This is a genomic window from Streptomyces sp. NPDC037083, assembly GCF_055606485.1.
Map to the genome: position 1 here is coordinate 149783 of NZ_JBVJSQ010000004.1, position 115343 is coordinate 265125.

Genomic DNA, 115343 nt, shown 5'->3' on the forward strand with positions numbered 1-115343 from the left:
GACCGGCAACGGAAACCGACGACGGAAGACCGACGACGGAAACCGACGACGGAAGACCGGCAACGGAAACCGACGACGGAAGACCGACGACGGAAACCGACGACGGAAGACCGGCAACGGAAACCGACGACGGAAGACCGACGACGGAAGACCGGCAACGGGAAGGGGGCGCGACCGTCGTGGTCGCGCCCCCTTCCCGTCATTCCCGCCTGGCCGTCAGCCGAACTGCTGCTCCAGGTCCTTGAGCTTGCGCTCCAGGGAGTCGAGGCGCGGCAGCGCCATGGTGTCGTCCTCCGCGGTGAGGTCGACGGTCATCGAGTCGGAGCCGTGGCGAACGGGCTGCAGGGAGGGCCGTGAGCGTACGGGCAGCTGCTCAGCCGAGTTCGCTATGGCAGGCTCCGCGGAGACCCGTTCGGCGGTGGCCCGCTCCAGGGCTGCCTGGGCCTCCACCTGGCGGCCGCCGCCGCGGCCGGGGAAACGGCCGTGGCCCCGGCTGATCGCCTTCAACTGCGCCCGCTCGACCCGCTGCTGCTCGCGACGGCGCAGCTTGGTCTCCTCCTTGCGGGCCTTGTCCTCCCGGACCTCCTCGACGGCCTCGTCCAGGCTGCGCACGCCCTCGAGAAGCATCAGCGACCAGGCCCTGTAGGTCTCGCGGGGGGCGCGGACCCAACGCACGACGCGGATCTGCGGCAGCGGACGGGGCACGAGACCCTGCTCGCGCAGCGCCGCCCGGCGGGTCTGCTTCAGCGCCCGGTCGAAGAGCACCGCCGCCGACAGCGACATGCCGGCGAAGAAGTGGGGGGCGCCGGCGTGGCCCAGGCCCCTGGGCGCGTGCACCCAGTTGAACCAGGCGGCGGCGCCGGCGAAGGTCCACACGAGTATCCGCGAGCCGAGCGCCGCGTCTCCGTGGCTGGCCTCGCGCACCGCGAGGACGGAGCAGAACATCGCCGCGCCGTCCAGGCCGAACGGCACCAGGTACTCCCAGCCGCCGGAGAGGCCGAGGTTCTGCTCGCCGAAGCCGACCAGGCCGTGGAAGGAGAGCGCGGCGGCGACGGCCGCACAGCAGAACAGAAGGAGGTAGGAAGCGGTTCCGTATATGGCTTCCTTGCGCCTGCGGCGCTCCTCGGTGCGCTCCCACGAGTCGTCCGCGCTCGCGCTTGCCCCGGAGGTGCGCTTGCCGCGCGCGAGTACCGCCACCGCCGCCAGCATGCCCAGGAGCAGTACGGCGCCCGGAAGCAGCCAGTTCAGCGATATGTCGGTCAGTCTCATCTGGGGTCCCTTGCATTGGGATAGGGCGTAACGCCCGCCATAGTGGCCCAATCCCGCCGTCCCTCAGGGGGTTTCGGGGCAAGAGGCCGCCAAGGAGGTGCAAGGGGATGCCCAGGGCGACGTTCTGCTCGAACTGCCGCTTGAGGGGCGGGAGTTGAGTTCGAATAAGACTACCCGTAAGGGTGGTTCCACGGAAAGTTCCCGTGGCGAGTGAGGAAGTTGTGAATTGCCTGTAACCGCGGGGGAGTCTCGTCCGGGTGATCTTACGGGACGTCCGACGCGGCCCCGCCCCCGGGGGTGCCTGAGGGGTGCTCAGGGATGTGACTGAGGGTGCGTCAGGGCAGACCTGAGGTCACATCAGGTCGCAGTCTTCGCCGCGAGGTTGAGCGGGGTCAGCCGGCTGCGGCGACGGTGAGCCTGGTGACGCGGTCCGCGTCGCAGGTGCGCGGGCAGGTGGCGCAGGTGTCCTCCGGGCGCACCGTGTAGAACATGCAGCAGCTCGCCCGGTCGCGGGTGGGCAGGGCCTCGCCGTCCGGGCCGGTCAGCTCGCGGAAGGCCGCCGAGCCGACGTAGGGCCGCGTGGCCCCCGGAAGCAGCAGCTCCAGTTCCCGTCGCGCCCGCTCCTGCTCGTCGCCGCCGAGCAGATGTGCGACGTACCAGAGCCCCTCCACGACCTCGTCGGTCACCATGCCCCACAGGGCCCGGCCGCGCCGGCGGGCGCGCGGCCCGAAACCGGCGAGCACGGGCTCGTGGTGCTCGGCTATCGCCGCCCGCACCTCCGCCCGCAGCGCCTCCTCGTCCGGGACCACCCGCGCGCCCGGCGCGAGCGCCGCCGGATCGCCCGGCAGACAGGCGAACGAGGAGGGCGGGCGGACGGCCATCAGCATGCCGTCGCCGGTGCGCTCGTACGAGACGTGCGTCACGGGGAGGCGGGGCACCCGGCGCTGCAGGAACCACGGAACGGTGATCAGCAGACAGGCGGGCCAGGCGTAGCGGTGCAGTCCGAAGCTCGCTATCACGTCCGGGCGGGCCTTCTGGCCGTAGTCGCGGACGACCTGTGCGTCGTCCCAGGCCAGGAAGGCCTCCAGGGCGGCGCCGCCCTCCGCGAGCTCGGCCGCCGTGACCCATCCGCCGCCCTGGGGAAACGGTTCCGCGTACCCCAGCTCCCTGACGGTCAGGCTGGGCAGGACTCGCGCCAGACGGGCGTAGGCCTCCGCCGTGACCGACGAATCCGAGACCGACGAACACGAGACTGACGGACTCGTGACCGACGGACTTGTGGCCGACGGGGCTGTGGGCATGCCGGGACCGCCGTTTCGGAGGCGCTTAAAGGTAAGCCTTACCTTACCCGTTGTTGTCGGGGGTTGTCCGCTTCATGTTCATGGGAGAGTCCCCATTACCCCCACGGCGGTCGGTGCGCCTAAGGTGCTTGACGGACGAGTAACAACCAGCAGTAATGACCCCAAGTACCGACAAGGCCGGAGGAGGCCCCCCGTGGAGCAGAGTGCGCAGGGCTCCACCGGCACGGGGAGCCCGGCCGCGCCCGGGGTCGAAGGCCGCGTCCGGGTGCCCGCGCAGTCGCGTTCCGGGTCCGCCGGGTACGGCGAGGCCGTTGCCCGCGACCGGTGCGGCCCGGCGGGAGCCGCGCGCGGTGAGCACACGCACAGCGAGACGCCTTCGCCCGCACTCGGCTTCGCCGGGCCGGGGACGGTGTCCCCGCCTTCCCGGCCGTTGGTACAGCGCGCCTCGGTGCGCGGCCAGATCCTCGACGCCCTGCGCACCGCCCTCGTCAAGGGGGAACTGCTCCCGGGCGAGGTGTACTCAGCCCCGGTCCTCGGTGAACGTTTCGGCGTCTCGGCGACGCCCGTCCGGGAGGCGATGCAGCAGCTCGCGATGGAGGGCGCCGTCGAGGTCGTCCCCAACCGCGGATTCCGGGTGGTCGTGCGGGGCACGCGCGAGCTGGCGGAGCTGGCCGAGGTCCGTGCGCTGCTCGAGGTGCCCGTGATGCTGCGGCTCGCCCGTACCGTGCCCGGCGAGCGGTGGACGGAGCTGAGGCCCCTCGCCGAGGCCGGCGTCCGAGCGGCGGCCTCCGGTTGCCGGGCCACCTACGCGGAGGCGGACCGGGTCTTCCACCGGGCGATGCTCGCCCTCTCCGGCAACGAGCAGCTGGTCGCGATAGCCGACGACCTGCACCGGCGGTCGCAGTGGCCGCTGGTCGGCGGGCCGGAACGGCGTGGCCGGGCGGACCTGGTCGCCGACGCCGCGGAGCACATGTCCCTGCTGGAGGCGCTGACGGCGGGGGAGCTGGACGTGGTGCAGACACTGGTGCGGGAGCACTTCGCCGGCGCGGGCGGCTGACGCCCCCCGCCCGCCGGGCGAACTGCGGGACCCCGAAGCGACGGGACCGGGACCTTCCGGGGCCCTCGGACCTCCGGCGACTTCCGGGGCCACCTGGGGCTTTCCGGGCCCTCGGACCTCCGGCGACCTCCCGGGACTCCGGGGCCACCTGGGCTTTCCGGGGCCCCCGGACCTCCGGCGACTTCCGGGGCCACCTGGGGCTTTCCGGGCCCTCGGACCTCCGGCGACCTCCCGGGACTCCGGGGCCACCTGGGCTTTCCGGGACCCCCGGACCCCCGGGACCTCCGGGGCCACCTGGCTTTCCGGGACCCCGGACCTCCAGCGACGACCCGGACCTCCGCGACCACCCGCGCCCCCGCGACCACCTGGGACCCCCGTGACTTCCCCGGACCTCCCGCGACCTCCCGCGACCACCGGGGACTACCGGGCCCCGGGATCCCCGGGCCCCTGGGACCGCCGTGCCCCGGGACCCCCGGCACCACCCGGTCCTCCCAGAACCTCCCCCCGGTCACACCCCGGACGGGCTCGGGGTTGGCGGTGGTGCCAGCTGTCGGGCCAGCCAGGTCGGTACGCCGCCCAGGAGTCGGAACAGCCGCCGCGCCTCCTCCCGCAGCCGGGAGGCCTCCGGCTCGACCTCCGCGTCCGCCAGCGAGGCGAGTGCCGGAGCCGTGCCCACCAGATAGCCCAACTCCTCCCGGATGCGCAGCGATTCGGCGAAGCCGTGCCGGGCCTCGGCCACCTCGCCGTCACGCAGGGCCAGTCCGGCGAGATGGCGCCAGGTGAAGGACAGCAGCAGCGCGTCGGAGTGCGCGGCGGCCGCCGTGTGGGCGCGCAGGTACGCGGCCCTCGCCGCCTGGGGGGAGCGCGAGATGTTCTCCGCGAGCAGGCCCCGGCGGAAGTCCAGCAGCGCCCGGCCGGCCGCGTCCGGCGGGATCAGCGCCGCCGCCCGTCCCAGCGCGGCCCGCGCCTCGTCCGCCCGGTCCCGCACCCCGTGCAGCGTGGCCGCGTAGGCGAGTTGCCCTCGTTCACAGGCGGCCGCGCCGCGCTCCTCGTCGTCGTGGGCCAGCGCCTCCGCCAGGCGCAAGGTGTCCTCGGCGTCCTGCCAGCCCTGCTCGGTGTACAGGCACCGCTCCACCATGAGAGCGGCCCGCTGGATCGCGCCCGCGGCCGTGTCGGGAGGGATCAGGGCCGCCGCGTCCGCCCAGCAGGCCCGCGAGCGCAGCCGCCATACCGCGGTCTGGAGGGGATCGTCACCTGAGGTCGTTCCGGTACCAGACATGGCGGAATGCGCCACGTTGCCCTCCCCGAGCGCGCCGTCGAGCTTTGAGTGGTGGGCGCATCTCAGCACGGATCGCGGCACCGGGCCAAGGGGGCGGGTGAAGGATTTCACAAAGTCGTGGGACTCCGCGCCCCCCGCGATCCGCGCAAACCGTGGGCCACGGGCGGCAGCCGCTGCCGGCTTGTCGTCAGCTCATGCGCAGGGCCAGGAAGAAGTCCAGCTTGTCCTCCAGCCGGGACAGGTCACGGCTCGTCAACTGCTCGATCCGCCCGACCCGGTAGCGCAGTGTGTTGACGTGCAGGTGCAGGCGGGAGGCGCACCGGGTCCACGAACCGTCGCAGTCGAGGAACGCCTCCAGCGTCGGGATCAGCTCGGCGCGGTGGCGTCGGTCGTAGTCGCGCAGGGGGTCCAGGAGACGGGCCGTGAACGCCCTGCGCACGTCGTCGGGGACGAACGGCAGGAGCAGGACGTGCGACGCCAGCTCCTGGTGACCCGCGGCGCAGACCCGGCCCGGCCGGGCGGCGGCCACCCGCCGCGCGTGCCGTGCCTCCTCCAGCGCCCCGCGCAGCCCCTCCGCCGAGTGCACGGCGGCGCTGACGCCCAGCGTGAGCCGGCCGTCGCCGTCGAGACCGGCCGACAGCGGCTCCCTGACGGCCGCCAGGAGCGCGTCGGCGAGCACGCCCGTCTCGGAGCCGTCGTGCTCGACGGACACCGCCGGCAGCGGGACCAGGGCGATGGCCTCGTCGCCCGTGTGGGCGACGGCGATGCGGTCGGAGGGCTCGGGGCCGGTGGCGAGCGGGTCGACCAGGATCTCCTCCAGCAGCGACTGGGCGACCGGGCCGGCCTCCGGGCCGCCGTCCTCCCACTCGACCCGGGCCACGACCACCTGCCAGTGCGGGGCGGCCCCCAGACCGGGCAGCAGCACCGGAGCGGCGACCCGCAGGCGGGCCGCGATCTCCGCCGGGGCCGCACCCGTCTGGACCAGCTCCAGCACCTCCTGCGCGAGCCGACGGCGCACCGTGCGCGCCGCGTCCCGGCGGTCCCGCTCGACCGCGATGAGCTGGGTGACGCCCTCCAGCAGGTCGAGGCGCTCCTCCGCCCAGTCCCCGGCGTCCGCCTCGACGGCCAGCAGCCAGTCCGACAGGACGCCCTCGCGCACGTCCCGCGCGCCCGGCGCGGCCTGTGCGACCTGGGCGGCCCGTGCGCTCTGCGGCGAGCGCCCTCCCCCGGCCACCGCCGGCCGGGGCCCCCAACTGCTGATCGGGAACAGCGAGAACGTCGTCTGGCCCACGAGCACTCGGTGCGGTCCGCGCCGCCCGGTGCGGACCGCCGCCAAATGCTCGGCCGCGAGCTTCGCGCAGACGTCGGGCGCCAGGCCCGCACCCGCCGTCTTCGGGCCCGCGATGAGCCGGCCGGTGGGCGACAGCACCCAGGCGCGCAGGTCCAGGTCGGTGCCGAGCAGGTCCAGGACCACGTCCGGACCGCCGCCCGCCGGGCCCGAGGTCATCATCCGGCGGTGCCGGTCGACCACGGCCGCGAGGTCCCCGGCGCGCTCGCCGGAGACCTGGCGCACGACGTGCTCGGTGATCGTCGCGAAGGCCACCGACTCGTGCACGGCGAACAGCGGGAGCCGGTGCCTGGCGCAGGCCACGACCAGGTCCTCCGGGACGTCGCCCAGCTCCGCCTCGCCGGCCGCGAGCGCGGCCACGCCCGCCTGCGCCAGGATCCGTACGAACGGCTCGGTGTCCGCCGCGTCCCGCCGCCAGGCCAGGCCGGTCAGCACCAGCTCGCCCCCGGAGAGGTAGCGGCTGGGGTCGCGCAGGTCGGTGGTCATGACACCGCGCACGGTGCGGTCCAGTTCGTCCTCGCCGCCGAGGAGCCTGAGGCCCAGCGCATCGGTGTCCAGAAGTGCGCGCAGCCGCATCTCGTCGCCGCCGTTCTCTGTCTCGAAATCTACGATGAATCGTGAGGGATGTGGGAAAGGGGTCGCCGCCGGTCCCGCCCCGAGGCCCGGGCCGCTCCGGCGAACGTCAGGAACCGCATTCTTCGGTTGCCAGGCTGTTTCCCACGTTTCCACGGGAAAACGAGCAGGTTACCGATGGCCTTCGTTCATACGAATCTACAAGATGCCCGAGCCGACCAGCCAACTCCTTCATGGGTTCGGTGACTGACCCGGTCGGAGCAAGGCGCTGTGTACTGGCCTCACTCCGCGTGAACAGGACATGAACGAGCCGGGCCCGCCGCACCCGATTCTGGCTCGATAGAGACGACTCACGAGACTCACGAGACGAAGAAGAGAGCCGGTCATGGACTTCCTTCGCCCCGCCAGCTGGGAGGAGGCGCTCGCCGCGAAGGCCGAGCACCCCACCGCTGTGCCGATTGCGGGTGGCACCGACGTGATGGTCGAGATCAACTTCGACCACCGCAGGCCCGAGTACCTGCTCGACCTCAACCGCGTCGGTGACCTCTACGAGTGGGAGGTCGGCGAGGACAGCGTGCGGCTCGGCGCCTCCGTCCCGTACTCCAGCATCATGGAGAACCTGCGCGCCGAGCTGCCGGGCCTCGCGCTCGCCTCGCACACCGTGGCCTCCCCGCAGATCCGCAACCGCGGCGGCGTCGGCGGCAACCTCGGCACCGCCTCCCCGGCCGGCGACGCCCACCCCGCCCTGCTGGCCGCCGGCGCCGAGGTCGAGGCCGAGTCGGTGCGCGGGTCGCGCCGCATCCCGATCGACGCCTTCTACACCGGCGTGAAGCGCAACGCGCTCGCCCCCGACGAGCTGATCCGCGCCGTCCACGTCAAGAAGGCCGACGGCCCGCAGCAGTACTCCAAGGTGGGCACCCGCAACGCCATGGTCATCGCCGTCTGCGCGTTCGGCCTCGCCCTGCACCCCGCCACCCGGACGGTGCGCACCGGCATCGGCTCCGCCGCCCCCACCCCCGTCCGGGCGAAGACTGCCGAGGACTTCCTCAACGCGGCGCTCGAGGAAGACGGTTTCTGGGACAACGGGAAAATCATCACCCCCTCGGTCGCCCAACAGTTCGCCGACCTGTGCGCCGCCGCGTGCAACCCGATCGACGACGTGCGGGGCACCGCGAGCTACCGCCGCCGCGCGGTCGGCGTCATGGCCCGCCGGACGCTCACCTGGACCTGGGAGTCGTACCGCGGCGCCCGCCGCGCCTCGAAGGGAGCCGCGTGATGCGCGTCAACTTCACCGTGAACGGACGTCCGCAGGAAGCCGACGACGTCTGGGAGGGCGAGAGCCTGCTGTACGTGCTGCGCGAGCGGCTCGGGCTGCCGGGCTCCAAGAACGCCTGCGAGCAGGGCGAGTGCGGCTCGTGCACGGTCCGCCTGGACGGCGTACCGGTGTGCGCGTGCCTGGTCGCCGCCGGCCAGGTCGAGGGCCGTGACGTCGTCACCGTCGAAGGCCTCGCGGACTTCGCCAGGCAGCGTGCCGAGCACGGCGGTCGTGGAACCGGTTCCTGCGGCACCCCGGGCGCGTCGGACGCCTCCCTCGGCGAGGCCGAAGGGCGGCCGTCCGGGGGCGCCGACTCCCACACCGGCGAGGGAACCGAACTCGCCCCGATCCAGCAGGCCTTCATCGACGCCGGCGCCGTCCAGTGCGGTTTCTGCACGCCGGGGCTGCTGGTCGCCGCCGACGAGATGCTGGAACGCAACCCGAACCCCACCGACGCGGACATCCGCGAGGCGCTCTCGGGCAATCTGTGCCGCTGCACCGGCTACGAGAAGATCATGGACGCGGTCCGCCTGGCGGCCGCCCGACAGGGAGAGGCGGTCTGACGATGCCTTCCCCCACTCACGGCTTCGGCTTCGCCCGAGCGGACGGCGCCCCCGGCAGCGCCCCCCTCGGGACCCCCACCAAGGTCACCCAGGGCGCCCCGGCCAGGGGCGGCGTCGGCGAGTCCACGCTCCGCCCCGACGGCACCCTCAAGGTCACCGGCGAGTTCGCGTACTCGTCGGACCTGTGGCACGAGGACATGCTCTGGGGCCAGATCCTGCGCTCCACGGTGGCACACGCCGAGATCGTCTCCATCGACACCTCCGAGGCCCTCGCCACACCCGGTGTGTACGCCGTCATGACGTACGACGACCTGCCGACCGACGTCAGGAACTACGGCCTGGAGATCCAGGACACCCCCGTCCTGGCCCACGGCAAGGTACGCCACCACGGCGAGCCGGTCGCGATCGTCGCCGCCGACCACCCGGAGACCGCCCGCCGCGCCGCCGCCAAGATCAAGGTCGAGTACCGCGAACTGCCGGTCATCACGGACGAGGCCTCCGCGACCGCGCCCGACGCGGTCCTGGTCCACGAGGGCCGCGACGACCACCACGTCGGCCACGTCCCGCATCCGAACATCGTCCACCGCCAGCCCATCGTCCGCGGCGACGCGGCCGCCGCGGCCGAACGCGCTGACGTCGTCGTCAAGGGCGAGTACACCTTCGGCATGCAGGACCAGGCCTTCCTCGGCCCGGAGTCCGGACTCGCCGTCCCGGACGAGGACGGCGGCGTCCACCTCTACATCGCCACCCAGTGGCTCCACTCCGACCTGCGCCAGATCGCCCCGGTGCTCGGCCTGCCCGAGAGCAAGGTGCGCATGACGCTGGCCGGGGTCGGCGGCGCGTTCGGCGGCCGCGAGGACCTGTCGATGCAGATCCACGCCTGTCTGCTGGCCCTGCGCACCGGAAAACCCGTCAAGATCGTCTACAACCGTTTCGAGTCCTTCTTCGGCCATGTGCACCGGCATCCGGCCAAGCTGTACTACGAGCACGGCGCCACCCGGGACGGCAAGCTGACCCACGTCAAGTGCCGCATCGTGCTCGACGGCGGCGCGTACGCCTCCGCGTCCCCCGCGGTCGTCGGCAACGCCTCCTCGCTCGGCATCGGCCCCTACGTGGTCGACGACGTCGAGATCGAGGCCATCGCCCTCTACACCAACAACCCGCCCTGCGGCGCGATGCGCGGCTTCGGCGCGGTCCAGGCGTGCTTCGCCTACGAGGCGCAGATGGACAAGGTGGCCGGGGAACTCGGCCTGGACCCGGTGGAGTTCCGCCGGCTCAACGCGATGGAGCAGGGATCCCTCCTGCCGACCGGACAGAGGGTCGACTCCCCGGCGCCGGTCGCCGAACTCCTGCGCCGGGTCAAGGCGATGCCGCTGCCGCCGGAGCGCCAGTGGGAGAGCAGCGAGGGCGCGGACGTACGCCAGCTGCCCGGCGGTCTGTCCAACACGACGCACGGCGAGGGCGTCGTGCGCGGAATCGGCTACGCGGTCGGCATCAAGAACGTCGGCTTCTCCGAGGGCTTCGACGACTACTCGACCGCCAAGGTCCGCATGGAGGTCATCGCCGGCGAGCCCGTCGCGACCGTCCACACGGCCATGGCGGAGGTCGGGCAGGGCGGTGTCACCGTCCACGCGCAGATCGCCCGCACCGAGCTCGGCGTCGCGCAGGTCACCATCCACCCGGCCGACACCCAGGTGGGCAGCGCCGGCTCCACCTCGGCCTCCCGGCAGACGTACGTCACCGGCGGCGCCGTGAAGAACTCCTGCGAGCTCGTCCGGGAGAAGGTCCTGGAGATCGGGCGCCGCAGGTTCGGCTCCTACCACCCCGCCTGGGCCACCGCCGAACTCCTCCTGGAGGGCGGCAAGGTCGTCACCGACGGCGGCGAGGTCCTCGCCGACCTGGTCGACGTGCTCGGGGACGAGGCCGTGGAGGTCGAGGCGGAGTGGCGGCACCGGCCGACCGAGCCGTTCGACCTGCGCACCGGGCAGGGCAACGGTCACGTCCAGTACTCCTTCGCCGCGCACCGTGCCGTCGTCGAGGTCGACACCGAGCTCGGCCTGGTGAAGGTCGTCGAGCTGGCCTGCGCGCAGGACGTCGGAAAGGCGCTGAACCCGCTTTCCGTGATCGGCCAGATCCAGGGCGGCACGACCCAGGGGCTGGGCGTGGCGGTCATGGAGGAGATCATCGTCGACCCGAAGACGGCGAAGGTCAGGAACCCCTCCTTCACGGACTACCTGATCCCCACGATTCTCGACACGCCGACCATCCCCGTCGACGTGCTCGAACTCGCCGACGACCACGCCCCCTACGGGCTCCGTGGCGTCGGCGAGGCACCCACCCTGTCGTCGACTCCGGCCGTCCTCGCGGCGATCCGGAACGCGACCGGGCTGGAGCTCAACCGCACCCCGGTACGTCCGGAGCACCTCACCGGAACGTGACCCCACGGGGTCGAAGCAGCTGTCCCAGGGGGCTCCGGCCCCCGCACCCCCTTGTTCGTCTCGGGCCGTCCCCCGGGTCGTCCATTCCCAAATCCCGCAACCGGCCGCAGCGGCCACGCGGGTGTCCCTATGAACCTTGGGAGATGGCCCATGACCCAGCAGTCACTGGAGCCGGGTACCACAGCCGAGGACGCGGGCGAAGGCGCCCGCGTCCCGGCCGGACGGTCCTGGCTCGACCGGTACTTCCACATATCCGGGCGGGGATCCACCGTCGCCCGTGAAGTGCGCGGCGGCGTCACCACCTTCATGGCGATGGCGTACATCCTGCTGCTCAACCCCCTGATCCTGTCCGGCAAGGACGCGGCCGGGGGCACCCTCGGGCAGCAGGCGCTGATCACCGCGACCGCTTTCGCAGCCGCTTTCACCACGTTGCTGATGGGCTTCTTCGGCAAGGCGCCGCTCGCGCTGGCCGCCGGGCTGTCCGTCTCGGGCGTCCTGTCCTCCCAGGTCGCCCCGCAGATGACCTGGCCCCAGGCGATGGGCATGTGCGTGATGTACGGCGTCGTCATCATGCTGTTGGTCGTCACCGGGCTGCGCGAGATGATCATGAACGCCATCCCGCTCGCGCTCAAGCACGGCATCACCATGGGCATCGGACTGTTCATCGCGCTCATCGGTTTCTACAAGTCCGGCTTCGTGCACCAGGGCAAGGCGACCCCGGTCACCCTCGGCCCGGCGGGCGAACTCGCCGGCTGGCCCGTGCTGTTGTTCGCCGGCACCCTGCTGCTGATCTTCATGCTGCAGGCCCGGAACATCCCCGGCGCCATCCTCATCGGCATCGTCGGCGGCACGGTCGTCGCCGCGATCCTCAACGCCACCGGGGTCGTCGATCCCGCGCAGTGGGCGGGCGGCGCCCCCGAACTGCACGGCAGCGCCGTCTCGATGCCCGACTTCTCGCTCTTCGGGGACGTGGAGTTCGGCGGCTGGGGCGAGGTCGGCGCGACGACCGTCGGGATGATCGTCTTCACTCTCGTCCTGGCCGGGTTCTTCGACGCGATGGCCACCATCATCGGCGTCGGCACCGAGGCGGGGCTCGCCGACGACAAGGGCCGGATGCCGGGCCTGTCCAAGGCGCTGTTCATCGATGGCGCCGGCGGAGCGATCGGGGGTGTGGCGGGCGGCTCCGGCCAGACCGTGTTCATCGAGTCGGCCACGGGGGTCGGCGAGGGCGCGCGCACCGGCCTCGCCTCGGTCGTCACCGGAGCCTTCTTCGCGGCCTGTCTGTTCTTCACCCCGCTCACCGCCGTCGTCCCCCAGGAGGTCGCGTCCGCGGCCCTGGTCGTGATCGGCGCGATGATGCTGATGAACGCCCGCCACGTCGACTGGGCCGACCGGGCGACCGCCGTGCCGGTGTTCCTGACCGTCGTCCTGATGCCGTTCACGTACACCATCACCACCGGCGTGGCCGCGGGCGTCATCTCCCATGTCGCGATCAAGGCCGCGCAGGGCAGGGCACGCGAGATCGGCGCCTTCACGTGGGTCCTGACGGCGATCTTCCTCGTCTACTTCTGCCTCAACCCCATCGAGAGCCGGCTGGGCGTGCACTAGGGCCTTTCGCCGCCCCGCTCGACGGGCACCCGTCCCTCCACCCCGCCGCAGTCAAAGGAGACCGAGACATGCTGGACATCGCCGACGAGCTGAACCGGTGGGCCGAGCAGGGCCGTGACTTCGCCGTCGCCACCGTGGTGGCCGTCGGCGGCAGCGCGCCCCGCCGGCCCGGCGCCGCCCTCGCGGTGGACGCCGACGGCACGGCGATCGGCTCGGTCTCCGGCGGCTGCGTGGAGGGCGCGGTCTACGAGTTGTGCCGACAGGCGCTGGAGGACGGGCAGCCGGTCCTCGAACGCTTCGGCTACAGCGACGACGACGCCTTCGCCGTGGGCCTCACCTGCGGCGGGGTCATCGACGTCCTCGTCACCCCGGTCCGGGCCGGAGACCCGGACCGCCCGGTGATCGCGGCCGCCCTGAGCGCCGCCGCGTCCGGCGCGACCGCCGCGCTGGCACGCATCGTGAGCGGCCCGGCGGGCCTGGTCGGCCGCGCGCTGCTGGTGCGCGCCGACGGCTGTGGCGAGGACGGTGTCGAAGAGGGCGGTTCTCACGCCGGCGGCCCCGGCCGGGGCGGCTTCGGCGCCCACCCCGAGCTGGACCGGACGGTCGCGGCGGAGACCCGGGCGTTTCTCGACGCGGGTCGCACCGGCACGTTGGAGATCGGGGAGCAGGGCTCCCGTTGTGGGGCCCCGATCACCGTCCTCGTGGAGTCCTCCGTCCCACCGCCGCGGATGATCGTGTTCGGCGCGATCGACTTCGCGTCGGCGCTGGTGCGGGTCGGCAAGTTCCTGAACTACCACGTGACGGTGTGCGACGCGCGCCCCGTCTTCGCCACCGCGGCCCGTTTCCCCGACGCCGACGAGATCGTCGTCGAATGGCCGCACCGGTATCTGGAGCGCACGGAAGTGGACGCACGGACCGTCCTGTGCGTCCTCACGCACGACGCGAAGTTCGACGTTCCCCTGCTGCGACGGGCGTTGCGTCTGCCGGTCGCCTACGTCGGCGCGATGGGCTCGCGCCGCACCCACCTCGACCGCCATGCCCGTCTGCGCGAAGTGGGCGTCACCGAGCTGGAGTTGGCGCGACTGCGGTCACCGATCGGCCTCGACCTGGGCGCCCGCACACCCGAGGAGACGGCGCTGTCGATCGCCGCGGAGATCGTCGCCGACCGGCGCGGCGGCAGCGGGGTGTCGCTCACCGGCGCGCACACGCCGATCCACCACGACGTGACGTCGCCGCCGGCGGGCCGGATCGGCTCGGTCGCCTGAACGGCCCGCCGCGCACGGCGAACCGGTCGCGAGGCAGGGCGGGCGCGCCCGGTCACGGGGTGCGCAGGAGACGGTTGACCGCGCGTCCGAACATCGAGCGCGACGTCGCTCCGAGAAGCGGGTCGAAGAGGGAGGGCAGAAGCCGCACGCGCAGCTCTTCGCGCCAGATCACCCGGGTCCGCCCGCCGGGCCCGGGCAGGACCTCGATCTCGGCCCAGCCCAGGACGACCCGGCCGCGTTTCTCCAGCCGGCAGCGTCCCGGCTCGTCGTGGTCCGGCGGCGTCCACTCGGTCACCTCCATCCGGTCGTCGAAGGCCAGTGGACCGAAGCCCGACCGGGCCACGAAGACGGTGCCCTCGTGGGTCGGCGGGGGAGTGAGCACGGCGACGCGGGTGAGCGGCACCACGTCGCCGTGCCGGGACCACTGCGTCAGACGACGCCAGGCCTCGTCCATGGAGAGCGGCACCGTGCGTTCGAGTTGGAAGACGACCACGTGGTGATCGTAGAGATCCGGAGCGTGCCGAGGGGCGATTGCCCTCGACTCGCGGGCGCCGCCCCCTCCTGGGCGCCGCGGGGCCGGCGGCGCGCACCCGGCGGTGAGTGCTCAGCGGTAGACCCGCCCCGGCACCGCCGTCCCGGGCGCCAGCAGTTGGGGAACCGTCACGAAGACGAATCCGCGTTCCTTCAGTGCGTCGATGACGCCGGGCACGGCCGGCACGGTCCCGTCGTAGATGTCGTGCAGCAGGATGATGCCGTCGCGGTCGGCCTGTGCGAGGACCCGGCGCCGGATCAGCGCGGAGTCGGTCGTCGTGTAGTCCTTGGCGGTCACCGTCCACAGCACCTCGGCGAGGCCCAGTTCGCGCGAGATCTCGTGCACGGCCTCGTTCGTGCGGCCCTGGGGCGGGCGCATCAGGGTGGGGCGCCGGCCGGTGAGGCGCTCTATCTCGTCGTTGGGGCGCCGGAGTTCCTCGCGTATCTCCTCCGGGGCGATCCGCGTGAGGATCTTGTGGTCCCAGGTGTGGCTGGCCACCTCGTGTCCCTCGGCGGCCATCCGTCTGACGAGGTCCGGGTACTTCTCGATGTGCCCCCTGCCCAGCAGGAAGAAGGTCGCCGGAACCTGTTTCTCCTTCAGGATGTCCAGCAGCCGGGCGGAGTTCTCGCTGGGGCCCGCGTCGAAGGTGAGGGCGATGCACTTCGCCCGCCGGCAGTCGACGGCGCCGAAGCGGGAGTCCTGGGCGGTGGCCCCGGGACGGGCGCGGGCGGAGCTGGGAGGCGTGGTGTCGGCGCCGCCGCAGCCGGTCAGCGTGACCGCCAGACAGGCGGCCGCCGCCGAGACGGCGACGGCACGCAACCAGGCCCCCGTGTTCTTCATCTTCCTGGTCGGACTAGGCATGCCGAGACTATACATAGCGAGTATACACTTCATGCATAGTCTCGGTGTCATGCCGTCGGTGCGCCGAGCGGGCGGCCGTCACCTCGGCGAGGGCCTCACTGGGCGTAGAACGTCGCGTCCCCCCTGTCCGTCGCCGTGCTCGGCGTCTGCACGTACAGCAGGTAGTTGTAGTGGCGGACGTACCGGCCCGCGTTGTTGTACGACTCGTACGAGATCCCCGCGGGGTCGGCGAGCCCGGCCCGTCGGTGGAAGCTGGCGTCGGCCGCGAACGCCGAGGTGCCGTCGTTCTTCTCCAGCCACACCTCGGAGTTCTTCTGGCGCAGGTAGTAGCCCGGGAAGTCGGCCGCCTCCAGCGAGACCGTGCCGGCCCCCGCGAGACCGCTCACCACGCGGAACTGCGAGTCGGCGAGCGGGCTGACGTTCGCCTCGATGCGGGCGCGGTACTCCCAGTGCCGGATGAACCGGTTCGCGAAGTTGTAGGAGGAGAAGCGCTGCGGGGTCACTCCATCGGCCACCGGGATGCCGAAGTCGGGTGTGCCGTCGGCCTTCCAGTACACCTTCTGCACGCGGGTGCGGCGGTTGGGGTCGTTCAGCGGGTCGCCGGTGATGTCCTTGTAGCTGCGGTCGTGGTAGACGAGGATGTCGGACCTGCCGTCCTCGGACACCGTGAACGAGTTGTGCCCCGGGCCGTACTGCGAGGTCGAGCTGTTCGTTCTGAAGACGGGCTGCGACCCCTTCGTCCAGGACGCCGGGTCGGTCAGGTCGGCGCCGGCGGACGCGGTCAGCATGCCCAGGCAGTAGTTGGCGTCGGTCGCGCTCGCCGAGTAGGTCATGAAGACCTTGCCGCCGTGCTGGATCACCGCCGGCCCCTCGTTGACCTTGTAGCCCACGGTCTCCCACGACAGTGTCGGCTGCGAGATCTCCGCCGGAGTCCCGGAGATCGTCCAGGGGTTGGCCAGCTTCGCGATGAACAGGCTCGTGTTGTTGTTCTCCGACGGGTTGCGCTGCGCCCAGGCCAGGTAGCGGACGCCGCCCACGACGAACGTCGTGGAGTCGAGGGAGAAGCTCTCCCAGGTGGTCTTGATCTGGCCCTTCTCGGTCCAGGCGGTGGTGAGCGGGTTGGCGCCGGCGCCTTCGAGGACGTACATCCGGATCGCCCACACGTCACTGGTGGACCCGGCCGCGAAGTACACGTACCACTTGCCGCCGATGAAGTGGATCTCCGGCGCCCAGATGTGGGCGCCCATGACCCCGCTGCCGTGCTTGGTCCAGATGGTGACCTCCTGGGCCGTCGACAGGCCCTGGATGGTCGTCGCCCGGCGCAGCACGATGCGGTCGTACTCGGGGACCGTGGCGGTGAAGTAGTAGTAACCGTCGGTGTGCTTGTAGATGTGCGGGTCGGCGCGCTTCTCGGCGATCGGGTTGGTGTACGTCACCGCGGGGGAGTCGGGCACGGCGGCGTGGGCTGGGGCGCCCACGCCGGTGAGGACGGCCGCGACGGCGACGAGGCCGGCCAGGAGCAGCCGAACGGCGTTGCGTCTCAAGGGAGTTCTCCAGACGGAGGGGAAGGGGTCTCAGGCGGCGGGCACGAGGCGCCACTGCTGGCAGGTGTTGTTCAGCCAGGTCCACTGCCGGACGTCGGCGCCGTTCGCGGTGGAGCAGTTCGCGACGTCGGCGACCTTTCCGCTGTTCTCGCCCACGAGCCGGACGTAGTCGCCGCTCGCGGTGAAGACCGGTCGGAAGCGCTGGCACTTGTTGTTCAGCCACGACCACTGGCGCAGGTCGGCGCCGTCCGCGGTGGAGCAGTCGGCGGTGTCCAGCACCCCGCCGGTGGCCACGTTCACCAGCCGGCTGGTGTCGTCGCCCTGGTCCTCGATCCGCCACTTCTGGTTGGCCCCGCCGTTGCAGGTCCACTGCAGGACGTTCGCGCCGTTGGCGGAGGAACCGCCCTCGACGTCGAGGCACTTGCCGCTGTTGCGGTTGACGAGGGTGTACGACGTCGGGGTCGTCGCCGTCTCACCGGACGGCCCGGGGAGCGTCGTGTCGAGCGCGACGGGGGTGCCGAAGTTCGGCGTTCCGTCGGCGTTCCAGGTGAACTTCTGGGCGCGGGTCGTGCGGCCGTTGCCGCAGCCGCCGCTCGCGGAGGAGTTGGCGTGGTAGACGATCCAGTTCTCGGTGCCGTCGGGCGAGGTGAAGAAACCGTTGTGGCCGGGGCCGTAGACGCCGTTCGCACCGCTGCGCTGGAACACGGGCGTCTGTTTCTTCGTCCAGGACGCCGGACTGAGCGGGTCGGATCCGGTCAGCTCCAGCAGCCCGAGCTTGTAGTCCGCCGTCTGGCAGTAACTCGCGGAGAAGGTGAGGAAGGTGCGTCCGCCGTGGTAGAGCGGTTCGGGGCCCTCGTTGACGGGCGCGCCCGACGTCTCCCAGCTCAGCGTGGGGCTGGAGATGACGGTGAACGTGGTGCCGGACAGCGTGTAGGGGTTGCTCATCGGGGCGATGACCAGGCTCTGCCTGCTGCCGTTCACCGAACCGCTGCCGACGAGGAACAGTTTTCCGTCGGCCTGCAGCACGCTCGCGTCGATCAGCCAACCGCCGGGCGTGAGGTTGGAGCCGGTGAGCGACCCCTTGTAGGTGTACGGGCCCAGCGGATCGGTGCCGGCGCTCTCCAGGACGTGGGTGCGCTGGGAGTCGCAGCAGGCGACGCCGCCCTGGCCGGCCGAGTAGTACAGGTACCAGTGACCGTTGAACTGGTGGATCTCCGGCGCCCAGATGTTGGTGTTGCGGGTGGGCGTGGTGTCGGACCAGACCTGCACGGTGGGCGCGGTGGCGAGGCCCGCCAGCGTGGGCGACTTGCGCATGCCGAGGACGCCGGTGAACGTCGTCGTGATCAGGTAGTAGTTGCCGTCGTGGTACTCCAGCCAGGGGTCGGCGCCCTTGGCCGACTTCAATGGGTTGGTGTACGGGCGGCCGTCGGCCGCGGACACCGGCTGGGTCGCCGCGACCAGGGCGACGAGGAGCGCCAACGCGCAGAGGATCAGCGATCTGCTGCGGTGGTACATCCGAGGCATACGGGACCGTCCCTTGTCCGTGAAGTAGCCTGCGCGAATGTTCGTCATTTCGAACGTAGTTCGTAACTTCGGCCAGAAGATAGGGGGTGCGCATGTCCTCGTCAATGGTTTCGACCCGCGTGCATCGGCGCCGGGGAATCAGCCGTCGGCGGGGCCGGCGGCCTCGCGGTGGGCCTCGCGGGGGAGACGAGCCAGGGCGCCCCGCCCGGCCCTGGTGGACCGAGCTGGACGCCCTGGTGGTGTCTGTGCAGTTGTTCCGGACTCCCGGGCGGGAGATCAGACCAGGTCGAACCGGTCGAGGTTGGAGACCTTGACCCAGGCCGCGACGAAGTCGTTCACGAACTTCTCCTTCGCGTCGTCGCTCGCGTAGACCTCCGCGAGCGCGCGGAGCTCGGAGTTCGAGCCGAAGACCAGGTCGGCACGGGTGCCGGTCCACTTCACCTCGCCCGTGGCGGCGTCGCGGCCCTCGAACGTGGTCTGGTCCGAGGACGTCGACGACCAGGTGGTGCCCAGGTCCAGGAGGTTGACGAAGAAGTCGTTCGTCAGCTTGCCCGGGGCGTCGGTGAGGACGCCGTGCGAGGACTGGGCGTGGTTGGCGCCCAGCACGCGCAGACCGCCGACGAGGACCGTCATCTCGGGCGCGCTCAGGGTCAGCAGGTTCGCCTTGTCCAGCAGGAGGAACTCGGCCGGGAGGCGGTTGCCCTTGCCGACGTAGTTGCGGAACCCGTCGGCGGTCGGCTCGAGCGCGGCGAACGACTCGACGTCCGTCTGCTCCTGCGAGGCGTCCACCCGGCCCGGCGTGAAGGGGACCTCCACGTCGTGCCCGGCGTCCTTGGCGGCCTTCTCGACGGCGGCGGCGCCGCCGAGGACGATCAGGTCGGCCAGCGAGACCTTCTTCGCGCCGGAGTTGAACTCCGCCTGGACGCCCTCCAGGACGCGCAGCACCTGCGCCAGCTCGTCCGGGTTGTTGACCTCCCAGCCGCGCTGGGGCTCCAGGCGGATGCGGGCGCCGTTGGCGCCGCCGCGCTTGTCGCTGCCGCGGAAGGAGGACGCCGACGCCCATGCCGTGGACACCAGCTGGGAGACGGTCAGCCCCGAGTCGAGGAGCTTGGCCTTGAGGGCGGCGATGTCCTCGGCGCCGATGGCCTCGCCCTCGGCCTGCGGCAGCGGGTCCTGCCACAGCAGGGTCTCCGACGGGACCTCCGGGCCGAGGTAGAGGGACTTCGGGCCCAGGTCACGGTGGGTCAGCTTGTACCAGGCGCGGGCGAACGCGTCTGCGAACTGGTCGGGGTTCTCGTGGAAACGGCGCGAGATCTGCTCGTAGACCGGGTCGAAGCGCAGCGCCAGGTCGGTCGTCAGCATCGTCGGGGCGTGACGCTTGGACGGGTCGTGTGCGTCGGGGACGGTGCCCGCGCCCGCGCCGTCCTTGGCGACCCACTGCTTGGCGCCGGCCGGGCTCTCCGTCAGCTCCCACTCGAAGCCGAAGAGGTTGTCGAAGAAGCCGTTGCTCCACTGCGTCGGCGTGGAGGTCCAGGTGACCTCCAGACCGCTGGTGATGGCGTCGCCGCCCTTGCCGGTGCCGAAGCTGCTCTTCCAGCCGAGGCCCTGCTCGGCCAGCGAGGCGGCCTCGGGGTCGTCGCCGACGTGGTCCGCCGGGCCCGCGCCGTGGGTCTTGCCGAAGGTGTGACCGCCCGCGATCAGGGCGACCGTCTCCTCGTCGTTCATCGCCATCCGGCGGAACGTCTCACGGATGTCGCGCGCCGAGGCCAGCGGGTCGGGGTTGCCGTTCGGGCCCTCGGGGTTGACGTAGATGAGGCCCATCTGGACGGCGCCGAGCGGGTTCTCCAGCTCGCGGTCGCCGCTGTAGCGCTGGTCGTCGAGCCAGGTGGTCTCGGGACCCCAGTAGACGTCCTCCTCCGCCTCCCAGACGTCCTCGCGGCCGCCGGCGAAGCCGAAGGTGTCGAAGCCCATCTGCTCCAGCGCGACGTTGCCGGTGAGGATCATGAGGTCGGCCCAGGAGATGGACTGGCCGTACTTCTTCTTGACCGGCCACAGCAGACGGCGGGCCTTGTCCAGGTTGGCGTTGTCCGGCCAGCTGTTGAGCGGGGCGAACCGCTGCTGACCGGCGCCGGCGCCGCCGCGGCCGTCGCTGATGCGGTAGGTGCCCGCGCTGTGCCAGGCCATGCGGATCATCAGCGGGCCGTAGTTGCCGAAGTCGGCGGGCCACCAGTCCTGCGAGGTGGTGAGCACCTCGGCGATGTCCGCCTTCACGGCGGCCAGGTCGAGCGCCTTGAACGCCTCGGCGTAGTCGAAGTCCTCACCGAGCGGGTTCGCCACGGCCGGGTTCTTCGCGAGGATCTTCAGGTTGAGCCGCTCCGGCCACCACTGGCGGTTTCCGCCGCCCTGGGTCGGGTGCAGGGCGCGGTCGTGCGCGACCGGGCAGCCACCTGCCTCCGCCGCCTTCGGTTCGGTCACGATCGCGTCATGGTTCTCGGTCATGGGGGAATCCTTCTGGACTGGTCGGATCACATGCTCACGAACCGCAGGTCGGGTGGTCGCTGCGGGTGCTCAGGTACTGCGGGCGGAGGAACAGGCGGGGCACAGGCCCCAGTAGATGACCTCGGCCTCGTCTATCGAGAAGCCCCGGTCGTCGACGGCGGTCAGGCAGGGGGCGTGGCCGACCGCGCAGTCGACGTCGGCGACGACGCCGCACGTCCGGCACACGAGGTGGTGGTGGTTGTCCCCTACGCGCCCCTCGAACCGGGCCGGGCTGCCCGGCGGCTCGATGCGGCGCACCAGCCCCGCCGTGGTCAGGGCGTGCAGGGCCTCGTACACGGCCTGCAGGGAGATGTGGCCCACGCGGTCGCGGACGCCGGAGGCGATCGCCTCGACGCCGAGGTGGTCGCCCTCCCGGACGGTCTCGAGCAGCGCGACACGGGCGGCCGTCACCCGCAGGCCGACACCGCGCAGCTCCTCGGCGGTGGTCGGTGTGCGGGGTGATGTCATGCGCCCGAACCTACGGCATAAACACGAACGATTCAAGAAAACGAACGGTGCAAGTCTGGAGAACGGCGTGTGTCGCGATGTGCGTGGGCGCCCCGCCGGGCGGGCGCCCCCCGGGCGTTTCAGAGGAACGAGGACAGCCCGTCGAGCAGCCGGTCGACGTCCTCGGCGTCGTTGTAGGGCGCGAGCCCCACCCGCAGCGCGGGGTCCTCCAGCTTCAGCGCGGCGAAGACCTCGTAGGCGTAGAAGGAGCCCGCCGGGGCCACCACCCCCCGGGCGGCCAGATGCGCCTGCGCCTCCCGGGCGTCCCGGCCCTCCAGGGCCATCAGGACGGTCGGGGTGCGGTCCGGCGCCTTCGAGTGGACGGTGACGGCGGCGCCCAGCGCGCGCAGCCCCGCCTCCATCCGGGCGCGCAGCACGTTCTCGTGCTCGTGCAGGGAGTACAGCGACCGCCGCAGCCGCTCCCTGCGCGACGCGCCCGGCTCCGGAGCGTCCCGCGCGCCGTCCCCCTCGCCCCCCGTGTCCATGGTGGCCAGGAAGTCCACGGCGGCGGTGGCGCCCGCCAGGATCTCGTACGGCAGGGTCCCGAACTCGAAGCGCTCGGGCACTGCGTTCGAGGACGGCAGCAGCTTGTCCGGCCTGAGGCGTTCGAGCACGTCGGGCGATCCGGCGAGCACACCGCAGTGCGGTCCGAGGAACTTGTACGGCGAGCAGACGAACAGGTCGGCCCCGAGCGCGGGCACGTCCACGAGGTGGTGTGCGGCGTAGTGCACCCCGTCGACGAACACCAGGGCACCGGCCTCGTGGGCCCGGTCGGCGATCCGCCGCACGGGCGGCCTGGTGCCCAGCACGTTCGAGGCCGCCGTCACCGCGACCAGCCGCGTCCGCGGCGACAGCGCCCGCTCGTAGGAGGCGAGGTCGAGTTCCGTCGTCGCGTCGTCGACGTCGATCCAGCGGACGGCGGCCCCGGTCCGTTCGGCCGCCTGGACCCACGGCCGCACGTTGGCGTCGTGGTCCAGCCGGCTGAGGACGATCTCGTCGCCCGCGCGCCACTCCTTGGCCAGGTGGCGCGAGAAGTCGTAGGTGAGCTGCGTGGCGCTGCGCCCGTGCACCACGCCGCTCGCCGCCACCCCCAGCAGGTCCGCGTAGGCGGCGCGGAACTCGGCGACGGCCCGCTCGGCGTTGCGTTCCGACGCGCTGACCGGTCCGCGGTTGGACAGCGGGCCGGTCATCGTCCGGGCGACGGCCTCGGCGACCGGGACGGGGGTCTGCGTCCCGCCCGGTCCGTCGAAGAAGGCGAGGCCGTGGGCGAGGGAGGGGAAGTGGGCCCGCAGGGCGGCGACGTCGATGGCCATGGCTCCGACTCTGGCACCCCTCGTCCGGGCCCACCAGCGGATCACGGCGACCTGGCGTGAAGCGTTCGCCCCTTGATCGTCAGAGCCTCGACGTGCGAGTGGGCGGGCGTGCCCCTCGGCGTCCGTGACGGCCGTGGCGTCCGTGGTGTCGGCGAACCCGCCCCGCTCGGCCGTCGCTGAGAACGGTGCACGGCCGCGCCGCACCCGTGGCGCGGCGCGCATCCACGACGTGGATGCCCCGGATACGGGATTCGGATCGCGCGGGGGATGGCGACGGGCGCCCCGCCCGCCCCATAGTCGTCGCTACCCGCACGCCGCCGTGTCCGGATCCTCCGGCGGCGTACGGCCTCCCGGCCCGCCTCGCGCCGCGGTCGGCGCCCGTGCGGCGTGCCCGCTCACCCGTGCCGTCCCCTGAACCGTCCCTCTCGTCATCCCCGAGCCGTCCCTCACGCCGTCACCTGGAGTCGCCATGCCCGGTTCCGTGCCCCCGCCTTCTGCTGTCACGGTCGACGACACCGTCCCCCCGCCCGTCGCCGACGCGGGCCCGGCCCATCTGCTGCGGGTGACCCTGCTGATGGCGGGCAGCTGCCTGCCCATCCTGGGGGCGGTGCTGATCGCCCCGGTGCTGCCGAAGATGCAGGACCACTTCGAGTCGAGCACGGGCGCCGAGGCGCTGGTCCCTCTCGCACTGACCGTGCCGGCGCTGGCGCTGGCGCTGCTGGCCCCGTTCGCCGGGGTGATCGTGGACCGGCTGGGCCGTAAACGCCTGCTGGTCGTGGCGACCGTCCTGTACGCCGCGTTCGGCACGGCGCCGCTCTGGCTCGACTCGCTCGGCGCGATCATCGCCAGCCGCGCCCTGGTCGGTGTCGCCGAGGCCGCCATCATGACCTGCTGCACCACGCTGATCGGCGACTACTACACAGGTCGTCGCCGGGTGAAGTACCTCGCCCTGCAGACCATGTGCGCCTCCGCGTCCGCCACCGTCTTCTTCGTGGTCGGCGGTGCGGCCGGGGCGGCCGGCTGGCGTGTGCCCTTCTGGGTCTACACGGTGAGCCTGGTGCTCGCCCCGCTGATGGCCGTCGTCCTGCCGAACCCGCTGCCGAGGCCCGCGGCGCGCACGGCGTCCGCCGAGGTCCGGGCTCAGGCCCAGCCGCGGGGCGAGGCGCAGGCCCGTGGGTCGTTCCCGTGGCGGCAGATGGCCGGCATCTGCGCGCTCACCTTCTTCGGGGCGATGGTCTTCTACACCGTCCCCGTGGAGATGGCGTACCTGCTGGACGACCTCGGCGTGACGAACTCCGGTGTGATCGGCCTGGCCACCGCGGCCGCGAGCGCCGCCACCGTCGGCGGCGCGGTCGCCTTCGCCCGGCTCAAGCGCTCCCCGGACCCGATGCTGCCCGCCGTCCTCGCGCTCTGCGCGGTCGGTTTCGCGGTGATGTCCCTCGCGTCCGACGCACCGCTCCTGATCGTCGGAGCGGTGCTCAACTGCCTGGGCACGGGGCTGCTGCTGCCCGCGCTCCTCACCAGCGCCATGTCCCGGCTGGCGTTCGAGGACCGCGGCCGGGGCACCGGACTGTGGACGGCGGCCTTCTTCGGCGGCGAGTTCGTCTGCCCGCTGGTACTCCTGGCCGTGGCCTCGGCAGTCGGCGGTCTCGCGCATGCGGTGGGCGTCCTGGGGCTGGCCGCCGCGGCCCTCGCGGCGGGACTGTGGGCGGCGCGGCGTCACGCGGACGCCACCGCTCCCCGACCGCTTCCACAGCAGTCGGCATGACGCTTCGTCCGCCCCCTGGGAGCGCCTCGGGCCGGACGGCGCCCGCAACTTGACCGGAAACTCGTCATGTGGCCGGAAACCGTCACTCGGTCCGGAGCCCGTTGCCCGACCCCGACCCGGCTACGGGACCGGAATTCCCGTTGCGCGCCCGGCGCCCGCCGCTCCCGACCGCGGCCGGCGAGGATCGGGCGGACAGGGGGAAACCGCGGTGATCCGGGCCACGTCGCGGCGGAGAGCGGCATCACGGCAGGTGGTGCGGTATTGGCCATGGGCGCGACACACGGTACCGTCGCTCTGATATCGACGACGGGATCACGGAAGCCGGTGGAAATCCGGCACGGTCGCGCCACTGTGATCGATGCGCTTCTCACTGACGGGGCGCATCGCGAGTCAGACCCGGGACCGTCGTCCTGTGCACCACCGAGATGGGACGCGAACTCCCAGAGGAGGCCCTGCCATGGCGCAGCATGTCGCCCAGCCGACCGTCACCACCCCCGTCGTACCCGCCAAGCTGCCGCTGAAGGCAATCGCCCCCTGGGCGGTCTTCTTCGGCGTCCTGATGCTGGTCCTGCTCTACTTCGTCGGCGCCGAGCAGGGCGCCACCTCCGTCGTCTCCGGCGAGGGCGTCCACGAATGGGTGCACGACGCCCGTCACCTCCTCGGCTTCCCCTGCCACTGATCAGGGGCGCCGCACACCCATGAACTCAGCAACGGTAAGAAACCTGCTCGTTCGGGGCATGCTCGCCGGCCTCGGGGCCGGCGTGCTCGCCCTGTTCGTCGCCTACTTCCTCGGCGAGCCGTACGTCGACGGCGCCATCGGCTTCGAGGAGTCCCACGCGGCCGCGCACGAGCACGAGGTCGAACTCGTCTCCCGCGGGCTGCAGTCCACCGCCGGCCTCGCCACCGGCGTCCTGGTCTACGGGGTGGCCTTCGGCGGGATCGCCGCCCTCGCCTACTGCTTCGCCCTCGGCCGCGTCGGACGCTTCACCCCCCGGGCCACGGCGCTGCTGCTGTCGGGGGCCGGGTTGCTCACCGTGTACGTCGTGCCCTTCCTGAAGTACCCGGCCAACCCGCCCGCGGTCGGCGACCACGACACCATCGCCAAGCGGACCACCCTGTACTTCCTCATGATGGTGCTCGGCGTGCTCCTCGCGGTCGCCGCGGTCATCGTCGGCAAGCGGCTCGCGCCGCGGCTCGGCAACTGGTACGCCACCGTCGTCGCCGTCCTCGGTTTCGTGCTGGTGGTCGGGCTGGCCTACGCCTTCCTGCCCGCCGTCAACGAGGTTCCGGGGGACTTCCCGGCCACGCTGCTGTGGCGGTTCCGCCTTTCCTCGCTCGCCATGCAGGTCACGATGTGGGCAGGCTTCGGCCTCGCCTTCGGCGAACTGGCCGAGCGACTGCTGCACCCCAAGCCCGCCACCGTGTCGGCGGGTTCGGCGGCGCCCGCCCCGAACTGACCTGGCGGCAAGGCGACTTCGCCGACACGACGACGTCGCCGACCGGACGGTTTCACCAGACCGGACGATTTCACCGACACGACGACGAGAGGGCCCACGGAACCGTCCGGGGGCCCTCTCGCGTTCTCCGGGCAGCGACGACATCGACCGTCGACCCGCCCTGTCGTCCCATCGACCCGCCCTGCCGACCTGACCGCACCCCGGGACCGACAGCGGCGAGAAGCGGAGAGCCCGAGGTGACCGGACAGCCCCAGCCGCGCCGCATCACCCTGGGAGGCCGCGAAGCGGTCGCCCTGACACCGCGGGAGTACGAGCAACTCATCGACAGCCGACGGCAGATCGGCGGCCAGAGCGCCAGGATCCGCGTCCTCGGTCAGCAACTGAAGCGCACCGAGCGGCTTCTGCGGGACCTGGAGACGCTGGTCGCCGCCGGCCCGGCCGAGGACTGCCCCCGGGAAGGCGGGACGTCCGGGTCGCATGGGCCGGTGTGCGAGGCAGCCGCAGCCGCACCGGCGGACCCGGACGTCGACTGCCTGCGCTGCGCCGTGGCGGCACTGCTGCGACGTCACCGGGATGCGGCGTCATGATCCTTCGGCGGAGGCCTCGGCCGAGTCCGGCGGATGCCCGAGCCGCAGGTTCCAGCGGCCGCCGCGCCCGCTCAGCGAGGTGGCGGTGAGCGGCGGCACGTCGAGCCGCCAGAAGGCCGCCGCCGGCGTGCCCAGCGCATGGACCACCGCCGCCCGCACGACCTCCGGCTCGACCACGGCGAGGGTACGGCCGTCCGCCCGCGACGACGCATCCAGCCAGGCGGCCACCCGTGCGCACAGGTCCCCGACGGACTCCCCGCCGTGCGGCGCGGACGCGGGGTCGGCGAGCCAGCGGGCCACCGCCTCCGGCTCGCCCGCGCCGACCTCGGCGAGGGTCAGGCCCCGCCAGCGCCCGACGTCCAGCGCCGCCAACTCCTCCGGCTCCACCGCCTGCGCCGTGTCGAGGCCCAGCGCGGCGGCTGTCTCCCGGCAGCGCACCGTCGCGGACGTCACGACACGCGAGGCCGAGGGCAGCGCGCCGGCCGCGGCACGGGCCCGCGCCTCGCCGCCGGCGTCGATCGAAGCCCCGTCGTCGAAACGGGCCTGACGCAGCGACGCGTTCATGGCGGGCGAGATGAAGGTGACACGGCTCGTCACGTGGTGCTCCTCCTGGTGCGGGCATGATGTGCGGGGCGTCGGCGGGGGCGCCGGTCATCACGCGCGCGTGATGACCGACGACCGACCTCGCCGCCCCGGACCACCCTGCCGGACCTTGCCGCCCGGGGCCACCTCGCCGAACTCCGCCGCCCGGGCCACCATTCCCGATCCCGCCGTCCTGGACCACCTGCCCGATCCCGTCGTCCCGGCCCGCCTGTCGGATCCCGCCTTCGCGGACCGCCTCTCCCGAACATGCCGTCGCTCGAACCTGCCGTGGCTCGAACCGTCCCGAGGCCGAAGTCCCGTGCTGGGCGGCCCACTTCGCGTGGATCGCGACCGCGGGGGCGGCGGGTTCAGGCGGTCGTCGGCCGGGCGGGCAGCACGTGGTCGCCGACCGTGTCCGTGCTCAGGCACAGCGAGCAGACCATGGCGTGGTGGGTCCGGCAGGCGGCCAGGTCGGGGCGCTCGTAGGACTGGTGGCAGACATGGCACTCGTACGTCGTGGCGCTGGGGTTGCCCTCCGCGTCGAGCAGCGGCTCGTCGATGCCGTCGTCGGTGCGGCGCAGGTAGTACCTGCCCCGGGTGGCGACGGCCATCAGCGGGGTGAGGACGAACGCGATGACCGCGGCGGCGACGGGGGAGTACGGCTGGAGGGTGTCGCCGAGGGCGTGGAAGTACATCGCGATGGACAGTCCGGACGCGGCGAGGAAGGCGACGACGCCGACCGGGTTGACCGCGAACAGCATGCCCCGACGGAACTCGGGCGCGTGCGGGGAGAGTTTCAGCAGGTACTTGTTGACGCCGATGTCGGTGGCGACGGTGACGACCCAGGCGATCGCGCAGTTGGAGTAGAAGCCGAGGATGTCGTTGAGGAAGCTGAACATGTCGGCCTCCATCAGGGCGAGCGCGAAGCCCAGGTTGACCAGGACGAACACCATGCGGCCGGGGTAGTGCCGGGTGACGCGGGTGAAGGAGTTCGTCCACGCCAGCGAACCGGAGTACGCGTTCGTCACGTTGATCTTGATCTGGCTGATCACGACGAGGGCCACGGCCAGCGGGACGACCAGCCAGGACGGCATCATCGCGTCGAAGGCCCCGCGGAACTGCTGGATCGGCTCGGTGGCCGCCGCCGGGCCGACCCCGGCCAGGATGTACACGGCGAGGAAGACGCCGATGGCCTGCTTCAGCGCGCCGAGCACCACCCAGCCGGGGCCCGCCATGATCACGGCCGTCCACCAGGCGCGCTTGTTCTCCTCGGTCTTCGGGGGCATGAAGCGCAGGTAGTCGATCTGCTCGCCGATCTGCGCGATCAGGGAGAGACAGACGCCCGCGCCGAGCAGCACGGAGGCGGTGTCGACCCCGCCGTCGCCGTCGGCGCCCGCGTAGGAGAGGAACCGGTCGACGGTGCCGGGATCGGTGGCGACGAGGTAGACCAGCGGGGCGACCATCAGCAGCAGCCACACCGGCGTCGTCCACACCTGGAGCTTGCTGAGCGCCTTCATGCCGTAGATCACCAGCGGGATCACCATCAGCGTGGAGACCAGGTAGCCCAGCCACAGCGGGAGGCCGAGGCCCAGCTTCAGCCCCTGGGCCATGATCGAGCCTTCGAGGGCGAAGAAGATGAAGGTGAAACTGGCGAAGATGACACTCGTGAGCACCGACCCGTAATAGCCGAACCCGGAGCCGCGGGTGATCAGGTCGAGGTCGATGTTGTAGCGGGCGCCGTAGTAGGCGAGCGGGAAGCCGGTGACGAAGATGACGACCGCGGCGACGGCGATCGCCACGAGCGCGTTGCCGGTGCCGTGCGTCAGGCCGATGCCGGCGCCGATGGAGAAGTCGGCCATGTAGGCGATGCCGCCGAGCGCGGTGGTCGCCACGACCATCGGGGTCCAGCGGCGATAACTGCGCGGCGCGAAGCGGAGGGTGTAGTCCTCCAGGGTCTCCTTCGTCGCCTGACTGGTGGGGGAGCCCGGCTGGGTGGCCGTCCGGGGTGACTGAGGTGACTGGGTGGCGCTCATGGTCAGCCCTTCGGGGAGGGGCGCGATGCCGTGCGGCAGTGCGCTGAGCGGTGGGGCGCTCCCGGACGGCGTCGTCGACAGCCGGGGCGGAAAGGCTAGGAACCGCTTGTTTCCCGAGGGGGCGACGTGGCGTGAACCCACGGTTACGGAGAGCGGCTCCGGGGATCCCGGCGCCGCGCCGACGGTGTGCCGGGCCGGTGTGCCCCGGGGGTGCTGGGCCAATGTCCCGGGGGTACCGGGCCGACGTGCCCGGGGGTGGGCAGGGCCGGTGTGCTTGAGTGGGACGGGCGCGGCCGCTCCTCGCGTCGCCCGCGCCGGACCCGTCGGCGCTCATGATCGGACCGGACCCTCGTGCACGTACTGATCCTCGGCGGGACCACGGAGGCCCGTCGGCTAGCCGAACTGCTGCACGGCACGCCGGACCTGGAGGTGACCAGCTCGCTCGCCGGACGGGTCGCCGCTCCACGGCTGCCGCCGGGCGGGGTCCGCGTCGGCGGGTTCGGCGGTGCCGAGGGGCTGACGAGATGGCTGCGCGAGCACGCGGTCGACGCGATCGTCGACGCCACCCACCCCTTCGCCGGGACGATCGGTTTCCACGCGGCAGGGGCCGCCGCCGCCGCGCGGGTTCCCCTGCTCGCCCTGCGCCGCCCCGGCTGGGCGCCCGTCGAGGGCGACCGCTGGCACGACGCGGGCTCGCTGACGGAGGCCGCCGCGCTGTTGCCCGGGCTCGGGCGGCGCGTCTTCCTCACCACCGGCCGGACGGGCCTCGCGGCCTTCGCTGGCCTGGACGGACTGTGGTTCCTGGTGCGGTCCGTCGAGGCGCCCGAACCTCCCTGCCCGTCCGCCATGGAGGTGCTGCTCGACCGGGGCCCCTTCACCCTCGACGGGGAGCGCGACCTGCTGCGCCGTCACCGCGTCGACGTCCTGGTGACGAAGGACAGCGGGGGAGCGGCCACCGCGCCGAAGCTGGTCGCCGCCCGGGAGGCCGGGCTGCCCGTGGTGGTGGTGCGCAGACCACCCGAGCCTTCGGGCGTCCCCGTCGTGCCGGGCCCGGAGGAGGCGGCGCGCTGGGTCGGTGCACACCTCGACCGGGCTCGGTCCCGCCGGGCCGACTGAACACGCGCCGACCGTCCCACCCGACCACCGCACACCGCACCTGACCGCCTCGTCGTCGGTGGCGGCGGCAGCGGTACGCCGGTGTCGACGTCGGAGGCTGCCCCGACCCGTCGTCGGCGAGGCGGCAGGGGGCTCAACGGTGCCAGGGAGGCGGCGGGCCCAACGGTGGCAGGGAGGCCGCGGGCCCACGGTGACGGGGCGTCAGGGCGCTCGTCGGTGACCGGACGCCCCGGCCGGTGTCACGGCGGACGGGCCGTCGCTCACTCCTCCTCGCTCGCGAGCGCGTTCAGCGCGGCCGCGGCGATGGCGCTGCCGCCCCGACGCCCGCACACCGCCAGGTACTCCAGCCCGAACGGGTTGGCGACCAGGGCCTCCTTGGACTCGGCCGCCCCGACGAACCCGACCGGTACACCGATCACCGCCGCCGGGCGGGGCGCGCCCTCCTCGATCATCTCCAGGAGACGGAAGAGGGCGGTCGGCGCGTTGCCGACGGCGACGACCGAGCCGTCCAGCCGGTCCCGCCACAGCTCCAGCGCGGCGGCGCTGCGCGTGGTGCCGAGTTCCGCCGCCAGCTCGGCAACGGCCGGGTCGGAGAGGGTGCAGAGCACGTCGTTGCCCGCGGGCAGCCGCCTGCGGGTCACTCCGCTGGCCACCATCTGGACGTCGGTGAACACGGGCGCGCCGCCCCGCAGGGCCTCGCGGGCGCGGGCCACCACGGCGGGCGTGTAGGCCACGTCCCGTACGAGGTCGACCATGCCGCAGGCGTGGATCATCCGGACCACGACCTGACCGACGTCGGCGGGGAGATCGGCGAGGTCGGCCTCCGCCCGGATGGTGGCGAAGGACCGGCGGTAGATGGCCGCGCCGTCCTTCTCGTAGTCGTAGCTGGTCACGGTGTTCGTCTCGCTGCTCTCGGTGGTGGTCGGACGGCCCATCGGGCGGCCGCCGCTGCTCCGGCCGCCGCACCTGCCGTGGACATGGCGGCGAGCATACCCACCCCCACCTGGGGCTCCGGCCCACGGCCCGGTGATCGCCCGTACCGCTCGACACGGCCGAGCCTCCGCGAGCGACCGCCGGCCGGGCGCCCCGCAGCCGCGGCCCGGAAGCGCGAGGCCGGCACCCGCCACCCCCCCAACCCAGGCCCCGCAGGCGGGTCGGGGGTCGCCCCGTGGTCGGGAACAGCACGGACACGCCGCTACGGCGGGGTGGACACCTCAGACCTCCTGCGGACGGGCGGACGGGCGGACGGGCGTTGGGGGCGTTGAGGGCGTTCGGGCGGGCGGCTTGCGCGCCCGACGGGCCCGGGTTCCATCCCGGCGGAGTCAGTCCCGGGCGAGCAGATCGGCCAGGCGGTGCGCCTGCGCGAGCAGGGTCCCGTAGGTCACCAGGGCGTCCGGGTCGTCCGGCACGGCCCGCGGCAGCCGTCGGCGGAAGTCCTCGAGCGTGTGGTGCAGCTTGCCGACCGCCTCGCGCAGCTCCTGGTCGGCGAGGTCGTCGTGGCCGCCCGGGGCGAACCGGCTCCGGCCGTACAGCCGCACGGCGTGCGCGGTGGGGCGCAGGAAGTCCGCGTACGCACGGGTGATTTCCGGGGCGGGCCGGGCCGCCCTCCCGCTCTCCGCGATCTCCCGCACCGTCCGGGTCACGCCCGCCGTGTGGAGGGCGACGTAGTCGAGCACCTCCAGCGCGTCGGCGTACGCCTCGTCGTGCGGGCCGTGCGGGCTGCGGCGTCCCCGCGGATTGCCGCGCATGCTCTCCTGGCTCCAGCCGATCGCCGACCGTGCCTGGTCGACCAGACGGCCCAGACGCAGGGCCCGCTCGTGCCACTCCCCGGCCGCTCCGGCGTCCCACTCGCCCGTCGCCAGGCCGTCGGCCACCGCCTCCAGGATCTCCTGCGCCTCCCCGGCGGCGTCCTCCAGCGCGGCGCGGGCGTCGCGCAGGTACACGGGGGGCCGGATCAGCAGGTTGACGGCCACGCCGACCACCGCGCCGAAGAGCGCTTCCGTGATGCGGGCGGCCGACGCGGCCACGGTCACCGGGCCGCCGGTCAGCACGAACAGCGCACCGGTGGCGGCGTAGATGCCCTGGCTTCCCAGCCGCCGCCACTGCCCCAGCAGCAGCACCAGCGGGAGGACCAGGGCCATCGTGACCATCGTGCCGTCCAGCAGCAGCGCCACCGCCGTCGCGACGACCGTCCCCACCGCGATCGCCGCGAGCTGCTGCAGCCCGTGCGCGACCGACCGGTACACCGTCGACTCCACCAGGACGACCGCCACCCAGGGCGCGACGAAGGCCATCGGCGCCTCCAGCCACCAGCCCACCACGGCCCACGCCACCCAGGCGGCCAGCGCCGCCTTGCTCGCCTGCACCGCCAGATCCCGTTCACGGCCCGGTCCGGACCACGCCCGCCGCACCGTCGGCACGACCGTGCCGACCCCGCGCCGAACGGGCCGGGTCGCCCTGCTCATCCACTCCATGGCACAGCAAGTGCCACGTCAGGGGCGATATGCACCTCCCGGCCCCGACTTCGTCCGATGACCGGCAGGGCGGGGGCGGGCGGGGACACTGGAGGCGCCGGGCGTGGATCGCGGTCGCCGACGGGTACCCGGGAGGCCTGGCGGCGGTGGAGGAACCGCCCACTCCCGGAGGGAGCAAGTCATGACCCAGCACGTGAGCGACGTGATGACGCGTGCCCCGGCGACCGTCGAACCGCAGACCTCGGTGACGGCCGTGGCCCGGATGATGCGGGACGACGACATCGGCGCCGTTCTGGTCACCGAGGGCGAGCGGCTGCGCGGTCTGGTCAGCGACCGCGACCTGGTGGTGCGCGCGATGGCCGAGGGCGGCGATCCGAACCGGATGACCGTGGCCGAGGCGTGCAGCGAGGACCTGGTCACGGTGGGGCCCGACGACGACCTGATCCGCGTCGTGCAGCTGATGCGCGAGCATTCGGTACGCCGGGTCCCGGTCGTCGACGAACAGCGGCACGCGGTGGGCATCGTCTCCCTCGGCGACCTGGTCATCGAGCGCGATCCCGAGTCGGCCCTGGGCGACATCAGCTCCACGAGGCCCAACACGTGAGGCGGTGTCGCATCCGGCGTGTGCGCCGTGGCGGCGGCCGCGGCCCGGCGGTGCGGACACTGCGCGTGGTGCGCCGCTGAGCACCGGCGAACGGCGCGTGGACGCACCCGCCCAGGAGCCGGCGGTGTTGGCTCCGGTCGGCGGCGCGTCGGCCGGCGCCGGACGCCCCGCGGTCGCTGAAGGCGGCACCGGCAGCCGAGCCGAGGGAGGGTGAGCCGCCCCGCACCCGTTGGTGCGTGCCCCTTCCCGGACCCGTTCCCGCGCCCCCTTCCACACCCGTCCGGCACGCTCCCGCGCCCTCAGCGCGGTTCGCCCCTGTGGCCCTCGGCGTCCACCGCGTCGCGCCTGCCGGCGTTCTCACGTTCCTCGGTCCGCGCGAGTTCAGGGTGGCGCAGGTCGAACGCGGGGGATTCCGAGCGGATGCGCGGCAGAGCGGTGAAGTTGTGTCGCGGCGGCGGGCAGGAGGTGGCCCACTCCAGGGAGCGGCCGTAGCCCCAGGGGTCGTCGACCTCGATCCGCTCACCGTACTTGGCGGTCCGCCACACGTTGTAGAGGAAGGGGAGGGTGGACAGGCCGAGGAGGAAGGCGCCGATGGACGAGACGGTGTTGAGGGCGGTGAACCCGTCGGCGGCCAGGTAGTCGGCGTAACGGCGGGGCATGCCTTCGGCGCCGAGCCAGTGCTGGACCAGGAACGTGGTGTGGAAGCCCACGAACAGCGTCCAGAAGTGGACCTTCTCCAGGCGGTGGTCGAGCATTCTGCCGGTCATCTTCGGCCACCAGAAGCTGAAGCCGCCGAACATGGCGAAGACGATCGTGCCGAAGAGCACGTAGTGGAAGTGGGCGACGACGAAGTAGGTGTCGGTGACGTGGAAGTCCATGGGCGGGGACGCGAGGAGGACGCCGGTCAGCCCGCCGAAGAGGAACGTCACGAGGAAGCCGCACGCCCACAGCATCGGCGGCTCGAACGAGATCGAGCCCCTCCACATCGTGCCGATCCAGTTGAAGAACTTCACGCCCGTGGGGACGGCGATGAGGAAGCTCATGAAGGAGAAGAAGGGCAGCAGCACGGCCTGCGTGGCGAACATGTGGTGGGCCCACACGGTCACGGACAGGCCCGTGATGCTGATGGTGGCGCCGACCAGCCCCATGTAGCCGAAGATCGGTTTCCGCGAGAAGACGGGGATGATCTCGGTGATCACGCCGAAGAAGGGCAGGGCGAGGATGTAGACCTCGGGGTGGCCGAAGAACCAGAACAGGTGCTGCCACAGGATCGCCCCGCCGTTCTCCGGGTCGAAGACGTGCGCCCCGAACTTGCGGTCCGCCTCCAGCGCGAGCAGGGCGGCGGCCAGGACGGGGAAGGCGAGCAGGACGAGCACGGAGGTGAGCAGCACGTTCCAGGTGAAGATCGGCATCCGGAACATGGTCATGCCGGGTGCGCGCATGCAGATGATCGTGGTGATGAAGTTGACCGCGCCGAGGATCGTGCCGAACCCGGCCAGCGCCAGTCCCATGATCCACAGGTCGCCGCCGAGATACGCGGTGTGCTCCCCGCCGCTGAGCGGGGTGTAGGCGGTCCATCCGAAGTCGGCGGCGCCCTCCGGGGTGAGGAAGCTGGACAGGACGATCAGACCGCCGAGGGCGAACAGCCAGTACGAGAACATGTTCAGCCGGGGGAAGGCGACGTCCGGGGAGCCGATCTGCAGCGGCATGATCGCGTTGGCGAACCCGGCGAACGTCGGGGTCGCGAACAGCAGCAGCATGATCGTGCCGTGCATGGTGAACGACTGGTTGTACTGCTCCTGCGACAGGAACTGCAGCCCGGGCCGGGCCAGTTCCGCCCTCACCGCCATCGCCAGCGCCCCGCCGACCAGGAAGAACGCGAAGGACGTGATCAGGTAGAGGTGACCGATCTTCTTGTGATCGGTCGTGGTCAGCCAGGAGACGATCGCCTGGCCCCGGCTGCGGCGCTCGGCCGCCGGGACCGGAGCAACGGGTTCGGTGTGGGTCGCCATCAGATCCCTCGATCGGCAGCGGTGCGTGGACGGTGAGGAGGGGGGCGCCGCCGGCGCCCGCCCGGCTGGTCCTGTCGTCGGGCAGTGGGGGTCCAGCCCAGCGGAACCTGGTCCCGCCCGGGTGAAGCCGCGCTCGCTGTCAGGCGTTTCCAAGCCCAATGGACGCACGGTCCATCCGGTCGGGTGGCGTGCCCGGAATCCGGCCTGCACCGTCGTGCACCGTCCCGGCCGGCCCTGGCCCTCCCGCGGGCTGGTTGGCCGTCGCGGGGCGGTGCCCGTCCAGCGTCCCATCGCAACGGGCGCTCTGCGCACCGGAAATCCGGTCACGCCCGACCTCATGATCCGTGCCGTGCACGGGGGTTGTACGGTCATCAGGTGCTGCCCCTGACGGTCTTTCCGGCCGGGAGCCGCACGCGAGGGGGCCGGCCTCGTGGCCCAGGCGACGAGAGCGGGCGACAAGAGCACGCCGCAGAGCAAGTCACAAGAGCAAGCCGTAAGTTCGAGCCGCAAGAGCAAGCGCACAAGAGCAGGCGACGCGACCGTACGGCGGTCCGGGACGGAGGACCCAGGGTGACCGAGACAGCAACGGGCCAGGACAGTCCGGGGGCCGCCCCGGCCGGTGGCAGGTGGCTGCGCCGCTTCCACCCCGCGCGCGAGGGCGCGCCCCGGCTGATCTGCTTCCCGCACGCCGGGGGAGCGGCCTCGTTCTACTCCCCGTTCTCCGCGGGCCTGGCACCCGACGTGGAGGTGCTCGCGGTCCAGTACCCGGGGCGCCAGGACCGGCGCCACGAGCCCTGCCTGGACAGCATCCCGGCTCTCGCCGACGCGCTGACCGGCGAGCTGCGAGGGTGGCTCGACCGCCCGTTCGCCCTGTTCGGACACAGCATGGGCGCCTCCCTCGCCTTCGAGGTGGCGCGGCGGCTGGAATCGCGAGGCACCGGTGCACGGGCCCTGTTCGTCTCGGGCCGGCGCCCGCCGAGGCTGGTCCGCGACGGCCGTGTCCACCTCGGCGACGACGCGGCACTGATCGCCCACCTCGGCCGGCTCAGCGGCACCGACGCGCGGATCCTCGACGATCCCGAGCTGATGGCCCTGATCCTGCCCGCGATCCGGGCGGACTACCGGGCCGCCGAGACCTACCGGTACGTCCCCGGTCCGCCGTTGGACTGCCCGCTGTTCGTCCTCACCGGGGACGACGACCCCCAGGTCGCCCTGGCGGACGTGGACGACTGGGCGTCTCACACCACGGCGGCGCACGAGCTGACGGTCTTCCCCGGCGGCCACTTCTACCTCAGCTCCCAATGGAGCCGGATCGCCGACCTCGTGCGGCAACGCCTGGCCTGACCCGCCGCCGGCACGGGACGGCCGCGCCACACCGAGCGGCCATCGGGCGACCGTGTCGCCCGGCGGCGGTCGCTCAGAGCCAGTCCCGCCGCTTGAAGATCACGTACAGGCTCACGCACACCACCCCCATCAGTCCGATCGCGAAGAGGTATCCGAAACTCCAGCCCAACTCGGGCATGTGCGCGAAGTTCATGCCGTAGATCGTCCCGACCAGCGTGGGCGCGAACAGGATCGCCGCCCACGACGAGATCTTCTTGATCTCCTCGTTCTGTTCGAACCCGGCCTCCGCCAGGGCCCGCATCTCCGCGTTCTGCTGCTGGGTGACGAGGGTCGCGTTCACGGTGAGGATCTCGGTGAGGGCCTGGCGGAAGCCGTCGACGCGTTCGCTGGTGTGGGTGACGTGGTCGGCGACGTCGCGCAGATAGCGCTGGAGCTCGTCGTCCGTGCCGTACTTCGAGAACCCGGCCATCAGTGCGTGCAGCATGCCGACCAGGGGGCGGGTGGCGCGCTGGAACTCGACCATCTCGCGGGAGAGTTCGTAGATCCGGCGGGAGACCTCGGGGTCGCCGCGGAACACCTCGGTCTCGATCTCGTCGATGTCGTTCTGGACGCCCGAGACGACCGGCGCATAGCCGTCGACCACCGCGTCCAGGATGGCGTAGAGGACCGCCTCCGGTCCCAGCTTCAGCAGCTCCGGGGTCTTCTCCATACGGCGGCGCACCGCCGAGAGGTCGGGGGCCGCTCCGTGCCGGACGGTGATGACGAAATCGGGCCCCACGAAGACGTGCAGCTCGGCGAAGTCGATCTCCTCGGGCGCGTCCAGGTAGCGGGCCGCCCGCAGGACGACGAACAGGGTCTCGCCGTATCGCTCCAGCTTCGGACGCTGGTGCGCCTCCTTCGCGTCCTCGACGGCGAGCGGGTGCAGATCGAACTCCGACGCCAGCGAGTGCAGTTCGCTCTCGGTCGGACGGGCCAGACCGATCCACGCCATGCCCGACGGCTGCTCGCGCAGCGCCCGGTAGGTCTCCGAGAGCGTGGTGGGGGCGACGACGCGGACACCGTCCCGGTACAGGACGGCCTGGACGATGCCCGCCGGCTCGGACGGCTCCGCGGGCGGCGTCGCCGGCGGGCGGGGCGGCCGCGACCACGACGGAGGCGGGGGCGGGGTGCGGCGCCAGACGGGCTTCCTGGGGCGCTCGGGCATCGCGGCTGCCTCCCGGTCGGGACTGCGTTCGTGCGGGTGTCGTCCGACGTCGGCTGGTCACCAAGCAGGATATAGGGGGCATACGGCGGGAGCGCCGGGGATCTGGTCGCGCGCCCCCGTCGAAGTAGGACGGAAACTGTCCTCGATCCTCGCTACCGTGCCGTACATGACGAAGACGACGTCCCCGGCGGCCCCCGTGCTCGACGCCCGCGCCCTCAACCGCGCCACCCTCGACCGGCAGTTGCTGCTGCGACGCTCGTCCCTGCCGGCCGCGACCGCTGTGCACCACCTGCTCGGTCTGCAGGCCCAGAACGTCAAGCCCCCGTACTACGCCCTCGCCGCCCGCCTCGACGGATTCGTCCCCGGGGAGCTGTCGACGCTGATGGCCGACCGCGACGTCGTCCGCATCGTCAGCATGCGCTCCACCATCCACACCCACACCGCCGACGACTGCCTGACCCTGCGGCCGTTCGTCCAGCCCGCTCGCGACCGTGAGCTGACCTACTTCCGCAAGGGCCTCGGCGGAGTCGACCTCGACCGGCTCGCCGCCGTCGCCCGCGACCTCGTGGAGACCGAGCCGCGGACCATGGGGCAACTGCGCGAGGCCCTCCGCGCCGAGTGGCCCGAGGCCGACCCGCAGTCCCTCGCCGTCGCCGCCCGGTGCACGCTGCCTCTGGTCCAGATCACCCCGCGCGGGCTGTGGGGCAGCGCGGGGCAGGTCGTGCTCACCACCGCCGAGCACTGGCTCGGCCGCCCCGCCGAACCCGCCCCCGCCCCGGAGTCCGTCGTCCTGCGCTATCTGGCCGCGTTCGGCCCGGCGTCGGTCAAGGACATGCAGGCCTGGGCCGGGCTGACCCGGCTGCGCGAGGCGTTCGAGCGGCTGCGGCCGCAGTTGCTCACCTTCCGGGACGAGCACGGCGTCGAGCTCTTCGACCTCCCGGACGCCCCGCGCCCCGACCCCGAGACCCCGGCCCCGCCCCGCTTCCTCCCCGAGTTCGACAACCTGCTCCTCTCCCACGCCGACCGGAGCCGCGTCGTCCCGCCCGCGCACTGGGGGCGCAACTGGCAGGGCAACCAGGCCTACCGCACCTTCCTCGTCGACGGCTTCCTGGCGGGGGTGTGGAAATGGGAGGCCGACGCGCTGGTCGTCGAGCCCTTCGCCGCGCTCACCCGCGCCCAGCGGCAGGACGTGGTCGCCGAGGGCGAACGGATGCTGGCCGTGATGCACCCGGGGGAGTCCTACGACCTCCGCTTCGGCCAGGTGACGACCGCCGGGTCCTAGCCCGCGGCCTGCCCGGCGTCGAGCTGGTGGTCGGCCCAGACGTAGCTCTCGGGCAGCAGGTCGGCGATCGGCACGGATCGGACGCGGTCGTCCTCGCCGACGATGACCTCGAGGGCGGGAAAGTAGTCGAGCAGGACCTGACGGCACCGGCCGCAGGGGGGAACGACACCCCGGTCGCGGTCGCCCACGGCGACGATCGTGTCCAGCTCGTAGGCGCCCTGGGCGGCAGCCGCGCCGATGAGGACCAGCTCGGCGCAGGGGCCCCGGTGAAGTGGTAGGCGTTCACGGCGGTGACGATCCGGCCGTCCCGGGCCCGGGCCGCGGCCGCCATGGTGTGGTTGTCGCCCCGGCAGCGGGTGCGGGCGACGTGCGCCGCGGCCTCGATCAGCTCGTGGTCGACGCGATGGGTCTGCGCGGTCATCTTCTCCGCCTTCGTCAGGTGTCGGGCGACGTCGACGTCGACAGGACGGCGAGCCCGGCGACGGCACGAGGCCCCTTCGTGACGATCACGATCACACACCCCCCACCCGCACACCCACACGGCCCACCGCCCCGCGCATCCGCACCGACCCTCTCCTACGGTCGAAGCAATGGTTTTCCCACGGGACCGGGAGGAGACGTCCATGTCACGCCGAGCCACCATCGCAGGCATAGCCGCCGCGATCATGTGCATCGCCCCACTGGGCGGGACCGCCCACGCCCAGGACCTCGATTGCCGCGACTTCACCTTCCAGGAGGACGCCCAGTCGGTGTTCGACCAGGACCGCACCGACCCCAACCGGCTCGACGAGGACCAGGGGCCGGACGACGGGATCGCCTGCGAGGTCCTGCCCCGCCGCACGACCGCCACCGCCACCCCCACCGCCTCGGCGGCCGTGCCCACACCGACGGCCGTCACGCCGACCCGCGGCGTCCAGGGCGGCCTCGGCGGCGCGTCCACCGCGGGCCCCTCCGGCCGGGACGTGGGGCTCGGTGCGGGGCTGGCCGTCGGGGCGTTGGCTGCCGGCGGTTACGTGGTGCTTCGTCGCCGGCACGGCTGAACCGGGGACGCGGACCGCGCCCGGCCCCGCGGACCGGGCGCCCCATGTGCGAAGCCCCCGCCGGGGCCGGCGAGGGCTTGGACAGGGGGCGCTGCGGGCCGCTCGTGGAGGCTCGCAGCGCCCCCTGGTTCTTCCCTGAGGAGTGCTCAGGTGCCTTGTGGGATCAGCCGTCGGCCGGCTACGAGTTGACCTGTGCGGTCACCAGGCTGGAGAAGGTGGTCAGCCGGGTGTACACACCCGGGTAACCGGCCTCCGCGCAGCCCTCGCCCCAAGAAGTGATCCCTGCCAGGACGCCCCCGATGAGCAGGGGACCGCCGCTGTCGCCCTGGCAGGTGTCTACGCCGCCGGATGTGTATCCGGCGCAAACCATGTCGGTCTGGACGAAGTCCGAACCGTAGGAGCTCTTGCAGCTGGAGTCGGACACGATCGGGACGGTCGCGGTCCGCAGCTGGTTGGAGGAGCTGCCGTTCTCCGAGGTGGTGCCCCAGCCGATGATCCGGGCGGTGGTGCCGGCCGCGTACACGCCGGTCTGGGACGAGGAGACGTACGACGCCGTGGTGTACGGCATCGAGGTCGACAGGGTCAGGACGGCCACGTCGTCGCCGTTGGTGGCGTCCGTGTAGTCCGGGTTGACCCAGATCTTGCTCACCCGGCTGACCGTGCCGTTGGTGCCGTTCAGGTAAGTGCGGCCGCCGACGACCCGCACACTGCTGGTGGTCTCGCCGACCATGCAGTGAGCCGCCGTGACCACCTTGGTCGCCGAGACGAGGGTGCCGCCGCAGAACTGGTTCTGCGAGGCGTCGGTGATCTGCATCATGAACGGGTACGTCGTGGTCGTGGTCGTCGTGCCGCCGACGATCGGCTGGGGCGCTGCGACAGCGGTGGGGGCGCTGAGCAGTGCGGTCGCTGCCGCGGCAGCGGTCGCCGCGACGACGGCGGCGGTCTTCTTGACGCGGTTGAGCCCGAACATGGATCTCCTCGGTGAGGGATGGCCGGTGGGGGGTCGCGCGGGTGTGGGGGGTTGGCACGGGGGTCGCGGGACCGACCCCCGTGTGCCCGGGCGAGCGGCACGTCCCTTACGCTAGGGCTCGGGAACCGCTCCCCCAATGAGGGAACCCCCTAAGGGAGTTGGGGCAGGGAAAACCCTCGGTCGGCCCCGGGGAACCCACGGTCGCCGCGCCGCGGCCGCTCGGCGGACCCGCCGCACGGGGCGGAGATCCCAGGAGAACCCACTGAGGGCAGACAGCCCCTGAGGGGCAGTTAACCCGCGGAATCCTCACTTCGCATGACGCCCCGCCGCCAGTCGGACGATGTCCACCCGCGAGCGGATTCCCAGCTTCCGGTAGACCCGGGTCAGGGTCGCCTCGACCGTCTTGACGCTGATGAACAGACGCGCGGCGATCTCCCGGTTGGTCGCGCCCTCCATGACGAGCGCGGCGACCTGACGCTCCATCGAGGCCAGCCCCTCCAGTGCGTCGGACGCCGGCGCCTGCTGGGCGACGGCGACCCGTCCCGTCGTCGCGCCCTCCGCGGCGGCCTGGTCCACCTGACGCAGCCAGGGCAGCGCCCGGCAGCGCCGGAACAGTCGCGCCGCCTCGTCGTACGAGGTCGGCCCCGGCCCCGTCCCCGGCCGCAGGGTGCGCAGCCGGGCCAGCGCGAACGCCGCCCGCGCCTCCTCCAGGCCGTATCCCAGCTTGGCGAGCCGGTCCTGAACGGACGTCAGCCGGGACAGCGCCGCCTCGTGGTCGCCCAGCGCAGCCCGCACCATCGCCTCCGACCGGTCGAGCACGGCCAGCACGCTCTCCCGGCCCAGCCGCAGGGCGTGCTCGCGCGTCACGTCGATGACGTCCTGCGCCTCGCCCGGCTCGCCGACCTGGACCAGCGCCTCGGCGAGGTCGCCCTGCCAGCGGCCGCGCGCCGGGTCGGTGATGCGCAGCCCCGCCTCCAGCTCCCGCACCCGGCGCAGCGAGCCGACCGCGCCCGCCGCGTCGCCGGCCACCAGCTGGGCGTGGCCCAGCGCGGCCAGGGCGCGCGAGAGGTACATCTGGTCGCCGTCCTCCTCGGCGCGCTCCGCCGCCTCCCGGGCCAGGGCCAGCGCCCGGTCGACGTCACCGCCGGAAGCCTCGGCGAGGGAGGCCAGCATCGCGGAGGCGCCCAGACCGATGCCCGAGTCGCGGGCCAGCCTGAGGCTCTCGCGGGCCAGGTCGAGGGCGCGTCCGCAGTGCCCGGAGCGCAGTTCGGTCTCGGCGAGGAAACGCTGGAAGTGCACCTCGCTCTCGACCATGCCGCGCCGGCGCACCTCGCGCAGCAGCGCGGTGATCGTCGACCGGGCCTCGGACAGCTGGTCGCTCATCATCAGCCAGCGGAACCTGGCCGCGCCGACGCCGTTGTGATGGCAGGCGACGTAGGGGTCCTGAGGCTCCTTCAGGGCGCGCTTGATGGTCGCGGGGGCGTTGGGATGGCCCATCAGCGTCTCGGTGGACGACTGGAAGGACAGCGCCATCAGCTCGGTGCGCCGGTCGTCGCCGCGCGCGGCGAGTTCCGCGGCGTGAGCGGCCTCCTGCCGTGCCTCGGAGAAGTCGCCCTCGACGATCAGCTTGCGCCAGGCGAGGTGGTAGTGGACCAGGGCGAGCAGCCGGGGGTCGTCGCCGGCGTCGGCGAGGGCCTGGGGGAAGACGGCGTCGACGTCGCCGAGCGCCTGTCCGGCGGCCTCGATCACCACCTCCCAGGCACGGATGCGGTCGGCGGGCACGGTGGCCCGGGTCAGCACCTCGCGCGCGATGTCCCGGGCGAGGTCCACCTCGCCGGCCGTGATCGCGTCCTCGGCGGCCTGGAGGCGGTGCTCGTCGGGGACGGGCACGCCGTCCGGCGGGGTGTGGCGGGCGGCGAGCAGCCCGAGCGAGGCGGCGACCGAGGGGGCGCCGCGGTCGCGGGCCAGCGCCGCGGCCTCGGCGAGCCGGGCGGCCACCTCCGGGTCGGTGCCGGTGGTGGCCAGGGCGAGGTTGCGGGCCCGCTCGATCGGATCGGAGGCGGCCGTGGACAGCGCGGCGTGCGCGGCCCGGCGCTCCTGCGCGGGCGCCTCCGCGTACAGCGCCGCCGAGATCAGCGGATGCGCGAACCGTACGGCGGGACCCTCGGGCTCTGTCGCCAGCAGTCCCAGCTCGGCGGCCTGGGCGGTCTCGGCCTCGGCGTTCTCCCGGCCGGCCGCGTGCAGCAGGGCCAGCGTGGGACGGGCCCCGGCGCTGGCCACCAGCAGGGTGCGCCGGGCTTCGGAGGAGAGCATGTCGAGGCGGCTGAGGACCAGGGCGCGCAGCGAGGTCGGCACCGGCAGGGGCTCGCCCGGCCGGGGCGGCGTCGGGCTCTCGCCGAGGGCGCGGCCCAGCTCCAGGGCGAAGAGGGGGTTGCCGCCGCTGGTGCGGTGGATCTCCCGCATCGTCGAGCGGGGCAGGTCGGTGTAGCCGCGGTGATCGAGCAGCGCGGACACCTGGGCGCGGGAGAGCGGGTTGAGGCGGACGGCCAGGGTGTCGGGCGGGGACGCGCGTAGATGGCGGTCGTACTCCTGGCCCTCCGTGCGCACCGCGCACAGCAACTGGACGGGGGTGTCGCCGAGGCGGCGCGCGGCGAAGCCGAGGAGTTCGGCGCTCGCCGAGTCCAGCCACTGCAGGTCGTCGGCGACGAGCAGGACGGGGCCCGCCGCGGCGAGGGCGCGCAGGGCCGACAGCACGGCCAGGCGCAGGGCGAGGCCGTCGCGCTGCAGCGTCGACTCGCCGCGGCCGGTGAGCGCCGACTCCAGGGCCGTGCGCTGGGCGGCGGGCAACTTGTCCGAGATCTCGTCCAGGACCAGCCCAAACAGGTCGGCCAGGGCCAGGAACGGGAGGTGGGATTCGGACTCGGTCGCCGAGCAGCGCAGCACGGTGTGCGCCGCGTCCCCGTAATCCGCGGCCAATGCCCGCAGGACGGTCGACTTTCCTATTCCGGCGGGGCCGTGCAGCAGCACGCTGCCGCCGCGGGTCAGCTGGTCACGGGCGGCCGTGAACAGCTCGTCCCTGCCGATGACCAGGTCGGGGCGGCATCTGGCAGGCTCCTTGAAGTCCCGTCGCACGGTCACCGCTCCCCTCCGAGTGTCGTGTCCGGGCCAAATTCTAGGCAACGACTCTTTGAAATTCGGAGGCACCACGTGGTGAGGGATATAACAACGTGACGCATACGGAAATTCATGGTGACGTCGAGTGAATGGTTGCCTGTCGTGTGGGACCTCCCTGGCTTGATGTGATCGGTGCTCACCGACGTCCGCGCACGGTGGGCGCCGCGTGCGTGCCGCGCCGTCCACGGAAGGCGCGCCACCCCGCGGCTGTCGCCCGCGCTGCGGCCGTCACCGCCCCTGTCGCCGGCACGGTCGGTGCCATTGTCGGTGCCGCCGTCGCCGTCGCCGTCGGTGTCACCGTCAGTATCGGTGTCGGTGTCGGTGTTCAGGGAAGCAGCCCCGCCCTGCGGGCCGCGACCACCGCCTCTCCCCGCGTGCGCGCGCCCAGCCTGCGCATCGCCGACCTGAGATAACCCTTGACCGTCTCCGGGCGCAGCCCCAGCCGCTCGGCGGCCGCCGCGTTGGTCGCACCGGCCGCCACGCAGGCCAGCACGTCCAGCTCACGCGGAGCCAGCTCGGCCGGGCCGCCCGCCGGTTCCCCCGGCGGCACCGGGGTGAGCAGGCCGCAGGCCTCGAGGAGCTCGGCGCGCAGGGCCGGGTCGGTGATCCGCGGGGCCAGGGCGCGCAGGGCGGCGTGCGCCTCGCGCACCTGCTCCCAGCCCGCCGCCGTCCCGCCGCCCCGGCCCGGACCGGCGGCCGCGGCGCGTGCCTCGGCCGCCGCCAGCAGATCGCGAGCCTCGTCCTCGACCACCAGCGCCTGCTCCACGTCCCGCGCCGCCTGCACGGCCGCGGTCAGCGTACGGTCGCCCAGCGGCTGGGCCGTGCGCAGGGCGCCGTACAGCACCCCGCGCACCCGGCGCCGCACCACCACCGGGATCGCCAGCACCGAGCGCAGACCCTCCTCGGCCACGGCTGCGTCGTACTCGTGACTGATCTGCCGCGAGAGGGAGTAGTCGGTCACCGCCACCGGGCGGGCCAGCGCGACCGCCTTGCCGCCGAGACCGTTCCCCGGGGGCACGGCCAGCCCGCGCAGCGCCAGCCCGGCCGCCCCGCTGAACTCGCTGATCCGCATCCGCTGCCGCCCCGGCTCCACCAGCCCGCCGAAGGCGACCGGGAGCCCGGTCGCGCGCCGCAGCCGCACCAGCGCACCGCCGATCTGGGCCGTTCCGGCCGCGTCTGCTGCCACGTTCTCGCCCTTTCCGCGCGGCGTGCTGTCGCGCACCCCCGTTCGGGGGTAGTGAGACCTGCATCACGGATTACACGATGGCAGAGAGCCGCCAGGCAAGGTCCGGCGCCGGCGGAGTGAGCCGCGAGTGCGCGCCGGGGCCGAGCACGCCCCCCGGGGCGGACGATTGAGAAGGCATGGAGGACGGATGACGACGGCGACGGAGCGCTTCCGCAGGGCCCGCGACCTGCTGCTGGAGCACCGCGAGGACTACGCGACCGCCTACGAGCGTTTCGAGTGGCCCCGCCTGGAGCGCTTCAACTGGGCTCTCGACTGGTTCGACGCCATCGCCGACGGCAACCGGCGCACGGCCCTGCACATCGTGGAGGAAGACGGTTCCGAGACCCGTCTCGGCTTCGACGAGCTGTCGGAGCGCTCCGACCGGGTCGCCAACTGGCTGCGCGCCCGCGGGGTCGCCGCCGAGGACCGCATCCTCGTCATGCTCGGCAACCAGGCCGAACTGTGGGAGACCGCGCTGGCCGCGATGAAGCTGCGCGCCGTCGTCATCCCCGCCACGCCGCTGCTGGGCCCCGCCGACCTGACCGACCGCGTCGAACGCGGCAAGGTCCGGCACGTCCTGGTCCGCTCCGAGGACACCGGCAAGTTCGACGCGGTCGCCGGCCGCTACACCCGCATCGCCGTCGGCGGCGCACCCGAGGGCTGGCAGCGGTACGAAGACGCCTACAGTGCGCCGGCCGGCTTCACGCCCGACGGCCCCACCCTCGCCGACGACCCGCTGATGCTCTACTTCACGTCCGGCACGACCGCCCGCCCCAAGCTGGTGGAGCACACCCACACCTCGTACCCGGTCGGGCACCTGTCGACGATGTACTGGATCGGGCTCAGGCCCGACGACGTGCACCTCAACATCTCCTCGCCCGGCTGGGCCAAGCACGCCTGGTCCAACCTCTTCGCCCCGTGGAACGCCGAAGCGACCGTCTTCATCCACAACTACACCCGCTTCGACCCGGCCCGGCTCATGGCGGAGATGGACCGGGCGGGCGTGACGACGTTCTGCGCCCCGCCCACCGTCTGGCGCATGCTCATCCAGGCCGACCTCACCCAGCTGCGCACTGCGCCGCGCGAGGCGGTGGCCGCCGGCGAGCCCCTCAACCCCGAGGTCATCGAACAGGTGCGGCGGGCCTGGGGCGTCACCATCCGGGACGGCTTCGGCCAGACCGAGACGGCCGTGCAGATCGCCAACAGCCCCGGACAGGAGCTGAAGACCGGCTCCATGGGCCGGCCGAGCCCGGGCTACCGGGTGGAGCTCCTCGACGCCGTCTCGGGCGCGCCAGGCGCGCAGGAGGGCGAGATCGCGCTCGACCTGTCCGCGCGTCCGGTCGGCCTGATGACCGGATACCACGGCGACGCCGACCGCACGGCGGAGGCGATGGCCGGCGGCTACTACCGCACCGGAGACATCGGCAGCCGGGACGAGAACGGATACATCACCTACGTCGGGCGGGCCGACGACGTCTTCAAGGCCTCCGACTACAAGATCAGCCCCTTCGAGCTGGAGAGCGCGCTGCTGGAGCACGAGGCGGTCGCCGAGGCGGCCGTCGTCCCCGCGCCGGACGAGCTGCGCCTCGCCGTGCCGAAGGCGTACGTCGTCCTCGCCGAGGGCTGGCAGCCGGGCCCCGACACCGCGAAGGTGCTGTTCGAGCACTCCCGCGAGGTCCTCGCCCCCTACAAGCGGGTCCGTCGCCTGGAGTTCGCCCCGCTGCCCAAGACCGTCAGCGGCAAGATCCGCCGGATCGAGCTGCGCGAGGCCACCGCGGCGGGCTCGACGGACGAGTACCGCGAGGAGGACTTCCGGTGAGCGGGCCGCCGTCCCACGGGGTGAGCGGCCCGCCGTCCGAGGACGAAGCGGTTCCGGGGCGGACGGCCGCGCGCGGCCCCGGTGCGTCGTACCCGCACGGGAGGGACGAGCCCGATGGAACCACGCGAGAAGTACGCCCTCCAGTACCCCTCTAGCAGGTGTCCGAGGAGTTCCGGGCGTCCAGGGCGTCGGCCGTCGCGTTGACCGGCTGCGGGGTGCCGGTGAGGTCCAGTACGAACAGGGGCACGCCCAGCTGGTCGGCGCGGGCGCGGGCGTCGTCCGCGTACCCGGCGAGGGAGAAGTAGACGCAGTCCGCGGACTCCGTCATGGCCGTCAGCCACAGACACTCCACGTCCCGCAGCGAGGCCGGGTGGACGCTCGGGTCCACCTGCGCCAGGAGCCCGTGGGCGGCGAGGCCGATGCCGGAGGTGGGCCGCTGGTCGGCCCGCCGGATGTCCCTGTGCCCGAGCCAGTTCAGATAGAGCGCGGCGGCCGTCACGGCGTCCCGCGCGGTGCGGATGGCGACGGGTCGGAACGCACGCCGTTGTGCCGCCGGGCTCGGAGGCGCTGTCGACTCCGGCGGGGGAGACGCCGGTGACGCCGATGCCGTCCCGGCCGTTTCCTGCGCGCACTCGGACGCGTGCGCGCCCCCGTGCTCGGACTCGCGCCCCTGCCCTCGGTCGGGCCCGGGCCTGCCGGACCGGTCGGCCAGTGGGATCCGCAGCACCGTTCCGCAGGCGCACCCCAGTTCCGGGTGCGGCCACTGCCCGTGGCGGCCGCAGGCGCGGCATCGCAGGACGATCCACTCGTCGTCCCACGCCCGGTGTGCGACGGCCACCGGCGCCGTCCGCCGGTCGAGCACCGGCGTGACCGGGGAGCCGCACGCACACGGGTAGGACGGGGCGGTGTAGAGGCGCTCGCGCCGACAGGCCGGGCAGCGCACCGGCACGCTCTCGGACATGGCCCCCATCGTCCTCCTCCGGCCCCCGCTTGTCCTTCTCTTGACGACCTTTGCGCACCCACTTACATTGCTTCCAGATAGTAGAAAAGTTTTTCCGCAATGTGGAAGCAAGTGGAATTGCGGAAATGGGCGGACACATCAGGAAGGGCTCACCGCGGGGCGCGACGGGAGAGCGAATCCGACAGCTGAAGCAGCTGAAGCAGTCGAAGCAGGAGTACTCCATGGCTCGTATGACCGCTGCCCGCGCGGCAGTCGAGATCCTCAAGCGCGAGGGCGTCACCAGCGCGTTCGGTGTCCCCGGCGCGGCGATCAACCCGTTCTACGCGGCGCTGCGGGCTTCCGGCGGCGTCGACCACACTCTCGCCCGACACGTCGAGGGCGCCTCCCACATGGCCGAGGGCTACACCCGCACCCACCCGGGGAACATCGGCGTCTGCATCGGAACCTCGGGGCCCGCCGGCACCGACATGATCACCGGGCTGTACTCCGCCATCGGCGACTCGATCCCGATTCTGTGCATCACCGGCCAGGCCCCCACCGCCGTGATCCACAAGGAGGACTTCCAGGCCGTCGACATCGCCTCCATCGCCAGGCCGGTGACAAAGATGGCGGTCACCGTCCTGGAGGCGGCTCAGGTCCCCGGCGTCTTCCAGCAGGCCTTCCACCTCATGCGCTCGGGCCGGCCCGGTCCGGTGCTGATCGACCTGCCGGTCGACGTCCAGCAGACGGAGATCGAGTTCGATCCGGACACCTACGAGCCGCTGCCCGTCTACCAACCGGCCGCGACCCGCGCGCAGATCGAGAAGGCGTTCCGCATGCTGAACGCGGCCGAGCGGCCGCTGATCGTCGCGGGCGGCGGAGTCATCTCGGCGGATGCCGCCGAACTCCTCCTGGAATTCGCCGAACTGACGGGCACTCCGGTCATCCCGACCCTGATGGGCTGGGGCGCGGTCCCCGACGACCACGAGCTGAACGCCGGCATGGTCGGTCTGCAGACCTCGCACCGCTACGGCAACGCGACGTTCCTGGAGTCCGACTTCGTCCTCGGCGTCGGCAACCGCTGGGCCAACCGTCACACCGGCCGCATCGACGTCTACACGGCCGGCCGCACCTTCGTGCACGTCGACGTCGAGCCCACCCAGATCGGCCGGATCTTCGCCCCGGACTACGGGATCGCCTCGGACGCGAAGGCGGCCCTGCGCCTCTTCGTCGAGGTGGCCCGGGAGTTGAAGGCCGCCGGCGCGCTCCCCGACCGCTCGGCGTGGGCGGCCGCCGCCCAGGACAGGAAGGCCTCCCTCCAGCGCCGTACCCACTTCGACGACATCCCGATCAAGCCGCAGCGCGTCTACGAGGAGATGAACAAGGCCTTCGGCCCGGAGACCCGGTACGTCACCACCATCGGTCTCTCGCAGATCGCCGGCGCCCAGATGCTGCACGTCCACCGGCCGCGGCACTGGATCAACTGCGGTCAGGCGGGGCCCCTCGGCTGGACGATCCCGGCGGCGCTCGGGGTCGCCAAGGCCGACCCCCAGGCGCAGGTCGTCGCCCTCTCCGGGGACTACGACTTCCAGTTCATGATCGAGGAGCTGGCCGTCGGCGCGCAGCACAAGATCCCGTACGTCCACGTCCTGGTCAACAACTCCTACCTGGGCCTGATCCGCCAGGCGCAGCGGGCGTTCGACATCGACTTCCAGGTCAAGCTGGAGTTCGAGAACATCAACTCACCCGAGCTGGGCGTGTACGGCGTCGACCACGTCAAGGTCGTCGAGGGCCTCGGCTGCAAGGCGATCCGGGTGACGGACCCCGCCGAACTGGGCGCGGCCTTCGAGCAGGCGAAGAAGCTCGCCGCCGAGTTCCGGGTGCCGGTCGTCGTCGAGGCGATCCTGGAACGCGTCACCAACATCTCGATGAGCGTCACCAACGACATCGGCGCCGTCGTGGAGTTCGAGGAGCTCGCCACCGAGCCGGGACACGCGCCGACGTCGATCAGGACGCTGAAGGTCTGACGCCACGGAACCGAAGACGAGGTCCGGCGCGATTCGTCGTCCGCGCCGAGAAGGGGCGGCCCACTCAAGGGGCCGCCCCTTCTGCGGTGTTCGCGTGTGCGGCCCGTGTGTCGTGGGAGGCGGTTGCTGTGCCCGATCCCCGCCCGCGGTCCGTCCCGCGACTGAGCGACTCCGTACGGATCCAGCCGGGCGGACGCGCCACGGCTTGTGCCGTCACTCCGTGAGCGGGGCCCGCCGCCCCCGTGTCGGCGGGCCCCGCGTGAGGACAATGTGCCCTTCCCGCGGGGCGGTTGAAGCCTGCGGAGCAACGTTCAGAGGTTGATTTGAGGTTGGCGCCCCGATCCGGGGCCGGCGGGCCCGCGCCGGCCGGGGCGGCTCCTCAGGGCTCGCCCTCGGGCCGCCCGTGTTCCTCGGACAGTCCGGGCCAGTCGTCGGGGCCGCCGCCCTGCCAGTCGATGAGGTCGCTCTCCTCCACCTCGATCCGGTCCAGGTCGGCCAGACGCAGGATCTCGACGACGTCGTCGAGATGCGAGGCGACCCCGAGCACGACATCACCCGAGGTGACCCGCCGGGAGCCGTCCAGCGCCGGGGGATGGACCACGATGTGCGGAAGCTGCGTCGGATTGCCCATGACCTCAGCCTGCTGCGGGCGGCCCGCATCCGCACCCCGGGCGGCTGGGGGCGGGGCGGTTGGTGGTGGGGCGGCTGTGCGGCTGCCCGTGTCGGCGCGCACGCATGACGCTCCCGCGTCGACGGTGCCGACGGGGAGCGGGGGAAAGCGTATGGCCGTCCGACGGCGCGAGGCTGGGCGCGACAGAACGTTCGCGCCGCCGGACGGGGCTCGTGGGGCTGGGACCGCGGCGGGTACGACGGAACCGGGCGCGCCTTCCCCCAGGTCGAGAAGGGCGGCTCGGGTCCTTCACCACCGCACTGGCTCACACGCCGCCGCGGTCCTCACCGTGCCCGCACTCCCGGGACCGGCCACCCCTCATCCGGGCCGTTCCTCGGGTGCGGGCCGCTCGTACGGCCGGTCCCCGCCCGGGGCGTGGACCGGCCTGCTCCGCCGGACACCGAGGGAATCCGGCCGGGCAGCCGTGCGGGGAATCGGTTTCCGGGCGGCGCCGTCGCCTGGGCGCGACAGGACAGTTGTCGGCGGCGGCGCCGCCCGGAAGTCTCTGTGTCGCGGCCGCCGGATCAGACCGGGGCGCCCGAGAGGCGCTCGACGGCCCGCAGCAGCGCCGAGTGGTCGAGCCCGCCGTCGCCCTGCGCACGCAGGCTCGCGACCAGCTGGGCGACCACCGCGCCCACGGGCAGTGCCGCGCCGACGTCGCGGGCGGCGTCCGTGACGATCCCCATGTCCTTGTGGTGCAGGTCGATCCGGAAACCGGGCCTGAAGTCGCGGGCGAGGAAGTTGTCCTTCTTGCGCGTGAGCACGGTGGAGCCGGCGAGCCCGCCGTTCAGCACGTCCAGCGCCGCCCTCAGGTCCACGCCCGACTTCTCCAGGAAGACCACGGCCTCGGCGCACGCCTGGATGTTGACGGCGACGATCAGCTGGTTGGCCGCCTTCACGGTCTGCCCCGCACCGTGCGGACCGCACAGCACGACGGTCCTGCCGAGCGCCTCGAAGACGGGCACGGCCTCGTCGAAGTCCGCCTGCTCGCCGCCGACCATGATGGACAGCACGGCCTCGATCGCGCCGGCCTCGCCGCCGGACACGGGGGCGTCGAGGACCCGGATGCCCTTGTCCTTCGCCGCCTTCGCCAGACCGACCGAGGTCTGCGGGGTGATCGAGGACATGTCGATCAGCAGCGTGCCCGCCCTCGCGTTCTCGAGGATGCCGTCGGGGCCGTACGCGATCGCCTCGACCTGCGGGGAGGCGGGCACCATGGTGATCACGACGTCGGCGTCCCGCACCGCGTCCGCGATCGAGGCGGCCGCGGTGCCGCCCGCGGCGGCGAGGCGGTCCAGCTTGGCCTGCTCCAGCGTGAAGCCGGTGACGTCGTAGCCCGCCTTGATCAGGTTCTCGGCCATGGGGGAGCCCATGATGCCGAGGCCTATCCAGGCGACCTTGGGGAGACTGCTCATGACGGGATGCCTCTCGGTGCGGGGGTGTTCAGCGGGCGGCGCGGGGCCCACGGGGGGCCCGGCCGGTGCCGGCGGCGCGGGCTTCGCGGGGCAGCCACTCGAAGGCCTCGGCGCTGGGCCTGTCGCCGGGCTTGTACTCCAGGCCCACCCAGCCGTCGTAACCGGCCTTCGCCAGTCGGTCGAGGAGGTCCTCCAGCGGAAGCGAGCCGGTGCCCGGGGCGCCGCGGCCCGGGTTGTCGGCGATCTGCACGTGGCCGGTCTTCGACGCGTGGCGCTCGATCACCGACGGCAGGTCCTCGCCGTTCATGGACAGGTGGTAGAGGTCCATGAGGAACCGGGCGTTGCCGAGCCCGGTCGCCGCGTTGACCTTGTCGGCGATGCCGAGCGCGGCGGGCGCGCTCACCAGCGGGTACGACGGCGACTCGGGCCTGTTCAGCGCCTCGATCAGCAGGATCGCGCCGACGCGGTGCGCGGCCCGGGCCGCGAGCACCAGGTTCTCCAGCGCGAGTGCGTCCTGTTCGGCCGGGTCCACGCCCTCGACGCGGTTGCCGTAGAGGGCGTTGAGCGCCCCGCAGCCCAAGGACCGCGCGAAGTCGGCGGCCACGTCGATGTTGGCGCGGAACCGCCGCGACTCCTCGCCGGGCACCGACAGGGCGCCGCGGTCGGGGCCCGGGAGGCGGCCTGCGTAGAAGTTGAGGCCCGTGAGCTGTACGCCCGCGTCCTCGATCGCGCGCTTCAGGGCGGCGAGCTCGGACGGTTCGGGGGTGGGGGAGTCGATCCAGGGCCACCACAGCTCGACCGCGCCGAAACCGGCCGCCGCGGCGGCCGCGGGGCGCTCCAGGAGCGGGAGTTCCGTGAAGAGGATCGACAGGTTGACGTTGAAGCGCTGGTTGTCGAAGCCCATGGGGTTCCGCGCTCCCTTCCGTATCGAAGTAATTCCGTATTGCGGAAGTTATTTTCTGTCTGCTGGAAGATTGCCGCCGTCGGTCGCGGCTTGTCAAGGGCTCCGGTGTCGCGCCCGCCGGTCCACGGGCAGATCGCTTCCCTCGTCCGCGCGGTCCGTTAGGGTCGGGGTCCGGGGCGCCGACGGCCCGGTCCGGTTCTGAGAGGTGTGGGGCGCGATGCGACTGAAAGTGGAGTTCACCACCGAGCCCTTCGACCTGGACGAGGCGCCCGCGCACGCGCTGGTCGCCCGCGAGGTGATCGAGGCGGCCGACCTGGACGCGGTGGACGTCGGGCCGTTCGGGAACACCGCCGAGGGCACCGCCGACGCGGTGCTCGCCGCCGTGGACGCCCTGTTGCGCAAGTCCCTCGGGGCGGGCGCCACCCGGATCTCGCTCCAGGTCAACGTCGTCGGGGAGGACCGGTGAGCGCCGCCGGCGACGCGGCCTTCATCGCGGCCGTGAAACCGCTGGTCGACGCGATGGGCGGGGAGGTGCTCCCCCCGGACGAGGCCGGTCCCGACGACGTCGTCCTCACCTGGGGGGGCGTCGAGACCGTCGCCGTGCGTCTGCCCCAGCTCGCCGACTCTCTCGACCACATCCTGGCCGCCATGGAGCGCAAGAAGGGCAGACCCCTGGCCGACCTGGACCGCAAGGCCAAGCAGGAGGTCGTGCGGATACTCGAGGCGCGCGGCGCCTTCTCCGTGCGGCACGGTGTGGAGACCGTGGCGAGTGCGCTCGGAGTGAGCCGCTTCACGGTCTACAACTACCTCAACCGGGAGAAGGGCGCCTGACGGGAGAAGGGCGCCCGGCGGAGGAGCGTGCCCGGCGGGGGAGTGCGTCCGGCGGGGAGGAAGGGCGTCTGCCGGAGAGGGTGCCCGATCGGCCCGAGGCGCACGATGGAGGCGGGCGGGGCTTTTGTTACCCGGAATTTTCAACAAAGTGTTGACGCGATGTTGCGGAGAGGCGTTAGCTGGCGGCAGCCCGCTCAAGCACGAAGGCCGTTCTCCGCGGCCACGGAGGCTCCCGTGACTTCGACTTCCCCACCCCCGGGCCTGGCCCGGTTCAACGGCCTCGAGGAGTCCGCGGCCCTCGCCGCGCTCCACGAGGCATGCGCCTCCACGGCGTGGGCGAACCGACTGCTCGCGGCCCGCCCCTACGCCACCGCCGACGACCTGTACGCCGTCAGCGACGCGGCCATGGCCGACCTGACCGCCGCCGACCTGGCGGAGGCGATGGCCGGGCACCCGCCGATCGGCCGCCCGAAACCCGGCGACCCGACCTCGGCACGCGAGCAGCGGGGCATGGCAGGCGCCTCCGAGGAGCTCAAGGCGCAGATGCTCGAACTGAACCTGGCCTACCAGGAGAAGTTCGGTCATGTCTTCCTGATCTGCGCCACCGGCCGCACCGGCGAGCAGATGCGCGACGCGGTCAGGGAACGGATCGGCAACGCGCCGGAGCAGGAGCGCGAGATCGTCCGCACCGAACTGGGCAAGATCAACCGTATCCGCCTCGCCCGACTCGTCGAAGAGGACTGAGACACACCATGAGCACCAGCACCACCGCCTCGGTGTCCACCCACATCCTGGACACCTCGGTCGGCCGCCCCGCCGCGGGCGTCGCCGTCCGGCTCGCGGCACGCGCCGGCCGTGAGGCGGACTGGCAGGAGCTCGGCGGCTCCGCGACCGACGCGGACGGCCGGTGCAAGGACCTGCCGGCGCTGCCGGAAGGGACCGCACACGTACGGCTCGACTTCGCCGTGGAGGCGTATTTCGAGCGTTCCGAGAAGAAGCAAGCCGATGCGCAGCAGGACGCCCCCGCGAATCGGGACAGCGGTGCCCCCCACGTGTTCTTCCCGGAGGTGGCGATCACCTTCGCCGTCACGCCCGGCGAGCACTACCACGTACCGCTGCTGCTCAACCCGTTCGGCTACTCCGTTTACCGAGGGAGCTAGCTAGATGACTGTCAATTCCCACCCGGCCCGCCCCGTGCTCCTGGGACAGAACCAGTACGGCAAGGCCGAGAATCGGGTCGTGAAGATCACGCGGGACGGAGCCACGCACCACATCAAGGACCTCAACGTCTCGGTGTCGCTGAGCGGCGACATGGACGAGGTCCACTACTCCGGCTCGAACGCCAACGTCCTGCCGACCGACACCACCAAGAACACGGTGTACGCGTTCGCCAAGGAACACGGCGTCGAGTCCGCCGAGCAGTTCGGCATCCACCTCGCCCGCCACTTCGTGACCTCGCAGGAACCGATCAGGACCGCGCGGATCCGCGTCGAGGAGTACGCCTGGGAACGGATCGAGACCCCCGGCGAGGACGCGCACTCCTTCGTCCGCCGGGGCCAGGAGACCCGTCTGACCCAGATCACCTACGACGGCGCCTCCTGGGAGGTCGTCTCCGGGCTCAAGGACCTGACCGTCATGAACTCGACAAACTCCGAGTTCTGGGGCTACGTCAAGGACAAGTACACGACCCTGCCCGAGGCGCACGACCGCATCCTGGCGACCGAGGTGTCCAGCCGCTGGCGCTTCAACTGGTCCGACGACGCCCAGGAGGCCCCGGACTGGGAGGAGTCGTACGCCCAGGTCAAGAAGCACATGCTGCTGGCCTTCGCGGAGACGTACTCCCTGTCCCTGCAGCAGACCCTCTACGCCATGGGCGCGCGGATCATCGACCACCGCGGCGAGATCGACGAGGTCCGGTTCTCGCTCCCCAACAAGCACCACTTCCTGGTCGACCTGAAGCCGTTCGGGCTGAAGAACGACAACGAGGTGTACCTGGCCGCCGACCGCCCCTACGGCCTGATCGAGGCCACCGTCCTGCGCGACGGCTGCGAGGCGCGGATACCGGTGGATCTCACCAACCTCTGACGCACACCTCTTTCGGCACCCGCGGCCCGGGGCACCCCGCGTCCCCGGCCGCGGCACTCAAAACCTCCAGGGTCCTGCCGTGCCCTGTCCACTTGAGTCCACCGAGGGAAAAGGACACGAAACCATGGCAGCAGACCGGCGCACCGTCATCGAGAACTGTTCGGTCGCGACCGTCGACGCCCAGGACACCGAGTACGCGCACGGCCACGTCGTCCTCGCCGGCAACCGCATCGAGTCGGTCGGCGCGGGCAGCGCGCCCGAAGGCCTGGAGAACGTCGAGCGACGCATCGACGCCACCGGACACCTGGTCACCCCCGGCCTGGTCAACACCCACCACCACTTCTACCAGTGGATCACCCGGGGCCTGGCGACCGACCACAACCTCTTCGACTGGCTCGTCGCCCTCTACCCCACCTGGGCGCGCATCGACGAGCAGATGGTCCACGCGGCCGCCCAGGGGTCCCTGGCGATGATGGCCCGCGGCGGCGTCACCACCGCCATGGACCACCACTACGTCTTCCCGAAGGACTCCGGCGACCTGTCCGGCGCGATCATCGGCGCCGCCCGTGACATGGGCGTGCGCTTCACCCTCGCCCGCGGGTCCATGGACCGCAGCGAGAAGGACGGCGGACTGCCCCCGGACTTCGCGGTGGAGACCCTCGAAGGCGCCCTCGCCGCCACCGAGGAGACCGTCGCGCGGCATCACGACCCGTCCTTCGACGCCATGACCCAGGTCGCCGTCGCCCCGTGCTCGCCGTTCTCGGTGTCCACCGAACTGATGCGCCAGGGAGCGGAGTTGGCCCGTCGTCTCGGCGTGCGGCTGCACACCCACGGCTCGGAGACGGTCGAGGAGGAGAAGTTCTGCCACGAGCTGTTCGGCATGGGCCCCACCGACTACTTCGAGTCCACCGGCTGGCTCGGCGAGGACGTGTGGATGGCGCACTGCGTCCACATGAACGACTCCGACATCGACGCGTTCGCCCGCACCAGGACGGGCGTCGCCCACTGTCCGTCGTCCAACGCCCGCCTGGCGGCCGGCATCGCCCGCGTCCCCGACATGCTGGCGGCCGGCGTACCCGTCGGCCTCGGCGTCGACGGCACGGCCTCCAACGAGTCCGGCGAACTGCACACGGAGCTGCGCAACGCGCTGCTCATCAACCGCCTCGGCGCACACCGGGAAGCCGCCCTCAACGCCCGTCAGGCGCTGCGCCTGGGCACCTTCGGCGGAGCCCAGGTGCTGGGCCGCGCACGGGAGATCGGCTCCCTGGAGCCGGGCAAGCTCGCCGACCTGGTGCTGTGGCGGCTGGACACGCTCGCCCACGCCTCGATCGCCGACCCGGTGACCGCCCTCGTCTTCGGCGCGGCGGCCCCGGTCACCGCCTCCTTCGTGAACGGCCGTCAGATCGTCGAGGACGGACGGCTGTTGCACGCCGACGAGGACGCCATCGCCCGCTCCACCCGCGCGCAGGCGCAGCGACTCGCACGGATCGCCGCGCAGGGCTGAGCGACCGAGAACTCCGGGCGAGGGGGACGGCCCTCGCCCGGATGCCGTGACCGGGGCGCGCGAAGGCGCGCCCCGGAACCGGTCGCCGCCGTCCTGTCCGCCGCTCCCCTTCCCGTGCCCGCCCCGGCCCCGGCCCGGGCGTGGCCCTCCACGACCGCCGCACCACCTCCCTGACACCCACGTCGCAGCCGACGTGCAACCGACCGGAGGAGAGCCGCCGTGTCCCCGCAGTCAGTCGACCGTCCGGTCGTCCACCCCGTGGACGAGAAACTTCCCGTGCTGAGAACGGCGACGAGCGGCCTGCAGCACGTGGCCGCCATGTACGCGGGAGTCGTCGCCCCGCCCCTGATCGTCGGCGCGGCCGTGGGCCTGACCGCCGCCGAGCTCACCTTCCTCACCGGTGCCTGTCTGTTCACCGCCGGACTCGCCACCTTCCTCCAGACGCTGGGCGTGTGGAAGATCGGGGCCCGTCTCCCCTTCGTCAACGGCGTCACCTTCGCCGGCGTCGCCCCGATGACGGCGATCGTGGCCTCCACCGACGACAAGGAGGACGCCCTGCCGGTCGTCTTCGGCGCGGTGATCGTCGCCGGACTGCTGGGGTTTCTGGCCGCACCCGTCTTCTGCAAGGCGGTGCGCTTCTTCCCGCCCGTCGTCACGGGGACGGTCATCACCCTCATCGGCGTCTCCCTCCTCCCCGTCGCGTTCGGCTGGGCCCAGGGGCCCGACCCGCGGGCCCGGGACTACGGCTCGACGACGAACCTGGGCCTGGCGGCGGCGACGCTGCTGATCGTGCTGCTGCTGCGCCGCTTCACCGGCGGCTTCGTCAAACAGATCGCCGTGCTGCTCGGTCTGGTCGTCGGCACCCTCCTCGCGATCCCCCTCGGCGCGACGGACTTCGGCCCGGTGACGGACGCCGACGTGATCGGCTTCCCCACCCCCTTCCACTTCGGCGCACCGCAGTTCCGGCTCGCGGCGATCCTGTCGATGTGCGTGGTGATGGTGGTCTCGATGACCGAATCCACCGCGGACATGCTGGCGTTGGGCGAGATCGTCGAACGCCCCGCGGACGAGCGGACCATCGCGGCGGGGCTGCGCGCCGACACCCTGGGCTCGGCCCTCAGCCCCGTCTTCAACGGCTTCATGTGCAGCGCCTTCGCCCAGAACATCGGCCTCGTCGCGATGACGCGGATCCGCAGCCGCTACGTCGTCGCCGCCGGCGGAGGCTTCCTCGTTCTGATGGGGCTGTGCCCGATGGCCGCCTCGCTCATCGCCGTGGTGCCCCGGCCGGTCCTCGGCGGCGCCGGGGTCGTCCTGTTCGGCTCCGTCGCCGCGAGCGGCATCCAGACGCTCGTCCGGGCGGGCCTGGACAGGGACGACAACGCCCTGATCGTCGCCGTCTCCCTCGCCGTGGGCATCGTCCCGATCACCGCGCCGGAGTTCTATCACGCCTTCCCGGAGACGGCGAGGATCGTCCTGGACTCGGGGATCTCCACCGGCTGCCTGGCGGCCGTCCTGCTCAACCTGGTCTTCCACCACGTGGGCCGGGGCCGGGACACGGACGGTCCCGCGACCCAAGCGGGGGAGGACGTCACCCGGGCGACCCGGGCCCCGGCCACGCCATGAGGTTGGCGAACAACTCGGCCTGCTCGACGGCGTCGTCCAGTGCGTGGTGGGTGTGCGGACGCCGCGGCAGCAGCCCGGCCGGCATGGTCCGCTTCGCCACCGCCCGCAACGGCAGCCCGGCCTTGACGGCGTACAGCGTCTTCATGTCGAGGCAGCCGGAGTGTCCGAACGGACTCTCCCCGGTGAAGCGGATCAGGTACCAGTACAGGAACGTCCAGTCGTACGAGGCCGGATAGCCGCACATCACGGGCTGCGCGCCGCCGCTCACCTCGCGCACCCACCGGGTGAACCGTGCCAGCGCCAGGGCGGGTTCGATGCCCTCGCGGAGCAGACGGGCCCGGTCGAGCCCGCTCACGGCCAGCGCCTGCGGATCGAACTCGTCGCTGATCGGGCGCAGTTCACGGTAGAAGGTCTGCCGGGCGGGATCGACGGCGGTGAAGCCGTCGGCGTCCTGCCGGCCCGCGACCGCCGCCCCCAGGCTCAGCATCGAGTACGGGCCCGGGATCGGACCGTCGGCCTCCACGTCGACGGAGATGTAGAGGCTGGGTCTCACGCTTCGTGCGGTCATGGGAACGGATCATCGCAGCCCGGGCGGGCCGGGGGCATCCGGTTTCAGCGCCGCGAAAGCGCCTGGCAGGGCGTGGTCCGGGGCAGCCGTCCGGTGAAGAACGCCGTCGGCGGGACGCCCATCAGGGTGCGGAAGTCGGCGCTCATGTGCGACTGGTCGTAGTAGCCGGTGGCGACGGCGAGTTGGGCCCACGGAGCGGTGGCCCCGTGCGTGAGGACGTGGCGGACGCGGTCGATGCGGGCGTAGTGCTTGGGGGAGACGCCGACGCCGTCGGCGAACAGGTTGCGCAACTGGCGTTCGCTGACCGCCAGTTCGCGAGCGACGTCCCGCACCGTGGCGGGGGTGCGGTCGGGTCGGGTGGACAGGGCGTCGACGGCGGCCCGCAGCAGGCGTTCGCGTGAGCCGTATTTCGGCGGCGGCAGCAGCTCGGCCAGGCGGGCGGTGATCTGCTCCGGATGCGCACCGGTCAGCTCCCGGGCCAGCCGGCGGGCGGCCGGGGCCGGCAGGTCACCGGCCGGCACCGCCCGGCCCACGAGGTCCACCGCCGGCACCCCGAGCAACGGGCCCACCGCCCCCGGCGCCAGCCGCAGTTGCACGCACGACGTCAGGCGCTCGTCCGGATCCGCGTGATACGTGGCACGCGTGCGCGGGCCGACGACCAGGGTGTCGTGGCGGCCGTTCTCCCCGACGCGGACGACGACCTTGGTCGCCGTGTCCGGCACGTGGGCGAAGGCGTCCGCGGGAGAGCGTTCGACGGCGACCTCGCCGATGCCGGCGATCCAGGCGCGCAGGTCGGAGGGAACGGGCAGGTGCTGCTCGGCGAGGGCGTTCGTCACCCCTCCACCGTAAGCGGGAGGTCGGGGCGAACGGGCGGCCGAAGCGTGCCGGAATTTCCTAGAGCCGAGAGGGCGCCGGCCGCCACCGTGGTGGTCATGATCCTCATCACCGGTGCCACGGGCACCATCGGCGGCGAACTCGTACGACACCTCGCGGCGCGCGGGGAGAAGGTGCGCGCCCTCACCCGCGACCCCGCCGCGGCGCGGCTGCCCGCGGGCGTCGAGGTGGCACGTGGGGACTACCTCGACCCCGCCTCCCTGGAGGCCGCGATGTCCGGGGTGACGGCCGCATTCCTGGTGGGCCTGCCCGGGCCGTCCGTGCAGCACGACGGGCCCCTGGTGGCGGCGGCGCGCACGGCCGGCGTGGGCCGGCTGGTCAAGCTGTCCGCGATCGGCACCGGCGACCCCGAGGTGGGGCCCACCGGGGAGTGGCACGTCGAGGGCGAGCGGGCGGTCCGTGAGAGCGGCGCCCAGTGGGTCGTCCTGCGGCCCTCCTCCTTCGCCTCGAACACGCTGAGCTGGGCGCAGCCCCTGCGGGCGGGCGAACCGGTGCCGAACATGAGCGGTGACGGAGCCCAGGGGGTCGTCGATCCGCGCGACGTCGCCGAGGCGGCCGCCGTCGCGCTGCTCGACGAACGCCGGGCGGGCCGCACGTACACGCTGACCGGGCCCGAGACGATCAGTGTGCCCGGCCAGGCCGCCGTCCTCGCCGGTCTCCTCGGCCGCCCCGTGCAGACCCGCGACCTCGCCCCGGACGAGGTCCGCGCGTACGTGCTGGACTGGTGGCAGGACGAGGCCGTCGCCGACGGCGTCGCGGTGAGTTCCGCGTACGTCCGCCGGGGCGGCAACGCCGTCGTCACCGAGGACGTGCCGCGGCTGCTCGGGCGGCCGGCGCGGACGTACCGGGAGTGGGCGCGCGATCACCTGGGGGCGTTCGGGGCGGAGTGAGGAAGCAGGCCGGGGGCAGGCCGCCGGGGGAGGCTCCGCCGGCCGGAGCGGAGCCTAGAGCCCGAACAGGCCCGGATCCGAGGCCAGTTCCTTGAACACCTCCTGCGGGTTCGCCACCATGCGGCGTTCCTTGAGGTCCAGCAGCCCTCCGACGGCGGTGAGTTCGGCGGCCACCGTGCCGTCCGCCTTGGTGATGGTCTGCTGGATCCGGAACGTCTTGCCGCCGCCCCACTCGAAGACGCACGAGACGTCGACCTCGTCCCCGGCGAGGAGTTCGCGCCGGTAGCGGATGGTGGTCTCCAGGGCGACCGGGCCGACGCCCTCGCCGATCAGCCCGGCCTGGCTGATGCCCGCCGCCTGCAGCAGCGACCAGCGAGCGTGCTCCGCGTAGTTGATGTACACGCTCTGGTTGAGGTGTCCCTGCACGTCGGTCTCGTATCCGCGGACGGTGACCCGGACGGAAAACGGATCGCTCACTGTCTCACCTTCTCGTCGACGAGCATGCGATGCCCTGTTCATCGATGCACTGGGCACCGATCTTGGCATGTCCCTCACATCCGGCGTGGGGAAGCCAGCAGATAGCGCGCTCGCGTCCGGGGCTCGGTGTGCTCGCCGACCTGCCAGCCCGCCTTCTCCAGTGTCGCCGAGCAGGCCCGCAGGGTCGCGTCGTCGGGCCCGTGCACGGCGACCGCCTCCGGCTGCGGGGTGGCTCGGACCCGGTAGCCGTCGGTCCCCCCGGGGCCCGCGGGGCGGTGGCCGTCGGCTTCCAGGGCGAGCGCGGCGGCCCGCACGAGATGAGCGCGCTCCCAGCCGCAGGGCCGGTCGGCGCCGGCGTCCGGGTTGGTCATCCGGCGCAGCTCCAGCAGCCCCTGCCAGGCGCTGTGCACCTCGCGGGCCCGGGCGGGGCCGGTCGCCGCCGCGTCCTCCTCGCCCCCGACGCGTGCGGCGAACACCCCGCTGTCGGTGTCCTTCTGCGGGGCGGCGGCCGGCGGCTCGGGCGCGGCCTCCCGTGTCCGGTGGCCCGCCGGGGTCAGGAAGTGGTCGTGCGGCGGCCGGGGGTGCCGGAAGGCGAGACCGTGTCTGACCAGTGCCGCCAGCTGCGCCGGTGTGCCCTTCAGCCGTCCGGTGACCGGATCGGCGGCGTCGATGACACGGCGCTGCGCGGCGGTCGGCGGTCGTGTCACGGCGTGCTCCCTCCCGGCGACCGGGCCGCTCGCCCGGCGGCCTCTCGTGTGTTCGAGGCTACGACGGGGGTCTGACATTCCAGGCGGCGATCACCGGCCGCCCGTGCTCCGTGCCCAGCCGGCACAGCGTGCCCGTCGCCAGCTGGAACAGCGCCCCGGCCGACGCGGGCAGCCCGAGCCGGCGAGCGGTCAGCACCCGCAGGAAGTGGCCGTGCGCCACCAGCACCACACACCCCTCGGTGTCGGCGTGCGCCGCGTCGACCTTGGCCAGCACCCGGTCGGCCCGCTCCCCGACCTGCTCGGGCGTCTCCCCGGGATGTTCCGGCGGCCCGGGCGCGACCCCGTCGGTGAACAGGAACCATCCCGGCCGGGTGCGCTGGATCTCGACGGTCGTGATGCCCTCGTAGCCGCCGTAGTCCCACTCGCGCAGGTCCGGGTCGAGCCGGACGTCGTCGCCCAGCCCGATCAGCTCGGCCGTCTCGCGGGCCCGCTGCAGCGGGCTGACGAGCGTGGCCCCGATCCGGTGGGAGCGGATCAGCGGCGCCAGCGCCCGCGCCTGCGCGCGGCCGCGGTCGGTGAGCGGGACGTCCGTGGAACCGGTGTGCCGTCCGGAACGCGACCAGGAGGTCTCGCCGTGCCGGACGAGGAAGAGATCACCCATGGGGCACAGGCTGGCACAGCCGTGCCGGCGCTACTGCCGGTACCCGCTCAGGAACCGTCCGATCCGTCCGATCGCCGCCTCCAGGTCGTCCGCGTGCGGGAGGGTCAGGATGCGGAAGTGGTCGGGGGTCGGCCAGTTGAAGCCGGTGCCCTGGACGACCTGGATCTTCTCCCTCAGCAGCAGGTCCAGGACGAACTTCTCGTCGTCGTGGATCGGGTGCACCTTGGGGTCGATGCGCGGGAACGCGTACAACGCGCCCTTGGGCTTCACGCACGACACGCCCGGGATCTCGTTGAGCTTCTCCCAGGCCGTCTCGCGCTGGTCGTAGAGCCTGCCGCCCGGCACGGTCAGCTCGCGGATGGACTGGCGGCCGCCGAGCGCCGCCTGGATGGCGTACTGGGCGGGCGCGTTGGCGCACAGGCGCATGGAGGCCAGCATGGTCAGGCCCTCCAGGTAGTCCCTGGCGTGCTGCTTGGGGCCGGTCACCACCAGCCAGCCCGAGCGGAACCCCGCCACCCGGTAGGTCTTGGACAGGCCGCAGAAGGTCAGGACGACCAGGTCGGGGGCGAGCGCGGCGGCGGAGTGGTGGACGGCGTCGTCGTAGAGGATCTGGTCGTAGATCTCGTCGGCGAAGACCATCAGACCGTGGCGGCGGGCCAGGTCGAGGATGCCCTCGATGATCTCCTTGGGGTAGACCGCGCCGGTGGGGTTGTTGGGGTTGATGATGACGACGGCCTTGGTACGGTCGGTGATCTTGGACGCCATGTCGTCCAGGTCGGGGTACCAGTCGGCCTGCTCGTCGCAGAGGTAGTGCACGGCCTTGCCGCCGGCGAGCGTGGTGACCGCCGTCCACAGGGGGAAGTCCGGCGCCGGGATGAGGATCTCGTCGCCGTCCTCCACGAGCGCCTGGACGGCCATCGACACCAGTTCCGACACGCCGTTGCCGAGGAAGACGTCGTCCACGCTCACCTCCAGGCCCCGGTCCTGGTAGCGCTGGGCCACCGCCCGGCGGGCCGAGAGGATGCCGCGCGAGTCGGTGTAGCCGTGCGCCCGGGGGAGCATCCGGATCATGTCCTGGAGGATCTCCTCCGGCGCCTCGAAGCCGAACAGGGCGGGGTTGCCGGTGTTCAGGCGCAGGACGCTGTGCCCCGCCGCCTCCAGTGCGTCGGCGTGCTCGATCACCGGGCCGCGGATCTCGTAACAGACCTCGCTGAGCTTGTTCGACTGCCGGAACTCCATGCGCGCTCGCCCCTCCGGTTGTTGTGTTGCTTGGTTTTACCAAGTTCCAGCTTGGAAAGTCCAACGACATGTCTAGACTGCGTGCCATGTCACCTCGCCGAAGCTACGACCAGTACTGTTCCGCCGCCCGCGCCCTCGACGTCGTCGGCGACCGCTGGACCCTGCTGATCGTCCGGGAGCTGCTCGCCGGCCCGCGCCGTTACACCGACCTGCACGCCGACCTGCCGGGCGTGAGCACGGACGTACTCGCCTCGCGGCTGAAGGACATGGAACGGGACGGGCTGACCACCCGGCGTCGGCTGCCCCCGCCGGGCGCGGCCTACGTGTACGAACTCACCTCGCGAGGCCGGGAGTTGCTGCCCGTGCTGCAGGCGCTCGGCGCGTGGGGAGAGGGCGAACTCGGCGAGCGGCGGCCCACCGACGCGCTGCGTGCGCACTGGTTCGCGCTGCCCCTGTCGCGCGCACTGCCGGGCGAGGGCGTCGTCGAAGTACGCCTGGACGAGGGGGACTTCCATCTGTTCGTCGGCATGGAGGGCGGCCCGGTGTACGGCTACGGGCCCGCGCCCGTGGAGCCCGACGCGCGGCTCGACCTCGACACCGACACCTGCACGGCCGTCGCCCAGGGGCGGTTGACCGTCCTCGACGCGGTGCGCGCCGGGCGGATCGGGGTGAGCGGCGACGGCGCCCTCGCGAAGGCGCTGCGGGAGGACTGAGCGGGCAGGAGCGGCGAAGAGCCCGCCACGATGTCGTGACGGGCCCTTCCGGCGGAGCGTCGGATCACTGTCAGGCGCCGGGCGGCACGTGCCGGGGCCGTCCCGATCCCCGCGTCAGCGTGTATCCGCCGATTCCGGCGAGCGCGGCCAGGACCGCGCCGATCGCGCTCCACACCCAGCGGTCGGACCACCAGCCGGACGACCAGCCGTCGTCGGGCTCGATGCTCGACAGGACGGCCGAGGCCGACGAGTCGTCCTCCTTGTCCTCGGCCCCGGACGTTACCGCGATGCCGGGCACCAGCGGCTTCGCCAGCGAGCCGTCCACGGCGGCGGCTCCGCCGATGTCCTTGGAGTCCACGCGCAGTTCGGCGTCGACCGGCAGGCCCAGGTCGGACGCCGTGAGACCGAGGGCCGTCAGGCGGACGTAGTACGTGCCCGGCAGCGGGTCGTTCGCCCACGGCTCCGACCAGGCGCGGACCGTGCGCAGCACACAGGCCAGCTCGACGGAGGCGGTGCCCGCCGCGGCGGTGCGCGTCTGCGCGCCGTACTGGCAGGCCTGACGGCGCCGCAGGCCGTCGTACACGTCGACCTGCCAGGTCTGCGCGGTGTGGGTCTGCGGCAGCTTCACCGTCGCCTTCACCGTGGGGCGCTGGCCCGAGTCGGCCGGGAACGACCAGTACAGGTAGTCGCCCGCGGATCCGCTCGCCGTGGCCGTCTGTCCCTGGTCGACCTCCGTCGCCGTACGGAACGACGTGCCGGCCTCGGTGGGCGCCGAGCCGTCGCCCGAAGGGCTCGCGGAGGGCGTGGTGTCGGCCGCGGCCGGTGCGACCGCCAGCCCCAGCGCCAGCAGGGCGCCGCTCAACACACGTGTGATACGCATCAGTTGGTCCTCCAGACCGCGACCCGCCAGCGTGACAGCCAGCCCCACAGCACACCGGCGAGGAAGCCGAACAGCACCAGGACGCCCAGCAGCCACCAGCCGCGGCCGAGGCCGAAGGACGCCACGTCGCTCGCCTGCGAGGGGCCGTCGACCACGTCCACGGTCAGCTCCAGCGGCATGCCCGGCGTGGTCTTCACGCCGGCGGCCGCCGAATAGGAGTTGGTCACCTGGACGCACACCGTCTCGGCGGGCGCCTCGTCGTCGTCGCCTTCCGCCTTGGGGTAGCGAAGACCGGTGGAGACGACATCGGTGCGGCCGTTGCCGGCCGCCTCACCGCGCACGATCTCCCGGCCGTGCACCGTGACCGCCCGCAGCAGCACCCCGTAGTCGGGGTTCATGGCCCGGTCCGCCGCCACGCTCACCGAGGCGCGCAGCTCCTGCCCCGGCTCGACGTCGACCCGGTACCAGCGCTGCTGGCCGAACTCCTCGCGGTCGGTGTACAGGCCCGACTTCAGCGTGGGCGCCTTGGCGCAGGAGGCCGCGCCCTCGGTGGCGACCGGAGTGACCACGGGGTCCGCGGCCCGGTCGACCAACTGGTTGACGCGGTCGGTGAGTTCGTCGGTGTGCTCCACCGAGGTGTAGGTGCCGCCGGTCGCCTCCGCGATGCAGCTGAGCTGCCGGCGCATCTTGACGTTGGGCACCAGGCCCAGCGTGTCGATGGTCAGGCCGATGCCCTTGGCCGCGATCTCACGGGCCACCTCGCACGGGTCGAGCGGAGCGCAGGTGTCCTCGCCGTCGCTGATCAGCACGATCCGCTTGGAACCGGTGCCGCCTTCGAGGTCGTCGGCCGCCTTCAGCAGCGCGGGACCGATCGGCGTCCAGCCGGTGGGGGACAGGGTGGCCACCGCCGTCTTGGCCTCGGTGCGGTCCAGCGGGCCGACCGGGTAGAGCTGCGCGGTGTCCTTGCAGCCCGTCTTGCGGTCGTCGCCCGGGTAGTTCGCGCCCAGCGTGCGGATGCCCAGCAGGACGTTCTCCGGGGTCGCGTCCAGCACCTCGTTGAACGCCTGCTTGGCCGCGGCCATCCGCGTCCCGCCGTCCATGTCCTTGGTCCGCATCGAACCGCTGACGTCGAGGACCAGGTCGACCTTGGGCGCGGTGGCTGTGGTCTCGTCGGCGACCGCCCCGGACGGGAACGCGATCCCGGCCGTGAGCGCGGCGAGCAGGGCGCAGACGCCCGCCGCCAGCCGTTGTGTTCTGATCATCGGCGGATCCTATTGATCAGACGTGTCCCGCCACAAAACGGGGTCAGACCGCGTCCACGCGCAGCGGGTTGGGCAGCAGGGCCCACTGGTCGCCGGACGCGCCCGGCGACAGCCGCATCAGCGTCAGCGCCTTCGTCGGCAGCGGCTCCTCGCACAGGGCCACCAGATCAGGGCTGCGCGGGAGGTCCCGTACGGCCGTCTCCAGGGCCGCCCGCAGGGCCGGACCGCTGCCGGCGGTCCCCGCGAGCGCGCCCGCCACCAGCGAGCCGAACAGCTTGCGCCGCAGGGCCCTCACGTCGTCCGTGCGGATCCGGGCGGGCACGCCGTCCGGCAGCGGGGTGCCGTGCCGGGCCAGCCTGGCCGGACTGACGCGGATGTCGGCCAGGTCGCGGTAGACCAGCCGCAACGGGGCGCCCGAGGCCGACAGCACGACCAGCAGGTTCTGTCCGTGCGCCTCCAGCGCCACGCCCCGTTCCAGCAGCCGCAGCCCGACGCCGAGCGCGAGCCGGGCGAACGCGGCCAGCCAGGCCGGGGAACCGGGCAGCCCGGTCACGGCGAGAGCCGCCACGGGCACGACGTGCTCGCCCGGCCCGCCGTACACGTTCGGCGACTCGCGCAGGACCGCCGCCAGATCGGGGGAGTGGGCGGTGACCGCGCCCAGGTTGCGGGTCATGTGCAGCAGACCGTCCGTGTGCGGCGTCAGGGTCTGCGCGAACGCCGACAGGGCCGCCGAGGCGGCCACGGAACCGACGGAGATGTCCCGCACCGACGACGTCAGCCGCGTGCTCAGCGCTGTCTTGACGTGCGTGCCGCCGGGCAGGGCGAGCGTGCGCAGCGACATCAGCGGACGCGCCGCGACCTCCTGCGCACAGGAACGCTTGAGCACGTGGTCCGCCTGCCAGGGATGCACCGGGATCACCAGCCGCGTCCCGTCCCGCAGGTCCTGCGGCCACTCGCCCGACACCAGGCACTCGCCGGCCGGCACCGGCAGCAGGCCCAGCCGCACCGTCGGGCGGTGCTCGGGGCCGTACGCCAGCTGCTCCGCCGCCGTGAAGCCCGGCCGCGAACGGCAGTTGGGGTGGTACGGGTGCCCGTCGACGACCCGCTGCTCCCACTCCCAGTCCCGCACCGGCCACGCCTCGGGGGCCGTCGAGGAGGCGTCGAGGGGATCCTGCCCGGCCCGCGACAGCGCCAACGACGCTACGCTGTGGCCGAGTTCGGCGGCGAAGTCCGCGCCGTGCGGCGGGGCCAGCGCCGTCAGCAGCCGTGCGGGATCGTCGTACGCCGCCCCGTCCAGCCGCACCTCCCGCACCCGGTCGGCGCTCGCGTACGGGTCCGGGCGCGGGCCGAGCAGACGGCGGCCGTCGCGCAGCCGCAGCAACAGCTCACCCCGGCCCCGCTCGCCGGACTCCTCGCGGGCGGCGATCCAGGGCAGCGGCTCGTGGGCCAGCGCCCGCCACAGCCGGGTCAGCACGGCCGCCCTCGCTCCCGGCAGCTCGGCCGCGAACCGCGGACCGAGGGCGGGGCGTACGACGGCCAGTTCCGCGGCCAGCTCGGCCTCGGCGGTGGGGGGACGATGCACGGGTGGGCTCCTGGGGGTGCGGGTACGACGTCACGACAGGGCCGTGACGACAGCGATACTGATCTTCTCCGCCCGGAAGAACCGTAGGGAACCAGGGAACCAGTGGATCGCGTGGACCTCATCCCCCCGCCCGCCGAGGCCGCGGCGTCCGCCGACGTCGTCGCCGAGCGCGCCGACGCCTACGCGGCCGCGCCGCTGCTCAACTGTCTGCTGCGGGAGGTCGCCGAACCGCTGCCCCGGCAGCCCTCGGACCACGGCCGGTTCCGGCACCGGCTGCCCGGCGGCCGTCTGCTGCGCGTGCGCGGGGCCCGTCGGCCGGTCGAACCCGAGGTGTACGAGGCCGGCGCCTGGCGTCGCCTCGACCACGCCGGACTTGTCGCGCTGGTCGCCGGGACACTGCACCGGCACACCGGGCTGCCCAATCCCGAACTGCCCGCCGAGATGACCGACAGCAGGGACGCGGTGGCCGCGCTGCTCGCCGCACGCGCGCGTGCCGTCCCGCCGGCCGGGCCCTATCTGCGCTCCGAGCAGTCGCTGCTCACCGGCCACCCGCACCACCCCGCACCCAAGGCGCGCGGCGGCGGCCCGGCCGCCGACTGGCTGCCCTACGCGCCCGAGGCGCACGCCCGCTTCCCGCTCGTCCTGCTGGGCCTGCGCGAGGACGAGGTGGTCGAGGAGGGGGACGTCTCGGCCCTGGACGCCCTCGGCACGGCCCCGCCCGGCTACCGGCTGCTGCCCGCCCACCCCTGGCAGCTCGACCTGGCGGCCGCGCACCTCGCTCCCGCCTTCGCCGACGGCCGCCTGGTCCGGCTCGGCACGACCGGCTTCGAGGCCTGGCCGACGGCCGCCGTGCGCACCGTGTACGCGCCCGAGCGGGATCTGTGCCTGAAGTTCAGCCTCGACGTGCGCATCACCAACGACGTGCGCCGGCTGTGGCGCCACGACCTGCTGCGACTGCGCCGCACCGACGCGGCGGCGGCCCGGGCCTTCCGGGCGATCGACGGCCCGGCGGCCTGGCTGAGCGACCGCGGCTACCGCACGGCCGCCTTCGCCTTCGAGGAGCTCGCCGTCCTGGTGCGCGACGGCCTGGGCGGCCACCTGACGCCCGGCGCGACCCCGCTGCTCGCCGCGGGCCTCGTGGAGGGCTTCGACGGCAGCCCGCTCGACGGCGCCGCCGACCCGCGGGCCTGGTGGGAGGCGTACCTGGCGGTGGTCGTCCCCCCGGCGCTCGAGGCCTTCGCCGGCCACGGCGTCGTCCTCGAAGCGCATCTGCAGAACACCCTGGTCGCGGTCGACGCGGACGGCACGCCCGTGCAGGCGCTGTTCCGGGACGCAGAGGGCGTCAAGCTGCTGTCGGACGTGGAGCGGGCGGCCGGCTGGGAGCGGCTGGTGTACTGCCTGGTGGTGAACCACCTGTGGGAGCTCGCCGGGGCCCTCGCCGAGCGGCGCCCCGGGCTCGATCCCTGGCCCGCCGTGCGCCGCGAACTCGCCCGCCACGACCTTCCCGAGGTCGCCGCCCTGCTCACCGCGCCCACCCTGCCCGGCAAGACGAACCTGCTGCTGCGCTGGACGGGCGCGGACGGGGCGGACGCCCGCTACCTGCCGCTGCCGAACCCCCTGGCCGTCTCCTGATCTGAACTACGCTGACCGGTGTGCTGCGCGATGTGACTGCTGTTCGATACGTGACCCCCCTGAGGTCGGGCGGCTCCGTCCCCGGAGTCGTCGAGGCCGACGACGACGGCACGTACGTCGTGAAGTTCACCGGTTCCGCGCAGGGCCGCAAGGCGCTGGTCGCCGAGGTGATCGTCGGCGAGCTGGCCCGCGCGCTCGGTCTCAGGTTCCCCGAGCTGGTGTTCGTCCACTTCGACCCCGCCATCGCCGACGGCGAGCCCCACCAGGAAGTACGCGACCTCCACGGCGCGAGCGCCGGCCTCAACCTCGGCATGGACTATCTGCCGGGCGCGAAGGACTTCACCCCGGAGATCGCCGGGGCCTTTCCCGTGGACCCGCTGGAGGCGGGCCGGATCGTCTGGCTCGACGCCCTCACCGTGAACGTCGACCGCACGGTCCACAGCTCGAACCTGATGATCTGGCCCACGCTCGGGACCGTGCCCCCGCACCTGTGGCTGATCGACCACGGCGCGGCCCTGGTGTTCCACCACCGATGGGACGCGACGGCGCCGGAGAAGTCCTACGACTTCCGCCACCACGCCCTGGGCCGGTACGCGCCCGACGTGCGGGCGGCCGACGCGGAGCTGGCGGGCCGGGTGACGCCCGAACTCCTGCGGGAGATCACGGCGGTCGTCCCGGACGCCTGGCTGTCGGGCGAGGAGGGCTTCGCGAGCCCGGACGACGTCCGCAGGGCGTACGTCGACTACCTCCACGCGCGCGTGCGGGCCTCCGCGGCCTGGCTGCCCACCGACTTTCCCACCCGGGAGGAGCTCGCCGCCGAGGAGGCCCTCCGGGCGGCGAGGACACAGCGAGGGCGGCCGGACTGGCTCAAGCGGGTTCCCGACCTGCACGGCAAGCCGGCCGCGGAACAGGATTGGTCGGTGCACCTGGGATGAGCGAAATCCGGCGCGTGGAGATCGAGTACTGCACGCAGTGCCGCTGGCTGCCGCGTGCCGCCTGGCTGGCGCAGGAGCTGCTGACGACCTTCGAGGCCGAGCTGACCGAGCTGTCCCTGAAGCCCGGCACCGGCGGCGTCTTCGTCGTCCGCGTGGGCGACGACGTCGTGTGGGACCGCCGTGAACAGGGCTTTCCGGAGCCCATGGCCGTGAAGCGGGCGGTACGCGACCGAGTGGCCCCGGAGAAGTCCCTGGGCCACTCGGACCTGCCTGCCTCGTGACGCCCCCGCCGCTCAGCCCCTGAGCTGCTCGTACGCCGGCAGGGTGAGGAAGTCCGCGTAGTCCTCGTCGAGGGAGACCGTCAGCAGCAGGTCGTGGGCCTGCTGCCAGTGGCCGGCCGCGAAGGCCTCCTCGCCGATCTCCTCGCGGATCGCGGCCAGTTCCTCGGCGGCGACCTTGCGGGCCAGCTCCGGCGTGGCCTTCTCGCCGTTCTCGAACTCGACGCCCGCGTTGATCCACTGCCAGATCTGCGAGCGGGAGATCTCCGCGGTGGCCGCGTCCTCCATGAGGTTGAAGATGGCGACCGCGCCCAGGCCGCGCAGCCAGGCCTCGATGTAACGGATGCCGACCTGCACGGCGTTGACCAGACCAGGGTAGGTCGGCCGGGCCTTCAGTGAGTCGACGGCGATCAGCTCGGCCGCCCCGACGCGGACGTCCTCGCGCAGCCGGTCCTTCTGGTTCGGCCGGTCGCCGAGGACCTTGTCGAAGGACTCCATGGCGATCGGCACCAGGTCGGGGTGGGCGACCCAGGAGCCGTCGAAACCGTCGTTCGCCTCGCGGTCCTTGTCGGCGCGGACCTTCTCGAAGGCGACCTTGTTGACCTCCGCGTCCCGGCGGGACGGGATGAAGGCCGCCATGCCGCCGATCGCGTACGCGCCGCGCTTGTGGCAGGTGCGGACGAGGAGTTCGGTGTACGCCCGCATGAAGGGGGCGGTCATCGTGACCGCGTTGCGGTCCGGGAGGACGAACCGGGCCCCGCCGTCACGGAAGTTCTTGACGATGGAGAACAGGTAGTCCCAGCGGCCCGCGTTCAACCCCGAGGCGTGGTCGCGCAGTTCGTAGAGGATCTCCTCCATCTCGTACGCGGCCGTGATCGTCTCGATGAGCACGGTGGCTCGGACGGTGCCCTGGGGGATCCCGACGTGGTCCTGCGCGAAGACGAACACGTCGTTCCAGAGGCGGGCCTCGAGGTGCGACTCGGTCTTCGGGAGGTAGAAGTAGGGGCCCTTGCCGAGGTCCAGCAGGCGCCGGGCGTTGTGGAAGAAGTACAGACCGAAGTCGACGAGGGCGCCGGGGACCTGTCGGCCGTCCGCGTCGACGAGGTGCCGCTCGTTCAGGTGCCAGCCGCGCGGCCGCATGACGACCGTGGCGAGCTCGCCGTCGTCCTTCAGGGCGTACGACTTGCCGGTCCCCGGGTCGGTGAAGTCGATGTTCCGGGAGTAGGCGTCGATCAGGTTGAGCTGGCCGAGGACGACGTTCTCCCACGTCGGCGCCGAGGCGTCCTCGAAGTCGGCGAGCCAGACCCTGGCGCCCGAGTTGAGGGCGTTGATCGTCATCTTGCGGTCGGTCGGACCGGTGATCTCGACCCGGCGGTCCTCCAGGGCCGCGGGGGCCGGCGCCACCTTCCAGGAGTCGTCCGCGCGGATCGCGGCGGTCTCCGGGAGGAAGTCGAGCGTGCAGGTGCGGGCGATCTCGGCGCGGCGCTCGGCGCGTCGGGCGAGGAGTTCGTCCCGGCGCGGGGTGAACCGCCGGTGCAGCTCGGCCACGAAGGCGAGCGCCGCCTCGGTGAGGACCTCCTCCTGCCGCGGCAGGGGCTCGGCGTCGACGATGGCCAGCGGGGACGGCGCTGGTGCGGACATGAGCGGTCACTTCCTTCAGCGGTGGCACCGGGTGCCAGTCGAACCGGGTACGGCGGGCAGGGCCCTGAGCGGGGCCGGATCCTTCTGGTCAGTGGATACTAGTTTCCTCATTGTGGAAGTTCAATGGTTTGTTGATGTCGAGATTCTCCGGGTCGAGGCAAAGTGGCGCTCCGTGCCAGGCACCTCACTCGAGGTGGGCGAGATCCTCGGGCGCGTCGATGTCGAACGGCCGGGCCACGTCCCCGCACTCGACGAGGGTGACGGCCGCGTCGTGCGTCCTCAGATAGGCGCGTGCCCCCCGGTCGCCGGTCGCAGTCGCCGCGACGCCCGCCCAGTGGGCGGCTCCGAGCAGGACGGGATGGCCGCGCACGCCGTCGTAGGCGGCGCAGACGAGCGAGGACTCGCCCGCCCCCGCGGCGAGCACCCGGGCGACCGCCTCGGGCCCGATGCCGGGCTGGTCGACGAGACAGACCAGTGCGGCCCGTGCCCCGGTGCCGGCGAGCGAGTCGAGCCCGGCCCGCAGCGACGTGCCCATGCCCTGCTCCCACGCGGGATTCGTCACGATCACGCACCCCTCGAGCCGGGCCCGCTCCTGTACGGCGTCGGCGGCGGCGCCCAGCACCACGTGCACGCGCGCGCAGTCCGCCGCGCGCAGCACCCCCACCGCGTGCTCCACCAGCGGTCGCCCCCGGTGTTCGAGCAGCGCCTTGGGCCGCCCGCCGAGCCGCCGGCCGCCGCCCGCGGCGAGCAGCAGTCCGACGACCCGGCCGCCCTCGCCCCGGTCTTCCCCGCCCCGGTCTTCCCTGTGCGTCATGTGTCCTGCATACCTGACCGGGCGTCGGACGCACGGTCTCCCAAGGCTGAATTTCGGTCCGCGCTGTGGCGCGCCCGGCATCGGGTGGCGTTTACTGACCCGCGCGTCCTCCGGCGCCCGACCACCGCCAGGGGGTGCGGGGCGGGAAGACGCACGCGTCTGCTCGCGCGCGCACGCGTGTACGCGAGGGGGGAGAGCTTGTTGCGGAGCTTGGGGCAGAGGGCAGTGACCGGCAGCGACGAGGATCCGAGGGTGGCGGAACTGCGGACGGCGGTGTCCCGGCTGCGCCGCGAACTCGCCGCGCACCCGGCCGAGTTCCCCGACCGGGTCATCGCCGAGGACGAACTCGCCGCCCTCGCGGCGATGGTGACGCACGGTGACCCGGAACTCCCGCGGCTACGGCGCTCGTTGCTGCTGATCGCGGGTGCGATCGGCTCGGTGAGCGCACTGGCCCGCGGCCTGTCGGGGGTGCGCGGCGCGGTGGAGCTGTTCGGGCAGACGCCTCGGCGCTGAACCGTGGCGGGCGGCCGTCGGGCCGGTGTGATCCGTGTGGCGGGGCCTATGCCACCGGGCCCGGGTTCGCCAGGGCCTGGGAGAGTTCCACCGCCACCTGCTGCAGCACCGGCACGATCCGCTCCGTGGCCGAATCCGTGACGCGGCCCGCCGGACCGGAGATGGAGATGGCCGCGGCGGTGGGCGAGTCCGGCACGGACACCGCCAGACAGCGGACGCCGATCTCCTGCTCGTTGTCGTCCACCGCGTACCCGGCGTGCCGCACCTCCGCGAGGGCGGCGAGGAAGCCGTCCGGGGTGGTGATCGTCTTCTCCGTGGCGGCGGGCATGCCGGTGCGGGCGAGCAGCGCACGCACCTCGTGGTCCGGGAAGCCCGCGAGAAGGGCCTTGCCGACGCCGGTGGAGTGCGGCAGGACACGACGCCCGACCTCGGTGAACATCCGCATCGAGTGCTTGGACGGCACCTGCGCCACGTACACGATCTCGTCGCCGTCGAGCAGCGCCATGTTCGCCGTCTCGCCGGTCTCGTCGACCAGACGGGCGAGGTAGGGGCGGGCCCAGGTGCCCAGCAGCCGGGAGGCGGATTCGCCGAGCCGGATCAGGCGCGGGCCCAGCGCGTAGCGGCGGTTGGGCTGCTGGCGGACGTATCCGCAGGCCACCAGGGTGCGCATCAGGCGGTGGATGGTGGGCAGCGGGAGCCCGCTGCTCACGGACAGCTCGCTCAGTCCGACCTCACCGCCCGCGTCGGCCATCCGTTCCAGCAGATCGAAGGCGCGCTCGAGGGACTGGACCCCTCCGCCCGCGGACTTGGCGGAGTCGGTGGTGCTGGCGCTGGACGTCGGCACGGCGCGTTCCTTTCCAAACTGGCGGGAAGAGCTGAAGCCTACCCGGGGGCCGGTTGACTCCTCGTTCGTGCGTAGCTACGTTCTGTCTTCCGGAATGCTAATTCCGCCTTGTGGAAACATCCAGACTGGCCGCGATGGGTGCACTGTGGAGAGGCGTGCCCTTGACGACACGGAGGCGGGAGTGAAGACTCCTTCAACAGAACGTTGAATTCCGTTACGTGGAAGTTAACGGCGGCCGAGAGGGGTCCGGGTGTCCGACGCTGAACTGGTGCTGCGCTCGACGCGCGTCATCACCCCCGAAGGGACGCGCCCCGCCGCGGTCGCGGTCGCCGGCGGCACCATCACCGCCGTGCTGCCCCACGACGCCCCCGTCCCCGCGGGCGCCCGCCTGGAGGACTTCGGCGACGACGTCCTGTTGCCCGGCCTGGTCGACACCCACGTGCACGTCAACGACCCCGGCCGCACCCACTGGGAGGGCTTCTGGACCGCCACCCGCGCGGCGGCGGCCGGCGGCATCACCACCCTCGTCGACATGCCCCTCAACTCCCTCCCGCCCACCACGACGGTCGAGCACCTGCGGGTCAAGCGGGAGGTCGCCGCCGACAAGGCGCACATCGACGTCGGCTTCTGGGGCGGCGCACTGCCCGACAACGTCAAGGACCTGCGTCCGCTGCACGACAGCGGCGTCTTCGGCTTCAAGGCGTTCCTCTCCCCGTCGGGCGTGGACGAGTTCCCGCACCTAGACCAGGACGGGCTCGCCCGCTCCCTCGCCGAGATCGCCGCCTTCGACGGCCTGCTGATCGTGCACGCCGAGGATCCCCGCCACCTCGACGCCGCCCCGCAGCAGGGCGGCCCCAGGTATGCCGACTTCCTGGCCAGCCGCCCGCGCGACGCGGAGGACACGGCGATCGCCCAGCTCATCGCGCAGGCCGGGCGCCTGAACGCGCGCGTGCACGTGCTGCACCTCTCCTCCAGCGACGCGCTGCCGCTGATCGCCGCCGCCAAGGCCGACGGCGTCCGCCTCACGGTCGAGACGTGCCCGCACTACCTGACCCTCACGGCCGAGGAAGTCCCCGACGGCGCCAGCGAGTTCAAGTGCTGCCCGCCCATCCGCGAATCCGCCAACCAGGACCTGCTCTGGCAGGCCCTCGCCGACGGCACGATCGACTGCGTGGTCACCGACCACTCCCCGTCCACGGCCGACCTGAAGACGGCCGACTTCGCGACGGCGTGGGGCGGCATCTCGGGCCTCCAGCTGAGCCTCGCCGCGGTCTGGACCGAGGCCCGCAGGCGGGGCCACGGCCTGGAGGACGTCGTGCGGTGGATGTCCGCGCGCACGGCAGCCCTGGTGGGCCTCTCGCGCAAGGGCGCGATCGAGGCGGGCCGCGACGCCGACTTCGCCGTCCTCGCCCCCGACGAGACCTTCACCGTCGACCCGGCGGCCCTCCAGCACCGCAACCGCGTCACGGCGTACGCCGGCCGGACCCTGTGCGGCGTCGTGAAGTCCACCTGGCTGCGCGGCGAACGCGTCGTCGCCGACGGCGAGTTCACCGAGCCGAAGGGCCGCCTCCTCACCCGCACCCCATGACGCCGCGCCGCGACGTCCCGCACCCGCATCCGCACCGGCCGACCTCCGAAAGGCAGACCTGATCACCGTGACGGCGATACGCAGCTTCACCGGCGACGCGAACCCCTACGGCGGCGGCGACCCGTACGCGGACTACCGCACCGCCGAGTTCCCCTTCACCGCGTACACCGACCTCGCCGACCGCCGGCTCGGCGCCGCGGTCGTCGCCGCCAACGACGAGTTCTTCGCCCAGCGGGAGAACCTGCTGCTGCCCGGGCCGGCCGCGTTCGACCCGGAGCACTTCGGGCACAAGGGCAAGATCATGGACGGCTGGGAGACGCGCCGCCGTCGCGGCGTCGACGCCGACCACCCGTGGCCCGCCCCCGAGGACCACGACTGGGCGCTCGTACGCCTCGGCGCGCCCGGGGTGATCCGGGGCATCGTCGTCGACACGGCCCACTTCCGCGGCAACTACCCGCAGGCGGTGTCGGTCGAGGGGGCCTGCGTGCCCGGCTGCCCGGCCCCCGAGGACCTCCTCGGCGACCACGTGAAGTGGACGACGCTCGTCCCGCGCACGCCGGTCGGCGGCCACGCGGCGAACGGGTTCCCGGTGTCGGTGGAGCAGCGCTTCACGCACCTGCGGGTCAACCAGCATCCCGACGGCGGCATCGCCCGGCTGCGCGTGCACGGCGAGGTCGTCCCCGATCCCGAGTGGCTGGCGGTGCTCGGCGCCTTCGACGTCGTCGCCCTGGAGAACGGCGGCCGGGCCGAGGACGCGTCCAACCTCTTCTACTCCCCGGCCTCCAACACCATCGCGCCGGGCCGCTCCCGCAAGATGGACGACGGCTGGGAGACCCGCCGCCGCCGCGACCAGGGAAACGACTGGATCCGCTACCGCCTGACGGCCCAGGCCCAGATCCGCGCGCTCGAGATCGACACGGCGTATCTGAAGGGCAACAGCGCCGGCTGGGCATCGGTGTCGGTCAGGGACGGCGAGGACGGCGAGTGGACGCAGATCCTCCCGCGCACCCGCCTGCAGCCCGACACCAACCACCGCTTCGTGCTGCCGGCCCCCGCCGTCGGCACGCACGCGCGCGTGGACATCTACCCCGACGGCGGCATCTCCCGGCTGCGCCTGTTCGGCTCCCTCACCGAGGCGGGCACGGCGGCGCTGACCGCCCGCCATCAGGAACTGGGCGGCTGAGTCCGCCGTCCGCGCCGGGTCTCCCGGGAAAACCCCCGGTCAGGGCCCCCGGCCCGTCCCTCCCGCCGAGTGCCCGCCGTCCACGGTGTACTCGGCGCCGGTGACGTACGCGGCGCCCGCCGGATGCGGGACCGCCGAGACCGTCCGGGCGCACGGCCGCGGGTTTGCGGAACTCTTTCCTCCGCCTGGCGCGTTCTTCTCGTGTGACCCTTCAGCAAGAGATCGTCGGCAACGCCATGCAGATGGCGGTCGTCAGCCTGCAGCCCGGCCAGACGGTGTACTGCGAGGCCGGAAAGTTCCTGTTCAAGACGGTCAACGTGACCATGGAGACCCGCCTGGGCGGTCCGTCGGGCGGCGGCGGTCAGCAGCCGCAGGGCGGCGGGGCCGGCGGCGGCATGGGCGGCATGCTGCGCCAGGCCATGGGCACGGCCATGCAGGTCGGCCAGCGTGCCCTCGCCGGCGAGTCGCTGGCGTTCCAGTACTTCACCGCCCAGGGCGGCGAGGGCACGGTCGGCTTCGCCGGCGTGCTCCCCGGAGAGATGCGGGCGCTGGAGCTCGACGGCACGCGCGCGTGGTTCGCCGAGAAGGACGCCTTCGTGGCCGCCGAGTCCACCGTCGACTTCGGCATCGCCTTCCAGGGCGGCCGCACCGGAATGAAGGGCGGTGAGGGCTTCGTCCTGGAGAAGTTCACCGGTCGCGGCACGGTGATCATCGCCGGCGCCGGCAACTTCATCGACCTCGACCCGGCCGACTTCGGCGGCCGCATCGAGGTCGACACCGGCTGCGTCGTCGCCTTCGAGGAGGGCATCCGGTACGGCGTCCAGCGGGTCGGCGGTCTCGACCGTCAGGGGATCATGAACGCCGTGTTCGGCGGCGAGGGCCTGTCGCTGGCCACTCTGGAGGGCAGCGGCCGCGTCATCCTGCAGTCCCTGACCATCGAGAGCCTCGCCAACGCCCTGAAGAAGGCTCAGGGCGGCGACAAGCAGGGGCCGACGGGTGGGCTGTTCTCCACGAACGCGGGCTGACCCGATGAGTTGCGGGCACCGGCGGGGTCCGAGGTGATGTCGGCAGACCCGCTTCCGGAAAGCAGGCACGTGCCATGGGCAAGCTCGTCCACACCGTCTTCGTCACCCTCGACGGCGTCTACCAGGCCCCCGGCGGCCCCGACGAGGACACCCGGGGCGGCTTCGAGCAGGGCGGCTGGAGCTTTCCGTACGGCGACAAGGACTTCGGGCGGTTCGTCTCCGGGGGTCTTCGACGACGTCGGCGCGTTCCTCCTCGGCCGCCGCACCTGCGACATCTTCGCCGGGTACTGGCCGGATCACCGATCCGGCCGATCCGGTCGCCGCCAAGCTGAACGGGCTGCCCAAGCACGTGGTCTCACGGACCCTCAGCGACCCCGCCGGGGAGGGCTCCGACGCGATCGGCGGCGACGACCTCGCCAAGGAGGTCACCGACCTCAAGGAACGCACCGACGGCGAACTGCAGGTCCACGGCAGCGGTGCCCTGGCCCAGTCGCTGTTCGCGCACGACCTCGTGGACACCGTCCACCTGCTGACCTTTCCGGTCGTACTGGGGCTCGGGCCTGCGGCTCTTCGCCGAGGGCGCGCTGCCCACGGCGTTCCGTCACAGGAGCGGGCTGATCACCGCCTCGGGCGTCCCCGTGCAGACGTACGACCTCGACGGCCGTCCGCGCTACGGCTCCTACGCGCTCCCGGACGACGGCCAGCCGCCGCCTGCCGGAACCGCCTCCCCGGCCGGGCCGGGGCCGCCGTGCCCCCGGCCCGCCGGAACATCCGCGCCACGAAAGGCTCTAGGCCTGCGGGACGTCCTTGACGAAGACGATCCCGTCGTTCGCGGCCAGGTGGGCCGGGTCGAGCGGGGCGTAGCCGAACCAGGGGGAGACGCGGGTCGCGGGCCGCGTGCCGCCGAGGGCGGCGGCCAGTCGCCGGGCGTCGACGACGCAGCGGTCCCGCGGGAGCGCGTACAGGAGCCCTTCGACGGTGTCCGGCGGCGGCGTGTCCACCCCCTGGTGCCGGATCGTGCCGAGGGCCGTGGCCAGGAAGGCGTACTCGGCGCCGAGCCGGGCGCTCACCAGCGCACCGGCGCTCCACCACTCCACCGGCCCCTGCCACATCTGCATCGTGCTCTTCTCCCGCTGCAGGTGGGAGTTGTGGGCGTGGACGAGTGCCGGGCCCCGGGCGGCGACGGCGAGGAGGTTGTCGGCCATCATCGAGTCCCGCAGCGCGCACAGCCGCGTCATGCGGGCGGGTGAGGCGTCGGCCATCCAGTAGTGGTAGCGCAGCAGGCCGGTCGCGGTGCGCCCGTACAGGCGCGCCCGGTCCCACTCCTCCCAGGAGGTCGCCGCGATCAGGTGCGGCGTCTGCGCGTCGAGCAGCGCCACCAGATCGTCGGCGAGCAGCCGCAGCTCCGTGGCCTGCGCCGATCGCCCCACGGACTCGCCCGGATCCGTCATCGCGGCGGGATCGGTCCACCGGTCGTCGTCGGCCAGCAGGCTGTCGAGGGTCTCCTCGGTGCAGGGAAGCAGGTCCGCGTCCACCCGGGCCGACAGGTAGCCGTGGAGTGCGGTCAGGGTCTGCCGGGGGCTCGCCGCGCCGGTCATCTCCAGCGGGCCGTCGAAACCGGCGAAGCGCAGTCGCTCGGACGCGGGCCGGTCCTCGTTGTACGCGCGCATCCAGCGCACCAGCTCGCGGTTGGGCGCGGACGCGTTGAACCAGCCGTGGCTGAAGCCGCGCTCCATGACGTCGTCGAGGCTGCCCGTTCCCGAGGTGACGTAGTCGTCCACGAGCAGACCCCTCACGCAGTCGCTCTCGATCGCGATCGTGCGGTAGCCCTCCTGCTCGACGAGCTGTCGGAAGACGTCGTTGCGCAGTTCGAGCAGAGCGTTCTGGCCATGGGTGGGCTCGCCCAGTGCGAGCAGCCGCGGCGGAGCGGGGAGCAGTCCCATGACGGCGGCGGCGTCGACGGCATGGGCCGTGTCTTCGATGTCAGTGGCCATGCATTGAACGGTATCGTTGAAGTCCCGGTTGAAACTTTCACGCGATTGCGGCAGGTCCATGGGGTCGAACCTTCAAAGTGGCGCACGGCTCAGGCCGATCGACCTGGCCCGCGGGCACGGTCTGTCCACACAGGCCGTCAGGAACTACGAGCAGGCCGGCATCCTTCCGGCCGCGGGCCGAACGCCCCACGGCTACCGCACCTACACCTCGTTGCACGCGGGCGCCCTGCGCGCGTTCCTGGCCCTGGTGCCCGGCCACGGTCACCGGACGGCGACGGCGATCATGCGGGCGGTCAACGAGGGCGCCGTCGACGAGGCGTTCCGGCTCCTCGACGACAGCCATGTCCAGCTCCGCGACGACCGGCGGACCCTCGAGGCGGTGGAGAGGGCCCTGCGCGACCTGGCGACCGTCCCCGGGGCCGGGTCGGCCGCCGGGTCGGCCCCCCGGCCCGCGCCCGGGGGTGACGCCGACACCGGCGCCGGGCCCGCCGGCCGGTTCATCGGACGGCTGGCGGGGGAGCTCGGGATCCGTCCCGCGACGCTGCGCACCTGGGAGCGCGCCGGGCTGGTGCGCCCGCGCCGCGACGCACGCACCGGCTATCGCGTCTACGACCGGGCCGACGTGCGGGACGCCCGGCTGGCCCACCAGCTCCGGCGGGGCGGCTACCTGCTCGAGCAGATCGCCCCGCTGCTCGCCCGGGTGAGGGAGGCCGGCGGCCCCGAGCCGCTGGAGGCCGCGCTGCTCGACTGGCGAGCCCGGGTGTCCGCCCGCGGCCGGGCGATGCTGTCCGGGGCGGCCGAGCTGGAGGCGTACCTGCGCGAGCGCGGATGACGGGCGCGGGATCAGGGCGCGTGGAACGGCGCGTGGGAGGGGCCTCACCCCGCGCCCGGTGTCGATGTGGGGGGACGCGGGGTGAGGCGCTCTTCTTCACCGGGAGCGCCCCCGGCGAAGAGCCGTGCCGGGAACGCGCCCTTCCTCGGACTGGTCCGTGGGGGGACTCAGCAGCCGAAGTCGACGAGGTCGAACGTGGCGTAGTGGTCGGAGGTGTAGTAGTCCTCCCGGGACTCCTCACCGGTGACGATGCGGCGTGCGCCGCGGGTGGAGGAGCCCGGCGTGATGACGGTGTACTCGTGGTAGTAGCCGGAGGACCGCGCGGGCAGGGCGTCCTCGCGGTTCTGGAACACGACGCCGTCCTGGTCGTAGGGGAAGGGGCCGCCCTGGTCGATCAGGTCCAGGGTGTCGTGCGCCTGGGAGGGCAGGTCGCCGTAGCAGATGCTGCCGACCGCGTCGGCAGCCGCGTCCGCCGTGGGGGCGGAGACGGCCCCGCCCACCAGGAAGGCGGACAGGAGCGCCACGGAGGCGCCGACACGTGGTGCGCGTGGGGGGAATCGCATGGCCTCATGATGACGCGCGTAGACAGTGGCATGTCAATGACAAGTCCAGTGGATTCTCCCGTCACGTCCGATGAGTTTTCGGGAAGTTAACCTGGCGCGCGAAGGCTCCACGAGGTCTGCACGTCCCCGTCGGGGTCGACGGCGCCGGCGTACGCCCGGTCCCCGCGGCTCCTGCGCTCAGTCGGGTTTCCGGCTTTCCGCCGCGGCGAACAGGGCGAACGCGAGCACGACGAGGGCGACGCTGGCGTACACCTCGTAGCCGTCGAGGAAGCCGAGCTTCTGCACGAGCCCCAGGTGCCAGTCGGAGAACTCGTGCACCAGGCCCAGCACGCCCTGCACGAGCGCCAGAAAGCCGAGTACCTCCAGCAGTTCCTTCATGTCCGCCACTCTCGCCGCACCGGTCCCGAGCGCGCCATCGGCCGCGGGGCCGGACCCGCCCTACCGAAGGCTGCGACCCGCCTGTCCGGACGGGCCGAAAGTCGGCCCCCGCTCGACTTCGGTCGGTCGTCGCGTCCCCTTCGTCGGGGATCGCGTCCACGACGAGGTGGGGTGGCCCCGCGCTGCGTAGATTTGTCGCTCATGAGGGCTGACGACGACGCCGTGCGGGCGGCGCCCTGGTCCACCGGACGCCGGTGGCTGCTGCCGTCCGCCGTGGCCGCGGGACTGGACCCGGACGCCGAAAGCCCGGGACGGCCGCCCCGGCGCACCGCGCGCGACTGGGCCGTGGACTTCTCCTGCTTCCTTCTGGCGGTGGGCGTCGGTCTTGCCGTGGCGGACTCCTTCCCCGGCGAGCGCGACCTGCCGCTCGCCTTCGCCGTGGCCGACCAGTTGCTGGGCGCGCTCGCCTGCGCGGCGGTCTGGGTGCGCCGCCGGTGGCCCCTCGCCCTGGCGGTCACGATGGTGCCGCTCGGCTTTCTGTCGACGACCTCGGCCGGCGCCTGCACGGTCGCTCTCTTCAGCCTCGCCGTGCACCGGCCGTTCCGGTACATCGCCTGGGTGGGCGGCGCCGAGATCGTCCTGATCCCGGTGCTCGCGTGGGCGCGCCCCGACCCCACCCTGGCGTACGGGCCCTCGGTGGCGTGGAGCGTGCTGTTCATCGTCACCGCCATCGGCTGGGGCATGTTCGTCCGCTCCAAGCGGCAGCTCATCCTGAGTCTGCGCGACCGCGCCGGCCGCGCCGAGACCGAGGCCGTGCTGCGCGCCGAGCAGGCCCAGCGGCTGGCCCGCGAGGCCATCGCCCGCGAGATGCACGACGTGCTCGCCCACCGTCTCACCCTGCTCAGCGTGCACGCGGGCGCGCTGGAGTTCCGCCCCGACGCGCCCCGCGAGGAGATCGCCCGGGCGGCCGGCGTGATCCGCGAGAGCGCCCACGAGGCCCTCCAGGACCTGCGCGAGATCATCGGCGTCCTGCGGGCCGCCGAACCCGACGACGCGGGACGCCCCCAGCCGACGCTGGCCGCCCTGGACACGCTGGTCGCCGAGTCCCGCGAGGCCGGCATGAAGGTCACCCTCGACCAGCGCGTCACCGACGCCGGGGCCGTTCCCGCCTCCGTCGGCCGCACCGCCTTTCGCATCGTCCAGGAGGGCCTCACCAACGCCCGCAAGCACGCCCCGGGCGCGGAGACCGCCGTCACCGTCGCGGGCGGACCCGGCGAGGGCCTCGCGGTGACCGTGCGCAATCCGGCCCCGGAGGGCGAGCCGTCGCCCGTCCCCGGCTCCGGACAGGGCTTGATCGGCCTGACCGAACGAGCGACGCTGGCCGGCGGACGCCTGGAACACGGGCCGCGCGAGGACGGGGGCTTCGAGGTGCGGGCGTGGCTGCCATGGAGGTGAACGCCCCTGCCCGGCCGACGACTTGGGCTTCTGCCCGGCCTGGCCCCGGTGGCGACGGCGCCCGGCACACGCACGGCGAGGCGTCCGCGGCCCCTGCCGCACGGCCGTCGCGGGCCCGCCCCCACGCCGACGGCCACGACCCGCCCCGGCCGTCCCCCCCGGCCGTCTCGTCGGAGGGCCGTCCGGTACGGCAACTCGCTTACCGCAACCGTGATTACGTAAGGGCCATGACTGCGATCAGACTCCTCCTCGTCGACGACGATCCCCTGGTGCGGGCCGGTCTGGCCTTCATGATGGGGGGCGCCCACGACATCGAGATCGTCGGCGAGGCCGCCGACGGAGGCGAGGTCGAGGGGCTCGTGGAGCGCACCCGCCCCGATGTCGTCCTGATGGACATCCGGATGCCGGCCGTGGACGGGATCGCCGCCACGGAGCGACTGCGCGGGCGCGAGGACGCCCCGCAGGTCGTGGTGCTCACCACCTTCCACGCCGACGAACAGGTGCTGCGGGCGCTGCGCGCCGGCGCGGCCGGGTTCGTCCTCAAGGACACCCCGCCTGCCGAGATCATCGAGGCCGTGCGCCGCGTGGCGGCCGGTGACCCGGTCCTGTCGCCCGCCGTCACCCGGCAGCTGATGGACCACGCGGCCGGCACGGCCGCCGACACCCGGCGCGCCCACGCGCGCGTGCGGCTCGCGGCCCTCGGCGAACGAGAACGTGAGGTGGCCGTCGCGGTCGGCCGGGGCCTGTCCAACGCGGACATCGCCGCCGGCCTGTTCATGAGCGTGGCCACCGTCAAGGCCCATGTGTCCCGGGTGCTGGCCAAGCTCGGCCTCAACAACCGCGTGCAGATCGCGCTGCTGGCCTACGACGCCGGACTCCTGGAGGAGGCGGACGACGCGGACGGCACGGCGGACGAGGGGCGGGGGCGCGGCGGTCACTAGTGCCGCATCAGGCAACGTTCGCCCTGTTCACGAGCTCGCGGAGGCGTTCGTCGGCGGCGTGCTTGTTTCACCGGATGATGTAGCGACGGATCAAGCTGCCCTGCTCAAGTCGTCGAGCACGATCGCGATGCGGATCTCGGGCGGGTAGCGGCTGCGCAGGGAACGGCAGAACTCCAGGAACCTGGTCCGCTTCTTCCTCGGCTTGATGTGGCCCCGTGGAGCTTGCCCTTGGCGTCATGGGCGGCGACCAGGTGCCGGACCCCGTGCGGGCGGGTGTAGGTCGCCCGCCGGCGGAGCCTCGGTTCTCGAGCGGGTCCTTGTGGCGGCCGCCGCGTTCGGTCCACTGCCGCCCGGGGTGGGGCTGGAGGTTGAGGATTGGCAGATATATTTCGTACCTCGATATATACTCGATGCATGACCAGACGGAACCCGCCCTTGACGGAACCGCAGTACTTCATCCTCGCTGCGCTCATGGATGGCCCGTTGCACGGTTACGGCATCATCAAGGCGGCCGAGCAAGCCACCGACGGGCGTCTCCGGATAGCTGTCGCCACGCTCTACGGCACGCTGGATCGGATGGAGCGGGCCGGGCTGGTGGCCGCCGGCCATGAGGAGATCGTGGACGGGCGAGCGCGGCGCTACTACCGGCTCACCGAGGACGGCACCGAGGCGCTCGGCCGGGAAGCGCTGCGGATGCAGCAGGCGGCGGCCGTCGTCATCGGACGCGTGCGGGATGCCGGAGCGGCCCCGGCATGAATCGTCTGCTGCTTGCGGCCTATCCCGAGTCCTACCGTTCCCGGCAGGGCAGGGAGTTGCTGGCCTGCCTGACCGAGGCATATCCCGGCCGCTCCTGGCCCCCGCCGCGGGAAGTTGCCGCCTTGGTGCGCGCCGGGGTGCAGGCCCGCGCCCGTGCCACCGTTGACGACACCACCCGGCCGTGGTGGCTGGACGGCATCCATCTGGCCGCCCTGGCCCTCGCCGCGCTGGCGCTGGTTCCGTACTTGCAGGATGTGTGGCACTGGGCACTGCGCATCGACCCCGGACAGCACGCCATCGCCTTCCACTTCTCCGGCTGGTATCCGTGGGCCGGAGGTCCCACGCGGATAAGGCTGCTGCCCTACGGGCTGCTCCCGCTGGGCTGCCTGATCGCTCTGCTGCGTGGCAGAGCGTGGATCGCGCTGCCGGTCGCGGGAGCCATGATCTGGGCCGGCGCTACGTCCCACGGCCGCACCCTCTTCGGCGACGAGGGCAAGGCGGGCTTGAGCTACTACGGTCTTGGGGCCCCGATAACGGCCCGTGACCTGGCGCTCTCGGGGACCCTGTGCGCTGCGTGCGCCGTGCTGGCGCTCTGCCGACCCAGCCGTCTGCGACGCCGCTCGTACCGTTGGCTGGCCCCCCTCGTGCTCGCCATGTTCATGGCCGGGGGCCTGCACATCATCTCTGTCAGTCCGGCTTTCCAGCGCGGCTTGTTCGTCCTCGAGGTCGCCGCGCTGCTCGGCGCGTGGGTGGCGACGGCCGCCACCGGCGACCACCGGTGGCTGATCCCCGTCGCGGCGGTCGCGATCGTCCGCACACAGGCGATCGTCGTCCAGCCGGACGCGTTCATGCAGTCCTTTCCGGACCTGGTCGTTCTCCTCCTGCTGATCGCGCCCCTCCCCGCCCTGGCGTTGACCGCACAGAACCGACAGGCGCAGGAACTCGCCGAATAGGAGCGGACCCCCGGTGGGCCGGCCGAGCCCGGCGGCCCACGTCGTGCCGCAAGACGTGCGTGCCGAACCCCCCTCAACGGAAGAAACAGATCGATGACTCAGCACGATTCTCCGACCCTGCCCGCGCACCGTCCGGGGGCCTCAAGGCAGGCCCCCGACGCCCCCAGCCCGTCGCGTACGACACGGCCGTGGATGCCGGCTCTGCTGTACACCCTGGGGTTTCTGACGGTCTATCTGCTCGCCATCTGCACCCCGTGGGGGCAACGAGCTGAGAACGCCCTGTTTGGTCTCGGTAAACAGGGCGGCGAGGAAGCATGGATCTACCCCCTGTCAGGATCGGCCTACGGCTCGACGCCCCTGCCGCCGCTGGAATTGAGTGCCAAGCCCACCCTGATGGTGGGCCTGGCCGTCATCGTGGTCCTCACCCTGATGCGGCGGTGCTGGTGGCCGGGGTGCGCGGCGCTCGGGGTCGTCATTTTCACGACCGGAGGCAAGGAGGTGCTCAAATCGACGCTGCCCCGCCCCGATCTGGTGGGCGCGCCGGAGAATCTCCTTGATCAGGGTTTCCCCAGCGGGCACACTGCCATCCCCGCCGCGCTGACTCTCGCCGCCGTCCTCGTGGTCTCCCCCCGCATCCGCCCCTACGTCGCCATGGCCGGTGTGCTGTGGCTCGCCTGCATCGCCGCCTACAGCGCGACCAACGGCGGCCACCGGCCCAGCGAAGTGCTGGGGGCCACACTGTTGGCGTGTGCCTGTTACGGCCTCGCAACCTGGCTGCTGCCGCCGTCCGCCGCGCCGGGCGGCACGCGGAGCCCCCGTGCGCTGCCCGTCATCACCCTGATGCCGGCACTGGCCGTAGCCCTCGTTTCCGGCGCACGGAACGACACCCTCACAAGGTCACTGGTCTCCGCGGCGACGGGCTTCATATGTGCGGCCCTGGTCTGGTACGCCGCAGTCGGGCGGCCCGCACACACCGCACGCCGCACACGCCCCGCCCTGGACTGACCACCCGGCCGGCTCCGGGCGGGAACCGGCGCATCCTGGCAAAGCGGCGTCCGACGCCACCGCCCAGTCGTAGAAGCCGTCGACGCCCGAGCGGGGATGCGCTACCGCCCGGCGCGTCCTCCCGTAGTCCGGTCAACAGGCCGGTGTCGCCCTGCGCGGCAACCTGACGGCCAGAATGATCACGTGGCTGAACGGGTGCAGGTCCGGGAGATCGACGATGACCAGGGCCGGCGGCTGCTGCGGACTATCCGCAGGGGCACCGGGTCGGTGGTGACCTGGCGGCGGGCCCAGACGGTTCTGCTGTCCGCGCAGAGGATGCCCCTGGCGAAGATCGCCGAAATGTCGTTCACCAGCGACGACCGGGTCCGCGATGTGATCCACAACTTCGACACCGACGACTTCGACTCGCTCTACCCGAAATACAAGGGCGGGCGGCCCAGGGCGTTCACGCTGCCCGAGCGCCGCGAGATCAAGAAGCTCGCGAAGTCCAAGCCGACTGAGCACGACCTGCCCTTTTCCACCTGGAGTCTGTCCAAGCCGGCGGACTTCCTGGTCGCAGAGGGGGTGATCGACGACATCTGCCACGAGGGCCTCCGCATCTGCTCCGCAAGGAAGGCGTCTCCTTTCAACGCCTGAAGGCCTGGAAGACCTCCCGCGACCCGGACTACGCGGCCGGGAAGGCCCGCGTCGAGCACCTCTACACGATCGCCGACGGGGAGGTCCTGCCCGAGGAAGACGAGCCCGAAGTCATCTTCGGCATGGACGAGTTCGGCCCGCTCAACCTCATGCCCCACCCCGGGAAGCAGTGGGCCGAGCGCGGCGGCAAGCACAAAAACCCCGACCGTGAGCCGCGCCGCAGGCGGCGGGCGACCTACAACCGCTCGGCGGAGTACGGCACCTGTTCGCCGCCCTGGACCTGGCCAAGGACAAGCTCTACGGCCACATCAAGCCGGTCGAGCGGCGGACGCAGTTCCTGGAGTTCTGCCGCTACCCGCGCACCCTCTACCCGGACAAGGACCGTATCGCGATCGTCTGCGACAACTTCTCCCCGCACCTGACCACGAAGAAGTGCCAGCGGGTCGGCACCTGGGCCGCGGCTCGTCGACAGGGCGAACGTTGCCTGATGCGGCACTAGCCAGCCGGCGGAGCAGTCGTTGCGTGTGCCGGGAGCCGTGTGCCGGGGGCCGATGGAACGAGGGGGGCTGGGAGGCGAGGAGCCGGGACCGGGGAGGCGGGAAGACGAGGAGTGGGGAAGGCGAGGAGCCGGGACCCGGGGAGGCGGAAAGACGGGGAGGCGGGAAGGGGAGAAGTGGGGAGGCGAGGGGCGCCGGGGTGTTCACCTGTCTCTGTCGGAGTGTGCGCTCATCCCGTCGCCGCCGGGATCTCGGCGAGGGCGACCGCTCTGCGTTCGCGCCGGGACACCTCGCAGGCCTCCGCGATCCGCAGGGCCTGGAGGGCCTCGCGGCCGTCACAGGGGTTGGCGCGGGTGCCCCGGACGACGTCCACGAAGGCGTTCAGCTCGGCCTCGTAGGCTGGCCCGAAGCGCTCCAGGAACCCCGACCACGGCTTGTCCGCGGCGGGCGGCCCGGTGGGCTCGGTGGACGCGATCGGCGTGCGGTCGTCCAGCCCGACGACGATCTGGTCGAGTTCCCCTGCCAGTTCCATCCGGACGTCGTAGCCGGCTCCGTTCAGCCGCGTCGCGGTCGCCGTGGCGAGGGCGCCGTCGTCGAGGGTGAGCAGCGCGGCCGCCGTGTCCACGTCCCCCGCCTCACGGAACATCGAGGGCCCGGCGTCGGACCCGGCGGCATAGACGTCCGCCACTTCCCGCCCGGTCACCCAGCGCAGACAGTCGAAGTCGTGAACGAGCGCGTCCCGGTAGATCCCGCCGGACACCGGCAGCCAGGCGGCCGGCGGCGCCGACTGGTCGGACGTCAGCGCCCGGACCGTGTGCAGCCGCCCGAGCCGCCCCGAGCGCACCGCCTCCCGGGCTCCCGTGTACCCCGCGTCGAAGCGGCGCTGGAAGCCCATCTGAAGGATCGTTCCAGCGGCTTCGACCTCGGCGATCGCCTGTAAGGTCCCGGCCAGGTCCAGGGCGATCGGCTTCTCGCAGAAGACCGGCAGGCCCGAGCGTGCTGCCCGACCGATCAGTTCGGCGTGGGCCGAGGTCGCCGTCGTGATCACCACGGCGTCCACGCCCCAACGGAAGATCTCGTCCACCCCTGGGGCGGCCGTCTCGCCCAGCCGCAGCGCGAGCTCCTGGGCCCGCGCGGGGTCCGCGTCCGTCAGGATCAGGGATCCGACCTCGCGGTGACGGCTGAGTGTGTTCGCATGAATGGTGCCTATGCGGCCCGTCCCGATGACCCCGATGCGCATGAAACAAAAGTGGCGTCGCAGGCCGCACGATGTCAATGCGTATGTCCGGACAACCGAACTACACAACTTCCCGTCAACCGGTCGCGGAGCTACGCTCGGGCCGTGCCGAAACCAGAAGTGGACCCGACTGTGCAGCTAGAACTACGTGTGGACCGAAGCTCTCCGGTGCCGTTGTACTTCCAGCTGGCCCAGCAGCTGGAGGCCGCGATCGAGCACGGATCGCTCACTCCCGGCAGTCTGCTGGGCAACGAGATCGAGCTGGCGGCACGGCTCGGCCTGTCCCGACCCACCGTCCGCCAGGCGATCCAGTCCCTCGTCGACAAGGGCCTGCTGGTGCGCCGGCGCGGCGTCGGCACACAGGTCGTGCACAGCCAGGTCAAGCGCCCGCTGGAACTCAGCAGCCTCTACGACGATCTGGAGTCGGCCGGGCAGCGTCCGGCGACGACGGTCCTGGTCAACACGGTGGTACCGGCGTCCCCCGAGGTCGCGGCCGCGCTCGGGGTGGCCGAGGGCAGCGACGTCCACCGGGTGGAGCGGCTGCGGCTGGCGCACGGCGAGCCGATGGCCTTCCTGTGCAACCACCTGCCGTCCGGGCTGCTCGACCTGGACACCGACCAGCTGCAGGCGACCGGCCTGTACCGCCTGATGCGAGCCGCCGGGATCACCCTGCACAGCGCCCGGCAGTCGATCGGCGCGCGCGCCGCCACCGCCGCGGAGGCCGAGCGGCTCGCCGAGGACGAGGGCGCCCCGCTGCTGACCATGCAGCGCACCACGTTCGACGACACCGGCCGGGCGGTCGAGTTCGGCGACCACATCTACCGGCCGAGCCGCTACTCCTTCGAGTTCCAGCTGCTCGTGCGCCCTTGAGCTCTGTCCCCTCGCTCCGGGCCCCCTGGTCCCCGGGCCCTGGTCCGTGGTCCCTGGCTCCTGGCTCCTGGCTCCTGGTCCCTGGCCCCTGACTCCTGGCTCCTGCCCCGTGGTCCCGGAAGTCCTTGACGGCCTTTGAGGGGCAGCGGGAGACCCGGGCGCATTCGAGGCCTTGACGCGGGCTTTCCACATGGGTCGCATTGTCCGGACAAAGCGGCCGGACATCGTGCCGATCCGCGACCCGCGAGGGAGCGCGCAGGCCTCGCCGTGCGGTGGGAGCGCCCCGGCCGCACCGCGGCAGGGCAGGAGCGGCGCCGATCTGCGGCTTCGCCATGCGGGCCACGCCCCGCTCGGCACCGGGCACGAGGGTGAGGCAGAATCGGCGGCGATGAGCACCTACGGCAACTTCAGCGCCCCCATCGGCTCCCGCCGCGCCCCCGCACTTCGCACGGTGGGCACGAGGGAGCGCCGCTCGCACCTCACCGCGCCCCGCGTGCCGACGGTCGGCATCGACATCGGCGGCACCAAGGTGATGGCGGGCGTGGTCGACGCCGACGGCAACATCCTGGAGAAGCTCCGCACGGAAACCCCGGACAAGTCCAAGAGCCCGAAGGTCGTCGAGGACACCATCGCCGAGCTCGTCCTGGACCTGTCCGACCGGCACGACGTGCACGCCGTGGGCATCGGCGCGGCCGGCTGGGTCGACGCCGACCGCAACCGCGTCCTGTTCGCACCCCACCTGTCCTGGCGCAACGAGCCGCTGCGCGACCGTCTCTCCGGCCGGCTCTCGGTGCCCGTCCTGGTGGACAACGACGCCAACACCGCCGCCTGGGCCGAATGGCGTTTCGGCGCGGGCCGCGGCGAGGACCACCTCGTCATGATCACGCTCGGTACCGGCATCGGCGGCGCGATCCTGGAGGACGGCCAGGTCAAGCGCGGCAAGTACGGCGTCGCCGGAGAGTTCGGCCATATGCAGGTCGTGCCCGGCGGCCACCGTTGCCCGTGCGGCAACCGCGGCTGCTGGGAGCAGTACAGCTCGGGCAACGCGCTGGTCAGGGAGGCGCGCGAGCTGGCCGCCGCCGACTCGCCGGTGGCCTACGGGATCATCGAGCACGTCAAGGGGAACATCGGCGACATCACCGGCCCGATGATCACCGAGCTGGCCCGCGAGGGCGACGCCATGTGCATCGAGCTGCTGCAGGACATCGGTCAGTGGCTCGGCGTCGGCATCGCCAACCTGGCCGCCGCCCTCGACCCGTCCTGCTTCGTGATCGGCGGCGGTGTCTCGGCCGCCGACGACCTGCTGATCAGCCCCGCGCGCGACGCCTTCAAGCGCCAGCTCACCGGGCGCGGCTACCGTCCCGAGGCGCGGATCGTCCGCGCGCAGCTCGGCCCCGAGGCCGGCATGGTCGGGGCCGCCGACCTGGCCCGCCTGGTCGCCCGCCGGTTCCGGCGCGCCAAGCGCCGCCGTGTGGAACGCTTCGAGCGTTTCGAACGGTTCACCGAGGCGGCCCGCCGTACCCAGGACACGGCCTGACCGGCCCTGTCGACCCGCCCCGGCCCCGGCACGACCGCCGGACCGCCCCGCACGACCTCGGACGCCGTATGACACCCTCGCTGCCCCATCAGGCCGCGTCTCCCGACGAGCCGTCGAGCCCGTCGGAGGACCGTCGGCACGTGATCCGCCGCAGGGCGCTCACCTTGTTGATCATCGTTCTGCTCATCGGCGTCCCGGCCGGCTACCTGGTGATCTCCGCCAACCAGAGCCGCGACAGCGGCAAGGACAAGGAGGCGAAGTACTCGGCCACCGGCCTGACCGAGGGCTGGCCGTCGAAGGTGCAGCGCCGGCTGTACCAGGTGCCGATCCCGCACCCGTCGAACCAGGTCGCCTACTACGAGACGAACAACTGGAAGACCAGCCGGCTGTACGCGCAGTTCCAGACCACGCACACCGGCCTCGACCAGTTCCTCGCGGACATCGGCGTCAGCCGGGCCGATCTGAAGAAGGGCGACATCGCCATCAGCGCCCGCGACCAGCAGATCACCGGCTGGAAGTTCACCGGGCCCGGCTCCCGCCCCGGCGACTACTTCGGCCTCGTGCGCGCGCAGAAGAACCCCGACCCCACGCTGGACGTCGTGGTGAACACGGGCAACGCGACCTACCCCTTCGTCTACGTCGTCTCGCGCACCGTCCCTTGACCTGACCTGACCTGACCTGACCGGGCCCGGCTCCGCCCGGTTGACGGAACCGGGGAACCGGAAGGCGGCCGGGGCCCCGGCGCCCAGGTCCGGCAGGCCGCCGGGGCCGATTGTCGGACCCCGCCCGTAGAGTCGGAGACGACTGATCCGACACACGGGCGGGAGGTGGACACACGGCATGAGCGCCCTGCTCGACGGCACGACGCCGGCGGAGGCCGAAGCCGTCTCCGTGCGGCTCGCCGCCGTCTTCCTGCCCGCGCCTCTCCCGCGTGAGGGCCGCGTCGCCTTCTGGGACCCGGCGGACGGCACGCTGCCCGCCACGAAGGGCGCGGAGCGCACGGAGCTCACCGTCGTCCGTCGCCACGGCTCCTCGATCCGCAGCGGGCAGACCCCCGCCCTGTCCCTGCCCCTCGACGCGGCGCTCCCGCTGCTGGTGCGCGCCCGCCGCGACCCCGCCGCCCACCCGGCCACCGCCTGCTGGGGCGCGGCCGCCCTGCACGCGCTGCGGCTCACCGCCCGCGGCCGCCTGCTGCCCGGCCTGACGCCCACCGGGCACGACGCGTGGCGGGCCGGCCCCCTGGATCCGGAGGACGTCGCACACCTGCGCGCGGTCGCCGCCGCGCTCCCGTACGAGGGCCACGCCGTGCCGCTCCCGGGCGCGGGCCCGCTCCGGCTGCCGAAGCCGGAAGCCCTGATGCGGTCCTTCCTGGACGCCGTCGCGGACACCCTGCCCCGCACGCCCGCCGCGCCGCACGCGTGCGGAAAGCCGTTCGCGGACCGTCGGCCCCAACGGCTGCCGGGCGCGCACGACTGGGCCGCCGAGGTCGCCGCCGGCATGGACGCGGGCGTGCGGATCTCGCTCCGCCTCGACCTGTCCGCGTACGACATGTTCGACGTGTCCGACGACGGCGGGCGGGCGCGTGGCGCCGGCGCCGCGATCGTCCAGGTGCACAGCCTCGCCGACCCCACCCTGGTGACCGACGCGGCTGCCCTGTGGGCGGGCGAGGCCGACGCCGCCTTCGGCGCACGCGCCCGCGTGGACGCCGCCCTCGCCGTCCGGCGCGCGGCCCGCGTCTGGCCGCCGCTCGCCCGGCTCGCCGAACAGGACGCCCCGGACGTCCTGGCCCTGTCCGAGGACGAACTGAACGATCTGCTCGGCGTGGCGGCCACCCGGCTGGCGGCGGCCGGGGTGGCCGTGCACTGGCCGAGGGACCTGGCGCAGGACCTCAGCGCTGCCGCCGTGGTGCGGCCGGCGCCCGGCTCGGCGACCGACGGCACCGGCTTCTTCGAGAGCGAGGACCTGCTGCAGTTCCGCTGGCAGCTGGCGCTGGGCGGCGACCCGCTCAGCGAGGCCGAGATGGACATGCTGGCGGAGGCCCACCGCCCGGTGGTCCGGCTCCGCGACCAGTGGGTCCTGGTCGACCCGGCGCTGGTGCGCAAGGCCCGCAAGCGCGAACTGGGCCTGCTGGACCCGGTCGACGCCCTGTCCGTGGCCCTCAGCGGCACCGCCGAGGTCGACGGCGAGAGCGTCGAGGCGGTTCCCGTGGGAGCCCTGGCCGCCCTGCGCGACCGTCTCACCACCGGGGTGCACCCGGCCGAACCGCCCGCCGGCCTGCACGCCACTCTTCGCGACTACCAACTGCGCGGCCTGGCCTGGCTGGACCTGATGACGTCCCTCGGGCTCGGCGGCTGCCTCGCCGACGACATGGGCCTCGGCAAGACGATCACCGTCATCGCCCTGCACCTGAAGCGCTCCCGCACCGAGCCGACCCTGGTGGTCTGCCCGGCCTCCCTGCTGGGCAACTGGCAGCGCGAGATCAACCGCTTCGCGCCCGGCGTCCCCGTCCGCCGCTTCCACGGCGCCGACCGCAGTCTGGCGGACCTGCCCGGCGGCTTCGTCCTCACCACGTACGGCACGATGCGCTCGGCCGCCCCGGCCCTGGCCGACCGACCCTGGGGCATGGTCGTCGCGGACGAGGCCCAGCACGTGAAGAACCCCTACTCGGCGACCGCGAAGGCCCTGCGCACCATCCCGACCCCCGCGCGCGTGGCTCTGACCGGCACTCCCGTCGAGAACAACCTCTCGGAGCTCTGGGCCCTGCTCGACTGGACGACTCCGGGACTCCTCGGCCCCCTGAAGTGCTTCCGCGCCCGGCACGCGCGCGCGGTGGAGAACGGCGAGGACGACCAGGCGGTGGAGCGCCTCGCCCGCCTGGTGCGCCCGTTCCTCCTGCGCCGCAAGAAGTCCGACCCCGGCATCGTGCCCGAGCTGCCGCCCAAGACGGAGACCGATCACCCCGTCCCGCTCACCCGTGAACAGGCGGCGCTGTACGAGGCGGTGGTGCGCGAGTCCCTGCTGGCCATCGAGACGGCGGACGGCATCGCCCGCCGTGGCCTGGTGCTGAAGCTCCTGGGCGCGCTGAAGCAGATCTGCGACCACCCCGCGCTCTACCTCAAGGAGGAGGGCGCCTCCGTGGGGGACGCCCTGGCCGCCCGCTCCGGAAAACTCGCCCTGCTGGACGAACTGCTGGACACCCTCCTCGCCGAGGACGGGTCGGCGCTCGTCTTCACGCAGTACGTCGGCATGGCCCGCCTGATCAGCGCCCACCTGGCCGCCCGCGCGGTTCCGGCCGAACTGCTGCACGGCGGAACTCCGGTGCCGGAGCGGGAACGCATGGTGGACCGCTTCCAGAGCGGCGCGACCCCGGTCCTCGTCCTCTCCCTGAAGGCCGCGGGCACGGGCCTCAACCTCACCCGCGCCGGGCACGTCGTCCACTTCGACCGCTGGTGGAACCCGGCGGTGGAGGAGCAGGCCACCGACCGCGCCTACCGCATCGGCCAGACCCAGCCGGTCCAGGTGCACCGCCTCATCACCGAGGGCACGGTCGAGGACCGCATCGCCGAGATGCTCCAGGTCAAGCGCGCGCTGGCCGACGCGATCCTCGGCTCCGGCGAGTCGGCCCTCACCGAACTCACGGACCGTGAACTGTCCGACCTGGTCAGGCTGCGCAGGGAGACGTGATGGCGGCGACGGACGACGAGCGGCGCGACGAGCAGAAGAACCCGGCCGAGACCGCCCCCGCCGACGCGAGCCCGGACGAGACCGGCACGGATGGGGCCGGGACAGGTGAGGTGGGCCAGGAGCAGGGCTCCAGCCCGGCGGACGAAGCACGCCGTGCGCTGAGGGCGGCTCGGGAACGCAGGCAGGAACAGCCGCTCAGGCAGCCGCCGACGCGGGCGCAGAGGCCCAAGCCGCCACGGACCCCGACCCATGAACCGACTCCGCGGCAGCCGCAGGGGCAGCCGCCGGTGGGGCCGTACCGGCCGGAGTCGGCCGAAGGGCCCTCACCGGAAAGCTCGCAGCGGCCCGAGGACCGGCCGGGGGATCCGGGGGAGCCGGGTGAGCCCGCACCCCGACCGGCCGACGCCGCCCGCGCGGCCCTGCGGCGCGCGCCGAACCCGCCGTCCGCGGCCGCCACGCCTCCCGTGACGACCGTGCCTCCCGCGGCCGCCACGCCTCCCGTGACGAGGGTGGCTCCCGCGGCCCCCACGCCCCCCGGGTCGGAGACCTCACCGGCCGCTCCCAGCCCCGAGTCGGCTGCCGCTGAGGCAGCGGACGGCTCACCGGCGTCGCCGACGGCACCGGCATCCGAAGGGGCGGACTCCCCGCACATCCCGACCGGGACGACGGCCCCGACCGGGTCGCGCCCCGGGGACGTCGCCCGCGAGGCGCTGCGAGCGGCCCGCGCGCAGGCGCGGCAGGATCAGGCCGACTCGGGGGAGCGGGCCGGTCAGGAGACCGCGGCGCGCAAAGGCCCGCGCCCTCGTTCTCGCCCCCACCCCGACACCCGCCCCGCCGAAGACCGGCGACCGGGAGTCAGCACCCCCGACCCCGTCGCCGGTGAACGGGCCCGTGCGGTGAGGGAGATGCTCGCCGGCGCGTTCCGGATGCCGTCCGGGGAGACGGCCGTCCCCGACACCGAGGGGAACGCCGGGGCGACCTCGGAAGGAGACTCGTCACCACTCGCCGACGAGGCAGACGCGTCCCCCTGGCCCACTGGTGCGGACGCGGACTCTTCCGGCGCCGAGGCGTTCGCGCCCCGTTGGTCCACCGAGGCGAACGCGGACTCTTCGGCCGCGTCGGTCGTGGGGGACAGCGCACCGCCGCAGGATCAGGTCGGCGAGCCGAGCGTGGCTTCGTCGGTCGCGGGGGACAGCGCACCGCGACCCGCTCAGGCCGCCGAGTCGCCCCGGACCGCCCGTCGCTCCATGGCCGCCCCCTCCCGGGACGGCGACCACCGCCGCACCTTCCCCGCGTTCCCGCCCCGCACCGGCGGTTCCTTCGCCGAGACCTGGTGGGGCAACGCCTGGGTCACCGCGCTCGAAGAAGGCGCCCTGGACGTCAAGCGGCTGGCGCGCGGGCGCGGTTACGCCGAGCAGGGAAACGTGGACGCGATCACGGTCACGCCCGGGCTCGTCCTGGCGTACGTGCAGGGCAGCCGCCCTCGCCCCTACCGGGTGCAGGTCCGGCTGCGCACACTCGGGGACGACGACTGGGAGCGCTTTCTGGACGCCGCCGTGGAGCGCCCCGGACACATCGCGGCGCTGCTCGACAAGGAGATGCCCGAGTCCCTCGCCGACTGCGGGGTGCCGCTGCTGCCCGGACCCGGGGACCTCGAGCCGCACTGCAGCTGTCCCGACCGCGGTCACCCCTGCAAGCACGCGGCAGCCCTCTGCTACCAGACCGCGCGTCTCCTGGACGCCGACCCCTTCGTGCTGCTCCTGCTGCGAGGCAGGGGCGAGCGCGAGGTGCTGGACGCGCTGTCCCGTCGTAACGCCACCCGCGCGGCCCGCGCCGCGCAGGAGCAGCAGCCGGAGCCCCTGCCGGGTGTACGGGCCGCGGAGGCGCTGGCCGAGCGCCGACTCCCGCCTCTTCCCGCTCCGTTGCCCGTGCCCGCGCACCCCGAGCAGCCCCCGGCGTACCCGTCCGCCCCGAACGGTCCCGACTCCTTCGCGCTGGACCACCTCGCCACCGACGCGGCCGCCCGTGCGCACGCCCTGCTGGTCACCGGCCACGACGAGATCGGGGAACTGACCCTCTGGCAGGACGCCGTACGGCTCGCCGCGTCCCGGCCGGGTTCCGGGCTCACCGCCGCCACCCGTTCCCTCTACGCCTCGCTCGCCTCCGCCGCCGGCCGCACGCCGTCCGAGCTGGCGCGCGCGGTGGCCGCCTGGCGGCAGGGCGGACCGGACGGGTTGATCGTCCTGGAGGAGTCCTGGGATCCGCCTGCCGGACGCTTCGACCGGGCCCGTCCACTTCTCCTCGCCGCCGACCTGCCGGCCTTCCGGCCCCGTCGCAACCATCTCACCCACCCTCGCGGCCACGTCCAACTCCGCCTCGGGCGGGACGGGCTGTGGTACGCGTACGAGTCGGAACCGGGCCACGACGACTGGTGGCCCCGCGGCACCCCCGACCCCGACCCGGTGGGCGCGCTCACGGGCCTGGGCGGCCCCGACGAATTCTGATCCTGCCTTCCCGCGCTGAGCACCCCGCGGGAAGGCAGCGCAGCAAAGCACCGCTGTAAGGCATTGCGAGAAGGCACCGCACCGGCGCTCACCGCACCGGCGCAGTACCTGTCCAGCACTCACCGGTACTGCGCCCACCGGTACGGCGGCCCCCGCATCGCCGCCCTGCTCACAAGGCCCAGGGCAGCTGGATCCTCCCGCCGTCAGGGGCGACCGCCTGCCCGCCGACCGCCATGGCGACGAGGGCCTGCGTGCCCTCGAGCGCCTGGAGCCGGCGGGTGGCGCCGCCCGGGAGGATGACGGCCTGGCCGGCCCTCACCGTCTCGGTCTCGCCGTCGACGGTCACCTCGAAGGCACCGGAGAGCAGCGTCCAGACCTGCTCGCGGTCGATCGAGTGCACGGGGGTCGCGTTGCCGGAGGCCATCTCGACCCGCCACGTACTGAGTTCCTTGCTGCCCTGACTGGGCGCGGCCAGGCCGAACATGGCCGCCGCGGCACTGCGGGTCGTGCGTGCGTCGGTCTCGGTCACCACATACATGTCTGCCCCCTGAATAAAGTTGCTTTACTCGCAGCGAGTAAAGCCGCTGTACTCACCTGTGTCAACATGGGCGGATGGAGACCGACGACCCCCTCGAGCGAGCCGAGCTGAGTTACCTCCTGGGCATGGCGTTCCAGCTGGTGATCTCCGAGTTCGTGCGCAGACTCGACGCCGCCGGCTACGACGACCTGCGCCCCATGCACGGCTTGGCGTTCCAGGCGCTCTACGGCCCCGGGCTCACGAGCACGGAGCTGGCCGAACGGCTCGGAGTCACCAAACAGGCCGCCGGCCAGCTCGTCGACGAGCTGGAGAAGGGCGGTTACGTGGAACGGCGTCCCCATCCGGCGGGCGGGCGGCGCAAGTTGGTGGTGCTGACCGAGCAGGCCCTCAAACACCTCGTCGTGGCGGGGGGCATCCTGCGCGAGCTCGAGGCGGAGCTGGGGACGCGGCTCCAGCGCAAGGGACTCGCCATGCCGCGGGCCGAGCTGGCCGCGGTCGTCCGGGCGCTGGCCGGCGCCGACATCCCGCCGCTGCGCCCCGTCTGGTGACGGTTCCACGGCCGCTCGGACGGGATGCCTCGGCCCGGCCGCCTCGATCCGGTCACGGAAGAAGGCAAGGATCAGCTGATGCCGCCCCCCGACAGCGACCTTCTGTCCGGTGACAGTGACACCCAGATCACCGGGACGACGCGGCGGGTGTGACTTTGTCGGGCGCCACGGCACACCACTGCCTGAGCCAGGAAACACCCTGGTCCTCCTGCACTCCCGCCGAGGGTGGTCGGCCATCGGAAGGAAGGGACTATGAGCGGTCGACCTCACAAGGCGATACGACGAGCCGCCCACACCTTCAGCTCGCCCGGCCCTACCGACGCGCTCCTCGGCACGGATATGCCGTGATGCCGAATCGGGCACCGGCCATCATGATCGGTCTTGAGGGTGAGCGCTTGGGCGGGAGCAGAGTCCGCGCTGTGTGCCCTGATCGTCTCCTGAAGTAGTCACCACCCCAGGGCGATCACGGATCAGCGTCCATTGACCCGGAGGGTAGTGATGTCGCAGAGGACAGCCGCTGCTCCACACACGGCGGGGCACGCCGCTCTCAAGGATGGGGCGCACTGGTGGCGGGGGCGCTCGTCGCTGTTTTTCCCGGCCCAGCCACGCAGAGTACGAACCGTAGGAGGAGCGTTCCGGACCCTTGCGGGTTCCGGAGGAGCGGCCCGCCCGCCGGATCCCGGAACTCGTACCGATCCCTTTCGGCCCAGTGAGTGCCCATTGTTCCGGTTCTACCGAGGCGCCGCGACGATCATGGCCGGCTGCCCCAGCTCCGGACTCATGGCTGAATCCTGCTGTGACGCGCGCAGGTCGGAGGCCTCGGCATGACTCCTCCGAGCCGTCCGATCAAGCCTGACGGACAGCCCCCTGCAGCCGACCCGATCTCACTCGTCCGCAGCCGCGGTTACGCGGTTCTCCTCCTGATCGCGGCGGTCGTCGGCGTCCCGATCTCGGCGGCGGCCTTCGGCTTTCTCGCACTCGTCGACAAGCTCCAGTCGCTCACCTACACCGACCTGCCCAGGGCCCTCGGCTTCCATGGCACGCCCAGCTGGTGGCCCGTACCGCTGCTGGCCGTGGCCGGGCTCCTCGTCGGCCCGATCGTCCGATACCTCCCCGGCAACGGTGGACACGAGCCGGCCCGTGGATTCGTAGCCTCGGGCCCGACCCCGACAGTCAATCTGCCTGGCGTGGCGCTCGCCGCGCTGGCCTCACTCGGCCTCGGAGCCGTCATCGGGCCGGAAGCCCCGCTCATCGCCCTGGGCAGCGGCCTCGCCGTGGCCGTGCTGCGACTGACGCGGAAGTCGTTCCCGAAGCAGGCAACCGGCGTCGTGGGAGCCTCCGGGAGCTTCGCCGCGATCAGTACCCTGCTCGGCTCACCGCTGCTCGGAGCATTCCTGCTCATGGAAATGTCCGGCCTGGGCGGACCGATGCTCGGCGCCATCCTGGTACCCGGACTGCTTGCCTCCGGCATTGGTGCGCTCATCTTCACCGGCCTGGGCTCGTGGACCGGCCTTGGCACCTACTCGCTGACCCTGCCGAACGTCCCCCATGCCACCAGGCCGGACGCCGCCGAGTTCGGCTGGGCGCTCCTGATCGGGGTGGCTGCGGCTCTGCTCGGCGTCGGGATCCGGTGGCTCGCCCTCAGCTTGCTGAGACTGGTCGAACCGCGACGGCTGACGGCCACCGTCCTCGCGGGCGTCGTCGTCGGTGTGATCGCCCTGCTCTACGCTGAGTGGACCGGCCACACGGCTTCGGGAGTCCTGTACTCGGGACAGAGCGCCCTCGGTCCCCTTCTCACCGCGAACGCGCGGTATTCGGCAGGCGCCCTCGTGGTGCTCGTCGCCTGCAAGGCAGTGGCGTACTGCGTGTCCATGGCAGCGTTCCGTGGTGGCCCGGTGTTCCCCGCCATGTTCGTGGGCGCAGCCGGAGGCATCGCACTCTCCCACCTGCCCGGCCTCGGAGTGACTGCTGGGCTCGCGATGGGCGTGGGTGCGATGTCGGTGGCGATGCTCAAGTTGCCCATGACCTCCTTGCTGCTGGCCACCCTGCTTCTGGGCCAGGAGGGGCTTACCGTCATGCCGCTGGTGATCGTGGCGGTAGTGGTCTCCTACGTCCTCACGCTCAGGCTGACCCCATCGCCGACCACCGCACCCGCCACCGAGCAGGACGCAGCCGGGCCGCGGGGCGGCTGAGCTGCCAGGGGTGCGGTCCCCAGCTCGTAACCTCGCGCTGGAGGCCAACGCCCGCCATCGCAAGATCGGCTGGTCAGAGACACTATCGGCGCCCCATCGCGAGTGGGAGGTTCCGGATCCGTCTCATATGCCCCCCGGCTCGCCGTACCCGCACGCCCGTCTCAGCAAGCAAGCTGCCCGGGCCGCATGGCCCCGGGGGCCCGGTTACGGTGCGTCGGGCGTGGCCCGCTCGGTGTGCGCCCGTTGCGGACGTGACCGTCGTCTTCGGCCGGCGCTGCGCCCCCGCGGCGGCACGACGAGCTGCGCGGCGCCGCAGCCGCCGGCACTGCTGACACCAGGGCGGTGGTCTGCAGATCGCCCACCAGGCCGTGGTTGGCGATGGGGGGGGGGAGCAGTCCATGACCGTGCCATCCCAAGGGTTCCGACGCGATCCACTCTCCGGCAGGCCATGTACGGGCCCTTCTCGAGGCCCCGGACAGGGCCGTCGGCCCGCGGATGCCCGAGAGCACAGGCGGCGCGCAACATTCATGGGCCACTACCGTTCGCGGTCTGAGGTTGTGGCGTGAACATGCGGCGTACACCGCCGGGTGGTGCAATGGACATGGTGGCGGGGTGCCCTTGCGCGGAACCGCCCGCAGCGAGTCCGGCCTCGTCGCAGCCGTCCCCGGTCGCGGCCGTCGGCAGACGGTACCGCTGCCAAGATGCTTCCCGTGGGTGGCGAACGATGCGGACGCCCGAATCGCGGGCCCGGGACAGGCTCGGCTACCGGTTGGTTCGCCGTTGACCCGCTCCGCTCGGACATCGTTGGGATCGCCCACTGGACGCGGTGCCCCGCACAGCCGCGTCGGCCGTGCCCCGACCGGCAGGAGGCTCCATGCACAGGGACTCCGGGGCACGCGGTCGCCTCGTACAGCGTTGGTCCGCTCGGCTTGCCCTGGTGGCCGGGCTCGCCGCGGTGGTGATCCTTCTCGTGTTCGCCGGATTCAAGAGCTTCGCGCTCCTGGGCGCCGGGGTGGCCGGGTTGGCCATATCAGGAGCGGGCCTGTGGTGGGCACTGACCCAGCGGGGAATCCGCAGGCTGCTCGCCTTCACCCTGGCCGCCGTCGCCCCGCTTGCGGTGCTGGCGCTCTATGCGTGGGTGGAGCTGCTGTGGGTCGTCCTCGTTTCCGTTGCCCTGTGGGCCGTCGCGGTCCTCGTCGGCAGAGCGGCACTCAGCAGGGACAGGGAGCCGGCCGGGCCCCCGGAGCTGCGGACTGCTCCTCCCGAGCGCCCCTTCCTCATCATGAATCCGCGATCAGGCGGGGGGAAGGTGGGGAAGTTCCAGCTCAAGGAGAAGGCCGAGGCGCTCGACGCCGACGTCCTCCTGCTGGACACAGCCCATCAGCAGGATGTGGTCGCGCTCGCCGACAAGGCGGTCGAAGACGGTGCCGACCTGCTCGGAGTCGCAGGTGGTGACGGCACGCAAGCCCTGGTCGCCGGAGTCGCCGCCAGGCACGGCATTCCCTTCATGGTGATCTCGGCGGGAACCCGCAATCACCTCGCCCTCGACCTCGGCCTGGACCGGGAGGACCCGTCGACCTGTCTGGATGCTCTCACCGACGGCGTCGAACTCCGCATCGACCTCGGTTTCATCGGTGAGCGAGCCTTTGTGAACAACGCGTCCTTCGGCACCTACGCAGCGGTCGTGCAAAGTCCCGCCTACCGCGACGACAAGGTCCGCACCATCCTCGAGACGCTTCCCGACCTGCTGACCCACCGACGCGGTCCCCGGCTGACCGTCCATACCGCTGGCACGGCCATCGACGGACCCCAGGCCGTGCTCGTCAGCAACAACCCCTACCGGATGGACGACCTCGTCGGCCTCGGACGCCGTGAGGTCCTGGATTCAGGCGCCCTCGGCGTCCTGGGCGTCAACGTCGACAACGCCGCGCAGGCAGCCGAGTTGCTCGCTGAGAAGCACGCGCCCGGCCTCACCAGCCTGACCGCTCAGGAGGTCGTCATCGATGCGGACGAGCCCGAGATCGAGGCCGGGGTCGACGGTGAGGCACTGACCCTGCCGACGCCCGTACAGTGCACGATCCACCCCCGGGCTCTGCGCGTACGCGTACCACGCCACCGGCCTGGCGTGCCCCTGGCGAAGTCCCCCATGGACTGGCGGCAACTGCGAAAGCTGGCACTGAGTTGAGGAGCCGTTGTCTCGCAGCAGCTGCTCGTCCGGGCCGTAGTCGATGGTCTCCGGCTTGCAGACGTCGAGTAGGTCGGCGCCGCACAGCGCGAGGTGGGCGGGCTGTGCCCGGTTGATGCTCCGCTCGAGCCGGCGAATCGGCCTTCCGGCCTCATCGCGGGCTCGGACATCCGTACAGCCCGCCAGATGGCCGCTGGCAGACCCATGACCTTGCTGATGTCGAGGCGTGTGGTGAACTCGTCGAACGACGTCGGCACTTGCCTCTCGCAGCGGAACAGGACGGCTTCGTCCAGGTAGCACCACCGCATCCCGTCGGCACTCGGTGGGACGGACGCGATCAGCCGGTCCAGCGGTTCCAGATGGCGGGCCACGGCCTCGAACTCCGCAGGCTCGAATGCCAGTGCATCGACGCCGAGCGGTGTCGGCGCCGTGCGGGTCGGGGCGTCAATCGGTCGGTTCCGAAGGGCGGACGCGAGCTCTGTCGCCAACTCCGCCGTCTGGTCGACGACCGTCACCAACCTTCGCAGCGCCACTCCGGCCAGGGGGATGTCGGGCATGGTTCCGCACTACGCGGCGCCACAACCTCCCATTCCGGACACGGCCGCAACGTGCGCGACGGGGCGACCGGCCCGGACACGATCGATCAGGAGTCGTTGGCCGCACCTCAGTCGGGCATTGGGACGGGACCTCTACCGCGAGACTCTGGCCTGTGCCGTCGCCGACCACCTGGCCATCGAGACCGGTGAGTGTGTCGGGTGTCGGTGCGAACACTTCCTGTCGTCAGGGAACGTCAGTTGTCGAGTGGTCGCGCTTAGCGGTCGGGTTCGAACGCGGAGGCCCCGTGTGGTGTGAGGGGCGGGAGGATGGGCGGGTGCTGTCCCGGGCCTGGGCGTCTGACTCATGATTTCTCCGACCGAAGTGTCCTGGTGTCACAGTGTCGGCCGTTGGCCGGGGATGGCGCGTTGTCGGTACCGGGCCGGCGGGGTGTGCCCCGACAGGGGCCTGCCGCTCGTTGTGGCGTCCTCACGAGTCCGACCGCCCGACGCGGCCCGGTACCGGCAACGCGATGCGTCATCGGACCGGAAGGGGGAACGGGCATGTCCAGTTCGGTCATGTCGAGTACGGCGCCTGCTCCGCGGGCCCGTCGTCGCCCTGTGGGGGAGGTGGTGTGGGGAGTGGACACGCACCGGGATGCGCATGTGGCTGCGGTGCTCTCCGAGACGGGGACGGTGCCGGCCACCGGCGAGTTCCCGGCCACTGCGGCGGGATACCGGGATCTGCATCAATCGTGGTGGCGACCGTCAGGCCAATGCCGCGCTGCATCGCATCGTGTTCACCCGTCTGAGGGGCGACCCGCGCACCCAGGACTACTATGAGCGCCGCATCAAGGAGGCAAGACCCGACGTGAAATCGTCCGTCGCCTCAAGCGCTACGCTGCCCGGGAGGTCTTCCACCTGGTAGGACAGCTCAGGCCAGGACCCTGCTCATAGGGGCTGTTGTGACAGATGAGAGGCTCAGACGGGTGAGCGCGACACCACCGAACACCCTGCAATACCGCTTCGACGGGCCAGAAGACGCCCCGGTCCTGATCCTGGGGCCCTCCCTGGGTACCACATGGCACATGTGGGACCGCCAGGTTCCCGAACTTGCCCAGCAGTGGCGGGTGTTGCGGTTCGACCTGCCGGGCCACGGGGGCGCCCCGGCCTACCCGGCCGGGTCGATCGCCGACGTCGCCGCGCGGCTGCTCGCCACCCTCGACGGGCTCGGGGTGCAGCGCTTCGGGTACGCGGGCTGCGCGTTCGGCGGCGCGGTCGGCGTGGAACTGGCCCTGCGGCACCCCGAGCGGGTCGCCTCCCTCGCGCTGATCGCGGCCTCGCCGCGGTTCGGCACGGCCGACGAGTTCCGCCAGCGTGGGGTGATCGTCCGCACCAACGGCCTGGACCCCATCGCCCGCACCTCGCCCGACCGCTGGTTCACCAGCGGCTTCGCCGCCGCGCAGCCCGCGATCACCGAGTGGGCCGTGCAGATGGTGCGCACCACCGACCCCGGCTGCTACATCGCGGCCTGCGAGGCGCTGGCGGCTTTCGACGTACGGGCCGAGATCGGTCTGATCGGCGTGCCGACGCTGGTCCTGGTGGGCTCCGACGACCAGGTCACCGGCCCCGCCGAGGCGCGCACGCTGGTCGCGGGCATCCCGGACGCCCGCCTGGCCGTCGTTCCCGGCGCCTCGCACCTGGTCCCGGTGGAGCAGCCCGCGGCCGTCACCGACCTGCTGGTCCGGCACTTCTCCACCGCCTGGCAGCCCGCCTACGACACCGGCACCGGACAGACGGCGGTCCCGGGCATCCCCGTCAGAGCGGTGCCGAGCGTGCCCCCGCAGCCGCAGCAGCCCCAGCCCCAGCCCCAGCAGTCCCCGCAGGCCCTGGCCATCGCGGAGATCGCGCCGGCCCCCGTCCTCGCGCCGTCGCAGGTCATGGGCCGCCCCGACCCCTACGACGCCGGTCTGAAGGTGCGTCGCGAAGTCCTCGGCGACGCCCATGTCGACCGGGCGCTGTCGCAGGCCGACGACTTCTCGGGGGACTTCCAGGAGTTCGTCACCCGCTACGCCTGGGGCGAGATCTGGGACCGCCCCGGCCTCGACCGGCGCTCCCGCTCCTGCGTCACGCTCACCGCGCTGGTCGCCGGCGGCCACCTGGAGGAGCTGGCCTTCCACACACGCGCCGCGCTGCGCAACGGTCTCACCCCGGACGAGATCAAGGAAGTGCTGCTCCAGGCGGCCGTCTACTGCGGCGTGCCCGCGGCCAACAGCGCGTTCCGGGTGGCGCAGCAGGTCATCCGGGAGGAGACCACCCCGACCGAGTGAGCGCCCGCCGCGGCCGCCGTGGAGGCAGGATGGAGCCATGAAGCTCACGAAGAAGTCGCACGCCTGCGTCCGTCTCGAGAAGGACGGGCGCACGCTCGTTCTCGACCCGGGCGGATTCAGCGAGCAGGACGCGGCCGTCGGCGCCGACGCGATCCTGGTCACCCACGAGCACCCCGACCACTTCGACGAGAAGCGGCTGCGGGCGGCCCTGGAGGCCGACCCCGCCCTCGAGATCTGGACGCTGAGGTCCGTCGCGGAGAAGATCTCCGCCGCCTTCCCGGGCCGGGTGCACACCGTCGGACACGGCGACACGTTCACCGCCGCGGGGTTCGACGTGCAGGTCCACGGCGAGCTGCACGCCGTCATCCACCCGGACATCCCGCGCATCACCAACGTCGGCTATCTGATCGACGGCGGCCGCGTCTTCCACCCCGGCGACGCGCTCACCGTCCCCGACCGGGCCGTCGAGACGCTGATGCTGCCGGTGATGGCCCCCTGGAGCAAGATCTCAGAGGTCATCGACTACGTCCGCGAGGTCGGTCCGCAGCGCGCCTACGACATCCACGACGCCCTGCTCACCGACCTCGCCCGCCCCATCTACGACAACCAGATCGGCGCCCTCGGCGGCGCGGAGCACCTGCGGCTGGCGCCGGGGGAGAGCACGGCCCTGTGAGTGTCGGTGGGTCCCGGTAGGTTGTGAGGCATGCGCATCGCGACCTGGAACGTGAACTCGATCACCGCCCGCCTGCCGAGGCTCCTGGCCTGGCTGGAGAGCAGCGGCACCGACGTGCTGTGCCTCCAGGAGGCCAAGGTCGCCGAGGCCCAGTTCCCGCTCGACCAGTTGCGCGAACTGGGTTACGAGGCCGCGGTGCACGCCACGGGCCGGTGGAACGGCGTGGCGGTGATCTCCCGCGTGGGCATCGAGGACGTCGTCAAGGGCCTGCCCGGCGACCCCGGCTTCGACGGGGCGCCGGAGCCCCGCGCCATCTCGGCGACCTGCGGTCCGGTCCGCGTCTGGTCGGTGTACGTGCCCAACGGCCGCGAGATCGACCACCCGCACTACGCCTACAAGCTCCAGTGGTTCGAGGCCCTCAAGGCCGCCGTCGCAGGGGACGCGGCGGGCAGCCGCCCCTTCGCGGTGCTGGGCGACTACAACGTCGCCCCGACCGACGACGACGTCTACGACGTGGCGGCCTTCGAGGGCCTCACACACGTGACCCCGGCCGAGCGCGCCGCCCTGGCGTCCCTGCGCGAGGCCGGCCTGTCGGACGTCGTGCCGCGCCCCCTGAAGTACGAGCACCCCTTCACCTACTGGGACTACCGCCAGCTCTGCTTCCCCAAGAACCGCGGTATGCGCATCGACCTGGTGTACGGCAACGAGCCCTTCGCGAAGGCGGTCGAGGACGCGTACGTGGACCGCGAGGAGCGCAAGGGCAAGGGCGCCTCGGACCACGCGCCGGTCGTGGTCGACCTGGACGTGTGACCGACCGCGCCCCCGGCGCCCCGGCCCCGCGCCTCTCGGCATCCCGGCTCCGCGCCTTCCGGCCCCGCGGCGGTCGGTGCCCGTGTTCCGCACGGCCCGCCGTCCCGTGAGGCGGCCGCCAGCGGCGTCGCCTGCCACGGCGCCGTCGCCCGCCTGCGGCACGGTCCGCGCACGGCCGGGCGTCCAGCCGCCGCGAGCGGGTTCCCGCGCCGGACGGCGGGCCGGTCCCCCGCCGACGGCGACGCCCCGCCGCGCCCCGCGACGGCCAAAGCGCCGGGGTCGGCCGCACGACGCGCCCTGCGTGCCGGGGCCGGAATCCGACCCTGAGCACGTGCCAGCGCGCCTGTGGTGCGCATGCCGGGGCGAGTGTCACGCTGGGCTTATGAACATCCCTTTCCTGGGCAACAGGAGCAAGAAGCACCGAGTGGCGGTGCTGGCCGCCGAGGATCCTGAGGGGATCGCCGAACTCCTCTCCGAATGCGAGTTGTTGCGCTCCCACGCCGCCCGGGAGGGGATCGGGCTCGACGACACCGTCGCCTCGTTGGAGGCACTGGACCAGCTCCCCCCGCGCTGGCGCGACGACGAGGAGACCCTGCCCTGGTTCGGCCACGACGCCGGGCTCTATCTGGGGACGGTCGTCGTGCGCACGGTGCCCGGCGCCGCCTGGGCGATCAGGCCCGGCGGGGAGGCGGTGGTCCGGCTGGTGTCCGGCCGTGAGGTCGACGTGGTCGCGGCCGGGATCGAGTGGGCCGCATGCGGAACCCCCGAACTGTCCCAGCTGTACGCGGAGGTCGCCGAGAACTGAGGTGAGGGAGGTAAATACGGCTAATGATCGAAAAGTGCGTGTCGCTTCTTAACCTCAGCTTTATGTGGATAGTTTGCGGCAACCACGACACAGCTGAGAGTGAGTAGGGCTGCGCATGGCCGTCGATCCGCTGATCGAGCTGCGGGACGTCAACAAGTACTTCGGGGAGCTGCATGTTCTGCAGGACGTCAACCTCACCGTCGGCCGGGGGGAGGTGGTCGTCGTGATCGGCCCTTCGGGGTCGGGGAAGTCGACACTGTGCCGCGCCATCAACCGGCTGGAGCCCATCCAGTCCGGGTCGATCATGCTCGACGGGCAGCCGCTGCCGGAGGAGGGCAAGGGCCTGGCGCGACTGCGTTCCGAGGTCGGCATGGTCTTCCAGTCCTTCAACCTGTTCGCCCACAAGACGGTGTTGCAGAACATCTCGCTGGGCCAGGTGAAGGTACGCAAGCGCAAGAAGGACGACGCCGACCGGCGCTCCCGCGAGCTGCTCGAACGGGTGGGCCTCTCGGACCAGGCCGACAAGTTCCCTGCGCAGCTCTCCGGAGGTCAGCAGCAGCGCGTGGCCATCGCCCGCGCCCTCGCCATGGACCCCAAGGCGCTCCTGTTCGACGAGCCCACCTCCGCCCTCGACCCCGAGATGATCAACGAGGTCCTCGAGGTGATGCGGCAACTGGCCAGGGACGGCATGACCATGGTCGTCGTCACGCACGAGATGGGCTTCGCGCGCTCCGCCGCCAACCGTGTGGTCTTCATGGCCGACGGCCGCATCGTCGAGGACCGCACCCCCGAGGAGTTCTTCACCGCCCCGAGCAGCGACCGTGCCAAGGACTTCCTCTCCAAGATCCTCAAGCACTGAGCGACGGCGACGGACACCGAGCCCACCCGCCCCGGCAGCGGCCGGAGATCACTGCTCGCGCAGCGGGACCGACACGTATGACGGGTCGTCCGCCGGCGAGGAGAAGGTCAGCCGCGCGCCGGACGGGTTGTGCTCCATGTAGAGCGGGTCGACCGTGTCGACGACCAGGGCGAGCCGATGCCCCGCCGGGACGTCGTAGGCCGTGGAGAACAGCTCCAGGTCGAGGCCGAACGGCTTGCCCGGCGTACGCCCGTGGAAGGTGTACGGCGCGTTGTCGACCAGCTTGCCGAGGCCGAGCGGCCCCACGTCGTACAGGTACGCGACGAAGGTGCCGCTCTCCTTGGTCGGGGTGAGCGTGGTGTGCAACTTCGCGGTGCCGCGCACCCGTTGGGGTGTGGCGTACTTCTCCGACTGCCACACGGCGGCCCAGCGCCGGGGGAGCAGGGGGATCGAGGCGACGGGGGGCAGCCGGGCGACCTGGTCGAGGATGCTGGAGAGGAAGACGATCCCGCCGTCCGCGCCGGAGTCCACGTTCGTGTGGATCGTGGTGGTGCCGGCGAGCGCCAGCTTCTTGCGCGTCGCGGCCACCGACTTCCAGTCCGGGGAGCCCTCGTAGCCGCCCCCGGTACGGGACTTGAGGCGGACCGGCTGCTCGCGGTCGACGCCGTTGTCCTCGCCCTTGAGATAGTGGTCGAACCAGCGCTCGGTGTCCGTCCACACGTCGTTGGGCAGCCCCAGCAGGCCGGTGATCTCCGCCGTCGCGTGGTCGCCGGGACGGAACTCCAGCCGCTTGGGGCCGGTGAGCTGTTCGTAGAAGGCGGCGGACTGCTGGGGCGGGAAGATCGTGTCCCCCCAGGAGCCGGCGAGCAGCACCGCCGCGCCGTTTCGGTTGAGCTGTTCCGCGTACGTCGCGGGGGAACGTTTCTTCCCCCAGGCCACGAGGTCCTTCTCCTTGGACAGGTCGGCTGCGTAGAAGGCCGAGAAGACCTCCCGCGACTCCGCGCTCTGCCGGCCGGCGACCGTGCCGACGGTGTCGAGCACGGCGGCGGCCTGGACGTGCTGGGTGCGGCCCGAGTAGATCGAGTCGATCAGGTCGCCCCAGCCGCTGAGCGAGGCGACGGCCTTCACCCGGGGGTCGTGGGCGGCCGCCAGGAGACTGATCCCGGCGCCGTAGGAGACGCCTGCCATGCCGATGTGCCGGGAGTCGGCGGGGGTGTTGGCGAGCGCCCAGTCGAGGACCCTGGAGGCGTCGGCCACGTCGTGCGGGCCCGCCACGTCGATCTCCCCGCCGGACTGCCAGAAGCCCCGCACGTTGTAACTGAGCACGACGTAACCGGAGTCGGCGAGCCGTTGAGCCTGGGCGAGGTACTCGACCTGGGGGAAGCCCCAGCTCGTCGGCAGCACGATCAGCGGGTAGCGGCGCGCGCCGCCGACCGCGGCCGGTGTGACGACGTTCGCCTTGAGGACGGTGCCGTCGTCCCCGGCGATGTCGACGAAGCGCACGCTGTTCGCGGCGGCGTGGGCCGCGGGCGCCAGGCCGAGGACGCCACCGGCGATCAGGGAGGCGGAGACGGCGCCCGCGGCGGTCGTGCGCAGAGCCCTGCGGTGCTGTCCCACGGTTCACTCCTCAACTTGCCGCGCTGCAAAGTGACCCGACGGTAACCGGAAGGGCGAACCGCAGGTAACCCACCGGTAAGTTACGTGGGAGTAACGATTGTTGTGGCCGGCAGGGGCGCTTGGGCCGCCCGTGTCACGTCGTCGACCAGCTCGACCACATCGGGGCCGTACGCCTGGGAGTTGATCACCTTCAGCAACAGGACGAAGGAACCGTTGCCGTGCTTGCGGGCCAGACGCTCGTGATTGCGCACCAGATAGCGGGTGGCGGCCTGGTTGTTGATCGCGCGCTGGCCGCAGAACAGGAACACCGGCCGCCCACCGCGTCGTTGGCCGGCGGTGAGGCGGGCCAGCAGGACGTACTCGGTGACGCCCGGGTCCATGCGGTAGTGCTCGCCGCCGATCTGGAACTCCAGCCGGTCCGGCCCCGGTTCCCGGTCGGTGTTGACGCGCACCCCCGGCAGCATGGCCTGGAGGTGGGCCGCCATGCGCCGGTTGGAACCCGGACCGCCGACGCAGAACTCCGTTCGCTCTCCGAAACCCTGCCGGGCCGCGTCCTGGGTGACCACCTCGGCGCCCGCCCCGCAGTCCTTGACGAGCGCGGCGAGCTCCAGGAGCGCGAACACGTCGTGCCGGTGCACGGCGAGGTCGGCGCTGCCCGCGTCGCGGTTGACGACGAGCAGGCACTCCGAGTTCACGGGCAGCCCGAAGAACGCCTGCTTGCGCCGGAGTTTCCGGCGCCACAGATAGGTCCGGGCCGCCCAGCCGAGCGTGGCGCTGATGCCCGCAGCGATCACACCCAGGACGATGTTGCGCAGGTCGTCGTTCATGGGCGCGCATGGTAGCGGGCGGGCGCCCCTGAGGCGTACCCGTGTTCGAGGTGTGGCAGTCGTATGACAGTGCCCGCAAGGATGCTGTCGGGGCCACCCGAATCTGGTTACGCTGCGCGGACGGTCCTGGACTGGAGGTACGGATGCGTCGCCCTGTCGCGCGGAAACTGTCGGTCCTGGCGGTCTCGGCCGCCGTGGTCACGGTGGGGGCGGCCGCGCCACCCGCCGCCCAGCGAACGGCTGTCGAGAAATCCCCGGTCGCCGTCGGCTACGGCGGCGCCGTCGCCAGTGTCGACGCGGACGCCTCGGCCGCCGGCATCGAGGTGCTGAAGAAGGGCGGCAACGCCGTCGACGCGGCCGTCGCCACCGCCGCCGCCCTCGGCGTCACCGAGCCCTACTCCTCCGGCATCGGAGGGGGCGGCTACTTCGTCTACTACGACGCCCGCTCCCGCACGGTGCACACCATCGACGGCCGCGAAACCGCCCCGCTCAGCGCCGACTCCGGACTCTTCCTGGAGAACGGCAAGCCGCTCGCCTTCGCCGACGCCGTCAGCAGCGGCCTGAGCGTCGGCACCCCGGGCACGCCCGCCACCTGGGCGACCGCCCTGAGGAAGTGGGGCAGCGAACGGCTCGACACGGTCCTCCGGCCCGCCGAGCGCATCGCCCGCGACGGCTTCACCGTCGACGAGACCTTCCGCTCCCAGACCGCCGCCAACGAGACCCGCTTCCGCTACTTCCCCGACACGGCCGAGCTGTTCCTGCCCGGCGGCCGGCTCCCCGTCGTCGGATCGACGTTCAAGAACCCCGATCTCGCGCGCACCTACAAGGAGTTGGGGAAGAAGGGCGTCGACGCGATCTACCGCGGCGACCTCGGCGAGGACATCGTCTCCACGGTGAACCACCCGCCCGTGGACCCGGCTTCGGGCTGGAAGGCCCGGCCCGGCGAGCTGTCCGCCAAGGACCTCGCGGCCTACCGCGCCAAGCTCCAGGCGCCCACCAGGACCTCGTACCGCGGACTGGGCGTCTACTCCATCGCTCCCTCCTCGTCGGGCGGCACCACGGTCGGCGAGGCCCTCAACATCCTCGAGCGGACGAACCTCGCGAAGGCGAGCGAGACGCAGTACCTGCACCACTTCATCGAGGCGAGCCGGATCGCGTTCGCGGACCGGGGGCGCTGGGTCGGCGACCCCGCCTTCGAGGACGTCCCCACCCAGCAGCTCCTGTCGCAGAGGTACGCCGACTCGCGGGCGTGCCTCATCAAGGACGACGCGGTCCTCACCAGCCCCGTGGCGCCCGGCGACCCGCGCCACCCGGCCGCCTGCAACACCGGCGGGACGGCCGCGCCGACGACGTACGAGGGCGAGAACACCACGCACCTGACCGTCGCCGACAAGTGGGGCAACGTCGTCGCCTACACGCTCACCATCGAGCAGACCGGCGGCAGCGGCATCACCGTCCCGGGCCGCGGCTTCATCCTGAACAACGAGCTGACGGACTTCTCCTTCGCCCCCGCCAACCCGGCCGTCCACGACCCGAATCTGCCCGGCCCCGGAAAGCGGCCGCGCTCGTCGATCTCGCCGACGATCGTCCTCGACCGGCACGACAAGCCGGTGGTGGCGCTGGGCTCGCCCGGCGGCGCGACCATCATCACCACTGTGCTGCAGACCCTGACCGAGTTCCTCGACCGCGGGCTGCCGCTCGTCGACGCGATCGCCGCGCCGCGCGCCAGCCAG

96 protein-coding genes, 4 pseudogenes and 1 riboswitch (1 of these 101 cut by a window edge) are annotated in these 115343 nt (G+C 72.4%); of the genes and pseudogenes, 56 read left to right on the plus strand and 44 right to left on the minus strand.

The features are described 5' to 3' along the window. Positions 1-216 precede the first annotated feature (216 nt). Positions 217-1269, minus strand: coding sequence for a DUF2637 domain-containing protein (locus ACZ7DE_RS12790; protein ID WP_470760346.1), 1053 nt, complete (start codon positions 1267-1269; stop codon positions 217-219). A gap of 392 nt (positions 1270-1661) precedes the next feature. Then, on the minus strand, positions 1662-2570 hold the full coding sequence (locus tag ACZ7DE_RS12795; protein ID WP_470760348.1) for a (2Fe-2S)-binding protein: 909 nt from the start codon (positions 2568-2570) through the stop codon (positions 1662-1664). A 193-nt stretch (positions 2571-2763) separates the two neighbouring features. On the opposite strand from ACZ7DE_RS12795, the gene ACZ7DE_RS12800 reads away from it, so the two are divergent. Continuing rightward, positions 2764-3627 carry a GntR family transcriptional regulator gene (locus ACZ7DE_RS12800; RefSeq protein WP_470760350.1) on the plus strand — a complete coding sequence of 288 codons (864 nt, stop codon included), beginning with the start codon at positions 2764-2766 and terminating at the stop codon, positions 3625-3627. 508 nt (positions 3628-4135) lie between these two features. Here the strand turns inward: ACZ7DE_RS12800 and ACZ7DE_RS12805 are convergent. Both ACZ7DE_RS12805 and ACZ7DE_RS12810 read right to left on the minus strand, forming a co-directional pair. After that, entirely contained in the window at positions 4136-4921 is a 786-nt protein-coding gene (locus ACZ7DE_RS12805) for a hypothetical protein (RefSeq protein WP_470760352.1), read from the minus strand. 172 nt (positions 4922-5093) lie between these two features. Next, positions 5094-6830, minus strand: a complete 1737-nt coding sequence (locus tag ACZ7DE_RS12810) for a PucR family transcriptional regulator (protein ID WP_470760354.1) — start codon at positions 6828-6830, stop codon at positions 5094-5096. Between the two features lie 382 nt (positions 6831-7212). Here ACZ7DE_RS12810 and ACZ7DE_RS12815 point away from each other — a divergent pair, with 382 nt between their 5' ends. The 5 genes from ACZ7DE_RS12815 to ACZ7DE_RS12835 all read left to right on the plus strand — a co-directional run bounded on the left by ACZ7DE_RS12815 (position 7213) and on the right by ACZ7DE_RS12835 (position 14016). Continuing rightward, entirely contained in the window at positions 7213-8103 is an 891-nt protein-coding gene (locus ACZ7DE_RS12815) for an FAD binding domain-containing protein (RefSeq protein ID WP_470760356.1), read from the plus strand. Next, positions 8103-8705 (plus strand): (2Fe-2S)-binding protein, encoded by a 603-nt coding sequence (locus ACZ7DE_RS12820; protein WP_470760357.1) that lies wholly within the window; start codon positions 8103-8105, stop codon positions 8703-8705. The genes ACZ7DE_RS12815 and ACZ7DE_RS12820 overlap by 1 nt, the downstream gene beginning before the upstream one ends. Positions 8706-8707: 2 nt before the next feature. Then, positions 8708-11143 (plus strand): xanthine dehydrogenase family protein molybdopterin-binding subunit, encoded by a 2436-nt coding sequence (locus ACZ7DE_RS12825; protein WP_470760359.1) that lies wholly within the window; start codon positions 8708-8710, stop codon positions 11141-11143. Positions 11144-11293: 150 nt separating this feature from the next. Further along, a complete protein-coding gene (locus ACZ7DE_RS12830; protein WP_470760361.1) occupies positions 11294-12751 on the plus strand; it encodes an NCS2 family permease in 1458 nt (485 codons plus the stop codon). Positions 12752-12819: 68 nt separating this feature from the next. Beyond that, positions 12820-14016, plus strand: coding sequence for an XdhC family protein (locus ACZ7DE_RS12835; protein WP_470760363.1), 1197 nt, complete (start codon positions 12820-12822; stop codon positions 14014-14016). 52 nt (positions 14017-14068) lie between these two features. On the opposite strand, the gene ACZ7DE_RS12840 is transcribed toward ACZ7DE_RS12835, so the two are convergent. The 7 genes from ACZ7DE_RS12840 to ACZ7DE_RS12870 form a co-directional block, all read right to left on the minus strand. Then, complete coding sequence (locus ACZ7DE_RS12840; protein WP_470760365.1) at positions 14069-14509, minus strand: SRPBCC family protein; 441 nt, start codon at positions 14507-14509, stop codon at positions 14069-14071. 111 nt (positions 14510-14620) lie between these two features. After that, positions 14621-15388 carry a polysaccharide deacetylase family protein gene (locus ACZ7DE_RS12845; protein WP_470761078.1) on the minus strand — a complete coding sequence of 256 codons (768 nt, stop codon included), beginning with the start codon at positions 15386-15388 and terminating at the stop codon, positions 14621-14623. A gap of 116 nt (positions 15389-15504) precedes the next feature. Further along, entirely contained in the window at positions 15505-16953 is a 1449-nt protein-coding gene (locus tag ACZ7DE_RS12850; RefSeq protein WP_470760367.1) for a family 43 glycosylhydrolase, read from the minus strand. Between the two features lie 30 nt (positions 16954-16983). Beyond that, positions 16984-18477: a family 43 glycosylhydrolase gene (locus ACZ7DE_RS12855; protein ID WP_470761081.1), complete on the minus strand. Its 1494-nt coding sequence runs from the start codon at positions 18475-18477 to the stop codon at positions 16984-16986. A 276-nt stretch (positions 18478-18753) separates the two neighbouring features. Continuing rightward, entirely contained in the window at positions 18754-20976 is a 2223-nt protein-coding gene (katG, locus tag ACZ7DE_RS12860; protein ID WP_470760369.1) for a catalase/peroxidase HPI, read from the minus strand. Between the two features lie 69 nt (positions 20977-21045). Next, a complete protein-coding gene (locus ACZ7DE_RS12865; protein ID WP_470760371.1) occupies positions 21046-21483 on the minus strand; it encodes a Fur family transcriptional regulator in 438 nt (145 codons plus the stop codon). A gap of 119 nt (positions 21484-21602) precedes the next feature. Then, positions 21603-22835, minus strand: a complete 1233-nt coding sequence (locus tag ACZ7DE_RS12870) for a cysteine desulfurase-like protein (RefSeq protein WP_470760373.1) — start codon at positions 22833-22835, stop codon at positions 21603-21605. A gap of 469 nt (positions 22836-23304) precedes the next feature. On the opposite strand from ACZ7DE_RS12870, the gene ACZ7DE_RS12875 reads away from it, so the two are divergent. The 4 genes from ACZ7DE_RS12875 to ACZ7DE_RS12890 all read left to right on the plus strand — a co-directional run bounded on the left by ACZ7DE_RS12875 (position 23305) and on the right by ACZ7DE_RS12890 (position 26647). Beyond that, positions 23305-24603, plus strand: a complete 1299-nt coding sequence (locus tag ACZ7DE_RS12875; RefSeq protein ID WP_470760375.1) for an MFS transporter — start codon at positions 23305-23307, stop codon at positions 24601-24603. Between the two features lie 263 nt (positions 24604-24866). Continuing rightward, positions 24867-25024: riboswitch (cobalamin riboswitch) on the plus strand. A gap of 36 nt (positions 25025-25060) precedes the next feature. Next, complete coding sequence (locus tag ACZ7DE_RS12880) at positions 25061-25282, plus strand: CbtB domain-containing protein (protein WP_470760377.1); 222 nt, start codon at positions 25061-25063, stop codon at positions 25280-25282. A 19-nt stretch (positions 25283-25301) separates the two neighbouring features. Next, positions 25302-26060, plus strand: coding sequence for a CbtA family protein (locus tag ACZ7DE_RS12885; RefSeq protein ID WP_470760379.1), 759 nt, complete (start codon positions 25302-25304; stop codon positions 26058-26060). A gap of 236 nt (positions 26061-26296) precedes the next feature. Further along, on the plus strand, positions 26297-26647 hold the full coding sequence (locus ACZ7DE_RS12890) for a hypothetical protein (RefSeq protein WP_470760381.1): 351 nt from the start codon (positions 26297-26299) through the stop codon (positions 26645-26647). On the opposite strand, the gene ACZ7DE_RS12895 is transcribed toward ACZ7DE_RS12890, so the two are convergent. Further along, a complete protein-coding gene (locus ACZ7DE_RS12895) occupies positions 26642-27244 on the minus strand; it encodes a histidine phosphatase family protein (RefSeq protein ID WP_470760383.1) in 603 nt (200 codons plus the stop codon). The two genes, ACZ7DE_RS12890 and ACZ7DE_RS12895, sit on opposite strands and share 6 nt — an antisense overlap. 353 nt (positions 27245-27597) lie before the next feature. Further along, the gene (locus ACZ7DE_RS12900; RefSeq protein ID WP_470760385.1) at positions 27598-29262 is read right to left on the minus strand and encodes a purine-cytosine permease family protein; all 1665 of its coding nucleotides are present in this window, start codon (positions 29260-29262) and stop codon (positions 27598-27600) included. A gap of 351 nt (positions 29263-29613) precedes the next feature. Between ACZ7DE_RS12900 and ACZ7DE_RS12905 the strand changes: the two genes are divergently transcribed. After that, a complete protein-coding gene (locus tag ACZ7DE_RS12905; protein WP_470760387.1) occupies positions 29614-30378 on the plus strand; it encodes a cobalt-precorrin-6A reductase in 765 nt (254 codons plus the stop codon). A gap of 260 nt (positions 30379-30638) precedes the next feature. On the opposite strand, the gene ACZ7DE_RS12910 is transcribed toward ACZ7DE_RS12905, so the two are convergent. Both ACZ7DE_RS12910 and ACZ7DE_RS12915 read right to left on the minus strand, forming a co-directional pair. Continuing rightward, the gene (locus ACZ7DE_RS12910) at positions 30639-31313 is read right to left on the minus strand and encodes a precorrin-8X methylmutase (RefSeq protein WP_470760389.1); all 675 of its coding nucleotides are present in this window, start codon (positions 31311-31313) and stop codon (positions 30639-30641) included. Positions 31314-31700: 387 nt separating this feature from the next. Then, positions 31701-32852, minus strand: coding sequence for an FUSC family protein (locus ACZ7DE_RS12915; protein WP_470760391.1), 1152 nt, complete (start codon positions 32850-32852; stop codon positions 31701-31703). 181 nt (positions 32853-33033) lie between these two features. On the opposite strand from ACZ7DE_RS12915, the gene ACZ7DE_RS12920 reads away from it, so the two are divergent. Continuing rightward, positions 33034-33456: a CBS domain-containing protein gene (locus ACZ7DE_RS12920; RefSeq protein WP_470760393.1), complete on the plus strand. Its 423-nt coding sequence runs from the start codon at positions 33034-33036 to the stop codon at positions 33454-33456. A 299-nt stretch (positions 33457-33755) separates the two neighbouring features. On the opposite strand, the gene ctaD is transcribed toward ACZ7DE_RS12920, so the two are convergent. Further along, the gene (ctaD, locus tag ACZ7DE_RS12925; RefSeq protein WP_470760395.1) at positions 33756-35468 is read right to left on the minus strand and encodes an aa3-type cytochrome oxidase subunit I; all 1713 of its coding nucleotides are present in this window, start codon (positions 35466-35468) and stop codon (positions 33756-33758) included. A 570-nt stretch (positions 35469-36038) separates the two neighbouring features. Between ctaD and ACZ7DE_RS12930 the strand changes: the two genes are divergently transcribed. Then, complete coding sequence (locus tag ACZ7DE_RS12930; protein ID WP_470760397.1) at positions 36039-36812, plus strand: thioesterase II family protein; 774 nt, start codon at positions 36039-36041, stop codon at positions 36810-36812. Between the two features lie 73 nt (positions 36813-36885). Here the strand turns inward: ACZ7DE_RS12930 and ACZ7DE_RS12935 are convergent, their stop codons facing one another. Beyond that, positions 36886-38016: a magnesium and cobalt transport protein CorA gene (locus ACZ7DE_RS12935; protein ID WP_470760399.1), complete on the minus strand. Its 1131-nt coding sequence runs from the start codon at positions 38014-38016 to the stop codon at positions 36886-36888. 166 nt (positions 38017-38182) lie between these two features. Between ACZ7DE_RS12935 and ACZ7DE_RS12940 the strand changes: the two genes are divergently transcribed. Then, positions 38183-39298 carry a winged helix DNA-binding domain-containing protein gene (locus ACZ7DE_RS12940; RefSeq protein ID WP_470760401.1) on the plus strand — a complete coding sequence of 372 codons (1116 nt, stop codon included), beginning with the start codon at positions 38183-38185 and terminating at the stop codon, positions 39296-39298. On the opposite strand, the pseudogene ACZ7DE_RS12945 reads toward ACZ7DE_RS12940, so the two are convergent. Next, a pseudogene (locus tag ACZ7DE_RS12945) lies at positions 39295-39719 on the minus strand (cytidine/deoxycytidylate deaminase family protein). The gene ACZ7DE_RS12940 and the pseudogene ACZ7DE_RS12945 sit on opposite strands and share 4 nt — an antisense overlap. A 202-nt stretch (positions 39720-39921) precedes the next feature. Here ACZ7DE_RS12945 and ACZ7DE_RS12950 point away from each other — a divergent pair. Beyond that, positions 39922-40338, plus strand: a complete 417-nt coding sequence (locus ACZ7DE_RS12950) for an excalibur calcium-binding protein (RefSeq protein ID WP_470760403.1) — start codon at positions 39922-39924, stop codon at positions 40336-40338. A 178-nt stretch (positions 40339-40516) separates the two neighbouring features. Here the strand turns inward: ACZ7DE_RS12950 and ACZ7DE_RS12955 are convergent, their stop codons facing one another. From ACZ7DE_RS12955 to ACZ7DE_RS12965, 3 genes are all read right to left on the minus strand, one after another. Further along, entirely contained in the window at positions 40517-41308 is a 792-nt protein-coding gene (locus ACZ7DE_RS12955) for a S1 family peptidase (protein WP_470760405.1), read from the minus strand. Between the two features lie 306 nt (positions 41309-41614). Next, complete coding sequence (locus tag ACZ7DE_RS12960) at positions 41615-44446, minus strand: helix-turn-helix transcriptional regulator (RefSeq protein WP_470760407.1); 2832 nt, start codon at positions 44444-44446, stop codon at positions 41615-41617. Between the two features lie 361 nt (positions 44447-44807). Next, positions 44808-45668, minus strand: coding sequence for a helix-turn-helix transcriptional regulator (locus ACZ7DE_RS12965; RefSeq protein WP_470760409.1), 861 nt, complete (start codon positions 45666-45668; stop codon positions 44808-44810). A gap of 187 nt (positions 45669-45855) precedes the next feature. Between ACZ7DE_RS12965 and ACZ7DE_RS12970 the strand changes: the two genes are divergently transcribed. After that, positions 45856-47526, plus strand: a complete 1671-nt coding sequence (locus ACZ7DE_RS12970; RefSeq protein ID WP_470760411.1) for an AMP-binding protein — start codon at positions 45856-45858, stop codon at positions 47524-47526. 151 nt (positions 47527-47677) lie between these two features. Here the strand turns inward: ACZ7DE_RS12970 and ACZ7DE_RS12975 are convergent, their stop codons facing one another. Then, the gene (locus ACZ7DE_RS12975) at positions 47678-48496 is read right to left on the minus strand and encodes a hypothetical protein (protein ID WP_470760413.1); all 819 of its coding nucleotides are present in this window, start codon (positions 48494-48496) and stop codon (positions 47678-47680) included. A gap of 212 nt (positions 48497-48708) precedes the next feature. On the opposite strand from ACZ7DE_RS12975, the gene gcl reads away from it, so the two are divergent. Beyond that, positions 48709-50493 carry a glyoxylate carboligase gene (gcl, locus tag ACZ7DE_RS12980; protein ID WP_470760415.1) on the plus strand — a complete coding sequence of 595 codons (1785 nt, stop codon included), beginning with the start codon at positions 48709-48711 and terminating at the stop codon, positions 50491-50493. Positions 50494-50872: 379 nt separating this feature from the next. On the opposite strand, the gene ACZ7DE_RS12985 is transcribed toward gcl, so the two are convergent. The 3 genes from ACZ7DE_RS12985 to ACZ7DE_RS12995 form a co-directional block, all read right to left on the minus strand. Beyond that, complete coding sequence (locus ACZ7DE_RS12985; protein ID WP_470760417.1) at positions 50873-51124, minus strand: hypothetical protein; 252 nt, start codon at positions 51122-51124, stop codon at positions 50873-50875. A 563-nt stretch (positions 51125-51687) separates the two neighbouring features. Continuing rightward, on the minus strand, positions 51688-52578 hold the full coding sequence (locus tag ACZ7DE_RS12990; protein WP_470760419.1) for a 2-hydroxy-3-oxopropionate reductase: 891 nt from the start codon (positions 52576-52578) through the stop codon (positions 51688-51690). Positions 52579-52606: 28 nt separating this feature from the next. Then, complete coding sequence (locus ACZ7DE_RS12995; RefSeq protein WP_470760420.1) at positions 52607-53482, minus strand: TIM barrel protein; 876 nt, start codon at positions 53480-53482, stop codon at positions 52607-52609. 217 nt (positions 53483-53699) lie between these two features. Between ACZ7DE_RS12995 and ACZ7DE_RS13000 the strand changes: the two genes are divergently transcribed. The 7 genes from ACZ7DE_RS13000 to ACZ7DE_RS13030 all read left to right on the plus strand — a co-directional run bounded on the left by ACZ7DE_RS13000 (position 53700) and on the right by ACZ7DE_RS13030 (position 59525). Continuing rightward, positions 53700-53948, plus strand: a complete 249-nt coding sequence (locus ACZ7DE_RS13000; protein WP_470760422.1) for a hypothetical protein — start codon at positions 53700-53702, stop codon at positions 53946-53948. Continuing rightward, positions 53945-54313 (plus strand): helix-turn-helix domain-containing protein, encoded by a 369-nt coding sequence (locus ACZ7DE_RS13005; RefSeq protein ID WP_470760424.1) that lies wholly within the window; start codon positions 53945-53947, stop codon positions 54311-54313. The genes ACZ7DE_RS13000 and ACZ7DE_RS13005 overlap by 4 nt, the downstream gene beginning before the upstream one ends. Positions 54314-54547: 234 nt before the next feature. Beyond that, a complete protein-coding gene (gene uraD, locus ACZ7DE_RS13010; RefSeq protein ID WP_470760426.1) occupies positions 54548-55057 on the plus strand; it encodes a 2-oxo-4-hydroxy-4-carboxy-5-ureidoimidazoline decarboxylase in 510 nt (169 codons plus the stop codon). 8 nt (positions 55058-55065) lie between these two features. Continuing rightward, positions 55066-55473: a hydroxyisourate hydrolase gene (uraH, locus tag ACZ7DE_RS13015; RefSeq protein ID WP_470760428.1), complete on the plus strand. Its 408-nt coding sequence runs from the start codon at positions 55066-55068 to the stop codon at positions 55471-55473. Positions 55474-55477: 4 nt separating this feature from the next. Next, positions 55478-56398, plus strand: a complete 921-nt coding sequence (pucL, locus tag ACZ7DE_RS13020; protein ID WP_470760430.1) for a factor-independent urate hydroxylase — start codon at positions 55478-55480, stop codon at positions 56396-56398. A gap of 124 nt (positions 56399-56522) precedes the next feature. Then, entirely contained in the window at positions 56523-57902 is a 1380-nt protein-coding gene (locus ACZ7DE_RS13025) for an 8-oxoguanine deaminase (RefSeq protein ID WP_470760432.1), read from the plus strand. A gap of 219 nt (positions 57903-58121) precedes the next feature. Beyond that, positions 58122-59525, plus strand: coding sequence for a nucleobase:cation symporter-2 family protein (locus ACZ7DE_RS13030; RefSeq protein WP_470760434.1), 1404 nt, complete (start codon positions 58122-58124; stop codon positions 59523-59525). On the opposite strand, the gene ACZ7DE_RS13035 is transcribed toward ACZ7DE_RS13030, so the two are convergent. After that, positions 59491-60093 (minus strand): 3'-5' exonuclease, encoded by a 603-nt coding sequence (locus ACZ7DE_RS13035; protein ID WP_470760436.1) that lies wholly within the window; start codon positions 60091-60093, stop codon positions 59491-59493. The two genes, ACZ7DE_RS13030 and ACZ7DE_RS13035, sit on opposite strands and share 35 nt — an antisense overlap. Positions 60094-60137: 44 nt before the next feature. Beyond that, positions 60138-60929, minus strand: coding sequence for a helix-turn-helix domain-containing protein (locus tag ACZ7DE_RS13040; RefSeq protein WP_470760438.1), 792 nt, complete (start codon positions 60927-60929; stop codon positions 60138-60140). 96 nt (positions 60930-61025) lie between these two features. Between ACZ7DE_RS13040 and ACZ7DE_RS13045 the strand changes: the two genes are divergently transcribed. Continuing rightward, positions 61026-61877, plus strand: a complete 852-nt coding sequence (locus tag ACZ7DE_RS13045) for an NAD(P)H-binding protein (protein ID WP_470760440.1) — start codon at positions 61026-61028, stop codon at positions 61875-61877. Between the two features lie 54 nt (positions 61878-61931). On the opposite strand, the gene ACZ7DE_RS13050 is transcribed toward ACZ7DE_RS13045, so the two are convergent. The 4 genes from ACZ7DE_RS13050 to ACZ7DE_RS13065 form a co-directional block, all read right to left on the minus strand. Beyond that, positions 61932-62354, minus strand: a complete 423-nt coding sequence (locus ACZ7DE_RS13050; RefSeq protein WP_470760442.1) for an acyl-CoA thioesterase — start codon at positions 62352-62354, stop codon at positions 61932-61934. 74 nt (positions 62355-62428) lie between these two features. After that, a complete protein-coding gene (locus ACZ7DE_RS13055; protein WP_470760444.1) occupies positions 62429-63061 on the minus strand; it encodes a hypothetical protein in 633 nt (210 codons plus the stop codon). Between the two features lie 58 nt (positions 63062-63119). Then, positions 63120-63722, minus strand: a complete 603-nt coding sequence (locus tag ACZ7DE_RS13060) for a histidine phosphatase family protein (RefSeq protein ID WP_470760446.1) — start codon at positions 63720-63722, stop codon at positions 63120-63122. Positions 63723-63752: 30 nt separating this feature from the next. Continuing rightward, complete coding sequence (locus tag ACZ7DE_RS13065) at positions 63753-64961, minus strand: pyridoxal phosphate-dependent aminotransferase (protein WP_470760448.1); 1209 nt, start codon at positions 64959-64961, stop codon at positions 63753-63755. Positions 64962-65047: 86 nt separating this feature from the next. Between ACZ7DE_RS13065 and ACZ7DE_RS13070 the strand changes: the two genes are divergently transcribed. Continuing rightward, a complete protein-coding gene (locus ACZ7DE_RS13070) occupies positions 65048-65674 on the plus strand; it encodes a winged helix-turn-helix transcriptional regulator (RefSeq protein ID WP_470760450.1) in 627 nt (208 codons plus the stop codon). A gap of 70 nt (positions 65675-65744) precedes the next feature. On the opposite strand, the gene ACZ7DE_RS13075 is transcribed toward ACZ7DE_RS13070, so the two are convergent. The 3 genes from ACZ7DE_RS13075 to ACZ7DE_RS13085 are packed head-to-tail and all read right to left on the minus strand — an operon-like array spanning position 65745 to position 69398. Next, positions 65745-66554, minus strand: coding sequence for a hypothetical protein (locus ACZ7DE_RS13075; RefSeq protein WP_470760452.1), 810 nt, complete (start codon positions 66552-66554; stop codon positions 65745-65747). After that, a complete protein-coding gene (locus ACZ7DE_RS13080) occupies positions 66554-67816 on the minus strand; it encodes a VWA domain-containing protein (protein ID WP_470760454.1) in 1263 nt (420 codons plus the stop codon). Before ACZ7DE_RS13080 ends, ACZ7DE_RS13075 begins: the two co-directional genes overlap by 1 nt. A 43-nt stretch (positions 67817-67859) precedes the next feature. Beyond that, positions 67860-69398 (minus strand): IucA/IucC family protein, encoded by a 1539-nt coding sequence (locus ACZ7DE_RS13085; protein ID WP_470760456.1) that lies wholly within the window; start codon positions 69396-69398, stop codon positions 67860-67862. A 102-nt stretch (positions 69399-69500) separates the two neighbouring features. Here ACZ7DE_RS13085 and ACZ7DE_RS13090 point away from each other — a divergent pair, with 102 nt between their 5' ends. From ACZ7DE_RS13090 to ACZ7DE_RS13100, 3 genes are read left to right on the plus strand one after another with little or no spacing between them, the layout of a single operon-like run. Then, positions 69501-71030, plus strand: coding sequence for an IucA/IucC family protein (locus tag ACZ7DE_RS13090; RefSeq protein WP_470760458.1), 1530 nt, complete (start codon positions 69501-69503; stop codon positions 71028-71030). A 20-nt stretch (positions 71031-71050) separates the two neighbouring features. Beyond that, positions 71051-71965: a HipA family kinase gene (locus tag ACZ7DE_RS13095; RefSeq protein WP_470760460.1), complete on the plus strand. Its 915-nt coding sequence runs from the start codon at positions 71051-71053 to the stop codon at positions 71963-71965. Beyond that, complete coding sequence (locus tag ACZ7DE_RS13100) at positions 71962-72246, plus strand: Rdx family protein (protein ID WP_470760462.1); 285 nt, start codon at positions 71962-71964, stop codon at positions 72244-72246. Before ACZ7DE_RS13095 ends, ACZ7DE_RS13100 begins: the two co-directional genes overlap by 4 nt. Before the next feature lie 12 nt (positions 72247-72258). Here ACZ7DE_RS13100 and aceB read toward each other — a convergent pair whose 3' ends face one another. Together aceB and ACZ7DE_RS13110 are read right to left on the minus strand one after the other, a co-directional pair. Next, complete coding sequence (aceB, locus tag ACZ7DE_RS13105) at positions 72259-73884, minus strand: malate synthase A (protein WP_470760464.1); 1626 nt, start codon at positions 73882-73884, stop codon at positions 72259-72261. A 184-nt stretch (positions 73885-74068) separates the two neighbouring features. Further along, positions 74069-74698: a nucleotidyltransferase family protein gene (locus ACZ7DE_RS13110; RefSeq protein WP_470760466.1), complete on the minus strand. Its 630-nt coding sequence runs from the start codon at positions 74696-74698 to the stop codon at positions 74069-74071. A 198-nt stretch (positions 74699-74896) separates the two neighbouring features. On the opposite strand from ACZ7DE_RS13110, the gene ACZ7DE_RS13115 reads away from it, so the two are divergent. After that, the gene (locus ACZ7DE_RS13115; protein WP_470760468.1) at positions 74897-75211 is read left to right on the plus strand and encodes a DUF5955 family protein; all 315 of its coding nucleotides are present in this window, start codon (positions 74897-74899) and stop codon (positions 75209-75211) included. Between the two features lie 46 nt (positions 75212-75257). Here ACZ7DE_RS13115 and ACZ7DE_RS13120 read toward each other — a convergent pair whose 3' ends face one another. Next, entirely contained in the window at positions 75258-76055 is a 798-nt protein-coding gene (locus ACZ7DE_RS13120) for an IclR family transcriptional regulator (protein WP_470760470.1), read from the minus strand. Positions 76056-76305: 250 nt separating this feature from the next. Between ACZ7DE_RS13120 and allB the strand changes: the two genes are divergently transcribed. The 4 genes and pseudogenes from allB to ACZ7DE_RS13140 all read left to right on the plus strand — a co-directional run. Further along, complete coding sequence (allB, locus tag ACZ7DE_RS13125) at positions 76306-77643, plus strand: allantoinase AllB (protein ID WP_470760472.1); 1338 nt, start codon at positions 76306-76308, stop codon at positions 77641-77643. A gap of 67 nt (positions 77644-77710) precedes the next feature. Then, positions 77711-78826 (plus strand): allantoicase, encoded by a 1116-nt coding sequence (alc, locus tag ACZ7DE_RS13130; protein ID WP_470760474.1) that lies wholly within the window; start codon positions 77711-77713, stop codon positions 78824-78826. Between the two features lie 203 nt (positions 78827-79029). Continuing rightward, positions 79030-79851, plus strand: a complete 822-nt coding sequence (locus tag ACZ7DE_RS13135) for an AIM24 family protein (protein WP_470760476.1) — start codon at positions 79030-79032, stop codon at positions 79849-79851. 74 nt (positions 79852-79925) lie between these two features. Then, a pseudogene (locus tag ACZ7DE_RS13140) lies at positions 79926-80543 on the plus strand (dihydrofolate reductase family protein); the annotation flags it as partial. 96 nt (positions 80544-80639) lie between these two features. On the opposite strand, the gene ACZ7DE_RS13145 reads toward ACZ7DE_RS13140, so the two are convergent. After that, on the minus strand, positions 80640-81845 hold the full coding sequence (locus ACZ7DE_RS13145) for an erythromycin esterase family protein (RefSeq protein WP_470760478.1): 1206 nt from the start codon (positions 81843-81845) through the stop codon (positions 80640-80642). A 58-nt stretch (positions 81846-81903) separates the two neighbouring features. Between ACZ7DE_RS13145 and ACZ7DE_RS13150 the strand changes: the two genes are divergently transcribed. Continuing rightward, on the plus strand, positions 81904-82677 hold the full coding sequence (locus ACZ7DE_RS13150; protein ID WP_470760480.1) for a TioE family transcriptional regulator: 774 nt from the start codon (positions 81904-81906) through the stop codon (positions 82675-82677). Positions 82678-82844: 167 nt separating this feature from the next. Here the strand turns inward: ACZ7DE_RS13150 and ACZ7DE_RS13155 are convergent, their stop codons facing one another. Both ACZ7DE_RS13155 and ACZ7DE_RS13160 read right to left on the minus strand, forming a co-directional pair. Then, entirely contained in the window at positions 82845-83240 is a 396-nt protein-coding gene (locus ACZ7DE_RS13155) for a guanyl-specific ribonuclease (protein ID WP_470760482.1), read from the minus strand. Between the two features lie 177 nt (positions 83241-83417). Beyond that, on the minus strand, positions 83418-83618 hold the full coding sequence (locus ACZ7DE_RS13160; protein WP_470760484.1) for a hypothetical protein: 201 nt from the start codon (positions 83616-83618) through the stop codon (positions 83418-83420). A 201-nt stretch (positions 83619-83819) separates the two neighbouring features. Between ACZ7DE_RS13160 and ACZ7DE_RS13165 the strand changes: the two genes are divergently transcribed. The 6 genes and pseudogenes from ACZ7DE_RS13165 to ACZ7DE_RS13190 form a co-directional block, all read left to right on the plus strand. Further along, a complete protein-coding gene (locus ACZ7DE_RS13165) occupies positions 83820-85073 on the plus strand; it encodes a sensor histidine kinase (protein WP_470760486.1) in 1254 nt (417 codons plus the stop codon). 227 nt (positions 85074-85300) lie between these two features. Then, positions 85301-86014, plus strand: coding sequence for a response regulator transcription factor (locus ACZ7DE_RS13170; protein WP_470760488.1), 714 nt, complete (start codon positions 85301-85303; stop codon positions 86012-86014). A gap of 414 nt (positions 86015-86428) precedes the next feature. Beyond that, the gene (locus ACZ7DE_RS13175; protein ID WP_402274076.1) at positions 86429-86770 is read left to right on the plus strand and encodes a PadR family transcriptional regulator; all 342 of its coding nucleotides are present in this window, start codon (positions 86429-86431) and stop codon (positions 86768-86770) included. Next, entirely contained in the window at positions 86767-87723 is a 957-nt protein-coding gene (locus ACZ7DE_RS13180) for a hypothetical protein (RefSeq protein ID WP_470760490.1), read from the plus strand. The genes ACZ7DE_RS13175 and ACZ7DE_RS13180 overlap by 4 nt, the downstream gene beginning before the upstream one ends. A gap of 192 nt (positions 87724-87915) precedes the next feature. After that, the gene (locus ACZ7DE_RS13185) at positions 87916-88728 is read left to right on the plus strand and encodes a phosphatase PAP2 family protein (RefSeq protein WP_470760492.1); all 813 of its coding nucleotides are present in this window, start codon (positions 87916-87918) and stop codon (positions 88726-88728) included. Between the two features lie 183 nt (positions 88729-88911). Then, positions 88912-89827 (plus strand): annotated as a pseudogene (locus ACZ7DE_RS13190) (transposase); the annotation flags it as partial. 263 nt (positions 89828-90090) lie between these two features. On the opposite strand, the gene ACZ7DE_RS13195 reads toward ACZ7DE_RS13190, so the two are convergent. Further along, a complete protein-coding gene (locus ACZ7DE_RS13195) occupies positions 90091-91101 on the minus strand; it encodes a Gfo/Idh/MocA family protein (RefSeq protein ID WP_470760494.1) in 1011 nt (336 codons plus the stop codon). 129 nt (positions 91102-91230) lie between these two features. Between ACZ7DE_RS13195 and ACZ7DE_RS13200 the strand changes: the two genes are divergently transcribed. The 5 genes from ACZ7DE_RS13200 (at position 91231) to ACZ7DE_RS13220 (ending at position 99693) form a co-directional block, all read left to right on the plus strand. Beyond that, on the plus strand, positions 91231-91968 hold the full coding sequence (locus tag ACZ7DE_RS13200; protein ID WP_470761083.1) for a GntR family transcriptional regulator: 738 nt from the start codon (positions 91231-91233) through the stop codon (positions 91966-91968). Between the two features lie 388 nt (positions 91969-92356). After that, positions 92357-93505, plus strand: a complete 1149-nt coding sequence (locus ACZ7DE_RS13205; RefSeq protein WP_190147474.1) for an ROK family glucokinase — start codon at positions 92357-92359, stop codon at positions 93503-93505. A 68-nt stretch (positions 93506-93573) separates the two neighbouring features. Then, entirely contained in the window at positions 93574-94167 is a 594-nt protein-coding gene (locus ACZ7DE_RS13210; protein WP_470760496.1) for a sugar kinase, read from the plus strand. A gap of 178 nt (positions 94168-94345) precedes the next feature. Then, positions 94346-97189, plus strand: a complete 2844-nt coding sequence (locus tag ACZ7DE_RS13215; RefSeq protein WP_470760498.1) for a DEAD/DEAH box helicase — start codon at positions 94346-94348, stop codon at positions 97187-97189. Positions 97190-98094: 905 nt separating this feature from the next. Next, entirely contained in the window at positions 98095-99693 is a 1599-nt protein-coding gene (locus ACZ7DE_RS13220; RefSeq protein ID WP_470760500.1) for an SWIM zinc finger family protein, read from the plus strand. Between the two features lie 169 nt (positions 99694-99862). Here ACZ7DE_RS13220 and ACZ7DE_RS13225 read toward each other — a convergent pair whose 3' ends face one another. After that, a complete protein-coding gene (locus ACZ7DE_RS13225; RefSeq protein WP_470760502.1) occupies positions 99863-100231 on the minus strand; it encodes a cupin domain-containing protein in 369 nt (122 codons plus the stop codon). Positions 100232-100305: 74 nt separating this feature from the next. Here ACZ7DE_RS13225 and ACZ7DE_RS13230 point away from each other — a divergent pair, with 74 nt between their 5' ends. The 9 genes and pseudogenes from ACZ7DE_RS13230 to ACZ7DE_RS13270 all read left to right on the plus strand — a co-directional run bounded on the left by ACZ7DE_RS13230 (position 100306) and on the right by ACZ7DE_RS13270 (position 111166). Further along, a complete protein-coding gene (locus ACZ7DE_RS13230) occupies positions 100306-100779 on the plus strand; it encodes a MarR family winged helix-turn-helix transcriptional regulator (RefSeq protein WP_470760504.1) in 474 nt (157 codons plus the stop codon). A gap of 824 nt (positions 100780-101603) precedes the next feature. Continuing rightward, positions 101604-102971, plus strand: coding sequence for a chloride channel protein (locus tag ACZ7DE_RS13235; protein WP_470760506.1), 1368 nt, complete (start codon positions 101604-101606; stop codon positions 102969-102971). An 874-nt stretch (positions 102972-103845) separates the two neighbouring features. Continuing rightward, positions 103846-105156, plus strand: coding sequence for a diacylglycerol/lipid kinase family protein (locus tag ACZ7DE_RS13240; protein ID WP_470760508.1), 1311 nt, complete (start codon positions 103846-103848; stop codon positions 105154-105156). A gap of 1281 nt (positions 105157-106437) precedes the next feature. Further along, positions 106438-106646, plus strand: a pseudogene (locus tag ACZ7DE_RS13245) (IS110 family transposase); the annotation flags it as partial. 32 nt (positions 106647-106678) lie between these two features. Further along, positions 106679-108019 carry a bifunctional 3-oxoadipate enol-lactonase/4-carboxymuconolactone decarboxylase PcaDC gene (pcaDC, locus tag ACZ7DE_RS13250; protein ID WP_470760509.1) on the plus strand — a complete coding sequence of 447 codons (1341 nt, stop codon included), beginning with the start codon at positions 106679-106681 and terminating at the stop codon, positions 108017-108019. Positions 108020-108056: 37 nt separating this feature from the next. Beyond that, positions 108057-108692: an MBL fold metallo-hydrolase gene (locus ACZ7DE_RS13255; RefSeq protein ID WP_470760511.1), complete on the plus strand. Its 636-nt coding sequence runs from the start codon at positions 108057-108059 to the stop codon at positions 108690-108692. Between the two features lie 30 nt (positions 108693-108722). Next, positions 108723-109502, plus strand: a complete 780-nt coding sequence (locus ACZ7DE_RS13260) for an exodeoxyribonuclease III (protein ID WP_470760512.1) — start codon at positions 108723-108725, stop codon at positions 109500-109502. Positions 109503-109884: 382 nt separating this feature from the next. Then, positions 109885-110307, plus strand: coding sequence for a DUF6278 family protein (locus ACZ7DE_RS13265; RefSeq protein ID WP_470760513.1), 423 nt, complete (start codon positions 109885-109887; stop codon positions 110305-110307). Positions 110308-110422: 115 nt separating this feature from the next. Continuing rightward, a complete protein-coding gene (locus tag ACZ7DE_RS13270) occupies positions 110423-111166 on the plus strand; it encodes an amino acid ABC transporter ATP-binding protein (protein WP_470760514.1) in 744 nt (247 codons plus the stop codon). Between the two features lie 48 nt (positions 111167-111214). On the opposite strand, the gene ACZ7DE_RS13275 is transcribed toward ACZ7DE_RS13270, so the two are convergent. After that, the gene (locus ACZ7DE_RS13275) at positions 111215-112783 is read right to left on the minus strand and encodes an alpha/beta fold hydrolase (RefSeq protein ID WP_470760515.1); all 1569 of its coding nucleotides are present in this window, start codon (positions 112781-112783) and stop codon (positions 111215-111217) included. Between the two features lie 80 nt (positions 112784-112863). Then, a complete protein-coding gene (locus ACZ7DE_RS13280; RefSeq protein ID WP_470760516.1) occupies positions 112864-113610 on the minus strand; it encodes a hypothetical protein in 747 nt (248 codons plus the stop codon). A 143-nt stretch (positions 113611-113753) separates the two neighbouring features. Here ACZ7DE_RS13280 and ggt point away from each other — a divergent pair, with 143 nt between their 5' ends. Continuing rightward, positions 113754-115343 carry the 5' portion of a gamma-glutamyltransferase gene (ggt, locus tag ACZ7DE_RS13285; RefSeq protein ID WP_470760517.1) on the plus strand. Its footprint extends 222 nt past the window's final position, so only the first 1590 of its 1812 coding nucleotides appear in the window; it begins with the start codon at positions 113754-113756; its stop codon lies beyond the right edge, outside the window.

Bases quoted from the DNA above. Each gene is read 5' to 3' on its own strand.
- ACZ7DE_RS12790 (WP_470760346.1), bottom strand. From the start codon at position 1,269: ATGAGACTGACCGACATATCGCTGAACTGGCTGCTTCCGGGCGCCGTA.
- ACZ7DE_RS12795 (WP_470760348.1), bottom strand. From the start codon at position 2,570: ATGCCCACAGCCCCGTCGGCCACAAGTCCGTCGGTCACGAGTCCGTCA.
- ACZ7DE_RS12810 (WP_470760354.1), bottom strand. From the start codon at position 6,830: ATGCGGCTGCGCGCACTTCTGGACACCGATGCGCTGGGCCTCAGGCTC.
- ACZ7DE_RS12815 (WP_470760356.1), top strand. From the start codon at position 7,213: ATGGACTTCCTTCGCCCCGCCAGCTGGGAGGAGGCGCTCGCCGCGAAG.
- ACZ7DE_RS12820 (WP_470760357.1), top strand. From the start codon at position 8,103: ATGCGCGTCAACTTCACCGTGAACGGACGTCCGCAGGAAGCCGACGAC.
- ACZ7DE_RS12825 (WP_470760359.1), top strand. From the start codon at position 8,708: ATGCCTTCCCCCACTCACGGCTTCGGCTTCGCCCGAGCGGACGGCGCC.
- ACZ7DE_RS12830 (WP_470760361.1), top strand. From the start codon at position 11,294: ATGACCCAGCAGTCACTGGAGCCGGGTACCACAGCCGAGGACGCGGGC.
- ACZ7DE_RS12835 (WP_470760363.1), top strand. From the start codon at position 12,820: ATGCTGGACATCGCCGACGAGCTGAACCGGTGGGCCGAGCAGGGCCGT.
- ACZ7DE_RS12845 (WP_470761078.1), bottom strand. From the start codon at position 15,388: ATGAAGAACACGGGGGCCTGGTTGCGTGCCGTCGCCGTCTCGGCGGCG.
- ACZ7DE_RS12855 (WP_470761081.1), bottom strand. From the start codon at position 18,477: ATGCCTCGGATGTACCACCGCAGCAGATCGCTGATCCTCTGCGCGTTG.
- katG (WP_470760369.1), bottom strand. From the start codon at position 20,976: ATGACCGAGAACCATGACGCGATCGTGACCGAACCGAAGGCGGCGGAG.
- ACZ7DE_RS12865 (WP_470760371.1), bottom strand. From the start codon at position 21,483: ATGACATCACCCCGCACACCGACCACCGCCGAGGAGCTGCGCGGTGTC.
- ACZ7DE_RS12870 (WP_470760373.1), bottom strand. From the start codon at position 22,835: ATGGCCATCGACGTCGCCGCCCTGCGGGCCCACTTCCCCTCCCTCGCC.
- ACZ7DE_RS12875 (WP_470760375.1), top strand. From the start codon at position 23,305: ATGCCCGGTTCCGTGCCCCCGCCTTCTGCTGTCACGGTCGACGACACC.
- ACZ7DE_RS12880 (WP_470760377.1), top strand. From the start codon at position 25,061: ATGGCGCAGCATGTCGCCCAGCCGACCGTCACCACCCCCGTCGTACCC.
- ACZ7DE_RS12885 (WP_470760379.1), top strand. From the start codon at position 25,302: ATGAACTCAGCAACGGTAAGAAACCTGCTCGTTCGGGGCATGCTCGCC.
- ACZ7DE_RS12900 (WP_470760385.1), bottom strand. From the start codon at position 29,262: ATGAGCGCCACCCAGTCACCTCAGTCACCCCGGACGGCCACCCAGCCG.
- ACZ7DE_RS12910 (WP_470760389.1), bottom strand. From the start codon at position 31,313: ATGGGCCGTCCGACCACCACCGAGAGCAGCGAGACGAACACCGTGACC.
- ACZ7DE_RS12915 (WP_470760391.1), bottom strand. From the start codon at position 32,852: ATGGAGTGGATGAGCAGGGCGACCCGGCCCGTTCGGCGCGGGGTCGGC.
- ACZ7DE_RS12920 (WP_470760393.1), top strand. From the start codon at position 33,034: ATGACCCAGCACGTGAGCGACGTGATGACGCGTGCCCCGGCGACCGTC.
- ctaD (WP_470760395.1), bottom strand. From the start codon at position 35,468: ATGGCGACCCACACCGAACCCGTTGCTCCGGTCCCGGCGGCCGAGCGC.
- ACZ7DE_RS12935 (WP_470760399.1), bottom strand. From the start codon at position 38,016: ATGCCCGAGCGCCCCAGGAAGCCCGTCTGGCGCCGCACCCCGCCCCCG.
- ACZ7DE_RS12940 (WP_470760401.1), top strand. From the start codon at position 38,183: ATGACGAAGACGACGTCCCCGGCGGCCCCCGTGCTCGACGCCCGCGCC.
- ACZ7DE_RS12950 (WP_470760403.1), top strand. From the start codon at position 39,922: ATGTCACGCCGAGCCACCATCGCAGGCATAGCCGCCGCGATCATGTGC.
- ACZ7DE_RS12955 (WP_470760405.1), bottom strand. From the start codon at position 41,308: ATGTTCGGGCTCAACCGCGTCAAGAAGACCGCCGCCGTCGTCGCGGCG.
- ACZ7DE_RS12970 (WP_470760411.1), top strand. From the start codon at position 45,856: ATGACGACGGCGACGGAGCGCTTCCGCAGGGCCCGCGACCTGCTGCTG.
- ACZ7DE_RS12975 (WP_470760413.1), bottom strand. From the start codon at position 48,496: ATGGGGGCCATGTCCGAGAGCGTGCCGGTGCGCTGCCCGGCCTGTCGG.
- gcl (WP_470760415.1), top strand. From the start codon at position 48,709: ATGGCTCGTATGACCGCTGCCCGCGCGGCAGTCGAGATCCTCAAGCGC.
- ACZ7DE_RS12985 (WP_470760417.1), bottom strand. From the start codon at position 51,124: ATGGGCAATCCGACGCAGCTTCCGCACATCGTGGTCCATCCCCCGGCG.
- ACZ7DE_RS12990 (WP_470760419.1), bottom strand. From the start codon at position 52,578: ATGAGCAGTCTCCCCAAGGTCGCCTGGATAGGCCTCGGCATCATGGGC.
- ACZ7DE_RS12995 (WP_470760420.1), bottom strand. From the start codon at position 53,482: ATGGGCTTCGACAACCAGCGCTTCAACGTCAACCTGTCGATCCTCTTC.
- ACZ7DE_RS13000 (WP_470760422.1), top strand. From the start codon at position 53,700: ATGCGACTGAAAGTGGAGTTCACCACCGAGCCCTTCGACCTGGACGAG.
- uraH (WP_470760428.1), top strand. From the start codon at position 55,066: ATGAGCACCAGCACCACCGCCTCGGTGTCCACCCACATCCTGGACACC.
- pucL (WP_470760430.1), top strand. From the start codon at position 55,478: ATGACTGTCAATTCCCACCCGGCCCGCCCCGTGCTCCTGGGACAGAAC.
- ACZ7DE_RS13025 (WP_470760432.1), top strand. From the start codon at position 56,523: ATGGCAGCAGACCGGCGCACCGTCATCGAGAACTGTTCGGTCGCGACC.
- ACZ7DE_RS13035 (WP_470760436.1), bottom strand. From the start codon at position 60,093: ATGACCGCACGAAGCGTGAGACCCAGCCTCTACATCTCCGTCGACGTG.
- ACZ7DE_RS13045 (WP_470760440.1), top strand. From the start codon at position 61,026: ATGATCCTCATCACCGGTGCCACGGGCACCATCGGCGGCGAACTCGTA.
- ACZ7DE_RS13060 (WP_470760446.1), bottom strand. From the start codon at position 63,722: ATGGGTGATCTCTTCCTCGTCCGGCACGGCGAGACCTCCTGGTCGCGT.
- ACZ7DE_RS13065 (WP_470760448.1), bottom strand. From the start codon at position 64,961: ATGGAGTTCCGGCAGTCGAACAAGCTCAGCGAGGTCTGTTACGAGATC.
- ACZ7DE_RS13070 (WP_470760450.1), top strand. From the start codon at position 65,048: ATGTCACCTCGCCGAAGCTACGACCAGTACTGTTCCGCCGCCCGCGCC.
- ACZ7DE_RS13075 (WP_470760452.1), bottom strand. From the start codon at position 66,554: ATGCGTATCACACGTGTGTTGAGCGGCGCCCTGCTGGCGCTGGGGCTG.
- ACZ7DE_RS13080 (WP_470760454.1), bottom strand. From the start codon at position 67,816: ATGATCAGAACACAACGGCTGGCGGCGGGCGTCTGCGCCCTGCTCGCC.
- ACZ7DE_RS13100 (WP_470760462.1), top strand. From the start codon at position 71,962: ATGAGCGAAATCCGGCGCGTGGAGATCGAGTACTGCACGCAGTGCCGC.
- aceB (WP_470760464.1), bottom strand. From the start codon at position 73,884: ATGTCCGCACCAGCGCCGTCCCCGCTGGCCATCGTCGACGCCGAGCCC.
- ACZ7DE_RS13110 (WP_470760466.1), bottom strand. From the start codon at position 74,698: ATGACGCACAGGGAAGACCGGGGCGGGGAAGACCGGGGCGAGGGCGGC.
- ACZ7DE_RS13145 (WP_470760478.1), bottom strand. From the start codon at position 81,845: ATGGCCACTGACATCGAAGACACGGCCCATGCCGTCGACGCCGCCGCC.
- ACZ7DE_RS13150 (WP_470760480.1), top strand. From the start codon at position 81,904: ATGGGGTCGAACCTTCAAAGTGGCGCACGGCTCAGGCCGATCGACCTG.
- ACZ7DE_RS13155 (WP_470760482.1), bottom strand. From the start codon at position 83,240: ATGCGATTCCCCCCACGCGCACCACGTGTCGGCGCCTCCGTGGCGCTC.
- ACZ7DE_RS13160 (WP_470760484.1), bottom strand. From the start codon at position 83,618: ATGAAGGAACTGCTGGAGGTACTCGGCTTTCTGGCGCTCGTGCAGGGC.
- ACZ7DE_RS13165 (WP_470760486.1), top strand. From the start codon at position 83,820: ATGAGGGCTGACGACGACGCCGTGCGGGCGGCGCCCTGGTCCACCGGA.
- ACZ7DE_RS13170 (WP_470760488.1), top strand. From the start codon at position 85,301: ATGACTGCGATCAGACTCCTCCTCGTCGACGACGATCCCCTGGTGCGG.
- ACZ7DE_RS13175 (WP_402274076.1), top strand. From the start codon at position 86,429: ATGACCAGACGGAACCCGCCCTTGACGGAACCGCAGTACTTCATCCTC.
- ACZ7DE_RS13180 (WP_470760490.1), top strand. From the start codon at position 86,767: ATGAATCGTCTGCTGCTTGCGGCCTATCCCGAGTCCTACCGTTCCCGG.
- ACZ7DE_RS13185 (WP_470760492.1), top strand. From the start codon at position 87,916: ATGCCGGCTCTGCTGTACACCCTGGGGTTTCTGACGGTCTATCTGCTC.
- ACZ7DE_RS13195 (WP_470760494.1), bottom strand. From the start codon at position 91,101: ATGCGCATCGGGGTCATCGGGACGGGCCGCATAGGCACCATTCATGCG.
- ACZ7DE_RS13205 (WP_190147474.1), top strand. From the start codon at position 92,357: ATGAGCACCTACGGCAACTTCAGCGCCCCCATCGGCTCCCGCCGCGCC.
- ACZ7DE_RS13210 (WP_470760496.1), top strand. From the start codon at position 93,574: ATGACACCCTCGCTGCCCCATCAGGCCGCGTCTCCCGACGAGCCGTCG.
- ACZ7DE_RS13215 (WP_470760498.1), top strand. From the start codon at position 94,346: ATGAGCGCCCTGCTCGACGGCACGACGCCGGCGGAGGCCGAAGCCGTC.
- ACZ7DE_RS13220 (WP_470760500.1), top strand. From the start codon at position 98,095: ATGCTCGCCGGCGCGTTCCGGATGCCGTCCGGGGAGACGGCCGTCCCC.
- ACZ7DE_RS13225 (WP_470760502.1), bottom strand. From the start codon at position 100,231: ATGTATGTGGTGACCGAGACCGACGCACGCACGACCCGCAGTGCCGCG.
- ACZ7DE_RS13230 (WP_470760504.1), top strand. From the start codon at position 100,306: ATGGAGACCGACGACCCCCTCGAGCGAGCCGAGCTGAGTTACCTCCTG.
- ACZ7DE_RS13235 (WP_470760506.1), top strand. From the start codon at position 101,604: ATGACTCCTCCGAGCCGTCCGATCAAGCCTGACGGACAGCCCCCTGCA.
- ACZ7DE_RS13240 (WP_470760508.1), top strand. From the start codon at position 103,846: ATGCACAGGGACTCCGGGGCACGCGGTCGCCTCGTACAGCGTTGGTCC.
- ACZ7DE_RS13255 (WP_470760511.1), top strand. From the start codon at position 108,057: ATGAAGCTCACGAAGAAGTCGCACGCCTGCGTCCGTCTCGAGAAGGAC.
- ACZ7DE_RS13260 (WP_470760512.1), top strand. From the start codon at position 108,723: ATGCGCATCGCGACCTGGAACGTGAACTCGATCACCGCCCGCCTGCCG.
- ACZ7DE_RS13265 (WP_470760513.1), top strand. From the start codon at position 109,885: ATGAACATCCCTTTCCTGGGCAACAGGAGCAAGAAGCACCGAGTGGCG.
- ACZ7DE_RS13270 (WP_470760514.1), top strand. From the start codon at position 110,423: ATGGCCGTCGATCCGCTGATCGAGCTGCGGGACGTCAACAAGTACTTC.
- ACZ7DE_RS13280 (WP_470760516.1), bottom strand. From the start codon at position 113,610: ATGAACGACGACCTGCGCAACATCGTCCTGGGTGTGATCGCTGCGGGC.